At 52.9% G+C, this 115,343-nt stretch carries 102 protein-coding genes and 3 pseudogenes (2 of these 105 cut by a window edge); 49 read left to right on the forward strand and 56 right to left on the reverse strand.

Annotated features, from left to right (window positions below):
* Positions 1 to 1,297: the 5' portion of a DUF4153 domain-containing protein gene (locus OGY67_RS21940; protein ID WP_286574494.1), read on the reverse strand. Its footprint begins 422 nt before the window's first position; the window shows 1,297 of its 1,719 coding nt (coding positions 1–1,297); its start codon is at positions 1,295 to 1,297; the stop codon falls past the left edge of the window.
* A gap of 378 nt (positions 1,298 to 1,675) precedes the next feature.
* On the opposite strand from OGY67_RS21940, the gene pckA reads away from it, so the two are divergent.
* The 3 genes from pckA (at position 1,676) to nadS (ending at position 4,087) form a co-directional block, all read left to right on the forward strand.
* Positions 1,676 to 3,298 carry a phosphoenolpyruvate carboxykinase (ATP) gene (pckA, locus tag OGY67_RS21945; protein ID WP_003023529.1) on the forward strand — a complete coding sequence of 541 codons (1,623 nt, stop codon included), beginning with the start codon at positions 1,676 to 1,678 and terminating at the stop codon, positions 3,296 to 3,298.
* Positions 3,299 to 3,420: 122 nt separating this feature from the next.
* The gene (locus OGY67_RS21950) at positions 3,421 to 3,738 is read left to right on the forward strand and encodes a type II toxin-antitoxin system RelE/ParE family toxin (protein WP_047408175.1); all 318 of its coding nucleotides are present in this window, start codon (positions 3,421 to 3,423) and stop codon (positions 3,736 to 3,738) included.
* Positions 3,739 to 3,790: 52 nt separating this feature from the next.
* On the forward strand, positions 3,791 to 4,087 hold the full coding sequence (nadS, locus tag OGY67_RS21955; RefSeq protein ID WP_048236945.1) for a NadS family protein: 297 nt from the start codon (positions 3,791 to 3,793) through the stop codon (positions 4,085 to 4,087).
* A gap of 794 nt (positions 4,088 to 4,881) precedes the next feature.
* Here nadS and envZ read toward each other — a convergent pair.
* Complete coding sequence (envZ, locus tag OGY67_RS21960; RefSeq protein WP_003827658.1) at positions 4,882 to 6,234, reverse strand: two-component system sensor histidine kinase EnvZ; 1,353 nt, start codon at positions 6,232 to 6,234, stop codon at positions 4,882 to 4,884.
* Positions 6,231 to 6,950, reverse strand: a complete 720-nt coding sequence (gene ompR / locus OGY67_RS21965; protein WP_001157751.1) for an osmolarity response regulator transcription factor OmpR — start codon at positions 6,948 to 6,950, stop codon at positions 6,231 to 6,233. The genes envZ and ompR overlap by 4 nt, the downstream gene beginning before the upstream one ends.
* Positions 6,951 to 7,175: 225 nt before the next feature.
* On the opposite strand from ompR, the gene greB reads away from it, so the two are divergent.
* The 6 genes and pseudogenes from greB to OGY67_RS21995 form a co-directional block, all read left to right on the forward strand.
* Entirely contained in the window at positions 7,176 to 7,649 is a 474-nt protein-coding gene (gene greB, locus OGY67_RS21970) for a transcription elongation factor GreB (RefSeq protein ID WP_003023524.1), read from the forward strand.
* Positions 7,650 to 7,747: 98 nt separating this feature from the next.
* On the forward strand, positions 7,748 to 10,081 hold the full coding sequence (locus tag OGY67_RS21975; RefSeq protein ID WP_057067157.1) for a Tex family protein: 2,334 nt from the start codon (positions 7,748 to 7,750) through the stop codon (positions 10,079 to 10,081).
* Between the two features lie 432 nt (positions 10,082 to 10,513).
* Entirely contained in the window at positions 10,514 to 10,741 is a 228-nt protein-coding gene (gene feoA, locus OGY67_RS21980) for a ferrous iron transporter A (protein ID WP_003023519.1), read from the forward strand.
* Positions 10,742 to 10,759: 18 nt separating this feature from the next.
* Positions 10,760 to 13,065, forward strand: a pseudogene (gene feoB, locus OGY67_RS21985) (Fe(2+) transporter permease subunit FeoB).
* An 11-nt stretch (positions 13,066 to 13,076) separates the two neighbouring features.
* Positions 13,077 to 13,313 carry a [Fe-S]-dependent transcriptional repressor FeoC gene (gene feoC / locus OGY67_RS21990; protein WP_003023516.1) on the forward strand — a complete coding sequence of 79 codons (237 nt, stop codon included), beginning with the start codon at positions 13,077 to 13,079 and terminating at the stop codon, positions 13,311 to 13,313.
* A 233-nt stretch (positions 13,314 to 13,546) separates the two neighbouring features.
* Positions 13,547 to 14,074 (forward strand): annotated as a pseudogene (locus OGY67_RS21995) (Rpn family recombination-promoting nuclease/putative transposase); the annotation flags it as partial.
* 44 nt (positions 14,075 to 14,118) lie between these two features.
* Here the strand turns inward: OGY67_RS21995 and bioH are convergent.
* A complete protein-coding gene (bioH, locus tag OGY67_RS22000) occupies positions 14,119 to 14,889 on the reverse strand; it encodes a pimeloyl-ACP methyl ester esterase BioH (protein ID WP_286574499.1) in 771 nt (256 codons plus the stop codon).
* Between the two features lie 37 nt (positions 14,890 to 14,926).
* Here bioH and gntX point away from each other — a divergent pair, with 37 nt between their 5' ends.
* The 3 genes from gntX to gntT all read left to right on the forward strand — a co-directional run bounded on the left by gntX (position 14,927) and on the right by gntT (position 17,940).
* The gene (gene gntX / locus OGY67_RS22005; RefSeq protein WP_008786337.1) at positions 14,927 to 15,610 is read left to right on the forward strand and encodes a DNA utilization protein GntX; all 684 of its coding nucleotides are present in this window, start codon (positions 14,927 to 14,929) and stop codon (positions 15,608 to 15,610) included.
* A gap of 58 nt (positions 15,611 to 15,668) precedes the next feature.
* Positions 15,669 to 16,244 carry a Fe-S biogenesis protein NfuA gene (nfuA, locus tag OGY67_RS22010; RefSeq protein WP_003023509.1) on the forward strand — a complete coding sequence of 192 codons (576 nt, stop codon included), beginning with the start codon at positions 15,669 to 15,671 and terminating at the stop codon, positions 16,242 to 16,244.
* A gap of 379 nt (positions 16,245 to 16,623) precedes the next feature.
* Positions 16,624 to 17,940 (forward strand): gluconate transporter, encoded by a 1,317-nt coding sequence (gene gntT / locus OGY67_RS22015; protein WP_003023507.1) that lies wholly within the window; start codon positions 16,624 to 16,626, stop codon positions 17,938 to 17,940.
* An 87-nt stretch (positions 17,941 to 18,027) separates the two neighbouring features.
* On the opposite strand, the gene malQ is transcribed toward gntT, so the two are convergent.
* Both malQ and malP read right to left on the reverse strand, forming a co-directional pair.
* Positions 18,028 to 20,115 carry a 4-alpha-glucanotransferase gene (malQ, locus tag OGY67_RS22020; protein ID WP_286574500.1) on the reverse strand — a complete coding sequence of 696 codons (2,088 nt, stop codon included), beginning with the start codon at positions 20,113 to 20,115 and terminating at the stop codon, positions 18,028 to 18,030.
* Between the two features lie 9 nt (positions 20,116 to 20,124).
* Positions 20,125 to 22,518, reverse strand: a complete 2,394-nt coding sequence (gene malP / locus OGY67_RS22025) for a maltodextrin phosphorylase (RefSeq protein ID WP_286574502.1) — start codon at positions 22,516 to 22,518, stop codon at positions 20,125 to 20,127.
* Between the two features lie 393 nt (positions 22,519 to 22,911).
* Between malP and OGY67_RS22030 the strand changes: the two genes are divergently transcribed.
* The 4 genes from OGY67_RS22030 (at position 22,912) to malT (ending at position 27,829) form a co-directional block, all read left to right on the forward strand.
* Complete coding sequence (locus OGY67_RS22030) at positions 22,912 to 23,391, forward strand: Hcp family type VI secretion system effector (protein ID WP_103014726.1); 480 nt, start codon at positions 22,912 to 22,914, stop codon at positions 23,389 to 23,391.
* Between the two features lie 29 nt (positions 23,392 to 23,420).
* The gene (locus OGY67_RS22035) at positions 23,421 to 24,287 is read left to right on the forward strand and encodes a hypothetical protein (protein ID WP_032945232.1); all 867 of its coding nucleotides are present in this window, start codon (positions 23,421 to 23,423) and stop codon (positions 24,285 to 24,287) included.
* On the forward strand, positions 24,253 to 24,729 hold the full coding sequence (locus tag OGY67_RS22040) for a DUF1240 domain-containing protein (RefSeq protein WP_032945233.1): 477 nt from the start codon (positions 24,253 to 24,255) through the stop codon (positions 24,727 to 24,729). The genes OGY67_RS22035 and OGY67_RS22040 overlap by 35 nt, the downstream gene beginning before the upstream one ends.
* Before the next feature lie 394 nt (positions 24,730 to 25,123).
* A complete protein-coding gene (malT, locus tag OGY67_RS22045; RefSeq protein WP_286574503.1) occupies positions 25,124 to 27,829 on the forward strand; it encodes an HTH-type transcriptional regulator MalT in 2,706 nt (901 codons plus the stop codon).
* 41 nt (positions 27,830 to 27,870) lie between these two features.
* Here the strand turns inward: malT and OGY67_RS22050 are convergent, their stop codons facing one another.
* From OGY67_RS22050 to glpE, 3 genes are all read right to left on the reverse strand, one after another.
* A complete protein-coding gene (locus OGY67_RS22050) occupies positions 27,871 to 28,629 on the reverse strand; it encodes a DeoR/GlpR family transcriptional regulator (RefSeq protein WP_003023499.1) in 759 nt (252 codons plus the stop codon).
* Between the two features lie 45 nt (positions 28,630 to 28,674).
* Positions 28,675 to 29,508, reverse strand: coding sequence for a rhomboid family intramembrane serine protease GlpG (glpG, locus tag OGY67_RS22055; RefSeq protein WP_032945236.1), 834 nt, complete (start codon positions 29,506 to 29,508; stop codon positions 28,675 to 28,677).
* Positions 29,509 to 29,583: 75 nt separating this feature from the next.
* Positions 29,584 to 29,910 carry a thiosulfate sulfurtransferase GlpE gene (gene glpE / locus OGY67_RS22060; protein WP_003827629.1) on the reverse strand — a complete coding sequence of 109 codons (327 nt, stop codon included), beginning with the start codon at positions 29,908 to 29,910 and terminating at the stop codon, positions 29,584 to 29,586.
* Between the two features lie 198 nt (positions 29,911 to 30,108).
* Here glpE and glpD point away from each other — a divergent pair, with 198 nt between their 5' ends.
* Positions 30,109 to 31,617: a glycerol-3-phosphate dehydrogenase gene (gene glpD / locus OGY67_RS22065; RefSeq protein ID WP_008786343.1), complete on the forward strand. Its 1,509-nt coding sequence runs from the start codon at positions 30,109 to 30,111 to the stop codon at positions 31,615 to 31,617.
* Positions 31,618 to 31,707: 90 nt separating this feature from the next.
* Here glpD and glgP read toward each other — a convergent pair whose 3' ends face one another.
* The 6 genes from glgP to asd all read right to left on the reverse strand — a co-directional run bounded on the left by glgP (position 31,708) and on the right by asd (position 42,457).
* A complete protein-coding gene (gene glgP, locus OGY67_RS22070; protein WP_048215392.1) occupies positions 31,708 to 34,155 on the reverse strand; it encodes a glycogen phosphorylase in 2,448 nt (815 codons plus the stop codon).
* Positions 34,156 to 34,174: 19 nt separating this feature from the next.
* Positions 34,175 to 35,608: a glycogen synthase GlgA gene (gene glgA / locus OGY67_RS22075; RefSeq protein ID WP_286574504.1), complete on the reverse strand. Its 1,434-nt coding sequence runs from the start codon at positions 35,606 to 35,608 to the stop codon at positions 34,175 to 34,177.
* A complete protein-coding gene (gene glgC / locus OGY67_RS22080; protein WP_003827621.1) occupies positions 35,608 to 36,903 on the reverse strand; it encodes a glucose-1-phosphate adenylyltransferase in 1,296 nt (431 codons plus the stop codon). Before glgC ends, glgA begins: the two co-directional genes overlap by 1 nt.
* Positions 36,904 to 36,917: 14 nt before the next feature.
* Positions 36,918 to 38,894 carry a glycogen debranching protein GlgX gene (glgX, locus tag OGY67_RS22085; protein WP_168978682.1) on the reverse strand — a complete coding sequence of 659 codons (1,977 nt, stop codon included), beginning with the start codon at positions 38,892 to 38,894 and terminating at the stop codon, positions 36,918 to 36,920.
* Positions 38,894 to 41,077: a 1,4-alpha-glucan branching enzyme gene (glgB, locus tag OGY67_RS22090; RefSeq protein ID WP_286574506.1), complete on the reverse strand. Its 2,184-nt coding sequence runs from the start codon at positions 41,075 to 41,077 to the stop codon at positions 38,894 to 38,896. The genes glgX and glgB overlap by 1 nt, the downstream gene beginning before the upstream one ends.
* A gap of 273 nt (positions 41,078 to 41,350) precedes the next feature.
* Entirely contained in the window at positions 41,351 to 42,457 is a 1,107-nt protein-coding gene (gene asd, locus OGY67_RS22095) for an aspartate-semialdehyde dehydrogenase (RefSeq protein ID WP_003827614.1), read from the reverse strand.
* Positions 42,458 to 42,647: 190 nt separating this feature from the next.
* Between asd and yhgN the strand changes: the two genes are divergently transcribed.
* Both yhgN and OGY67_RS22105 read left to right on the forward strand, forming a co-directional pair.
* Positions 42,648 to 43,241: an NAAT family transporter YhgN gene (yhgN, locus tag OGY67_RS22100; protein ID WP_003023480.1), complete on the forward strand. Its 594-nt coding sequence runs from the start codon at positions 42,648 to 42,650 to the stop codon at positions 43,239 to 43,241.
* Between the two features lie 454 nt (positions 43,242 to 43,695).
* Complete coding sequence (locus OGY67_RS22105) at positions 43,696 to 44,142, forward strand: hypothetical protein (protein WP_286574507.1); 447 nt, start codon at positions 43,696 to 43,698, stop codon at positions 44,140 to 44,142.
* Between the two features lie 95 nt (positions 44,143 to 44,237).
* On the opposite strand, the gene gntU is transcribed toward OGY67_RS22105, so the two are convergent.
* From gntU to OGY67_RS22130, 5 genes are all read right to left on the reverse strand, one after another.
* Positions 44,238 to 45,578, reverse strand: a complete 1,341-nt coding sequence (gene gntU, locus OGY67_RS22110; RefSeq protein ID WP_003827609.1) for a gluconate transporter — start codon at positions 45,576 to 45,578, stop codon at positions 44,238 to 44,240.
* Complete coding sequence (gene gntK, locus OGY67_RS22115) at positions 45,578 to 46,108, reverse strand: gluconokinase (protein WP_003023475.1); 531 nt, start codon at positions 46,106 to 46,108, stop codon at positions 45,578 to 45,580. Before gntK ends, gntU begins: the two co-directional genes overlap by 1 nt.
* Before the next feature lie 141 nt (positions 46,109 to 46,249).
* Positions 46,250 to 47,245, reverse strand: coding sequence for a gluconate operon transcriptional repressor GntR (gntR, locus tag OGY67_RS22120; RefSeq protein ID WP_008786351.1), 996 nt, complete (start codon positions 47,243 to 47,245; stop codon positions 46,250 to 46,252).
* Positions 47,246 to 47,374: 129 nt separating this feature from the next.
* The gene (gene yhhW / locus OGY67_RS22125; protein ID WP_003023472.1) at positions 47,375 to 48,070 is read right to left on the reverse strand and encodes a quercetin 2,3-dioxygenase; all 696 of its coding nucleotides are present in this window, start codon (positions 48,068 to 48,070) and stop codon (positions 47,375 to 47,377) included.
* Positions 48,071 to 48,193: 123 nt separating this feature from the next.
* Positions 48,194 to 49,231: an oxidoreductase gene (locus OGY67_RS22130; RefSeq protein ID WP_286574508.1), complete on the reverse strand. Its 1,038-nt coding sequence runs from the start codon at positions 49,229 to 49,231 to the stop codon at positions 48,194 to 48,196.
* 471 nt (positions 49,232 to 49,702) lie between these two features.
* Here OGY67_RS22130 and yhhY point away from each other — a divergent pair, with 471 nt between their 5' ends.
* The 5 genes from yhhY (at position 49,703) to OGY67_RS22155 (ending at position 53,104) form a co-directional block, all read left to right on the forward strand.
* Positions 49,703 to 50,191, forward strand: coding sequence for an N-acetyltransferase (gene yhhY, locus OGY67_RS22135; protein ID WP_008786353.1), 489 nt, complete (start codon positions 49,703 to 49,705; stop codon positions 50,189 to 50,191).
* Between the two features lie 46 nt (positions 50,192 to 50,237).
* On the forward strand, positions 50,238 to 51,122 hold the full coding sequence (locus tag OGY67_RS22140; RefSeq protein ID WP_286574510.1) for a hypothetical protein: 885 nt from the start codon (positions 50,238 to 50,240) through the stop codon (positions 51,120 to 51,122).
* A gap of 269 nt (positions 51,123 to 51,391) precedes the next feature.
* On the forward strand, positions 51,392 to 52,552 hold the full coding sequence (gene tssD, locus OGY67_RS22145) for a type VI secretion system tube protein TssD (protein ID WP_234691893.1): 1,161 nt from the start codon (positions 51,392 to 51,394) through the stop codon (positions 52,550 to 52,552).
* Positions 52,552 to 52,830: a YrhB domain-containing protein gene (locus tag OGY67_RS22150; RefSeq protein ID WP_286574513.1), complete on the forward strand. Its 279-nt coding sequence runs from the start codon at positions 52,552 to 52,554 to the stop codon at positions 52,828 to 52,830. Before tssD ends, OGY67_RS22150 begins: the two co-directional genes overlap by 1 nt.
* A gap of 22 nt (positions 52,831 to 52,852) precedes the next feature.
* Positions 52,853 to 53,104 carry a MarR family transcriptional regulator gene (locus OGY67_RS22155; RefSeq protein ID WP_234691894.1) on the forward strand — a complete coding sequence of 84 codons (252 nt, stop codon included), beginning with the start codon at positions 52,853 to 52,855 and terminating at the stop codon, positions 53,102 to 53,104.
* A gap of 72 nt (positions 53,105 to 53,176) precedes the next feature.
* Here OGY67_RS22155 and ggt read toward each other — a convergent pair whose 3' ends face one another.
* Entirely contained in the window at positions 53,177 to 54,922 is a 1,746-nt protein-coding gene (ggt, locus tag OGY67_RS22160; RefSeq protein ID WP_286574514.1) for a gamma-glutamyltransferase, read from the reverse strand.
* Between the two features lie 118 nt (positions 54,923 to 55,040).
* Between ggt and OGY67_RS22165 the strand changes: the two genes are divergently transcribed.
* Positions 55,041 to 55,481 carry a DUF2756 family protein gene (locus OGY67_RS22165; protein ID WP_286574515.1) on the forward strand — a complete coding sequence of 147 codons (441 nt, stop codon included), beginning with the start codon at positions 55,041 to 55,043 and terminating at the stop codon, positions 55,479 to 55,481.
* Here OGY67_RS22165 and ugpQ read toward each other — a convergent pair.
* From ugpQ to livK, 11 genes are all read right to left on the reverse strand, one after another.
* Positions 55,478 to 56,221 (reverse strand): glycerophosphodiester phosphodiesterase, encoded by a 744-nt coding sequence (gene ugpQ / locus OGY67_RS22170; RefSeq protein ID WP_286574516.1) that lies wholly within the window; start codon positions 56,219 to 56,221, stop codon positions 55,478 to 55,480. The two genes, OGY67_RS22165 and ugpQ, sit on opposite strands and share 4 nt — an antisense overlap.
* On the reverse strand, positions 56,218 to 57,288 hold the full coding sequence (locus OGY67_RS22175) for a sn-glycerol-3-phosphate import ATP-binding protein UgpC (RefSeq protein ID WP_008786359.1): 1,071 nt from the start codon (positions 57,286 to 57,288) through the stop codon (positions 56,218 to 56,220). Before OGY67_RS22175 ends, ugpQ begins: the two co-directional genes overlap by 4 nt.
* Before the next feature lie 2 nt (positions 57,289 to 57,290).
* The gene (gene ugpE, locus OGY67_RS22180; protein WP_003023450.1) at positions 57,291 to 58,136 is read right to left on the reverse strand and encodes a sn-glycerol-3-phosphate ABC transporter permease UgpE; all 846 of its coding nucleotides are present in this window, start codon (positions 58,134 to 58,136) and stop codon (positions 57,291 to 57,293) included.
* Positions 58,133 to 59,020 (reverse strand): sn-glycerol-3-phosphate ABC transporter permease UgpA, encoded by an 888-nt coding sequence (gene ugpA, locus OGY67_RS22185; RefSeq protein ID WP_003837841.1) that lies wholly within the window; start codon positions 59,018 to 59,020, stop codon positions 58,133 to 58,135. The genes ugpE and ugpA overlap by 4 nt, the downstream gene beginning before the upstream one ends.
* A gap of 106 nt (positions 59,021 to 59,126) precedes the next feature.
* Positions 59,127 to 60,443, reverse strand: coding sequence for a sn-glycerol-3-phosphate ABC transporter substrate-binding protein UgpB (ugpB, locus tag OGY67_RS22190; protein WP_003827583.1), 1,317 nt, complete (start codon positions 60,441 to 60,443; stop codon positions 59,127 to 59,129).
* 247 nt (positions 60,444 to 60,690) lie between these two features.
* Positions 60,691 to 60,972 carry a hypothetical protein gene (locus OGY67_RS22195; protein ID WP_003827582.1) on the reverse strand — a complete coding sequence of 94 codons (282 nt, stop codon included), beginning with the start codon at positions 60,970 to 60,972 and terminating at the stop codon, positions 60,691 to 60,693.
* Between the two features lie 101 nt (positions 60,973 to 61,073).
* Positions 61,074 to 61,787, reverse strand: a complete 714-nt coding sequence (livF, locus tag OGY67_RS22200; protein WP_003827581.1) for a high-affinity branched-chain amino acid ABC transporter ATP-binding protein LivF — start codon at positions 61,785 to 61,787, stop codon at positions 61,074 to 61,076.
* 17 nt (positions 61,788 to 61,804) lie between these two features.
* The gene (gene livG / locus OGY67_RS22205; protein WP_003023438.1) at positions 61,805 to 62,572 is read right to left on the reverse strand and encodes a high-affinity branched-chain amino acid ABC transporter ATP-binding protein LivG; all 768 of its coding nucleotides are present in this window, start codon (positions 62,570 to 62,572) and stop codon (positions 61,805 to 61,807) included.
* A complete protein-coding gene (gene livM / locus OGY67_RS22210; protein WP_032945254.1) occupies positions 62,569 to 63,846 on the reverse strand; it encodes a branched chain amino acid ABC transporter permease LivM in 1,278 nt (425 codons plus the stop codon). Before livM ends, livG begins: the two co-directional genes overlap by 4 nt.
* The gene (gene livH / locus OGY67_RS22215) at positions 63,843 to 64,769 is read right to left on the reverse strand and encodes a high-affinity branched-chain amino acid ABC transporter permease LivH (protein ID WP_003827575.1); all 927 of its coding nucleotides are present in this window, start codon (positions 64,767 to 64,769) and stop codon (positions 63,843 to 63,845) included. Before livH ends, livM begins: the two co-directional genes overlap by 4 nt.
* A 61-nt stretch (positions 64,770 to 64,830) precedes the next feature.
* The gene (gene livK, locus OGY67_RS22220; protein ID WP_003023433.1) at positions 64,831 to 65,940 is read right to left on the reverse strand and encodes a high-affinity branched-chain amino acid ABC transporter substrate-binding protein LivK; all 1,110 of its coding nucleotides are present in this window, start codon (positions 65,938 to 65,940) and stop codon (positions 64,831 to 64,833) included.
* A 423-nt stretch (positions 65,941 to 66,363) separates the two neighbouring features.
* On the opposite strand from livK, the gene panM reads away from it, so the two are divergent.
* The gene (gene panM, locus OGY67_RS22225) at positions 66,364 to 66,747 is read left to right on the forward strand and encodes an aspartate 1-decarboxylase autocleavage activator PanM (protein ID WP_003827573.1); all 384 of its coding nucleotides are present in this window, start codon (positions 66,364 to 66,366) and stop codon (positions 66,745 to 66,747) included.
* Positions 66,732 to 66,859, forward strand: a pseudogene (locus OGY67_RS23815) (hypothetical protein). The gene panM and the pseudogene OGY67_RS23815 overlap by 16 nt, the downstream one beginning before the upstream one ends.
* Before the next feature lie 83 nt (positions 66,860 to 66,942).
* On the opposite strand, the gene livJ reads toward OGY67_RS23815, so the two are convergent.
* From livJ to ftsY, 5 genes are all read right to left on the reverse strand, one after another.
* Positions 66,943 to 68,046: a branched chain amino acid ABC transporter substrate-binding protein LivJ gene (gene livJ / locus OGY67_RS22230; protein ID WP_139153507.1), complete on the reverse strand. Its 1,104-nt coding sequence runs from the start codon at positions 68,044 to 68,046 to the stop codon at positions 66,943 to 66,945.
* Between the two features lie 270 nt (positions 68,047 to 68,316).
* Positions 68,317 to 69,171, reverse strand: coding sequence for an RNA polymerase sigma factor RpoH (gene rpoH / locus OGY67_RS22235; protein ID WP_003023425.1), 855 nt, complete (start codon positions 69,169 to 69,171; stop codon positions 68,317 to 68,319).
* 270 nt (positions 69,172 to 69,441) lie between these two features.
* Positions 69,442 to 70,500, reverse strand: a complete 1,059-nt coding sequence (ftsX, locus tag OGY67_RS22240; RefSeq protein WP_003837835.1) for a permease-like cell division protein FtsX — start codon at positions 70,498 to 70,500, stop codon at positions 69,442 to 69,444.
* Positions 70,493 to 71,161, reverse strand: coding sequence for a cell division ATP-binding protein FtsE (ftsE, locus tag OGY67_RS22245; protein WP_003023420.1), 669 nt, complete (start codon positions 71,159 to 71,161; stop codon positions 70,493 to 70,495). The genes ftsX and ftsE overlap by 8 nt, the downstream gene beginning before the upstream one ends.
* Positions 71,162 to 71,163: 2 nt before the next feature.
* Positions 71,164 to 72,690: a signal recognition particle-docking protein FtsY gene (gene ftsY / locus OGY67_RS22250; protein ID WP_234691895.1), complete on the reverse strand. Its 1,527-nt coding sequence runs from the start codon at positions 72,688 to 72,690 to the stop codon at positions 71,164 to 71,166.
* Between the two features lie 151 nt (positions 72,691 to 72,841).
* Between ftsY and rsmD the strand changes: the two genes are divergently transcribed.
* Both rsmD and OGY67_RS22260 read left to right on the forward strand, forming a co-directional pair.
* Positions 72,842 to 73,438 (forward strand): 16S rRNA (guanine(966)-N(2))-methyltransferase, encoded by a 597-nt coding sequence (gene rsmD / locus OGY67_RS22255; RefSeq protein WP_032945257.1) that lies wholly within the window; start codon positions 72,842 to 72,844, stop codon positions 73,436 to 73,438.
* Positions 73,428 to 73,703, forward strand: coding sequence for a DUF1145 family protein (locus tag OGY67_RS22260; RefSeq protein WP_003023415.1), 276 nt, complete (start codon positions 73,428 to 73,430; stop codon positions 73,701 to 73,703). The genes rsmD and OGY67_RS22260 overlap by 11 nt, the downstream gene beginning before the upstream one ends.
* 57 nt (positions 73,704 to 73,760) lie before the next feature.
* Here OGY67_RS22260 and OGY67_RS22265 read toward each other — a convergent pair whose 3' ends face one another.
* From OGY67_RS22265 to OGY67_RS22280, 4 genes are all read right to left on the reverse strand, one after another.
* A complete protein-coding gene (locus tag OGY67_RS22265) occupies positions 73,761 to 74,264 on the reverse strand; it encodes a DUF1240 domain-containing protein (RefSeq protein ID WP_286574517.1) in 504 nt (167 codons plus the stop codon).
* A 1-nt stretch (position 74,265) separates the two neighbouring features.
* Entirely contained in the window at positions 74,266 to 75,147 is an 882-nt protein-coding gene (locus OGY67_RS22270) for a hypothetical protein (protein WP_286574518.1), read from the reverse strand.
* Positions 75,148 to 75,153: 6 nt separating this feature from the next.
* Positions 75,154 to 75,633 carry an Hcp family type VI secretion system effector gene (locus OGY67_RS22275; RefSeq protein ID WP_234691899.1) on the reverse strand — a complete coding sequence of 160 codons (480 nt, stop codon included), beginning with the start codon at positions 75,631 to 75,633 and terminating at the stop codon, positions 75,154 to 75,156.
* 238 nt (positions 75,634 to 75,871) lie between these two features.
* Positions 75,872 to 76,231: a DUF2500 domain-containing protein gene (locus OGY67_RS22280; RefSeq protein WP_234691900.1), complete on the reverse strand. Its 360-nt coding sequence runs from the start codon at positions 76,229 to 76,231 to the stop codon at positions 75,872 to 75,874.
* A gap of 141 nt (positions 76,232 to 76,372) precedes the next feature.
* Here OGY67_RS22280 and OGY67_RS22285 point away from each other — a divergent pair, with 141 nt between their 5' ends.
* Positions 76,373 to 76,999 (forward strand): lysoplasmalogenase, encoded by a 627-nt coding sequence (locus OGY67_RS22285; RefSeq protein WP_003827558.1) that lies wholly within the window; start codon positions 76,373 to 76,375, stop codon positions 76,997 to 76,999.
* 74 nt (positions 77,000 to 77,073) lie between these two features.
* A complete protein-coding gene (zntA, locus tag OGY67_RS22290) occupies positions 77,074 to 79,272 on the forward strand; it encodes a Zn(II)/Cd(II)/Pb(II) translocating P-type ATPase ZntA (protein WP_286574519.1) in 2,199 nt (732 codons plus the stop codon).
* A gap of 98 nt (positions 79,273 to 79,370) precedes the next feature.
* Here the strand turns inward: zntA and tusA are convergent, their stop codons facing one another.
* A complete protein-coding gene (gene tusA, locus OGY67_RS22295; RefSeq protein WP_003827551.1) occupies positions 79,371 to 79,616 on the reverse strand; it encodes a sulfurtransferase TusA in 246 nt (81 codons plus the stop codon).
* Between the two features lie 168 nt (positions 79,617 to 79,784).
* Here tusA and OGY67_RS22300 point away from each other — a divergent pair, with 168 nt between their 5' ends.
* Positions 79,785 to 80,450: a 7-cyano-7-deazaguanine/7-aminomethyl-7-deazaguanine transporter gene (locus OGY67_RS22300; RefSeq protein WP_003827549.1), complete on the forward strand. Its 666-nt coding sequence runs from the start codon at positions 79,785 to 79,787 to the stop codon at positions 80,448 to 80,450.
* 72 nt (positions 80,451 to 80,522) lie between these two features.
* The gene (locus tag OGY67_RS22305; RefSeq protein WP_003827547.1) at positions 80,523 to 81,080 is read left to right on the forward strand and encodes a DcrB family lipoprotein; all 558 of its coding nucleotides are present in this window, start codon (positions 80,523 to 80,525) and stop codon (positions 81,078 to 81,080) included.
* Between the two features lie 3 nt (positions 81,081 to 81,083).
* Here OGY67_RS22305 and OGY67_RS22310 read toward each other — a convergent pair whose 3' ends face one another.
* The gene (locus tag OGY67_RS22310; RefSeq protein ID WP_003827545.1) at positions 81,084 to 82,301 is read right to left on the reverse strand and encodes an MFS transporter; all 1,218 of its coding nucleotides are present in this window, start codon (positions 82,299 to 82,301) and stop codon (positions 81,084 to 81,086) included.
* A gap of 133 nt (positions 82,302 to 82,434) precedes the next feature.
* On the opposite strand from OGY67_RS22310, the gene OGY67_RS22315 reads away from it, so the two are divergent.
* Both OGY67_RS22315 and acpT read left to right on the forward strand, forming a co-directional pair.
* Complete coding sequence (locus OGY67_RS22315; protein ID WP_079934309.1) at positions 82,435 to 83,484, forward strand: AI-2E family transporter; 1,050 nt, start codon at positions 82,435 to 82,437, stop codon at positions 83,482 to 83,484.
* Between the two features lie 62 nt (positions 83,485 to 83,546).
* Positions 83,547 to 84,137, forward strand: coding sequence for a 4'-phosphopantetheinyl transferase AcpT (acpT, locus tag OGY67_RS22320; RefSeq protein ID WP_137378278.1), 591 nt, complete (start codon positions 83,547 to 83,549; stop codon positions 84,135 to 84,137).
* Here acpT and OGY67_RS22325 read toward each other — a convergent pair.
* Entirely contained in the window at positions 84,129 to 84,635 is a 507-nt protein-coding gene (locus OGY67_RS22325) for a phenolic acid decarboxylase (protein WP_234691902.1), read from the reverse strand. The two genes, acpT and OGY67_RS22325, sit on opposite strands and share 9 nt — an antisense overlap.
* A gap of 99 nt (positions 84,636 to 84,734) precedes the next feature.
* Between OGY67_RS22325 and OGY67_RS22330 the strand changes: the two genes are divergently transcribed.
* Both OGY67_RS22330 and nikR read left to right on the forward strand, forming a co-directional pair.
* The gene (locus OGY67_RS22330) at positions 84,735 to 85,595 is read left to right on the forward strand and encodes a LysR family transcriptional regulator (RefSeq protein WP_234691903.1); all 861 of its coding nucleotides are present in this window, start codon (positions 84,735 to 84,737) and stop codon (positions 85,593 to 85,595) included.
* A gap of 91 nt (positions 85,596 to 85,686) precedes the next feature.
* Complete coding sequence (nikR, locus tag OGY67_RS22340) at positions 85,687 to 86,088, forward strand: nickel-responsive transcriptional regulator NikR (RefSeq protein ID WP_003827507.1); 402 nt, start codon at positions 85,687 to 85,689, stop codon at positions 86,086 to 86,088.
* 104 nt (positions 86,089 to 86,192) lie between these two features.
* Here the strand turns inward: nikR and OGY67_RS22345 are convergent, their stop codons facing one another.
* The 4 genes from OGY67_RS22345 to OGY67_RS22360 all read right to left on the reverse strand — a co-directional run bounded on the left by OGY67_RS22345 (position 86,193) and on the right by OGY67_RS22360 (position 92,725).
* Entirely contained in the window at positions 86,193 to 87,317 is a 1,125-nt protein-coding gene (locus OGY67_RS22345) for an ABC transporter permease (protein WP_020996068.1), read from the reverse strand.
* Positions 87,317 to 90,064: a ribosome-associated ATPase/putative transporter RbbA gene (gene rbbA, locus OGY67_RS22350; protein ID WP_286574523.1), complete on the reverse strand. Its 2,748-nt coding sequence runs from the start codon at positions 90,062 to 90,064 to the stop codon at positions 87,317 to 87,319. The genes OGY67_RS22345 and rbbA overlap by 1 nt, the downstream gene beginning before the upstream one ends.
* The gene (locus OGY67_RS22355) at positions 90,061 to 91,128 is read right to left on the reverse strand and encodes an HlyD family secretion protein (protein WP_003827499.1); all 1,068 of its coding nucleotides are present in this window, start codon (positions 91,126 to 91,128) and stop codon (positions 90,061 to 90,063) included. The genes rbbA and OGY67_RS22355 overlap by 4 nt, the downstream gene beginning before the upstream one ends.
* 403 nt (positions 91,129 to 91,531) lie before the next feature.
* A complete protein-coding gene (locus OGY67_RS22360; protein ID WP_286574524.1) occupies positions 91,532 to 92,725 on the reverse strand; it encodes a BaiN/RdsA family NAD(P)/FAD-dependent oxidoreductase in 1,194 nt (397 codons plus the stop codon).
* Positions 92,726 to 92,954: 229 nt separating this feature from the next.
* On the opposite strand from OGY67_RS22360, the gene pitA reads away from it, so the two are divergent.
* Positions 92,955 to 94,454 (forward strand): inorganic phosphate transporter PitA, encoded by a 1,500-nt coding sequence (gene pitA, locus OGY67_RS22365; RefSeq protein WP_003827471.1) that lies wholly within the window; start codon positions 92,955 to 92,957, stop codon positions 94,452 to 94,454.
* A gap of 64 nt (positions 94,455 to 94,518) precedes the next feature.
* Here the strand turns inward: pitA and uspB are convergent, their stop codons facing one another.
* A complete protein-coding gene (gene uspB, locus OGY67_RS22370; protein ID WP_003023371.1) occupies positions 94,519 to 94,854 on the reverse strand; it encodes a universal stress protein UspB in 336 nt (111 codons plus the stop codon).
* Positions 94,855 to 95,246: 392 nt separating this feature from the next.
* Here uspB and uspA point away from each other — a divergent pair, with 392 nt between their 5' ends.
* Entirely contained in the window at positions 95,247 to 95,684 is a 438-nt protein-coding gene (gene uspA, locus OGY67_RS22375) for a universal stress protein UspA (RefSeq protein WP_003023368.1), read from the forward strand.
* A gap of 281 nt (positions 95,685 to 95,965) precedes the next feature.
* Positions 95,966 to 97,438 (forward strand): dipeptide/tripeptide permease DtpB, encoded by a 1,473-nt coding sequence (dtpB, locus tag OGY67_RS22380; RefSeq protein ID WP_286574525.1) that lies wholly within the window; start codon positions 95,966 to 95,968, stop codon positions 97,436 to 97,438.
* An 87-nt stretch (positions 97,439 to 97,525) separates the two neighbouring features.
* On the opposite strand, the gene OGY67_RS22385 is transcribed toward dtpB, so the two are convergent.
* Positions 97,526 to 98,029, reverse strand: a complete 504-nt coding sequence (locus tag OGY67_RS22385) for an RrF2 family transcriptional regulator (protein ID WP_003023361.1) — start codon at positions 98,027 to 98,029, stop codon at positions 97,526 to 97,528.
* 232 nt (positions 98,030 to 98,261) lie between these two features.
* On the opposite strand from OGY67_RS22385, the gene OGY67_RS22390 reads away from it, so the two are divergent.
* Positions 98,262 to 99,461, forward strand: coding sequence for an NAD(P)/FAD-dependent oxidoreductase (locus OGY67_RS22390; protein ID WP_286574526.1), 1,200 nt, complete (start codon positions 98,262 to 98,264; stop codon positions 99,459 to 99,461).
* Between the two features lie 107 nt (positions 99,462 to 99,568).
* On the opposite strand, the gene rsmJ is transcribed toward OGY67_RS22390, so the two are convergent.
* Complete coding sequence (gene rsmJ, locus OGY67_RS22395) at positions 99,569 to 100,318, reverse strand: 16S rRNA (guanine(1516)-N(2))-methyltransferase RsmJ (RefSeq protein ID WP_003827462.1); 750 nt, start codon at positions 100,316 to 100,318, stop codon at positions 99,569 to 99,571.
* An 8-nt stretch (positions 100,319 to 100,326) separates the two neighbouring features.
* Complete coding sequence (prlC, locus tag OGY67_RS22400) at positions 100,327 to 102,369, reverse strand: oligopeptidase A (protein WP_048236970.1); 2,043 nt, start codon at positions 102,367 to 102,369, stop codon at positions 100,327 to 100,329.
* 208 nt (positions 102,370 to 102,577) lie between these two features.
* Between prlC and OGY67_RS22405 the strand changes: the two genes are divergently transcribed.
* Together OGY67_RS22405 and gorA are read left to right on the forward strand one after the other, a co-directional pair.
* Positions 102,578 to 103,420: a 23S rRNA (adenine(2030)-N(6))-methyltransferase RlmJ gene (locus OGY67_RS22405; protein ID WP_003827459.1), complete on the forward strand. Its 843-nt coding sequence runs from the start codon at positions 102,578 to 102,580 to the stop codon at positions 103,418 to 103,420.
* Positions 103,421 to 103,524: 104 nt separating this feature from the next.
* Entirely contained in the window at positions 103,525 to 104,877 is a 1,353-nt protein-coding gene (gorA, locus tag OGY67_RS22410; protein WP_286574527.1) for a glutathione-disulfide reductase, read from the forward strand.
* Between the two features lie 42 nt (positions 104,878 to 104,919).
* On the opposite strand, the gene OGY67_RS22415 is transcribed toward gorA, so the two are convergent.
* Complete coding sequence (locus OGY67_RS22415) at positions 104,920 to 106,314, reverse strand: cytochrome-c peroxidase (RefSeq protein ID WP_286574529.1); 1,395 nt, start codon at positions 106,312 to 106,314, stop codon at positions 104,920 to 104,922.
* Positions 106,315 to 106,741: 427 nt separating this feature from the next.
* Between OGY67_RS22415 and OGY67_RS22420 the strand changes: the two genes are divergently transcribed.
* Positions 106,742 to 108,391, forward strand: a complete 1,650-nt coding sequence (locus OGY67_RS22420) for an alpha,alpha-trehalase (RefSeq protein ID WP_286574539.1) — start codon at positions 106,742 to 106,744, stop codon at positions 108,389 to 108,391.
* A 27-nt stretch (positions 108,392 to 108,418) separates the two neighbouring features.
* Here OGY67_RS22420 and OGY67_RS22425 read toward each other — a convergent pair whose 3' ends face one another.
* Positions 108,419 to 110,008 (reverse strand): STY4199 family HEPN domain-containing protein, encoded by a 1,590-nt coding sequence (locus OGY67_RS22425; RefSeq protein WP_286574625.1) that lies wholly within the window; start codon positions 110,006 to 110,008, stop codon positions 108,419 to 108,421.
* 167 nt (positions 110,009 to 110,175) lie between these two features.
* Here OGY67_RS22425 and OGY67_RS22430 point away from each other — a divergent pair, with 167 nt between their 5' ends.
* Together OGY67_RS22430 and OGY67_RS22435 are read left to right on the forward strand one after the other, a co-directional pair.
* Positions 110,176 to 110,715, forward strand: coding sequence for a GNAT family N-acetyltransferase (locus tag OGY67_RS22430; protein WP_286574540.1), 540 nt, complete (start codon positions 110,176 to 110,178; stop codon positions 110,713 to 110,715).
* An 86-nt stretch (positions 110,716 to 110,801) separates the two neighbouring features.
* Positions 110,802 to 111,152 carry a glycoside hydrolase family protein gene (locus OGY67_RS22435; protein WP_286574627.1) on the forward strand — a complete coding sequence of 117 codons (351 nt, stop codon included), beginning with the start codon at positions 110,802 to 110,804 and terminating at the stop codon, positions 111,150 to 111,152.
* A gap of 15 nt (positions 111,153 to 111,167) precedes the next feature.
* On the opposite strand, the gene OGY67_RS22440 is transcribed toward OGY67_RS22435, so the two are convergent.
* Together OGY67_RS22440 and OGY67_RS22445 are read right to left on the reverse strand one after the other, a co-directional pair.
* The gene (locus OGY67_RS22440; RefSeq protein ID WP_003827446.1) at positions 111,168 to 111,773 is read right to left on the reverse strand and encodes a helix-turn-helix transcriptional regulator; all 606 of its coding nucleotides are present in this window, start codon (positions 111,771 to 111,773) and stop codon (positions 111,168 to 111,170) included.
* 371 nt (positions 111,774 to 112,144) lie between these two features.
* The gene (locus OGY67_RS22445; RefSeq protein ID WP_032945309.1) at positions 112,145 to 112,903 is read right to left on the reverse strand and encodes an SDR family NAD(P)-dependent oxidoreductase; all 759 of its coding nucleotides are present in this window, start codon (positions 112,901 to 112,903) and stop codon (positions 112,145 to 112,147) included.
* Positions 112,904 to 113,022: 119 nt separating this feature from the next.
* Between OGY67_RS22445 and OGY67_RS22450 the strand changes: the two genes are divergently transcribed.
* From OGY67_RS22450 to OGY67_RS22460, 3 genes are all read left to right on the forward strand, one after another.
* Complete coding sequence (locus OGY67_RS22450; protein ID WP_008786405.1) at positions 113,023 to 113,922, forward strand: LysR family transcriptional regulator; 900 nt, start codon at positions 113,023 to 113,025, stop codon at positions 113,920 to 113,922.
* A gap of 71 nt (positions 113,923 to 113,993) precedes the next feature.
* Positions 113,994 to 114,995, forward strand: a complete 1,002-nt coding sequence (gene yhjD, locus OGY67_RS22455) for an inner membrane protein YhjD (RefSeq protein WP_286574543.1) — start codon at positions 113,994 to 113,996, stop codon at positions 114,993 to 114,995.
* Between the two features lie 334 nt (positions 114,996 to 115,329).
* Positions 115,330 to 115,343, forward strand: partial view of an MFS transporter gene (locus OGY67_RS22460; protein WP_003023312.1) — the beginning only. 1,309 nt of this gene lie beyond the right edge of the window; 14 of the gene's 1,323 nt are visible here — the first part of the coding sequence; the start codon lies at positions 115,330 to 115,332; the stop codon falls past the right edge of the window.

Below are 115,343 nucleotides of genomic sequence, written 5' to 3' on the forward strand. Positions count from 1 at the left end.
AATTCAAGTCGCGTCTGCGTTTACTGTCTTGATTAAACGCCACATCTTTTTGTAATGCTTCCAACGCTGCGCGCCCCGGTTTTCCACTGTGATCCAACATATACAGGCTGACTTGATCCGGTTTAATTTTCCCGCTGTGATACAGCCCCATATGGCTGTTAACGCTGATGCGCCAGGCATCAATAACCGGCGATGACAGCAGAACCAACAGCCCCAACGCCAGCAACGAAACGCCAAGAATGACCGGCCCCTGAAGCTCAAGCGGATTGCGCCCGCGGCGCAAAATGCTGGCCAGATAGCCAAACGACCATACCAGCAGCACCACGACCACCAACACGCCATACAAACGCTCAGGCGTCCAACCGTACTGCTGTATTCGCACCCACAGTGACCAACCGGCAATCAGCATATAGATGGGCGCGACAATCAGAGAGCATTTGATCAGGTAGCGTAACGCGCCAGGATAGGGTAACGCCTCTTTTTGCGGTTCACGCACGATAGCCATCAACAGCAACAGGAGCAGCGTCAGCGTTGACATCAACCCGGCCGCAGACACGCGTTGCGAAATAGCCTCCAGCCCGGTGAAGGGTAAGGTCAGTATGAACATCAGCGCCAACAGCGCGACCAGAGGTAACAGACCGGTGGCGATAAACGTCAGTAATTTTTGTACCGCCGTGACCAGACGCGACTGTGTTCGGGCCAGTACCACTGCCAGTGCGGTAATCAGACCAAAGGCCACATAGCCAAACCAGTCGGTATCAAAGAAGAGCGTGCTGAAGAAGGGAATACCGACCAGCTTAAACATCTCGCTCCATAGCAGGAGCACCAGCCAGAACAAACCGTTGGCGACAAAGACAATCAGCAATGTCAACGCATTAAGCCACAATTGCCGATAAAAATGCGGGTAACGCGCCTGCTCACGAGAGACATGAAGCGAGTACTGAATCCAAGGCAAAGCAAGCATCGCCATCAGCAGTAAGCGCCAACCGTAGAACATAAAAACTTCATGTTGCCGCCACTTATCACTGTCCTCGACTTGCCACTTTAGCCAGACGCTCATCGCCAGCACGACAACAAAGATCAGCGCCATCCAGTACCACAGCGCGCGTTGTTTGAAAGAAACAACAGTAAGCAAAAGTGCCGAGGTGATCGCAATCGTCGCAGGCATGCCATAGAACAGCCAGCCGTCATTATGGGGCGCCAGATATGTCATCAGCAGATAGCATAATGTCCCCTGCAACAGGCCGATGAATATCATGCCCCAACGCGTCGTACGTGAAATTTCAGCACTATCCATGTCAGTATCCAGAATGAAGGGAAAAGCTAATTATCGCATCAACTTCACAATTTTGAGCATTGATAGAGCGATTTCAGACCACGACGACGGGAAGTGAATCGATATTGTTTATGTATAACCCACATTCATTTCTTACGTGAATGCGATTACACTCACAAGATTCCCGCCAAAAACACTCTCCATTAACGTTTTAAGAACATTTTCCACAACAAAAAAGGGTTTCCTGCCATAATATCTGCCTCTTTGTGACAGGAGTCGCAGCGCATTCGGTCGCCCGTGATTTTCCCGGATGCGTAAATCTATGAGCCTTGTCGCGGTTAACAATCCCTAAAAAACCTTACTATTCCAGGTAATACATATTGGCTAAGGAGCAGTGAAATGCGTGTGAACAACAGTTTAACCCCGCAAGATCTCAAGGCTTATGGTATCAATGACGTTCAGGATATCGTTTACAATCCAGACTACGACACGCTTTTCCAGGAAGAACTTGATCCAAACCTGGAAGGTTATGAACGTGGCGTGTTAACGAATCTGGGCGCCGTTGCCGTTGATACCGGTATCTTTACCGGACGTTCGCCAAAGGATAAGTACATTGTCCGTGACGACACCACGCGCGACACGCTGTGGTGGTCCGACAAAGGTAAAGGTAAGAACGACAACAAACCGCTCTCCCCGGAAACCTGGCAGCATCTGAAAGGATTAGTCACCCAGCAACTTTCCGGCAAGCGCCTGTTTATCATTGATGCTTTCTGCGGCGCTAACGCCGATACCCGTCTTTCCGTGCGCTTCATTACCGAAGTTGCCTGGCAGGCGCATTTTGTCAAAAACATGTTCATCCGCCCAAGCGACGAAGAGCTGGTTGATTTCAAACCTGATTTCATCGTGATGAACGGCGCTAAATGCACCAACCCGCAGTGGAAAGAGCAGGGTCTGAACTCAGAAAACTTCGTGGCTTTCAACCTGACTGAGCGTATCCAGTTGATTGGCGGTACCTGGTATGGCGGCGAAATGAAGAAAGGTATGTTCTCCGTAATGAACTACCTGCTGCCGCTGAAAGGCATTGCCTCCATGCACTGCTCGGCAAACGTTGGGGAAAAAGGCGATGTGGCAGTCTTCTTTGGCCTGTCCGGCACCGGTAAAACCACGCTGTCCACCGACCCGAAACGTCGCCTGATTGGCGATGACGAACACGGCTGGGATGACGACGGCGTGTTTAACTTCGAAGGCGGTTGCTACGCGAAGACCATCAAATTGTCTAAAGATGCCGAGCCGGAAATCTACAACGCGATCCGTCGTGACGCGCTGCTGGAAAACGTCACCGTGCGCGAAGATGGTTCCATCGATTTCGATGATGGTTCAAAAACTGAGAACACCCGCGTTTCCTACCCGATTTATCACATCGATAATATCGTTAAGCCGGTGTCAAAAGCGGGCCATGCTACCAAAGTAATCTTCCTGACCGCCGACGCATTTGGCGTGCTGCCGCCGGTTTCTCGCCTGACGGCAGACCAAACACAGTACCACTTCCTGTCTGGCTTCACCGCCAAACTGGCCGGTACCGAACGCGGCGTCACCGAACCGACCCCAACCTTCTCTGCCTGCTTCGGCGCAGCATTCCTGTCTCTGCACCCAACGCAGTACGCAGAAGTGCTGGTGAAACGTATGCAGGCGGCAGGTGCACAGGCGTATCTGGTTAACACAGGCTGGAACGGTACCGGCAAGCGTATCTCTATCAAAGATACCCGTGCGATTATCGACGCCATCCTGAACGGTTCGCTGGATGACGCGGAAACGTTCCGTCTGCCGATGTTTGACCTGGCTATCCCGACCGAGCTGCCGGGTGTGGACACTCGCATTCTCGATCCGCGTAATACCTACGCATCTCCGGAGCAGTGGCAGGAAAAAGCCAATGCACTGGCGAAACTGTTTATCGAGAACTTCGAGAAATATACCGATACCCCTGCAGGTGAAGCGCTGGTTAGCGCCGGACCGAAGCTGTAATTTTTGATTCGTTATATAGCCCCTTATCCGAGAGGATAAGGGGTTTTTTATTGTGTCTATCTTTTAAAATGTACTCCGTACACCTATAATCTGTACTATCAACCCCATGCGCAGGACGCGCTATGTTCACATTTATTGAGCTACAAGGATTTAGTAAACGCCGTCCGTTACTTTTGCCTGACGATGAGTTTCGCGCCTTTCAAGAGACGCTTATAGAGAACCCTGAGGCTGGAGATACTATCGCTGGTACAGGTGGATTCAGAAAAATTCGCTGGAGCCGCTCTGGTATGGGCAAACGCAGCGGTATTAGGGTTATTTATTACAACGTGACGCGCAAAGGTCGAATCTATCTCGCTTTGCTCTATCCTAAAAATGAACAGGATGATTTAACCGAAGAGCAAAAAAGAGTTTTAATGCACTTATCCAATATGCTGATTTAATCATGGGAATTTTAATCATCAGGACACCGCTATCCGGTGTGGTGAGGCCAAAATGAAAGACGAATTATTTGCCGATTTGCTGGCCAGTGCAGAAGAAATGGTGCGTATAGAGAAGGGTGAAGAAACACCTAAGCCTGAACATGTACATACCTTTAGCGAAATTGATGTTAAAGCCATCCGCGAAGCAACAGGGTTACGCCAACAGGATTTTGCCATCGCCGTTGGCGTGAGTTATGACCTGGTTAAAAGCTGGGAAACGAAACGACGCCAGCCCACAGGAGCACCCAGAAAACTGCTTTTATTAATTCAAAGAAATCCTTTTATAATTAATCAATTAAAAGCAATTTAAGTCCGTTATTTTACGGCCTATCCCGCAAACAAAAAGGGAGGCATTTCGCCTTAATGCCAGTCAGTTAGCGCCTCAGTTTCAGTAAACTGGCGGAGGTAAAGAACATGCTATCCCGGAGATAGAGTTCCGTTCACCTCATGCTCATTGTTTCTCTGAAACACGGATTCCCGTGAACGTGTCAAGGGCGTTTTCCGCCACGCCCTTTACAATCCCGGCTCCCGGCGGGAAAATTGTTGCTACGCAATACCCTCCGCTTATTCCTCCAGGCTTCCGGGCCGGGCGCGAGGAAGCGTCCCTGCAAAGCGCGCCCTGAGCCAGCATCCATGCTGGCTCTCCCGGCCTGACGGAAACACGTCGGCAATTTTCATTTTCAGCCGGACCAGCCCACACCTGACCACCTGAGCTTTTACTTGAATACCTGTGAACAGCAAAACGGATATAGCTGAAAGCCAGAGCGCTGAAGCGACACCCTGGTCCGGCTGAAAATCGATGAGGTGTTGACGGCTGACCGGGTCTGCCCGCAGGGATGCGGGCAGAGGGGACGGCCTGCATGGATGCAGGCTCGGCCCCGACCCGACAGGCAGACGGAATAAGACGAATAACTCGCGCAGCGACGATTTTCCCGCCGGGAGCCTGGGTTGCAAGGGAGGTGGCGGTGAGCCTTCCTTGCACGTTCACGGGCATCAGCGCTTCAGAGAAATGACATCGCTGAGGTGAACGGAACCCTGAGCAAGAATCACATGTTCACCATACATGCTTAACTGACGAGCATTAAGGCATTTCGCCTCTCTTTGTTATGCGTCTTTCGTGTTGCCCGGCGCGCGAGTGAAGGGAACCGGAAGCCATGCACGAATCGACAACCCACCGCGTTCACTGGTACCAATCTCCAGCATACCGTTATGGTTATCAATAATACGCTGCACAATCGCCAGACCCAGGCCCGTGCCGCTGGTACTGCGCGCGCTGTCGCCGCGGACAAACGGCTGGAACAGGTGCTTACGCTGCTCCGGCTTGATGCCCGGACCATCATCTTCCACCTGGAACCAGGCGCGATGTTGCTCCATTCCGCTACTGACCTTAATCCAGCCGTTGCCGTAGCGGGCGGCGTTAACCACCATATTGGCAACCGCACGCTTGATCGACAGCGGGTGCATCTTCACCTGAATGCTGCCCGGCAGCAGCGCAGTTTCGATTTCACGTTCGTAGCCGCTTTCTGCCGCCACCACTTCACCCAGCACCGAGTTCAGATCTGCCATCTCCATTGGCATCTCCTGACCGGTACGCAGGTAATCGATGAACTGCTCGATGATGGCGTTACACTCTTCGATGTCCTTATTGATGGACTCCGCAAGATAACCGTCCTCTTCGCCCATCATTTCCGTCGCCAGACGAATACGCGTCAGCGGGGTACGTAAATCGTGGCTCACGCCCGCCATTAACAGCGTACGGTCATCGGCCAGCTGCTTCACGCCCGCGGCCATATGGTTAAAGGCTCGGGTTACGGAGCGCACCTCTGAAGCGCCATACTCACGCAACGGCGGCGGAATGATACCTTTCCCCACCTGCAGCGCCGCATGTTCAAGATCCACCAATGGCCGGTTCTGGATACGGATAAACAGCCACGCCCCACCGATAGCCAGCAGCATAATCGCTAGCGTATAGCGGAACAGCGGCGAGAAGTCACCCTGATGAATTTCTGTAAGCGGCACGCGTACCCAGATATTGGGCGACAGCCAGGTTTTCAGCCACACGACCGGCGAGCTTTTGTTTACCTCAACGCGGACTTCCGTTGGGCCACCCAGCTGCTGCGCCATCTGATGGCTTAAGAATTCATAGTGTTGCGCCCAACGCAGTCCGGCCTCTTCAGCAGCCTCGTTGGAATAGAGAGAAATACCCAGCTCACGATAAATTTCCCGGCGGAATGCGGGCGGCACCACCAGTTGCGTACCGTCCTCCAGCTGCAGTTTATCGGTCATCAGCATACGAACTTCGTACGCCAGGACCTTATTAAACTGCTGGAGGCTCGGCAGAATCGCGAAGTTCAGCACTACCAGGTATGTCGTCACCAGGCTGGCAAACAGCAAGGTGACGATGAGCAATAACGTGCGGGCAAACGAACTTCGTGGTGAGAAGCGCATTCGCCTCATGCTTTAGAACCGTCCGGAACAAAGACATAGCCCAGACCCCATACGGTCTGAATGTAGCGTGGATGAGCCGGATCTTCTTCCACCATGCGGCGCAGACGGGAGATCTGGACGTCGATAGAACGTTCCATCGCAGAATATTCACGACCACGGGCGAGGTTCATCAGCTTGTCGCGGGACAGCGGCTCGCGCGGGTGGCTTACCAGCGCTTTCAGTACCGCAAACTCCCCGCTGGTGAGCGGCATCGGCTCATCTTCGCGGAACATTTCACGCGTACCGAGGTTCAGCTTGAACTTACCAAAAGCGATAACCGCTTCTTCCTGAGAAGGTGCGCCCGGCAGTTCATTCGCCTGACGACGCAGAACTGCGCGAATACGTGCCAGCAGCTCACGCGGGTTAAACGGTTTCGGGATGTAATCGTCGGCACCGATTTCCAGCCCTACGATACGGTCAACTTCTTCACCCTTCGCTGTGACCATAATGATCGGCATCGGGTTGCTCTGGCTGCGCAGGCGACGGCAAATAGACAGGCCATCTTCTCCCGGCAGCATTAAATCCAGCACCATCAGGTGAAAGGACTCACGGGTCAGCAGACGATCCATCTGCTCAGCGTTTGCGACGCTTCGAACCTGGAAGCCCTGCTCGGTCAGATAACGCTCCAGAAGCGCACGCAAGCGCATGTCGTCATCGACCACCAGAATCTTATAGTTCTCTTGCATTGTTATTACTCCCAAAGGTTCGCAACAATTAAGTGTATATTCTTAAGAAAGCTAACGTGAGTCACCAGCGAATTCTGGTATGAATTCCAGGCTAAATTGTTACAAAGCATATTAAACAGCAGCTTAAGTATACAATGTTTCTCGCAATACATTATTTATTCTGTTGATATGCTCACGTAATACTAATTGTGCGCATCATCACAGAGTCGAAGGTAAAACAATAAGATGAAAACGCCCCTGATAACCCGTGAAGGGTATGAAAAACTTAAACAAGAGCTGAATTATCTCTGGCGTGAAGAGCGCCCGGAAGTCACCAAAAAAGTTACCTGGGCCGCAAGTCTGGGTGACCGCAGCGAAAATGCCGACTACCAGTATAATAAAAAGCGCCTGCGTGAGATCGACCGCCGCGTCCGTTATTTGACCAAGTGCATGGAGAATCTAAAAATCGTCGATTACTCCCCACAGCAGGAAGGCAAAGTCTTCTTTGGCGCATGGGTTGAGATTGAAAATGACGATGGCGACATCCGCAAATTCCGTATTGTTGGCTACGATGAGATCTTCGGTCGTAAGGATTACATCTCAATCGACTCACCAATGGCGCGGGCGCTATTGAAAAAAGAGGTCGGCGATCTCGCAGTAGTAAACACCCCAGGTGGCGAAGCCAGCTGGTACGTGAATGAGATTGAATACGTGAAGTGAGACCGGAACAATCCGAAGCCCCGGCAGATGGCTGGCATTTTTGCCAGTCAATCCGTATAACTATCCCCTGATTTTTTATCCTATAGACGAAGCTATCCATGATGAATGATTCTTTCTGCCGCATTATCGCGGGTGAAATTCAGGCTCGTGCTGAACAGGTAGAAGCTGCCGTTCGCCTGCTTGACGAAGGGAACACCGTGCCGTTTATCGCACGATATCGTAAGGAAATCACCGGCGGTCTGGACGATACGCAACTGCGTAATCTGGAAACCCGTCTGGGATATCTGCGTGAACTGGAAGACCGCCGTCAGGCAATCCTGAAATCTATCGGCGAGCAAGGCAAACTGACCGACGATCTGGCGAAAGCGATCAACGGCACGTTAAGTAAGACCGAACTCGAAGACCTCTATCTGCCGTACAAACCTAAGCGCCGCACCCGTGGGCAGATCGCCATTGAGGCCGGACTGGAGCCGCTGGCAGACCTGTTGTGGAACGAACCGTCTCACGACCCGGAAACGGAAGCCGCAAAATATCTCAACGCCGAAAACGGCGTGGCGGATACCAAAGCCGCCCTCGACGGCGCGCGCTACATTCTAATGGAGCGCTTCGCTGAAGACGCTGCTCTGCTGGCGAAAGTACGTGATTATTTGTGGAAAAACGCCCACCTGGTCGCCACCGTGGTAAGCGGTAAAGAAGAGGAAGGCGCTAAGTTCCGCGACTACTTTGATCACCACGAACCGATTTCTACCGTGCCATCCCACCGTGCGCTGGCCATGTTCCGTGGCCGTAACGAAGGCGTGTTGCAACTTTCACTGAATGCCGATCCGCAATTCGATGAGCCACCAAAAGAGAGCCACGGCGAGCAGATTATCCGGGATCACCTGGGACTACGCCTGAACAACGCCCCAGCAGACAGCTGGCGTAAAGGCGTGGTTAGCTGGACGTGGCGCATCAAGGTGCTGATGCACCTCGAAACGGAGCTGATGGGTACCGTGCGCGAACGTGCGGAAGATGAAGCTATCAACGTCTTTGCCCGTAACCTGCATGACCTGCTGATGGCCGCTCCGGCCGGGCTGCGCGCCACCATGGGCCTCGATCCAGGTCTGCGTACCGGTGTAAAAGTGGCAGTGGTTGACGGTACCGGCAAGCTGGTCGCGACCGACACCATTTATCCGCATACCGGTCAGGCCGCCAAAGCCGCCGTTGCCGTTGCGGCGCTGTGTGAAAAACACAACGTTGAACTGGTGGCGATTGGTAACGGTACGGCGTCGCGCGAAACCGAGCGTTTCTTCCTCGACGTGCAAAAGCAGTTCCCGCAAGTGACCGCGCAGAAAGTGATCGTCAGTGAAGCCGGCGCGTCGGTTTACTCCGCATCCGAACTGGCGGCGCTGGAGTTCCCGGACCTCGACGTATCTCTGCGTGGCGCGGTGTCTATCGCCCGTCGTCTGCAGGATCCGCTGGCTGAGCTGGTGAAAATCGATCCGAAATCTATCGGCGTGGGCCAGTATCAGCACGACGTAAGCCAGACTCAGTTGGCGCGTAAGCTGGATGCGGTGGTGGAAGACTGCGTGAACGCCGTCGGCGTCGATCTGAATACCGCCTCCGTACCGCTGCTGACCCGTGTTGCTGGTCTGACGCGCATGATGGCGCAGAATATCGTTGCCTGGCGCGATGAGAACGGTCAATTCCAGAACCGTCAGCAACTGCTAAAAGTCAGCCGCCTGGGGCCTAAAGCCTTTGAACAGTGCGCGGGCTTCCTGCGTATCAACCACGGCGATAACCCGCTGGATGCCTCAACCGTTCACCCGGAAGCTTATCCGGTTGTGGAACGCATTCTGGCCGCCACCGAGCAATCGTTGCGTGACCTGATGGGTAACAGCAGCGAACTGCGTAATCTGAAAGCCGCTGATTTTACCGACGAACGCTTCGGGGTGCCGACCGTCACCGACATCATCAAAGAGCTGGAAAAACCGGGCCGCGATCCGCGTCCTGAATTTAAAACCGCGCAGTTTGCCGATGGTGTAGAAACCATGAACGATCTGCTGCCGGGAATGATTCTGGAAGGGGCAGTCACCAACGTCACCAACTTCGGCGCGTTTGTTGATATCGGCGTTCATCAGGATGGTCTGGTGCATATCTCTTCGCTGTCGAATAAGTTCGTCGAAGATCCGCACACCGTGGTGAAAGCAGGCGACATTGTGAAGGTGAAAGTGCTGGAAGTGGACCTGCAGCGTAAGCGTATCGCGCTGACCATGCGTCTGGACGAGCAGCCGGGTGAAACTAATGCGCGTCGCGGCGGCGGGAATAACGATCGCGCTCAGGGTAATCGCCCGACGCCAAAAGCCGCGAAACCGCGTGGCCGTGACGCACAGCCTGCGGGCAACAGCGCGATGATGGATGCGCTGGCTGCGGCAATGGGTAAAAAACGCTAAGTTTAAACCGTGTGCCGGATGGTGGTGTAAACGCCCTGTCCGGCCAGGTTATCACAATTAATTTGTAGGCCGGATAAGGCGCATGAGTGTCGCCATCCGGCATATTTAATCCATGCCCCGCGTTGCACCACAATATATTTATCACTTCATTAACAGATGAAACCTTAATTAAACATTAAGAATCTCAATAATTACTTCCGCGAATCACTCGTTTCCAACCAGAATAAATATTGAGGAATATCAAAATTGGCTCAAATTATTATCCAATTGTACATTCCGTCACATTTATTCTATTGATGATAGAAACCATTCTCATTATCATTGATTTGTTGATTATTTACTCTTTCCTTACGTTGGCTAATCATCTGGTCTCATGCCGCCCTGTCGCCCCATGAGGTTATCATCCAGTTAGCGAGATATAAGTAGGTCCCTATGCAATTCACTCCTGACAGTGCGTGGAAAATTACCGGTTTTGCCCGTGAAATCAGCCCGGCTTATCGTCAGAAACTGTTGTCACTTGGCATGCTACCCGGCTCATCCTTCAACGTGGTACGCGTCGCCCCGCTCGGCGATCCTATCCATATCGAAACGCGTCGCGTAAGTCTGGTATTGCGTAAGAAGGATCTGGCGTTATTAGAAGTGGAAGCGGTTTCCTGTTAATACAGTGAGTCTATAAAAATGAAAAAACTAACCATTGGTTTAATTGGTAATCCTAATTCCGGCAAGACAACTTTATTCAACCAGCTCACCGGCGCGCGCCAGCGTGTAGGCAACTGGGCTGGCGTTACCGTTGAGCGTAAAGAAGGCCATTTCGCCACGACGGACCACCAGGTCACGCTGGTCGATTTACCCGGCACCTATTCTCTGACGACAATCTCATCGCAAACCTCTCTCGATGAGCAGATTGCCTGTCACTATATTTTAAGCGGCGACGCGGATCTCTTGATCAACGTGGTCGATGCTTCAAACCTTGAACGCAACCTCTACCTGACGTTGCAACTGCTTGAGCTGGGTATTCACTGAACATGCTGGATATTGCTGAGAAACAGCAAATCCGTATCGATATCGACGCCCTCTCCGCTCGTCTTGGCTGTCCGGTGGTTCCACTGGTTTCCACCCGCGCCCGCGGCATTGAAGCACTGAAGCTGGCGATCGATCGCTACAAAGAAAACGACACCGTTGAGCTGGTCCATTATGCCCAGCCGCTGCTGCAAGAAGCTGACTCCCTCGCCGACGCAATGGCCAAAGATATGCCGCTTAAACAGCGCCGCTGGCTAGGCCTGCAGATGCTCGAAGGCGATATCTACAGCCGTGCTTACGCCGGTGATGCAGCACAAAACCTTGATGCCGCTGTTGCTCGCCTGAGCGAGACAATGGACGACCCGGCGCTACATATTGCCGATGCACGTTACCAGTGCATTGCTGCTATCTGCGATACCGTCAGTAATACCCTGACGGCAGAGCCGAGCCGTTTCACCACCGCGGTAGATAAAATTATCCTCAACCGCTTCCTCGGTCTGCCGATTTTCCTGTTCGTGATGTACCTGATGTTCCTGCTTGCCATCAACATTGGCGGCGCGCTGCAGCCGTTGTTTGATGTTGGCTCCGTGGCACTCTTTATCCATGGTATTCAGTGGATTGGCTATACGCTGCATTTCCCGGACTGGCTGACCATCTTCCTGGCCCAGGGCCTTGGCGGCGGGATTAACACCGTGCTGCCGCTGGTACCGCAAATCGGCATGATGTATCTGTTCCTCTCCTTCCTTGAAGACTCCGGATACATGGCGCGCGCTGCGTTTGTGATGGACCGTCTGATGCAGGCGCTGGGACTGCCGGGCAAATCGTTCGTCCCGCTGATCGTCGGCTTTGGCTGTAACGTACCGTCAGTGATGGGCGCACGTACGCTGGATGCCCCGCGTGAGCGTCTGATGACCATCATGATGGCGCCATTTATGTCCTGCGGCGCACGTCTGGCGATTTTCGCCGTCTTTGCCGCGGCTTTCTTTGGTCAGAACGGCGCGCTGGCGGTCTTCTCGCTGTACGTGCTGGGTATCGTCATGGCGGTGTTGACCGGCCTGATGCTCAAACACACCATCATGCGTGGCGAAGCAACGCCGTTTGTGATGGAACTGCCGGTATATCACGTACCGCACATTAAGAGTCTGATCATTCAAACCTGGCAACGTCTGAAAGGCTTCGTTCTGCGTGCAGGTAAAGTCATCATCATCGTCAGTATTTTCCTCAGCGCGTTTAACAGCTTCTCACTGAGCGGGAAAATCGTCGACAATATCAACGACTCTGCTCTGGCTTCCGTTAGCCGCGTCATTACCCCAGTCTTTAAACCGATTGGTGTTCACGAAGATAACTGGCAGGCAACCGTAGGTCTGTTCACCGGCGCGATGGCGAAAGAAGTGGTTGTCGGTACGCTGAACACGCTCTATACCGCAGAAAACATTCAGGAAGAAGAGTTCAACCCGGCAGATTTCCACCTCGGTGACGAGCTGCTCGGCGCGGTAGATGAAACCTGGCAAAGCCTGAAAGACACTTTCAGCCTGAGCGTGCTGGCTAACCCTATCGAAGCCAGCAAGGGCGACGGTGAAATGGCTACCGGCGCAATGGGCGTGATGGGCGAGAAATTTGGCAGCGCCGCCGCCGCGTACAGCTACCTGATCTTTGTTCTGCTGTATGTACCGTGCATTTCAGTGATGGGCGCTATCGCACGAGAATCCAGCCGTGGCTGGATGAGCTTCTCGATTCTGTGGGGCCTGAATATCGCCTACTCTCTGTCGACGCTGTTTTATCAGACGGTCAGCTACAAAGAGCACCCGACCTACAGCCTGGTGTGCATTTTAGCGGTCATCCTGTTTAACATCGTGTTGCTGGGTCTGCTGCGTCGAGCTCGCAGCCGCGTGGACCTCGCACTGCTGGCAACCAACAGAACGGCGAGTTCCTGCTGTTCCAGCACGACTGGCGATTGCCATTAAGGTTATCGACAATGGCATCGCTTATTCAGGTTCGTGATTTACTGGCTTTGCGGGGGCGCATGGAGGCGACACAAATTAGCCACACGCTGCATACCCCACAGCCCATGATTGACGCCATGCTGAATCAGTTAGAAAAAATGGGCAAAGCGGTGCGGATTCAGGAAGATGCCGACGGGTGTCTTTCCGGAAGCTGCAAAAGTTGCCCGGAAGGTAAAGCCTGCCTGCGCGAGTGGTGGGCTTTACGCTAATCAGATGCTCTTTGCCGGATGGCGCTACGCTTATCCGGCCTACAAATGATGCAAACGTCCAGGCCGGATAGCGCGTTTACGCTGATATCCGGCTTTTTTGCGTAATGGATTCCACACAGATTTCATTATTTCAGCAAAAAAGATCTATCTTCCAGCCGGCCACGCATCATTATTAATCCGTGGATGATTACTGGTAACCAGGGAAGTAGAGTCTCGTCATCTTTTTTCTCAGGTATAGCACCGCGTTTCCACTGATCGATATCACTGTTGTGCCCGATGACAAGATTATGCAGCATCGCCGGATGGCGCTGTTGGAGCTCATCCAAAAGCATATTCGTAAACGCGATTTGATGGGGCTGGAAGAAAAACTGGCCATCCTGCTTGTTAAAGGACACGCTAATGACAACCAGTTGACAGCCTTGTTTAATTATTTAATGCAGGCTGGTAACACCACACACTTTGGCGAGTTTCTTCATGAAGCCGCCGAACGTTTACCCCAACATAAGGACAAGTTGATGACTATCGCCGAAAGATTACGACAGGAAGGGCACCTTAATGGTCTTCAGGAAGGCCATAGGAAAGGGTTGCAAGAAGGGTTGCAAGAAGGGCTACAGGAGGGGTTACAAACGGGTCTGCAACAAGGCAAACGAGAGGAAGCATTACGTATTGCATCAACTATGCAGGCTGATGGTATAGACCCACTAACCATCTTCAGAATTACTGGCCTGACCGCTGAGGATCTGGCTACGCGCAGCCATTAATCTTAGGCCCGGCGAGCATGGCACCACCGGGCAACACATCAAATTTATAGTTTCTGTTTTAACGCCACAAGCGCTGCACAGAATTCGGCGGGATGCGAGATAAACGGCGCATGCGCCGCTTTGGCAAACACCAAAGACTCGCTCTGCGGCCACAGTGCATCCAGCATTGGGACGACTTTGCGCGGCACCAGCCCGTCAAGATGGCCGTACAACCGCAGGAAAGGCATTTCCACCGCGCACAGCGGTTCTCGCAGATCGACCGTTTTCAGGATCTCAAGTCCACCATTGAGCACCTCGACGTCCGGCATGGGTAAAGCCAGCACCGTTTTCTTCAGCGCTCGCGCATCCTGACGCGCAGTTTCTGTGCCCATCGTTTGCAATGCCAGAAAACGCTCCACCGTACGCTGGAAATCTTCGCTCAGCTGCTGCTGGAAGCCTGCCAGCACCTCTGGCTTGATTCCCGGCCACTCATCCCGCGCGCTAAAGCAAGGAGAAGACGCGACGGTCACCAGCGCCTGAACACGCTCAGGATGCGTTAACGCCACCTGACTCGCGACCAGCCCGCCCAGACTCCAGCCGAGCCAGATAGCTTTCTCCGGTGCCTGTTTCAATACCCGCTCAGCCATCTCTTCCAGTGACATTGCACCGAAACTCTGGCTACGACCAAATCCCGGTAAGTCGACAAGATGCAGCGTAAAATGCGAGCTCAGTTCCTCGCTTATGCAATGCCACACTTGCGCATTCAGTCCCCATCCGTGCAGCAGCACAAGATGGCAATTTCCCGAACCCTGGGTCTGCCACCAGATGTCATTCATCAGTTATTGTTCTCTTTTAGCCTGAAAGGATGCATCTATGCTAACAGTACCGGGATTGTGCTGGCTATGCCGAATGCCCCTGACGTTAGGGCATTGGGGGATCTGCTCAGTCTGTACGCGGGCAACGCGTCAACACGCCAGCCTGTGCCCTCAATGTGGACTCCCTGCCGCTCATACCGTCATTCCCTGTGGGCGCTGCCTGCAAAAACCGCCGCCGTGGCAGAGACTGGTTACCGTCAGCGACTATGTTCCGCCGTTGAGCGGGCTTATCCACCAGCTCAAGTTTTCACGACGCAGCGAAACAGCCTCAGCTCTTTCACGTTTGTTGTTGCTGGAGGTACTACAGGCCCGGCGCACCAGCGGCCTTCCTCTACCGGACAGGCTGGTCAGCGTCCCGCTCTGGCAACGTCGACACTGGCGCAGAGGGTTTAATCAGAGCGATTTACTGTGCCGTCCGCTGGCACGCTGGCTGGGTTGCGACTGGGACAGCCGGACCATCTCGCGGGTTCGGGCAACCGCCACACAGCACCATCTCAGCGCCCGATTACGTAAACGTAACCTGAAAAATGCCTTTCGCCTTGAATTGCCGGTGCAGGGACTCCATATGGTTATTGTGGATGATGTCGTCACTACCGGAAGTACCGTCGCGGAAATCGCGCAGCTGCTTTTACGCAACGGCGCGGCGACTGTCCAGGTATGGTGCCTGTGTCGAACCTTGTAGAGCCTCGATGATGGGCGTATTATAACCAAGTAAAATAGTCAACTATTAGGCCATTACTATGATCCATATTTCCGATGCTGCACAAGCGCACTTTGCCAAACTGCTGGCAAATCAGGAAGAAGGGACACAAATCCGCGTATTTGTGATTAATCCCGGCACGCCTAACGCTGAATGCGGCGTTTCTTATTGTCCGCCGGACGCCGTGGAAGCAACCGACACCGCCATTAAATTTGACCTGCTGACCGCATATGTTGATGAACTGAGCGCACCGTATCTGGAAGATGCAGAAATCGATTTCGTTACCGACCAGTTAGGCTCCCAGCTGACCCTGAAAGCACCAAACGCCAAAATGCGTAAAGTTGCCGATGATGCGCCGCTGATGGAACGCGTGGAGTACATGCTGCAATCGCAGATCAACCCACAGCTGGCTGGCCACGGTGGTCGTGTCTCTCTGATGGAAATCACCGATGAAGGCTACGCCATTCTGCAGTTTGGCGGCGGCTGTAACGGCTGTTCAATGGTAGATGTAACGCTGAAAGAAGGTATCGAGAAGCAGCTGCTGGCTGAATTCCCTGAACTGAAAGGCGTTCGCGATTTAACCGAACACCAGCGCGGCGAGCACTCTTACTACTAACGCCCGAACCTGTAGAGTATCCGTAGGCCCGATAAGACGCATCCGCGTCGCTATCGGGCATTAATGCCGGGTGGTAGCGTAATCGCGGTCTCCGGCTTACACCCCAACATTTCTTCGCATTTATCCTGCAACAATCCCCCGCATAATTTGACCAGCTTCTCATATTTTAAATTTTGCCTGTCCAGGTGATTTTCAAGCGCAGCATGTTACCCGTATCATTCGTGTCAGCACCTAACACACACATAATAGCCAGTTAAACTGATTAGTTTTGAAGGCAACCAGCATTGGTGCTGAGAATACTCTGTTCCCGGTCGGGACAATCGGAATTTGTCATCTAAACACTGACGTTACCCATAACAAAGTAAAGGCCAGGTAAATCATGCCATTAGTCATCGTTGCTATCGGTGTAATCTTGTTACTCCTCCTGATGATCCGTTTCAAAATGAACGGCTTCATCGCTCTCGTCCTGGTGGCGCTTGCTGTCGGATTGATGCAAGGGATGCCACTGGATAAAGTCATCGGTTCGATTAAAGCCGGCGTCGGCGGAACCCTTGGCAGCCTCGCCCTGATTATGGGTTTTGGCGCCATGCTGGGCAAAATGCTGGCGGACTGCGGCGGCGCACAGCGCATCGCAACCACGCTGATTGCTAAATTCGGCAAAAAACACATTCAGTGGGCGGTGGTATTAACCGGCTTCACCGTCGGTTTTGCCCTGTTCTACGAAGTCGGCTTCGTGCTGATGCTGCCGCTGGTATTCACCATTGCTGCCGCTGCTAACATCCCGCTGCTGTACGTTGGTGTGCCGATGGCGGCTGCGCTGTCCGTTACTCACGGCTTCCTGCCGCCGCACCCGGGTCCAACCGCTATTGCCACCATTTTCCACGCAGATATGGGTAAAACTCTGCTGTTTGGTACGATTCTGGCAATCCCGACCGTTATTCTCGCCGGTCCGGTATACGCGCGTTTCCTGAAAGGCATCGATAAGCCAATCCCGGAAGGTCTGTACAGCGCAAAAACCTTCACTGAAGAAGAGATGCCAGGCTTTGGCGTCAGCGTCTGGACCTCTCTGGTCCCGGTTATCCTGATGGCAATGCGCGCCGTGGCGGAGATGATTCTGCCGAAAGGCCATGCTTTCCTGACGGTTGCAGAATTCCTCGGTGACCCGGTCATGGCAACGCTGATTGCGGTGCTGATTGCGATGTTCACTTTTGGTCTGAACCGCGGACGTTCGATGGATCAGATTAACGACACGCTGGTGTCCTCAATCAAAATCATCGCGATGATGCTGTTGATCATCGGTGGTGGCGGTGCCTTCAAACAGGTTCTGGTTGATAGCGGCGTGGACAAATACATCGCTTCAATGATGCACGGCTCTAACGTTTCTCCGCTGCTGATGGCATGGTCTATCGCTGCAGTACTGCGTATCGCACTGGGTTCCGCAACCGTTGCAGCGATTACTGCAGGTGGGATTGTGGCACCGCTGATTGCAACGACCGGCGTAAGCCCTGAGCTGATGGTTATTGCGGTTGGTTCCGGTTCCGTCATCTTCTCCCACGTGAACGATCCTGGGTTCTGGCTGTTCAAGGAGTACTTCAACCTGACCATCGGTGAAACCATCAAGTCATGGTCAATGTTGGAAACCATTATCTCCGTCTGCGGTCTGGTAGGGTGTCTGCTGCTGGGTATGGTGGTCTGATAAAACTGAGCCTGATGGCGCTACGCTTATCAGGCCTACGAGCTACGAGCCATCACCATAAAAAAGCCGGGGAAATCCCCGGCTTTTTTACTTCTTCTTCGCGGCCGCTTTTCGCCGCTTATCCAAATCCTTAATCAGCTTATTCACGCCTTCATCGGCGAACATCTGTTCCAGCGTGGCGGTGAGCTTACGCCGCCAGTTTTTGTACTGGTCGCTGGTCCCCGGAATGTTGACCGGCTCAGCCATATCCAGCCAGTCTTCCGGTTGCAGGCCCAGTAGCGCACTGTTGCTGTCAGCGATGTAGCGTTGCATGCCGCGATTCAGAATCGGCGTCATCGACATCAGGGACGCCTTGTGACCGGCACGTTTTGGCAGGCAGCCGTATTTGTGCAGCGCGTCCAGCAGCCCCTGTTTCGCCAGTTCCCGGTCCTGATACAACCCGCGCAGCACGACTTCATCCGGATACAGGCCCAGTGCTTTACCCAGCGTCAGATCGCCGCTATCCCAATAACCTTTAAGCGTAGGAAGGTCATGCGTCGCCGCGACTGCCATTGATTGTTCCGGGTACGCTTTCGGCGCACGGAAGTTTTTCTCATGGTCATTCTCAAAATAAAGCACTTTGTAGGAGTAGACGCCACTGTCACGCAGCTTGCTGACGATCTCCACCGGCACGGTACCCAGATCTTCACCAATCACCATGCAGTGGTGACGTTTACTCTCCAGCGCCAGAATTGACAGCAGATCGTCGACCGGATAATGCACGTAGGCACCGTGATCGGCTGTTTCACCGTAAGGGATCCACCACAGACGCAGCATCGACATGACATGGTCGATACGCAACGCGCCGCAGTTCTGCATATTGGCGCGCAGCAGTTCGATAAACGGTTCGTAAGCACGTGCCGTGATGATGTGCGGATCCATCGGCGGCAGTCCCCAGTTTTGCCCAAGCGGACCGAGAATATCCGGCGGCGCGCCAACTGAAGCTTTCAGGCAATACAACTCGCGGTCGCACCAGGTTTCCGCCCCGCCTTCGGCCACGCCAACGGCCAGGTCGCGATACAGCCCTATTGGCATTGCAAAGCCCTGGCTGGTTTTCCAGCAGTCAGCAAACTGGGTATACGCCAGCCACTGTAACCACAGGTAGAAATCTACGTCATCACGATGTTCTTCGCAGAAGCGTTTTACCTCTGGCGAGTCCACTGACTGAAAAGCTTCTGGCCACACCGGCCAGCCCCAGCGCAATGCGTCCTCTTTCACCTGATGCGCATGCAGCGCATCAAAGGCCGCCTGCCAGTAGAGGCTACCCCCTTCCTGAGCCACAAACTGGCGAAATGCCGCCATCTGCTCATCATCACGCGCAGAGAAGCTTTTCCACGCCATACGTAGCGCCGTCATCTTCAGTGCGGTAACGGCAGAATAATCAACCCACTCGGCATCGCGCGCGCGTTGCTGAGCTTGCTGAGTCGCGGGTTTCTTCCACCACGCCTGCGCCTCTTTACTCAGACGGAAATCATCTACGGCGTTTACATCAATATAAATAACGTTCAACCAGCGACGCGACGACGGGCTGTACGGGCTGGCACTCTCCGGATTCGCCGGATACAGCGCGTGAATCGGATTAAGCCCGATAAACGCGCCGCCGCGTTGCGCCACATCCACCAGCATGGTCCGGAGATCGCCGAAGTCGCCAATCCCCCAGTTATTTTCCGATCGCAGGGTGTAGAGCTGAACGCATGCGCCCCACAGCTTCTGCCCGGCTAACAACGCCTGCGGTTCATAGCAGCGCTTTGGTGCCACGATGATACGACAATGGGAACGCAGCTCGCCCTGGGTCAGGGTCAACGTGTGATACCCCTCCGGCAGCTTCGCCGGAAGGTTAAAAGATTTACCGCCGACGGCATGCCCTTTGTGCTGCACGCCCTCTTCGGTGGTCAGCAGCCAGTTAAACTCTCCGCTTCCCTCAACCGCCAGCGGCATTTTCTTGCCAGCGGTATAGACCATGACATTCGGCACCGGGGTTACCGCCACCTGAGTGGCAGCGGTGGTGCGATGCATGGCGTCAAGCAAACGCCGTTTGGTTTCGGCGCCAATAGACTGCAGTTTACCGTGGGCATTAATGTAATTGGGGCTGATCCCCGCCGCCAGCGCGGCATTATCCAGACGTTTGCTTTCCATCGCGATTCCTTAACGTTTCGCCTGCCAGATACGAGCCTGATAATCGCGGATGGAGCGATCCGAGCTGAACATGCCGCAACGCGCGGTATTCAGAATCGCCGCCCGGGTCCAGGCGTCCTGGTCACGATACAACACGTCAACCTGCTTCTGAGCTTCAACGTAGGCCGCGAAGTCCACCATCACCAGATACGGGTCGCCGCCCTGCTTGCCGATACTGTGCAGCATCTGGTCAAAGGCATGCTTGTCGCCATCGCTGTATTTCCCGCTTTCCAGCTCTTTCAGGACAGCATCCAGCACTTTGTCTTTTTTACGCCATTTCACCGGGTCGTAGCCTTTGGCTTTGAGCGCCTTCACCTCTTCCACGGTATGACCAAAGATAAAGATATTCTCGTCACCCACCTTCTCGGCGATTTCGACGTTTGCGCCATCCAGCGTACCTACGGTTAACGCACCGTTCAGCGCCAGCTTCATGTTACCGGTGCCGGAAGCCTCTTTCCCTGCGGTTGAAATCTGCTCAGAGATATCCGCCGCCGGGATCAGCATTTCCGCCGCCGAGACACAATAATCCGGCAGGAAGACAACCTTCAGCTTGTCGCCGACTGTCGGGTCGTTATTGATGGTTTGTGCAACCTGGTTGATGGCGAAGATGATATTTTTCGCCAGGTAGTAACCCGGAGCAGCCTTTGCGCCAAACAAGAATACGCGCGGCACGCGATCTGCCTGCGGGTTCTCACGAATTTCTTTGTACAACGCCAGAATATGCAGCAGATTGAGGTGCTGGCGCTTGTACTCATGAAGACGTTTAATCTGAATATCAAAGATAGCGTTAGTCGTTATTTCAATACCGGTACGCGCTTTAATAAACTTCACCAGACGCTCTTTGTTTGCCAGCTTGATGTCACGATACTGCTGACGGAACTTCGCATCGTCCGCGTATTTTTCCAGGTTAATCAGCTGGTCAAGGTCGTTAGCCCACTCTTTTTTCAGCGATTTATCCAGCAGTGCGGCAAGCGCCGGGTTGCATTGCTTAATCCAGCGACGCGGAGTAATCCCGTTAGTGACGTTATGGAATTTGTTCGGCCAGAGCTGGTGATATTCCGGGAACAGATCTTTCACCACCAGATCGGAGTGCAGCGCCGCCACGCCGTTGACCGCAAAACCGCTGACCACGCACATGTTGGCCATACGCACCTGTTTATTGTGCACCACTGCCAGCTTCGCCCAGACTTCAGCATCACCCGGCCAGGTTTTATCAACCAACGTCTTAAAGCGGTCGTTAATTTCTTTGATGATTTGCATGTGGCGCGGCAGGAGTGCTTTCACCAGTTTCTCATCCCAGCACTCTAACGCTTCCGGCATCAGGGTGTGGTTGGTGTAAGCGAAGGTCTTGCTGGTAATCGCCCACGCATCGTCCCAGCTCATCTGGTGCTCATCAATCAGCACGCGCAGCAGTTCAGGGATCGCGATAGTCGGGTGAGTATCGTTAAGTTGAATGACTTCGTAATCAGCCAGTTCGTGCAGCTTACGCCCTGCCAGATGATGGCGGCGCAGAATGTCGGCTACGGAGCAGGCGCACTGGAAGTACTGCTGCATAAGGCGCAGCTTTTTACCCGCGGTGTGGTTATCGTTCGGGTACAGCACTTTCGTCAGTTTTTCAGCGTCGATGCCCTGCTGCTCTGCGCGCAGGAAATCGCCGTCATTAAATTTGGTCAGGTTAAACGGGTGCGCGTGGCTGGCCTGCCACAGACGAAGCGGTTGCGCTACACCGTTGCGGTAACCGAGAACCGGCAGATCCCATGCCTGGCCGGTGATGGTAAACGCAGGCTCCCAGTGCCCTTCTTTGGTGACTTTGCCGCCAATCCCAACCTGCACGTCCAGCGCCTCGTTGTGACGGAACCACGGGTAGCTGCCGCGATGCCAGTCATCCGGGGCTTCCATCTGTTGGCCATCGGCAAACGACTGACGGAACAGGCCGTACTGGTAGTTGAGGCCATAGCCCGTCGCCGACTGGCCGACTGTCGCCATCGAATCAAGGAAGCAGGCCGCCAGGCGTCCCAATCCACCGTTACCCAACGCCGGATCGATCTCTTCTTCCAGCAGATCAGTCAGGTTGACGTCATGCGCTTTCAGCTCATCGCTCACCACCTGATACCAGCCGAGGTTGAGTAAATTGTTGCCGGTCAGGCGACCAATCAAAAACTCCATCGAGATGTAGTTAACGTGACGCTGATTTTTTGCCGGTTTCGCCGCAGGCTGGGCGCTGAGTAACTCAGCCAACGCCCCACTCACTGCCTGCCACCACTGGCGCGACGTCATTTCTTGAGCCGACAGTAAACCGAAGCGCTGCCACTGACGCGTCAGGGCAGCCTGAAATTGATCTTTGTTGAAAGTAGGCTGTGACATAGGGGTTCCAGATCCTTAGGTAATAAAACAACGTTATCGCTAGTTTGCCTGGCTCGTTGTTGACATTCCTCATCCTGGCACGGATTAGGGAGGGAGGAGGAGCGGGGATGAGCATAAAAGTGTGATCGCCGCCACTTTATTATTACCAACTACGCCAATAAATCGACTGACTTCGCAGTGCACTGTACCTGAGACGCCTCGCCTGATTTGACAAGAATCAGCATAATACCTTGCAAGACGAGATGACAAATTAATAATTATAATTTTTACAACAATTACTACAGCCGCTATTTTTAAAATAACAAGACGGTTGAAATCAAAATAATTCAAGAGCACACTAAGATAAATCTTCGACATAAAAATAAATCAAACAAATACTATCCAAGGATATATATGGCAAACTTATCTTGGATTACTCTGAAAGGTGAATTACAGGGTAATATTTCCGAAAACTGCGGCTCCAGGTACTCTATAGGAAATAAATCTCAGACAAACCATCTCAACCAAATTATGATTTATGGACTTGAGCATGAAACAACGCGTCAGCAGAACGTTAATCACCACGAACTCCAGATTATCAAACCTGTTGATCGTTCGTCCCCTTTGCTGAACAAAGCGATCAACGATAACGAAACGCTGGAGTGCGAAATATTCCTCTATCGAACCACACCAACAGGAATGCAAGAAGTCTATTATAAAATTAAATTATTCAAAGCACATATATCAAACATTAAATTAATAGTCCCTCACAATATCATTGAAAACGGAAACGAAGCACAAGAACGCGTTTCCTTTATTTATGAATCGATTAGTTGGGAACACTGCATGGCAAGTACCAGCGCTTATAGTTTGTGGAGTGAACGAACTTTCTGACGCCAGACATCTCTTGATAAGGAAAAATCATGCGTAAACGTAACTCCATGTTAAATGGCAACTCACTCAGGTTTCGGGACGAACGACCGCAGGCAAGAGATTTTAATAGCTGGCATACCATGAACCCTGTGCAGCGCGATATGGCCTTTATGGATGGCTCATTTATCACGCAAAGTCATCACATCCTTCTGCTCACTCTCGAAGAAGCACAGCAGGTGACGGACGATTTAATCGGCGGAGTGGATAAATTTTTTTCCTACCGCGCAGCACCCGGCAACTTCAAAGATGGCCTGGATGGCTTCCGCAGTCTCTCTAAGCTTACTACCTATTACAATTCCGCACAGGAGTTGGTCTTTAATTTCAGTGCAATCCGCATTAAAGCTATTGAATACAAAATCGGCGGTAAAACCTATATCAAAATTACCGGGTATCCCGCCCTGCGCCGGATTCTTAACGGAACCCGCTACGGAGCAAGCCATCCACAGATGCTGGAAATGGCATTGGGTAAACGTGGGCTTTATAACAATATCCGAAATGGTGTCAAATACTGCATCTACTTCTCACTTGCCTGGCGGGCAATTGAACTGATTTTTAAGTCTGATTATGATCTGGTGGATTTTTTGGTAGATATCTCAATGGATGCTGCAAAGGCGGTGGTGTCGGGGGTAGTGATTGGGGTCATTGCTGGAGGGCTTGCTCTCGCCAGTTCACCCATCATTGTAACTACTTTTTTTATAATAGCCTTAGGGTTATACCTTAATAATAGGTTAAATCATATTGAGGATGATATTGGACTATCTGTAGAATTAAAAACAAGAATCCGTGAATATTTCCGTAAAATGGAAAGAAGAGGTTCTGATTATGGATTCAATTCTCAATATTTTTACTCGTTCTAGAAAAGATGACATGAAAAAAATACACTTACGAATCTGGGCTTTTTTTGTGATTATTTTTTTAACCGCTGTCATTTACAGTTTGTTATTTGGAAGGACGATGACTGAATTTTTATCATTAATAAAAATGGGCGATATTATCTCTTATGATAAGACATGCGCACTGATAGGTTCAGTACCACTAATAAGTTATACAATGATTGCTGTCGTCAGAATTTTACTGAGTAAAGATGCACAGTACCGTTCACTTCCCAATCCTTATGAAAGTTTGGTACTCACTGCCATCACTTTTTCCTTTATTATTGGCGTTATTGCTAACTGTTTCGTTCCTTTTTTATTGTTTGGATTATCATACACATCCTGCCCCCAGAAGAAGCTTCATGATTTCTACGTTACAGATATCGAACTGTGTAAAACTATCGTAGATAAACGTGGCTTGTGGTAACGGATTCATCATACTTTTATTCATTTAAGGAATTGAATCGTTATTTTCAAAGAAAATGAGTATAGAACTCTGCAAAATCTATAGTCACCAATGATTTACATTAAAAATTATCACCAACAGTAACAATTAAGATAATTCTATAACAGCAAATCATGCTTCGTCAGAAGGGGTTCAATCGCCGCCCTTGGTCAAACACTTCAACAGCCGCGCATCCTGACACCGGTTTCAGTAGGTGTCTATCATCTTAAGAATTTGTGACATAGCGCAAAATAAGACAGTCCAATCCCGGACATAACTTGCAATAAATCTTAATCTGGCCGACCTTATATCTATTAATTACGAAGCGCAAAAAAAATCATTCTTCCCTATTTTCACACAGTGAAGTGACTAACTTATGTTGATTCCGTCTAAATTAAGTCGTCCGGTTCGACTCGACCATACGGTGGTTCGTGAGCGCCTGTTGGCTAAACTTTCCGGCGCGAACAATTTCAGGCTTGCCCTGATAACAAGTCCTGCTGGTTATGGAAAAACGACGCTGGTTTCACAATGGGCGGCAGGGAAAAATGATTTAGGCTGGTATTCTCTGGATGAGGGCGATAATCAGCAAGAGCGCTTTGCCAGTTATCTGATCGCCGCTATCCAACAGGCAACAGGTGGACACTGCACCACCAGTGAAGCAATGGTGCAAAAACGTCAGTACGCCAGCCTGACGTCACTGTTTGCCCAGCTATTTATCGAACTGGCCGAGTGGCACCGCCCGCTCTACCTGGTAGTAGATGATTATCATCTGATCTCTAATCCGGCCATTCACGAAGCGATGCGTTTCTTCCTGCGTCATCAGCCTGAGAACCTCACGCTGGTCGTGCTGTCGCGCAACCTGCCGCAGTTGGGTATTGCCAACCTGCGGGTGCGCGATCAACTGCTGGAGATAGGCAGTCAACAGCTGGCCTTTAACCATCAGGAAGCCAAACAATTTTTCGACCGACGTTTGTCCTCCCCCATCGAAGCAGCTGAAAGCAGCCGGATGTGCGATGACGTTGCTGGCTGGGCCACGGCATTACAACTGATCGCCCTTTCCGCCCGCCAGAACAATAACTCCGCTCACCAGTCGGCACGTCGCCTCGCCGGGATCAACGCCAGCCATCTGTCCGATTATCTGGTTGATGAAGTGCTGGACAGCGTTGACCTCGGTACCCGTCACTTCCTGCTGAAAAGCGCCATTCTGCGTTCCATGAACGATGCGCTAATCGTCCGCGTTACCGGGGAAGAAAACGGCCAGATGCGGCTGGAAGAAATTGAGCGCCAGGGGTTATTCCTGCAACGGATGGATGACGTTGGCGAGTGGTTCAGTTATCACCCGCTGTTTGGTAGCTTTTTACGCCAGCGCTGCCAATGGGAACTGGCGAACGAACTGCCTGAAATACACCGCGCCGCAGCTGAAAGCTGGATGGCGCAAGGCTTCCCCAGCGAAGCTATCCACCACGCGCTGGCGGCCGGCGACGCCCATATGCTACGCGATATCCTGCTTAATCATGCGTGGGGACTGTTTAACCATAGCGAGCTGACGTTACTGGAAGAGTCGCTGAAAGCCCTGCCGTGGGAAAACCTGCTGGAAAATCCGCGTCTGGTTCTGTTGCAAGCCTGGCTGATGCAAAGCCAGCACCGCTACGGAGAGGTTAACACCTTGCTGGCGCGCGCAGAGCAGGAAATGAAAGGCGACATGGAGCCGACACTGCACGCCGAATTCAACGCTTTACGGGCGCAGGTAGCGATTAACGACGGCAACCCTGACGAAGCCGAACGCCTGGCGAAACTGGCGCTGGATGAGTTACCCATCGCCTGGTTCTATAGCCGGATCGTCGCCACCTCGGTGCACGGCGAAGTCCTGCACTGTAAGGGCGATCTCACACGCTCTCTGGCGTTGATGCAGCAAACCGAGCAAATGGCGCGCCATCATGACGTCTGGCATTACGCACTGTGGAGTCTTATCCAGCAAAGCGAAATTTTGTTTGCCCAGGGCTTTTTACAGGCCGCCTGGGAAACTCAGGAAAAAGCGTTCCAACTGATCAAAGAACAGCACCTGGAACAGCTGCCGATGCACGAATTCCTGGTACGTATTCGCGCACAACTACTGTGGGCATGGGCGCGTCTGGACGAATCAGAAGCCTCTGCCCGTAGCGGTATTGAACTGCTTTCCACTTTCCAGCCGCAGCAACAGCTACAGTGTCTGGCGTTGCTGGTTCAGTGTTCACTGGCGCGGGGCGATCTCGATAACGCTCGCAGCCTGCTCAACCGCCTGGAAAACCTGCTGGGTAACGGTCACTATCACAGCGACTGGATCTCCAACGCCGATAAGGTGCGGGTGATTTACTGGCAAATGGTGGGCGACAAAAACTCGGCCGCCAACTGGCTGCGCCACACGCCGAAACCAGAATTCGCCAATAACCACTTCCTGCAAAGCCAGTGGCGCAACATCGCTCGTGCACAAATCCTGCTCGGCGAGTTTGAACCGGCTGAGATTGTGCTGGAAGAGTTGAATGAAAATGCGCGCAACCTGCGCCTGATGAGCGATCTGAACCGCAACCTGTTGCTGCTTAATCAGCTCTACTGGCAGGCAGGGCGCAAAAATGACGCCCAGCGTGTGTTACTCGACGCCCTACAGCTGGCGAACCGCACCGGGTTTATCAGCCACTTTGTTATCGAAGGCGAGGCCATGGCGCAACAACTGCGTCAGCTGATTCAGCTCAATACCTTACCGGAACTCGATCAGCACCGCGCCCAGCGCATTTTGCGTGAGATTAACCAGCACCACCGCCATAAATTTGCCCACTTCGATGAAGGATTCGTTGAGCGTCTGCTTACTCACCCGGAAGTGCCGGAGCTTATCCGCACCAGCCCGCTGACCCAGCGCGAATGGCAGGTTCTGGGACTGATTTATTCGGGCTACAGCAACGAGCAGATCGCCGGAGAGCTGGCCGTCGCGGCAACGACCATCAAGACGCACATCCGCAATTTGTACCAAAAGCTCGGCGTCGCACATCGCCAGGATGCGGTACAACATGCGCAGAAGCTGCTGAAGATGATGGGGTACGGCGTTTAGTTAATGCCTGATACGCAACGCTTATCAGGCCTGGAATTACCTTAGCACAGCTCTAACTGGATATGATGGTCAGCAATCACCTGCATCACACCAGCAGGCGGCAGCGTGTCGGTATACACCGCATCCACCATGCTGATGCTGCCCATATTCACCATCGCGTTACGCCCAAACTTCGAGTGGTCCACCACCAGCATCACATGCCGTGAATTCTCAATGATCGCGCGCTTGGTACGAACTTCGTGATAATCAAACTCCAGCAGAGAACCGTCGCTGTCGATGCCGCTGATCCCTAAGATGCCGAAGTCCAGACGGAACTGAGAAATAAAGTCGAGGGTCGCTTCGCCCATAATACCGCCATCGCGGCTACGCAGTTCACCACCGGCGAGGATTATGCGGAAATCCTCTTTCGCCATCAGCGTGTTCGCCACATTGAGGTTGTTGGTCACAATGCGTAAATTGCTGTGATTAAGCAGCGCGTGAGCCACCGCTTCCGGCGTGGTTCCGATATCAATAAACAGCGTAGAGCCGTTCGGGATCTGCGTGGCAACTTTGCGGGCAATGCGCTCTTTTTCCGCCGTCTGCGTCGCTTTACGGTCATGCCACGGGGTGTTGACCGAGCTGGATGGCAGCGCCGCGCCGCCGTGATGGCGCAAAATCATGTTCTGATCGGCCAGATCGTTAAGATCGCGGCGAATCGTCTGCGGGCTGACGGAGAAATGCTCCACCAGCTCTTCAGTACTGACGTATCCCTGTTTTTTTACCAGCTCGATGATCGCGTCATGTCGTTGTGTTTGCTTCATTAGTGTTCCCTGAAATTTTGCCGGATGCGCTAACGCTTATCCGGCCTACAAAGTTCGTTTCCGCACATTCATCGTATCGGCAAACGCCATTGCCAGACCCACGGCCAACCCGGCGATATGAGCGCCATTCGCCATCGACATGCCGAATAGATCAAACCAGCCGGCAACAATCCAGATCAAAGCAAAGATAATCAAACCACGCTGCAGGAAAATACCGCTTTGCGGATCGCGCTCGCCGCGCAACCACACGTAGCCCATCAGCGCATATACCACGCCAGACAGTCCACCAAACCACGGGCCGCTAAATTTCTGCTGAACATAGCCGCTCAACAGGGCGCTGATCACGGTAATTACAATCAGTTTTCCACTGCCCAGACGCTTTTCAACCGCACCGCCGAGATACCACCACCACAACAGGTTGAACAGAATATGCATCAGCGAGAAGTGCATAAAAGCGTGGGTGAAATAACGCCAGAATTCAAATTTCAGCGAAGGGTCAAACGGCCATGCCAGCCATAGCATCACCGCCTGGTCGCCCAGCACGTTCATCGCGATAAACACCAGCACACACGCGGCCATTACCAACCAGGTTACCGGGCCTGCGCGTTCGCGCAATGTGGCCAGGAACGGATAACGCTGGTAGTGCAGACCGCTGTCGGTCTGACCCGACTGCCAGCTTGCCGCTAGGTAGCGCGGATCGCCCGGATTCTCCAGAAATCGCGCCAGTTCAGCATGCACGCGCTCGGCTTGGGACTCATCCGCCAGCCAGACATCCGTTTGCTGATGTTGTTGAATCGTCAGGATAACGCCCTGTGTCGCCATATAATCAACAAATGCCTGCGCCACGCGGGGGTTAGCAAAAGAGGTAATCATCAACATAGTTGCTGTCGCTTATTCCACACAAAAGAGGACAGTATATATATCCTGCCCGTTTCAGGCTGCATCTTTGTTAGCTTACGAACCGTATGCCACTTCTGCCGGAAAATGTCGATGCCAGGCGTCGAAGCCGCCGTCAACGCTGTAAACCGCGTCATAGCCCTGCTGAAGAAGATATTGCGCCGCGCCTTTACTGCTGTTGCCGTGATAACACATCACCAACACAGCGGTGTCGAAATCATGCTCGCGCATAAATGACCCCAGCGTGTCGTTCGTCAGATGAAACGCCTGCGGGGCATGACCCATGGCATAGCTTTGCGGATCACGGATATCCACTAACACCGCGCTCCCCTGATGCAGCTTCTGATGCGCTTCTTCGACATTAATACATTCAAACTGATCCATTGCTCTCTCTTCTTTATATGGCAGGTGATGCTTTTCGGACATGTTACTGCTTAGTGTACGTCCCGACGGCAGTTAAACGCCATAATGTTATATGTATCACTGTAAATTGTTTATCCGATGTTACCAATGGCGCGATTCTTTGCTATTATGCTCGATAACGAACATTAATGAGCTATAACGAAAGTGCGAGAGGCCAGCATGGAAACCAAAGATCTGATTGTGATAGGTGGAGGCATCAACGGTGCCGGTATCGCGGCAGATGCCGCTGGACGCGGTTTATCCGTGCTGATGCTGGAAGCGCAGGATTTAGCCTGCGCCACCTCTTCCGCTAGCTCCAAACTCATCCACGGTGGCCTGCGCTACCTGGAACACTACGAATTTCGTCTGGTAAGCGAAGCGCTGGCCGAACGTGAAGTGCTGTTGAAAATGGCACCGCATATCGCCTTCCCGATGCGTTTTCGTCTGCCCCACCGCCCGCATCTGCGTCCGGCGTGGATGATCCGCATTGGTTTGTTTATGTACGATCATCTGGGCAAACGCACCAGTTTGCCAAGTTCTACCGGTTTGCGTTTTGGCGCAGATTCCGTAATGAAACCTGAGATTGTGCGCGGTTTCGAATATTCTGACTGCTGGGTCGACGATGCGCGACTGGTTTTGGCAAACGCCCAAATGGTTGTACGTAAAGGCGGAGAAGTATTAACCCGCACTCGCGCCACTTCTGCTCGCCGTGAAAACGGTTTGTGGATTGTTGAAGCTGAAGATATCGATACCGGCAAAAAATACACCTGGCAGGCGCGTGGCCTGGTCAACGCCACCGGTCCGTGGGTGAAAGAGTTCTTCGACGACGGTATGCACCTGCCATCACCGTACGGCATTCGCCTGATTAAAGGCAGCCACATCGTAGTGCCGCGCGTACATACCCAGAAGCAAGCTTATATTCTGCAAAACGAAGATAAGCGTATTGTGTTTGTTATCCCATGGATGGACGAATTCTCGATCATCGGGACGACAGACGTTGAATACAAAGGCGATCCGAAAGCAGTGAAAATTGATGAAAGCGAAATCAATTACCTGCTGAAGGTCTACAACGCGCACTTTAAGAAGCAGCTGGGCCGTGATGATATCGTCTGGACTTACTCAGGCGTGCGTCCGCTGTGCGATGACGAGTCTGACTCACCGCAGGCGATCACCCGTGATTACACGCTGGATATCCACGACGAAAACGGCAAAGCGCCGTTGCTGTCGGTCTTTGGCGGTAAGCTGACCACCTATCGTAAGCTGGCTGAGCACGCGATGGAAAAACTGGCATCGTACTACCAAGGAATTGGTCCGGCATGGACGAAAGAGTGCATTCTGCCAGGCGGTGACATTGGCGGCGATCGCGAAGATTACGCGGCCAAACTGCGCCGTCGCTACCCGTTCCTGACCGAGTCGCTGGCACGCCATTATTCTCGCACCTACGGCAGCAACACCGAATGGGTTATCGGCGAAGCCACCTCGCTTGCCGAGTTAGGTGAAGACTTTGGCCATGAGTTTTATGAGGCCGAACTGAAATATCTGGTCGATCATGAATGGGTTCGTCGTGCGGAAGATGCGTTGTGGCGTCGCACGAAAGAAGGTATGTGGCTGAATGCTGAGCAGCAGTCGCGTATGACCCAGTGGCTGGCGGAGTACATTGAAAAACACCAGCTGTCGCTGGCGTCCTGATAAAAATGCCGGATGCGGCTAGCGCCTTATCCGGCCTACAAGAGTGCATAAACGTAGGCCGGGCAAGCGAAGCGCCCCCGGCATCGTGTGTTACAACCGCACCGAATCGATATGCCAGATGTTTTCGGCGTACTCTTTGATCGTCCTGTCCGACGAGAAGTACCCCATGTTGGCGATATTAATCATCGACTTGGTGGTCCACTCTTCCGGGTGACGATACAGTTCATCAACCTTATCCTGGCAATCAACGTAGCTGCGATAATCCGCCAGAACCTGATAGTGGTCGCCAAAGTTAATCAGCGAATCCACCAGGTCGCGATAGCGTCCCGGCTCCTCAGGGCTGAATACGCCGCTGCCGATCTGCGTCAGCACCTGGTGCAGCTCTTCGTCTTTCTCGTAATACTCACGCGGCTTGTAGCCCTGGCTGCGTAAAGCCTCGACCTCTTCCGCCGTATTACCAAAGATAAAGATATTTTCTGCGCCCACATGCTCCAGCATCTCAACGTTGGCACCGTCCAGCGTCCCGATGGTCAGCGCACCGTTAAGAGCAAATTTCATATTACTGGTACCGGAGGCTTCGGTCCCGGCCAGAGAAATCTGTTCAGAAAGGTCGGCGGCAGGAATAATCACCTGCGCCAGGCTGACGCTGTAGTTGGGGATAAACACCACTTTCAGCTTGTCGCCAATTTGCGGATCGTTGTTGATCACTTTGGCGACGTCGTTGATCAGGTGAATGATGTGTTTCGCCATGTAATAAGCCGAAGCCGCTTTACCGGCGAAGATATTCACACGCGGTACCCACTCAGCATCAGGATCGGCCTTAATGCGATTGTAGCGGGTGATCACATGCAGCACGTTCATCAACTGGCGTTTGTATTCGTGAATACGCTTGATCTGCACATCAAACAGCGATTTCGGGTTCACCACCACGTTCAGCTGCTGGGCAATGAGCGTGGCCAGACGCTTTTTATTCTCCAGCTTCGCGCGGCGCACCGCCTGATTTACCAGTGGGTAATCGCAGTGCTGCTCAAGCTCGCTGAGCTGGCTGAGATCGGTTCGCCAGGTGCGGCCAATGTTCTCATCCAGCACTTCAGAGAGCGACGGGTTGGCCAGCGCCAGCCAGCGACGCGGCGTCACGCCGTTGGTGACGTTGCAGAAGCGAGTCGGGAAAATCTTCGCAAAATCAGCAAACAGCGACTGCACCATCAGGTTGGAGTGCAGCTCGGAAACGCCGTTAACCTTGTGGCTCACCACCACCGCCAGCCATGCCATACGCACACGACGGCCGTTAGATTCATCGATAATCGACGTCCGCCCCAGCAGAGCTGTATCGTTCGGATACTGTTCCTGTAACGTCTTCAGGAAGTAGTCGTTGATTTCAAAGATGATTTGCAGATGGCGCGGCAAAATTTTGCCCAGCATATCGACGGGCCAGGTCTCCAGCGCTTCGCTCATCAAGGTGTGGTTGGTATACGAGAAGACCTGGCAGCAGACCTCAAACGCATCGTCCCAACTGAACTTATGCTCATCGATCAGTAAGCGCATCAGCTCAGGGATCGACAGCACCGGATGGGTATCGTTGAGGTGAATGGCGATTTTATCCGCCAGATTGTCGTAGGTTTTGTGCAGCTGATAATGACGGTTCAGGATGTCCTGCACCGTAGAGGAGACCAGGAAATACTCCTGGCGCAACCGCAGCTCGCGTCCTGAATAGGTGGAGTCGTCCGGGTACAGTACGCGGGAGACGTTCTCGGAGTGGTTTTTATCTTCCACAGCCGCAAAGTAGTCGCCCTGGTTAAATTTACCGAGATTAATCTCGCTACTGGCCTGGGCATTCCACAGACGCAGCGTGTTGGTGGCGTCGGTGTCGTAGCCGGGGATAATCTGGTCGTAGGCGACCGCGAGGATCTCTTCGGTTTCTATCCAGCGCGTTTTCTTACCTTCCTGCTGAATACGCCCGCCAAAACGCACTTTGTAGCGCGTGTTGTGGCGTTTGAATTCCCACGGGTTACCGTATTCCAGCCAGTAGTCCGGCGACTCTTTCTGGCGGCCATCAACAATGTTCTGCTTGAACATACCGTAGTCATAACGAATACCGTAACCGCGTCCCGGCAATCCCAGCGTTGCCAGAGAGTCCAGGAAGCAGGCCGCCAGGCGCCCGAGACCGCCATTGCCAAGACCTGGGTCGTTTTCTTCGTCGATCAGATCTTCAAGATCCAACCCCATACCTTCCAGCGCATTTTTGACATCGTCATAAATGCCCAGCGATAACAGTGCATTGGAAAGCGTGCGGCCAATCAGAAACTCCATAGACAGGTAATAGACCTGACGAGTTTCCTGAGATAATTGCGCACGGTTAGAACGCAGCCAGCGCTCCACGAGACGGTCGCGCACCGCGAACAACGTGGCGTTCAGCCACTCATGTTTATTGGCAATGACCGGGTCCTTACCAATCGTGAACATCAGCTTATAGGCAATAGAATGCTTAAGTGCCTCTACGCTGAGTGTGGGCGATGCATAAGTAAATGGAGCATTCATATAGGTGATTCCTGGATATCTATTTCAAGCGATAGTAAAGCTCACGGTATGACTTCGCCGCGACTTGCCAGCTAAAATCCATGGTCATGGCCTGACGTTGTACAAACCGCCAAAGCGAAGGCCGGGACCACAATACGAAAGCACGCCGGATCGCGCGTAACAGCGACCAGGCATTACTATCTTCAAATACAAACCCACTGGCGATACCGTCCGCCAGGTTTTCCAGCGAACTGTCAGAGACTGTATCAGCCAGCCCACCGGTGCGCCGCACCAGCGGCAGCGTGCCGTACTTCAGTCCATACAACTGCGTTAAGCCACATGGCTCAAAACGGCTGGGAACCAATATCACATCGGCCCCACCCATGATGCGGTGCGAGAAGGCTTCGTGATAGCCGATCTGCACACCCACCTGTCCTGGATGTTCCGCCGCTGCGGCGAGGAATCCTTCCTGTAATACCGGATCGCCCGCGCCTAGCAATGCCAGCTGTCCACCCTGCTCTAACAACCCCGGCAGCGCTTCCAGCACCAGATCCAGCCCTTTTTGACTGGTCAGACGGCTCACCACAGCAAACAGCGGTACTTTATCGTTGACCTTAAGTCCCATCGCTATCTGAAGCTGACGTTTGTTTTCTGCCTTCTCCTCCAGCGTGTCGCGCGTATATCGCGATGCCAGCAGGAGATCGGTTTCCGGGCTCCAGATTTTTTCATCAACGCCGTTCAGCACGCCGGAAAGACGGCCTTCACGATGACGCTGCTGCAACAGACCTTCCATCCCGTAGGCAAACTGCGGCTCGGTAATTTCCCGCGCGTAGGTCGGACTGACCGCCGTAATGTGGTCGGCGTAGTACAACCCTGCCTTCAAAAACGAAATCTGCCCGTTAAACTCCAGTCCGTGCACATTAAAGAACGACCATGGCAATTGGATGTCATCCATATGCTTTGCATAAAACATGCCTTGATACGCCAGGTTGTGGACGGTGAATACCGATTTCGCCGGATGGCCGCGCGCCGCCAGATACGCCGGAGCCAGACCCGCATGCCAGTCGTGCGCATGCACCACATCCGGGCGCCAGAATGGGTCAAGGCCACAGGCCATTTCACAGCCAACCCAGCCCAGCAATGCAAAACGCTGCACGTTATCGGTATACGCAAACAGGTTAGTGTCGTGATACGGGCTACCAGGGCGCTCATAGAGATGCGGCGCGTCAATCAGGTAAATACCCACGCCGTTGAAATGCCCGAACAGCAGCGTGATACGTCCGGCGAAGGTATCCCGACGCGTTACGACCTGCGCATCGGGAATGCCGCGACGGATATCAGGAAACGCCGGGAGCAGCACGCGGGCATCCACGCCGTCCGCTATTTGCGCTGCGGGTAACGCCCCAATAACATCCGCCAGTCCCCCGGTTTTTAACAGGGGGAACATCTCTGAACAAACGTGTAAAACCTGCATTATCGCTCCTGTTTGATCTGCAGTTTGCGTAGCATTTCACGCGTGACCAGCACAATACCTTCCTCTGAACGGTAGAAACGACGCGCATCTTCTTCCGCGTTTTCACCAATCACCATGCCTTCGGGAATAACGCAGGCGCGGTCGATAATGCAACGACGTAAGCGACATGAACGTCCCACCCATACTTCAGGTAACAACACTGCCGAATCAATGTTACAGAATGAATTCACCCGCACTCGCGGGAACAGAACGGACTGCACCACCACCGAACCTGAAATTATGCATCCGCCAGAAACCAGCGAGTTCAGCGTCATTCCGTGGCTGCCGGAACGGTCCTGAACAAATTTCGCCGGTGGCAGCGATTCCATGTGCGTACGGATTGGCCAGTCCTGGTCGTACATGTCCAGTTCAGGCGTCACCGAAGCCAGATCGAGGTTCGCCTTCCAGTAGGCTTCCAGCGTACCCACGTCACGCCAGTACGGCTCGGATTCCGGGTCAGACTGCACGCAGGACAACGGGAATGGATGTGCATACGCCATGCCAGCTTCGGTGATTTTCGGGATAATGTCTTTACCGAAATCGTGACTGGAGTTTTCATCGAGGTCATCTTCCGCCAGCAATTCATATAGATAATCGGCGTTGAAAACGTAGATCCCCATACTGGCAAGAGATTTGGTCGGGTCACCTGGCATGGCTGGCGGGTTGGCGGGTTTTTCAACGAACTCGATAATTTTATCGGTGTCGTCCACGTCCATTACGCCAAACGCGCTGGCCTCTTCAATAGGCACTGGCATACAGGCCACGGTGCAACGCGCGCCTTTCTCGACGTGGTCGATCAGCATGCGTGAGTAGTCCTGCTTGTAGATATGATCGCCCGCGAGGATCACCACATATTCCGCTTTATAGCGTCGAATGATGTCCAGGTTTTGGGTCACCGCATCCGCCGTACCGCGATACCAGTTTTCACCCTGCATTCTCTGCTGGGCAGGCAGCAGATCGACAAACTCGTTCATCTCTTCGCTAAAGAACGACCAGCCGCGCTGAATATGCTGCACCAGCGTGTGGGACTGGTACTGGGTGATCACGCCAATACGGCGGATCCCGGAGTTAATACAGTTGGATAAGGCAAAATCGATAATGCGGAACTTACCGCCAAAGTGCACAGCAGGTTTGGCACGTTTGTTGGTTAAATCTTTTAAGCGGGTACCGCGGCCACCGGCCAGGATCAGGGCAACAGATTTTAATGGCAGCTGGCGCGCCAACATTACACGATCGTTCTTCTCTAAACTCACCATGACTAACTCCTTTTTTATCTTCTCTGGAACACACACAGTCCGTGCGCAGGTCCCTGCCAGACAGCCGTAAGCACCGGATTATCCTCTCCGGCAAATGGGGGAACGGCGCACCATTCCCCTTCAGGTAAAACGATATCTGTCACCTCAAGCGTGGCATTTATTGCAATCAGAAAACGGTCTGAAAGCAGGATTTGCATCTGCCTCGGGCCGTTTTGCCACTCATCCGCACTTAAGGGTTGTGCGTACTTATTTAGCCAACGAACATTGCCATCGCCCTCTTCCCACCAGCGATCACCCGTCAGTGCAGGAATTTGCTGGCGAAGATGGATCAGGGCAGCGGTAAATGTGGTTAGTCCGCTGTTTGCCTGCTGCCAGTCCAGCCAGGTCAGGGCGTTATCCTGGCAGTAAGCGTTATTGTTGCCGTGCTGGCTATGACCATGCTCATCGCCCGCCAGCAACATCGGCGTCCCCTGGGAGAGCAACAGCGTGGATAACAGCGCATGAATGCTGTCGCGCCGCCGCTCAATCAGGTCCAGCGTGCCGCCTAATCCTTCTTTACCATGATTGTCGCTGTAGTTATTGCTAGTGCCGTCGCGATTTTCCTCACCATTCGCTTCATTGTGCTTATTTGTGAAGCACACACAGTCGCGTAGCGTAAAACCGTCGTGCGCAGTCACCAGATTGACCGTCGCGCTGGGTTTGCGACCATCGCGTTTAAACACGTCGCTGGATGCGGCAAAACGCCCGGCAAACTCACCCAACGAGAGATTACGCTGGAGCCAGAAGCGTCGGGTCGCATCGCGGAAATGGTCATTCCACTCGGCAAACGGCGGGGGGAAATTCCCCACCTGATACCCGCCTTCACCAATATCCCACGGTTCCGCAATCAGCTTAACGCGTGAGAGCAGCGGACAGTTTTGGATCGCGGTAAACAGTGGCGCATCCTGACGAAACGCAGGTGTACGCCCCATGACGGAAGCCAAATCAAAACGAAAACCATCCACATGGCAGGTTTCAACCCAGTAGCGCAGGCATTCACATGCGTATTCCACAACACCCGGATGGCTCAGATTGAGGGTGTTCCCACAACCGGTCCAGTTGTAGTAATCACCATCGTCCCTGATCCAATAATAGCTACGGTTATCAATTCCGCGCAGCGAGAAGACGGGGCCTTCGAGATCCAGCTCGGCGCTGTGGTTCAAAACGATATCGAGAATGACCTCAATCCCCGCTTTGTGCAGCGCTTTTACCGCGTCGCGAAACTCATCAAGCGCACTCTCCGGCGAACAGGCATAGGCCGGATGCAGTGCAAACATCGCTACCGGGTTGTAGCCCCAATAGTTCGACAGCCCCAGCCGCTGAAGCCGTGGTTCGCTGGCAAAATGCGCCACCGGCAGCAGCTCCAGCGCGGTAATGCCGAGGCGCTTGAAGTAATCGATCATCACCGGATGGCCCAGCGCTTTGTAGGTTCCGCGAATCTCTTCCGGCAGGTCTGGATGCAAATACGTCAACCCTTTGACATGCGCTTCGTAAATCACGGTATTGCCCCACGGCGTGCGCGGCGGGGTATCATCCTCCCAGTCATAATGATCGGACACCACCACGCCCTTCAGCGCGATGGTGGCATTATCATGATGATCCGGTTCATTTAGCCCACCGTGCAGCAGCGGGTTATCTTTTAACTCGCCATCCACCCGACGGGCGCAAGGGTCAAGCAGCAGCTTGGCCGGATTAAACCGGTGCCCCTGCTGCGGTTGCCATGGGCCATGAACACGATAGCCATAGCGCAGACCGGGCCGGGCGTTGGCCAGATAGCCGTGCCAGACATCACCGCTACGCCCCGGCAGGTCATAGCGAAGTTCGCACCCTTGCTCATCGAATACGCATAATTCAACGCGTTCAGCGTGGGCCGAGAAGAGTGTGAAATTGACACCATGGCCGTCATACGTTGCACCATGGGGGGTGGCGTTGCCGGTTGCCAGTTGCGTCATTACCCCTCCCTGACCAGCCAGATCGTTGCCAACGGCGGTAACGTGAGGCTCAGTGAGTGCTGACGACCATGGCTGGCGATTTCATCGCTGTGCACCGCACCGCCGTTGCCGGTATTGCTACCGTGGTAATGCATCGAGTCGGTATTGAGGATCTCACGCCATTTGCCTGGCTGATTGATACCGAAGCGATAGCCGTGGCGGGGCACAGGCGTAAAGTTGCTGACCACGATGATTTCATTGCCGACCTTGTCACGACGCACGAAAGCCAGCACCGAACGTTCGTTGTCATCCACCACCAGCCATTCAAAACCATAGGCGTCAAAGTCGAGCTCGTGCAGCGCTTTGTGATGACGGTAGGTGTGGTTCAGATCGCGCACCAGACGCTGTACGCCGTGGTGCCAGTTATCGCCACCTTCCAGCAGGTGCCAGTCGAGGCTGGCGTCATGGTTCCATTCACGTCCCTGCGCAAACTCGTTGCCCATAAACAGCAGTTTTTTGCCCGGGAAGGCCCACATCCAGCTGTAGTAGGCGCGCAGGTTGGCAAACTTCTGCCATGCGTCTCCCGGCATGCGATCGAGAATGGATTTTTTACCGTGTACCACTTCATCATGCGACAGCGGCAGGACAAAGTTTTCGGTGTAGTTGTACAGCATGCCGAAGGTCAGCTTGTCGTGATGGTACTGACGATGAATCGGATCCAGCTTCATGTAGTCCAGCGTGTCGTGCATCCAGCCGAGGTTCCACTTATACCAAAACCCTAAACCGCCCATATCCTGTGGTCTTGAAACGCCGGCAAAATCGGTGGACTCTTCCGCCATACTCACCGCACCAGGCACCTGCTCGCCAAGAATGCGGTTGGTATTGCGTAAAAACTCAATGGCTTCGAGGTTTTCACGACCACCAAATTCGTTTGGGATCCATTCCCCTTCTTTGCGGCTGTAGTCGCGATAAATCATCGACGCCACGGCATCCACGCGCAACGCGTCAATACCAAAGCGTTCAATCCAGTACAGGGCGTTGCCCACCAGGTAGTTGCTGACTTCACGGCGACCATAGTTGTAGATCAGCGTGTTCCAGTCCTGGTGATATCCTTCGCGCGGGTCGCTGTGCTCATACAGGTTGGTGCCATCAAACTCTGCCAAACCAAAGTCATCCGATGGGAAATGGCCCGGCACCCAGTCGAGAATAACGTTCAGCCCCGCCTGATGCGCGGCATTCACGAAATAGCGGAAATCATCGCGCGTCCCGAAGCGACGGGTCGGCGCATACATACCGGTAGGCTGGTAACCCCAGCTACCGTCGAACGGATGCTCGTTAATCGGCAACAGTTCGAGATGAGTAAAGCCCATCCACTTAGCGTAAGGCACCAGTTGATCCGCCAGCTCGCGGTAGCTCAGCCAGAAGTTGTTATCGGTATGACGACGCCATGACCCCAGGTGAACTTCATAGATAGAGATCGGTGCATCAAACTGGTTGGCTTTTTTGCGCGCCTCGCTTTGCACTACTTTTTCCGGCAGACCACAGATAAGCGACGCGGTTTCCGGGCGCATTTGCGCTTCGAAGGCGTAAGGGTCCGCTTTGATTCGCAGCTTACCGTTCGCATCGATCATCTCGTATTTATACAGCTGACCATGCTGCGCGCCGGGGATAAACAGCTCCCAGATACCGCTTTCTTTGCGCAGGCGCATTGGGTGGCGACGGCCATCCCAGTAGTTGAACTGCCCAACCACTGACACGCGTTGAGCGTTAGGCGCCCAGACTGAGAAGCGCGTACCGGTTACGCCATCCATGGTATCCGCATGCGCACCCAGCGTTTCGTAAGGTCGCAGGTGCGTACCTTCAGATAACAGCCAGGCATCCATATCCTGGATCAGCGGGCCAAAACGATAAGGGTCATCAATCAGATTCTGCTGTCCATGCCAGACAACGGCCAACTGGTAGCGAAAGAAATTTTTACGGCGGGGAAGTACAGCACAGAAAAAACCGCGAGAGTCGAGGCAATCCAGCTTGCCGACTTTGCGTCCGGTTTTGGGTTCGATCACCCACACTTCGGTGGCGTCAGGTAATAGGGCGCGGACTTCAAGTCCAGCATCAGTTTGGTGCATACCGAGTACGGAAAAAGGATCCGCAAAATGGCCTGCAATTAGCGCATTAATCACGTCTCTATCGATACGAACGGACATGGTTGTCATCCTGTTTTATGGCGTCACCCCTTCCAACTGATTTTCGACATCAGGTAGTGACACTTTTTTTGACCTGAACGGCGCAGCACAATTGTGCATCCTCTCTGCGTCGTCCCACCTTCAGGCAACAACTTAATACCTCCGGTACTAAGTCACCCTTAAAGAATAGCCAATGCTTTATCTTACTCCTGGTAAAAAATGAAACATCTGCGCTTACTCCTGTATTACGCAAAAAAAGGGGTGATTCCTCACCCCTTGATCGTTAACAAACTATTACGCCAATTGGCGCAGCATACGGCGCAATGGCTCCGCAGCACCCCACAGCAACTGGTCGCCCACGGTAAAGGCTGACAGGAACTCCGGTCCCATGTTCAGCTTACGCAGACGGCCTACTGGCGTGGTCAGCGTGCCGGTAACGGCCGCCGGGGTTAACTCACGCATGGTGATATCCCGATCGTTTGGTACAACTTTGGCCCACGGATTGTGCGCCGCCAGCAGTTCTTCCACGGTCGGAATAGACACATCTTTTTTCAGTTTAATGGTGAACGCCTGGCTGTGGCAGCGCAGCGCGCCGACGCGCACGCACAGACCATCAACCGGGATCACGGAAGACGTGTTGAGAATTTTGTTGGTTTCCGCCTGTCCCTTCCACTCTTCGCGGCTCTGACCGTTATCGAGCTGTTTGTCGATCCACGGAATCAGGCTACCGGCCAGCGGTACGCCAAAGTTATCAACCGGCAGTTCGCCGCTGCGGGACAGGGTCGTCACTTTACGTTCGATGTCGAGAATAGCAGAGGAAGGGGTCGCCAGTTCCTCGGCCACATGGCCATACAGATGACCCATCTGAGACAGCAGTTCACGCATATGGCGCGCGCCGCCGCCGGAAGCCGCCTGATAGGTCGCTACGGAAACCCAGTCAACCAAGTCATTGGCAAACAGGCCACCGAGGGACATCAGCATCAGGCTAACGGTACAGTTGCCGCCGACAAAGGTCTTAATGCCTTTGTTTAGGCCGTCGGTGATGACATCCTGGTTAACCGGATCGAGAATAATGATGGCATCGTCTTTCATACGCAGCGAAGAGGCTGCGTCAATCCAGTAACCCTGCCAACCGCTTTCACGAAGCTTTGGATAGATTTCGTTGGTATAATCGCCGCCCTGACAGGTCACGATGATATCGAGCGCCTTCAGCGCATCCAGATCAAAAGCGTCCTGAAGTGTGCCGGTCGCGGTGCCACCGAACGTCGGTGCCGCCTGCCCGAGCTGGGAAGTAGAAAAGAAAACAGGGCGAATGGCGTCGAAGTCACGCTCCTCAACCATGCGTTGCATGAGAACAGAGCCGACCATACCGCGCCAGCCGATAAAACCAACATTTTTCATAGCGTTTTTTCCTGCAGAGATGTGTGCTGTGTATGCTAACCAGTATCCTACTGGCCTATCCTTCACCATACAAAAAGCAGCCAAAGTCGCAAGTGAAATTAATCAATGATAGCGAAGCCATCAGTAATGCGACTTATCCCGCTGCGCAAGCAAGCAGAAAGTCCGCGGTAATTATCAGGGAATTTGAGTTATGAATGAAATCATTTCAGCGGCAGTTTTATTGATCCTGATTATGGATCCGCTCGGAAATCTGCCCATTTTCATGTCCGTATTGAAACATACCGAACCAAAACGTCGCCGCGCGATTATGATTCGCGAGCTGTTTATTGCTCTGTTGGTGATGCTGATATTCCTGTTTGCGGGCGAGAAAATTCTGGCATTTCTTAACCTGCGTGCAGAAACCGTATCGATCTCCGGGGGCATCATTTTGTTCCTGATCGCCATTAAGATGATTTTCCCCAGCGCCACCGGGAATAGCACCGGGCTTCCGGCTGGTGAAGAGCCGTTTATCGTACCGCTGGCGATTCCGCTGGTCGCCGGTCCGACAATCCTGGCCTCATTAATGCTGTTGTCGCATCAGTATCCAAACCAGATGGGGCATCTGGTGATTGCGCTGCTGATCGCCTGGGGCGGTACATTCGTGATTTTGCTGCAGTCTTCGCTGTTTTTACGTCTGCTGGGAGAGAAAGGGGTTAACGCGCTGGAGCGCCTGATGGGGCTGATTCTGGTGATGATGGCAACCCAGATGTTCCTCGATGGCGTGCGGATGTGGATGAAGGGGTAACGCACTCACTTTACGCCGGGTGGCGGCTTCGCCTTACCCGGCCTACGGTGTTGATATATGCTCGTGTGTAGGCCCGGTAAGCGCTAGCGCCACCGGGCAATCAGCGCCGTGAATGTGTTTGTGAGAAACACCTCAATCATTTAAGTCTCTGAAAAAGCGTATTTTCATTTCTGCGAAGCGCCTTCCGGAATACGCTCTTGTCAGCATCGCGGATTAGCATTATCTTCTCGCTGCACTTGCAAAATCAGGTGCCAGGATTGGTCCCCTGATTACCTCATTCGCGATAAAATTCACTTTTGTCGTGCGACCAGCTACACCTCAATGGTGGGCTGGACGGTGGCGTCACAAGACGCACCGGTATCCAATGAGGCCGGTAGGACCAACTCCGTTCAGCCCGCCACCAAAAGGTTGGTCCCTTCGGTGGTGGTAAATTTCACTCATTGGAGGCTGCCCTATGGCGACTATCCCTCTCTTTTCACACTCTTTATTTACCCTGCCCTTTAGCCATGCAACGGATTTCACCGAGCTGGCAGATAACTGTGAGCGTTTTGTCGAAGGGCTTGTTGAATGTCATGACCCTGTTGAAAAACTGGCGATTTGTGCGCGCCTGTCGGCCTGTCTGGCACTACTACAACCAACCTTAACGGAACCTGTACCGCAGCATCTACAGGCCAGCCTGACGGTAGAAACCTTACCGACCCGCTCTCCCCTCTTTGAACCCGAACCAGATCAGATGGGGCGTTACTGCCAGCTTTTGACGCATTTACTGATGAGCAAAACGCTGTCTGACGAGATGGAACGCGTGGCGGGCGATTTACTGCAGGATTTGGTAGGCTATTTCGCCGATACGTTAAAAGCGCCGCGTTGGTTGAAAACCGAGGATGGTGTGATGGTGCTGTAAAAAAGCCGGGTGGCGGCTTTGCCTTACCCGGCCTACGGTGTCGATATGTGCTCGTTTCCAGGCCCGGTAAGCGCAAGCGCCACCGGGCAATGCCATCAGCTCAACAGCTGGAAGGCAATCATACCGACAATCGCGCCGACCGTACCGAGGATGGTTTCCATCATCGTCCAGGTCTTCAGCGTTTGCGCTTCAGTCGCACCGGTAAATTTACCGAACAACCAGAAACCAGCGTCGTTAACGTGGCTGACCACGATAGAGCCGCCCGCGATACAGATAGACAGCGCCGCCATCTGGGCACCGGAGTAGTTCAGTTGCTCAATCACCGGCATCACCAGACCGACCGCCGTTAAGCAGGCCACTGTCGCGGACCCCTGAATGATACGCACCGCCGCCGCCAGCACGAAGCAGGTGATAGCGATCGGCAAGCCCATACCGGTTAACGCTTCGCCCAGTGCAGGACCAACGCCGGAATCTACCAGCACCTGTTTGAACACGCCGCCCGCACCAATCACCAGCAGAATAATCCCCGCTGGCTGCAGCGCATGGCCGCAGATTTCCATCACGCGGTCTTTTGGCATGCCCTGGCGCACCGCCAGACCGTAAATCGCCACCAGACAGGCAACCAGAATCGCGGTAAACGGATGACCGATAAACTCGAACCATTCGTAGGTTGAAGAACCGACCGGAACAAAGCGTGCGGCGATGGTTTTCAGACCAACCAGCACCAGCGGCAGCAGGATAAGCGATAAGCTGAAGCCAAAGGAGGGCATTTTGCCTTCGCCCAGATGCGGCTCGGTAATGTCTTCCGGTACGTGCAGCTCAACGTAACGGCTGATGAAGTTACCCCACAGCGGCCCGGCGATAATCATGCCCGGAATCGCGGCGCACAGGCCAATCAGGATCATCCAGCCAAAGTCGGCGTGCATCTGAGAGGCCAGCAGCATCGGCGCAGGCCCCGGCAGCAGGAACGCTGCGGCAGCCGCCACGCCCGCAAACAGCGGAATGACCAACTTAACCAGGTTAGTACCGGTATGGCGCGCCATTGAGAACGCTACGCTAATCAGCAGCACAATCGCCACCTCAAAGAACAGCGGCAGCGCGCAAATCAGACCGGCCAGGCCAATCGCGTAATGTGCGCGGCTATGACCGAAGGATTTCAGCATTTTGACGGCAATCTGATCGACCGCGCCGGTCTCATGCAAAATCTTGCCGAACATCGCCCCCAGCGCCACCACAATCGCCAGGAAACCGAGCGTGCCTCCCATCCCTTTTTCCATGGTCGCCGCGATTTTATCGAGCGGCATACCGGAAAAGAGACCTGCACCAATGGATACCACCATCAAAGCAACGAAGGCGTGCATACGCGCCTTCATCACTAAAAACAGCAGTAATAAAACGGACCCTACTGCTGTTAAAACAAGCGTTAATGTGCTCACTACTTACTGCCTTGGTTAATAACCTCAATGGTGCTGGCGACCACACCGTCCAGTGGTTGATCGATATCGACCACCAGTACATCGTTTTCATTCGCACCCGGTTCTTCCAGCGCTTCAAACTGGGTAACCAGCATCTGCGTTTTGAAGAAGTGGCCTTTACGCGCCTTCAGACGGCTTTCGATAACGTCAAAATCCCCTTTCAGATAAATGAAAGAGAGGTTCGGGTTACCGTCGCGCAACTGGTCGCGGTAGACTTTTTTCAAGGCAGAACAGACGATCAGCGAAACCTTGTTGGTACGCTGCATCGCAAAAGCGGCGTCATTCAGCGCCTGTAGCCACGGTTTACGGTCGTCATCGTTGAGTGGCTCACCGGAAGCCATTTTCATGATGTTGCTGCGCGGATGGAGAAAATCGCCATCAAGAAACGCGGCCTGCAGTTGATGCGCCACTTCGCTGGCGACAGCAGATTTACCGCTGCCCGATACGCCCATCAGAACGTAAACGTGGTGATCATGATTAGTCGTGCTCAAAGCGTTGCCCCCACTGGTACAAGAATCAGGAAATTGTTACGGGTAACTGTTATCGGTAACATTGTCCAGCCGGATAAATAGAGAAGCAATATCCATTCGTGCTCGAAGTGTATAAGTGTGAGCTACTTCAAACTTGTTGGCTTAAATAGATCCGCCCGGTGACAAGGTGAAACCTAAATCTAACATTTTAGGCGTGACTGCTTCACCACGAATGCGCGCCAGCAGGCGTTCTGCGCCAATGCTGCCCATCCGTTCACGTGGCGTGAGCACACTCGCCAGACGCGGCTCCATCACCTGCCCGATGTCGTGACCGTGGAATCCGGCAATCGCCATGTCATCCGGGATTTTCAGCCCTAAACGCTGGCATTCGAAAGCCGCCCCTACCGCCAGGTCATCGTTGGTACAGAAAACGCCGTCGAGCTGCGGGTATTCGCGCCGCGCCTGACGGATGAGTTCAATACCGGAGGAGTAGGAAGAAGACTGTTCCACCATCACGCTGTACGGCACCAGGTTGGCATCGCGCATTGCCTGCTCGTAGCCTCTCTGTTTGATGATAGTACGTTCATCAAGACGAGCGCCAAGATAGGCTACATGACGGTGCCCGCGGGCGATAATAGCGGCAGTCATCTGACGCGCGGCTTCGAAGTTGTCGAAACCGACGGCGATATCCAGACACGGAGACTGGCTGTCCATCAGCTCAACCACCGGGATACCGGCAACTTCAATCATTTTCAGCGTACGGGGCGTATGGCTACGTTCGGTGAGGATCAGGCCATCGATATTCCACGACAGCATCGATTCCAGGCGCTCTTGTTCCATCTCAGGCTTATAGCCGTAGTGCGCGAGCATCGTTTGATAACCATGGGCGTCGGTGACAGCCTCAATGCCGCGTAGCACTTCAGCAAAAACCTGGTTAGTGAGAGACGGTAACAGCACGCCGATAGCGCGGCTGGTGGCGTTAGAAAGGATATCAGGAGCGCGATTGGGAATATAACCCAGCTCATCAAGTGCAGCGGCAATTTTGCCCCGCAGCGCCACGGAGACCTGCTCCGGGTTACGCAAAAAGCGACTGACCGTCATTTTGGTCACGCCCACGCGGTCGGCTACATCCTGAAGTACGGGTCTTTTCTTTTTCATCGTCCTGAAGCGTTAAAAAGGGATAGATTCCCCCAGTTTACCACGGACGCATGGAATTAATGACAAACGATGAAAAGCCGGATGGCGACGCTTTCGCGTCTTATCCGGCCTACAATGGGTTACAGCACGTTAGACTGGCGGCAGGTCAAACAGTAACACTTCACTGTCGCTGTCGGCATGAATAGAAATTGCCTGTTCATCCCAGATTGCCAGACCGTCGCTGGTGGTCGCTTTGGTGCCGTTAATCGTCACGTTGCCTTTTACCACCTGGATCCAAACGCGGCGTTCCGCGGCAATCTGATGCACCGACTGCTCATCTTTGACCAGTGCCCAACGGTACAGCTCCATATCCTGGTACACTTTCAGTGAACCATCACGGGCATCCGGCGACAGCACCAGTTGTTTACCCTGAGCGGCATCGAAACGACGCTGTTCATAGCGCGGTGTAATACCGTTCTCCTGCGGCATGATCCAGATCTGATACAGATGCAGCTTCTCAGTATTGCTCGGGTTGTACTCCGAGTGACGGATCCCCGTCCCGGCGCTCATAATCTGAAACTCACCGGCCGGAACCTGCTCTTTATTGCCCATGCTGTCCTGATGCTCTACCGCGCCTTCCAGCACGTAAGTCAGGATTTCCATGTCTTTATGGGGGTGAGTACCAAATCCCTGACCTGCATCGATCACGTCATCGTTAATCACGCGCAGTGCCGAGAACCCCATAAAGTTCGGGTCATAGTAGTTGGCAAAAGAGAAGGTATGCCAGGAATCAAGCCAGCCATGATTAGCGTGGCCACGGTCGTTAGCTTTGCGTAAGTAGATCATTGTGTTCACCCCCAGATGTTTTCGATGGAGTAAGTGTGGACTCAATCTGCCTGGGATCATAGAGGGTGAAAATTGACTCCTCTGTTCAAAAAATATGAACAAGCCCAGAGGAGTCTGTGCAGGCTATTTGGCGAGGGTTATCGTGGCAGGCGTTGCCTGTTCAAAGGCGCGTTCGAGGATCTCCAGGTTGGTAAGAACTTCAGATTCCTTGACGTAATTAGGCGTACCGGTGGTCAGCGTCTGGTACAGCGCGTCATACACGCGACCGTAATCCCCCACTTCCGGCTTTACCTCTTCTTTTACCGTGATGCCGTCATCGTTGACGTACTCCAGCATCCCAATGGAATCATCAGCAGCGAAACCTGGCTCACCCGGCATGATATTAGCCTTCAGGCTGGTTTCCTGCTGGTCGATGCCGTACTTCACAAACGAGCCTTTGGTGCCATGGACGATAAACTTCGGATAGTCGATTTTCACCAGATGACTGGTTTTAACAATGGCTTTCAGGTCGCCGTAAAACAGCTGCGCTTCAAAGGTATCGTCCGGGTTCGCTTTGTTGCGCAGGCTGCGGATGTCATAGGCCACATAATCGGGACGTCCGAACAGCGAGATAATCTGATCCATGGTGTGTACGCCCAGACTATAAAACGCGCCGTCCTGCGGCAGTCCCGGCTTGGTTTCTGCTTCAGGACGGTAGTAATCGAAATGGCTTTCAACCTCAACAATCTTGCCGAGCTTGCCGCTCTCAATGGCTTTTTTCGCGGTGAGGAAGCAGGAGTCAAAACGGCGATTCTGATACGGCGTAACGGTCAGTCCTTTGCTACGCGCCAGTTCGAACAGCTCTTTTGCTTGCGCAAGCGTCGGCGTGAAGGGTTTCTCAACCAGCACATTTTTACCCGCTTCCAGCGCGCGTTTAGCATATTCAAAATGGCTGTCAGCATGGGTACAGACGATCACCAGTTTCACCTGCGGATCGTTTAAGATCTCGTCGAGGTCGCTGGTGAAGTGAATATGCGAATACTGCGGCGCCTGCTCTTCCGGCCTGGCGTTGCGGCGGAAAATGTGCGCGACGTGCCAGCTATTTTTGCGGTTGAGGACGTACGGCAAATGGTAGCGGGTGGTGCTTTTACCAAAACCAATAAATGCGCAGTGTAAGGTCATGAGACGATCCTTTTGAAGGTGATTGTCTACACCATAGCGCAAAGCGGCTGGAGACTGAATCCATCCTGTCATCGTGCCGGATGCGGCGTTGCCTTATCCGGCCTACCGCATTATACAGCCAAAAGATCGGGCGTAAGTGGCGTAGGCAGATTATTCACGGCCTGCGCGCAGCAACCGGAGCGTACACAGAGTACGTGAGGATTGCGAGCACAGCCCGGGATTAAGCTGGCAAGCAAACTAGCCCGAAACCCAGCCAAAAAAAAAAGCCAGCAAAAGCTGGCTAAAGTAATACTGGAAGCAATGTGAGCAATGTCGTGCTTTCAGGTTCTCCGTAGGGGTTCCCCTGAACGCAGAGCAATAATAATCATTCTCATTCGCACTTGTCTACTTCTTTTTGCAAAAAAATGCAGTTGACGGATTTTTCTTTCTCAGCGAGTGTAAATGCACAATTAACCCTGCAGGAGATAAGGAATGAGTGAGATAGTGATACGCCACGCTGAACCGAAAGATTACGACGCAATTCGTCAGATCCACGCCCAGCCGGAGGTGTACCACAACACGCTACAGGTTCCTCATCCTTCTCTCGAAATGTGGCAAGCGCGGCTAACCGAGCAAGCCGGTGTCAAACAGCTGGTTGCCTGCATTGATGATATCGTCGTGGGGCACCTCTGTATTGAGGTCGCGCAGCGCCCGCGCCGCAGCCACGTGGCCGATTTTGGTATCTGCGTGGATGGCAGGTGGCACAATCGTGGCGTTGCCAGCGCGCTGATTCGTACGATGATCGACATGTGCGACAACTGGCTGCGCGTCGAGCGCATTGAGCTGACGGTATTTGTTGATAATGAGCCTGCTGTAGCAGTCTATAAGAAGTACGGCTTTGAAATCGAAGGCACTGGTAAGAAATACGGCCTGCGCAACGGTGAGTACGTTGATGCCTACTTTATGGCGCGCGTGAAATAAATTTAAGGGCGAGCCTTATCGCCCTGCTTATTGAAAGGACGCAATAGTGAAAAAGTTTCTTCCCCTGGTTTTGCTGGCCTCGCTCTCCCCTGCTTTTGCCACTACCGTACAAAATCTCGATTCCGTAGCCAGTGCCATCCAACATCCTGAAGGTAAAAAGATTTTTGCTGAGCAAATGGCAGGAGCAACCCCTGCGAAAGGATTTGGTGAGCTTCCTCAGGGCTTATCTGAAAAGCAATGGATTGCATGGGTTGCACCGAATGAAGATCCTGACAACCTGATCCTGACCGGTGCTAAATCTTGGGGAAAAGACGGTAAATATATTGGCATTGCTTGTTTTGCCGATAATAGGGCTGACGCCGAGCAAGCAAAAAAATACGCGGATAACACCTGCCCGGAAAACTACAGCAACGGGCGCGCTAATAAATTATATCTCGGCGTTTTTTCCTGGCAGAATCCACAGCTAACGCCGATTGCACGCTCGGAAAAACCGTTAAACCAGCTCTCAGAGTGGAATAAAGCCGCTGAAAAAGAGAGCGATGATGAGTCCGTCAGACCGCTGGCTTATTATACAAAGCTGGATCTGGCACCGTACCGGATAGCACCCGATACCCTGGCATTCGGGGTGCGGGGTGGATACTCTGATGCGTATTCCGGCGGCGGCGCATTTTATGAAGTGCTGGAACTCTACACCATCAAAGACAGCAAGATAATCAACGTGTTTTCTGACCTTGTTTATTACTATTCGGACATTGCTGGAGACTGGAATAAAGACGGCACAAGGCAGCACGACATCAGCGAAAGTAAGTACATTCTCAAAATGCGCTCGGCAAAGACGCACGGATTTTATGACTTAGAGCGCGTTAGCCTACAGGATAAAAGCAGCCAAATATTCCGCTGGTCCGAATCACTGCAGCGATATGCACCATAACCTACCAGTCAGGCCTACATCGTTCAGAACGCTGTAGGCCATTGATACGGGTCAATTAACATCAGCAAACCCTCCATTAATAACTCCAAATTATTGAATGTATAAATTCTTATCTCATACATTATTTATATTCAGATTCCCCTCAATAAAATTCACTTAAAGTGAAACGTCTTATTTCTGCTATATACGAACGACATTAGAAAGCGTAATTAAAACAAAGAAAGAATTACCATTTTTACGACAACAAGTAATAAAAGGATAAGGATGTCATGAGTGATATCGTCTATCTGATGGTTTCTGGGCAACAGCAGGACGCTATTTCTGACGGATGTGGAACCGTTGCATCCGTGGGTAACCGCTGGCAAAAAGGGCACGAAGACGAAATCTTTGCCTTTTCGCTCTCTAATAGTATAACCAGTACTGGCAAAGGATCTCATTTGCACGGACTGCGATTTTGTAAACTTATCGATAAAAGTACACCGTTGTTTGTTAATGCGATTAATAACAACGAGCAGTTGTATATGGAGTTTTATTTCTACCGCATCAATAGGTTCGGTAGATGGGAGAAATATTATTATATTCAACTGCGGGGAGCATTTCTATCAGCCATTCAACACCAATTCAGCGACAATAATTTAGACACAGAAACAATAACCATCAACTATGAATATATCCTCTGCAAACATCTTATTGCCAACACTGAGTTCAGCTACCTGGCGTTGCCCGAGAACTACAACCGCCTGTTTATCCCCCGCCCAAAAACACCCGCAGACAACGGCCTCAAAACGTTAAACAGCAAAGGGGTTGGCAGACTGCTTGCCGCTGGAGGTATCTACAACGGGAATATCGACGGCTTCAGGGAAACGGCGGAAAAATTGGGGGGCGATGCTCCTGCAGGCTACGAGCAGGTACTTAACGAAAAAACAATTGGATTAGGTATTATTGCTGCATCCCTCCTTTTTTCAAGGAATGCTTCTAAGATTCAAAATTTTAATAGATTCAGGGGTGTAATAAGAAAATTTAACGATAAATCAGCTGGAGCCATCCGAAATGTTAATCCCGGATATCCCAAAACAGGGCATACCCATAATTGCGTTAACTGCGCGATCGCTACAGATGCTACCTTGGCAGGACATCCAGCATCAGCATTACCAGTCAACTCAACAAAAGGTGTCCCTCTCTCAGTCTTAGAAAAGTTTTATAGTGGAAAATTCAAACCAATGTCATCTGTTGATGAAATAATTCACATAATGAGTAATGCTAATTCGGGTGCAAGGGGAATTGTTTATGGTTCGTATGGACCGGGACAGCCAGGACATGTCTTTAATGTTGCAAATCAGAATAATACAATCAGATTTTTGGACGGACAAACGGGGAATGGCGCTGATCTTAATCAATTCAAATCATTTCAACTATTGAGGACAAACTAGTGATCACTTACGAAGAAGCTATAAACAAAGCCAATAAATATCTTTACGATGAGGATGCTCCTGTCGTTATCACACTCCATGGAAGGTTTGCAGAAGGTTGGTTTTTTTGCTTCGAGTCCAGGGAATACCTTGAAACCGGAGACAACGTTGCCCGTCTGGCAGGAAACGCTCCATTCATCATCGATAAAGATAGTGGTGAAATCTTTGATTTAGGCACTGCCTGGCCGCTGGAGAAACATTTAAAAGACTACGAAGAAAGCAAAAAAACACGAAGCTAAGCTTACTCGGATGCGATTAACTATGATAACTGAAACAGAGCTTAACGTACTGAAAGTTATGGCTGAAAAAGATATTGACTGGAACTGGATAGCTTTGGATCGTGCTCTTTATACGAGAGGCGTTTCTGGATTTGGTAATGTTGCGAATATCGTAACGAGCCTTGTCAATAGCGGATTGGTTGATGTCGTATATGGCGAAGATAAATCAAGACCACGCTACAAAGTAGCCCAAAATGGCTTTAACTTGATCAAAGAGCAACAGCATCTTTTTTAGTTTAAAATATTATGCTCGTTAAAAATTGAGCCTTCCAAGTAAGCCCTCTCCCATCGAAGAGGGCCGTCATCCTTAGTATCCCGCCGTTAAATCATCCACGGAACGCGGGTCAGAAGCACCATACAGTGCGCCATCCGGTCCAACCATAATGCTCTGCGTGCTGCCCATCGCCTCTTTCAGCGCTACTTTCTGTCCTTTTTGCTCCAGCAGCTTGATTGTATCCGGGCTGAAGCCCTTCTCGATACGCAGTTCATCCGGCAACCATTGATGATGGAAGCGCGGTGCGTTGGTCGCTTCGGCGACGTTCATCCCAAAATCAATGCTGTTGACCACCATTTGCAGTACGGTAGTGATGATTCGGCTTCCACCTGGGCTGCCGGTAACCAGCCAGGTTTTCCCGTCTTTTACCACGATAGTCGGCGACATCGACGACAGCGGACGCTTCTTCGGTCCAACCGCGTTGGCATCACCGCCCACCAGTCCATAAACGTTCGGCACGCCCGGCTTAGCGGAGAAGTCGTCCATTTCATTATTCAGCAGAATACCGGTGTTACCCGCCACGATGCCGGTCCCGAAGGTGGTATTCAGGGTATACGTTACCGCCACGGCATTGCCGTCTTTATCCACTACCGAGAAGTGCGTAGTCTGGTTGCTTTCATACGGGGCGAGCTTGCCCGGTTTGATCTGGCTGGAAGGCTTAGCCTTGTTGATATCAATCTGATCGGCAAGCGTTTTAGCATAGGCTTTGTTGGTCAGCGCTTGCCACGGCACTTTCACAAAATCCGGGTCGCCCAGATATTCTGAACGGTCGGCGTAAGCATATTTCTCCGCTTCAGCCATAACCTGCATAGCATCGGCGCTGCCAAATCCGTACTTCTTCATATCGAAGTTTTCGAGAATATTGAGGATCTGCACGATGTGAATACCGCCAGAGGACGGCGGCGGCATGGAGAAGACCTGATACCCGCGATAGTCACCGCTGATCGGCGTGCGCTCCGCGGCTTTATAGCTGGCTAAATCCTCTTTGGTCATCAGCCCGCCGTTCTTCTGCATTTCCCCGGCTATCTGATCGGCAATCGCCCCTTTATAAAACGCATCCGGACCATTCTCGGCAATCATTTCCAGGCTTTTCGCCAGATTCTTTTGCACCAGCTTATCACCCTTTTTCAGCGGCTCGCCGTCCTTCCAGAAAATGGCTTTGCTGTTCTCGTGATTAGGGAGCACCTCGCTGCCATAGGTTTTCAGATCGTCGGCCAGCGCGTCATTAACCACAAAGCCCTCTTCCGCCAGCTTCATCGCCGGGCGCACCACTTTGTTCAGCGGCATCGTGCCGTATTTCTCCAGCGCCAGCGAGAAACCCGCCACGGTACCCGGCGTACCGGATGCCAGATGCGACGTCAGCGACTTTTTCGCATCGGCGTTGCCCTGCTCATCGAGGAACATGTCACGGGTCGCGCCAGCAGGCGCCATTTCACGAAAATCGATCGCGGTGGTGTTACCGTCTTTGGTACGCAGTAGCATAAAACCACCGCCGCCCAGATTGCCCGCCTGGGGATGCGTCACCGCCAGCGCATAGCCAACGGCCACGGCGGCATCGACGGCATTCCCACCCTGTTTAAGAATGTCCACACCAACCTGGGTAGCTAAAGCATCCACAGAGGCCACCATCCCATGCTTAGCACGTACGGGATGGAACACATCTTCCTCGACTCCGTAAGATACCGGCGGTGGCGCAGCCGGCGCGGCAGCAACGCTAAAACAACTTCCTGAGAGCAGAGCAGCAATGGCTACCCGGCGTAAAAACGTCGGTTTTATCATCGTTATTCTCCAGATGTATGGGGGTCGGCCCCCACTAAGCCTGGTGCATAACTCTGAAATAATCATCGTAACGGCGAGAAAGGAGTAAACTTAAGAGATCCCCGAGAGGAGAAAAGCGATGAAACGACTCTTACTTTTAGCCATGCTGTTGCCGTTTGCAGGCTTTGCACAGCCCATCAACACCATGAATAACCCGAACCAACCCGGTTATCAGATCCCGAGTCAGCAGCGTATGCAAACCCAAATGCAAACGCAGCAAATTCAGCAGAAAGGGATGCTCAACCAACAGTTGCAAACGCAGACGCGTATGCAGCAACAGCATCTGGAAAACCAAATTAACACCAACTCCCAGCGAGTCCTTCAGTCTCAGCCAGGCGAGCTGAATTCCAGCCAGCAGCAAATGCTGCCCAACAGCAACGGTGGGATGTTGAGTGGAACCCGTAACCCGGACAGCTCTCTGAATAAGCAACATATGCTGTCAGAGAAAAAGAACGGCGACATGCTGAAGCCCTCCAGCACGCCGCAGCCTAACGTTCCGTTAAAAACGATTGGGCCTTAAAAAGGTTGGAAATCCGGACCAATCGTATCAATGGCATCGGTACAGATGCAGTCCACGCCCCAGCGCAGCAGTTCCGCCGCGCGCTGGGGTCGGTTGACGGTATATACCAGAATACGTAGCCCCGCATCGCGCAGCGCATCCACACGCGCTTCATCCAGCAGTTTGTGATTAAGATGAATAGAGACGCAGCCAAGCCGCGTGGTCAGCTCGCGCCAGTCCTCGCGCCATTCATCAAGCAGCAAGCCTCTCGGCAGTTCAGGTACCGCCAGCTGCGCCGCTTCAAGTGCATCAATTTCAAAGGATGACAATAGTGGCGGCGTCATTCCCGCCCACAGCTCCCGCGCGGCCAGCGCCACGACTTTGCCAGTTAACGTTCCGGTGCCGGTTGTGGGTTTAATTTCAATATTCGCCATCATACCGTGCTGACGGCAGCGCTCGGCCACTTGCGAGAGCAGCGGCAGCGGTTCACCTTTAAACTCACCGCTAAACCAGCCGCCGGCGTCCACGCGCAATAAATCCTGCCAGTTCAGCTCGCCTGCCACGCCCCAGCCGTTGCTGGTTCGCTCCAGGTTGTCATCATGCAGTAAGAAGATCTCACCGTCTTTCGACAATTTAGCGTCAAACTCGATCATGGTATGCCCGTATCGCGCCCCCACGTCGATCGCCGCCAGGGTGTTTTCCGGGGCCAGCTTACCGCCGCCACGATGGGCGATAATATGGGGGTAAGGCCAGTTACTCATACGCGTTGTCCTGTTTCGCCATCAAAAAGATGCAGATGATTTTCCGGCAGATGCAGCCACAGCGTGCTGCCTGCCGTTGGGCGATGCTGATGCGCCAGTCGCACCACCAGCTTTTGCTCGCCCCAGCGTCCGTGTGCCAGGTTATCTGCACCCAGCATTTCCAGTGTATCAACAACCAACGGCACGCCGCCTTCGGCCTGCGAGCTTAGCGCAATATGCTCTGGGCGGATACCCAACGTCATTTTACGCCCAATAGACTCTCTCGCGCTTCTGCCGATGGGTAGCGTCATGCCGCCCTCCAGTTCAAAATGGGTGCCCGAGGTACTGATGCACCCGTCCAGCAGGTTCATCGCCGGGCTGCCGATAAAACTCGCCACAAAGCGGCTGGCAGGCTTTTCATACACCTCAACCGGTGTACCTATCTGCTCGGCAATGCCTTTGTTCATCACCATCACCCGTTGGGCAAGGGTCATCGCTTCAACCTGGTCGTGCGTCACGTATAGCGAAGTGGTTTTCAGGCGGCGATGCAGATGTTGTAACTCCAGACGCATCTGCACGCGCAGCTTGGCATCGAGGTTAGAAAGCGGCTCATCGAACAGGAATACCGCTGGGTCACGCACAATCGCTCGCCCCATCGCTACGCGCTGGCGCTGACCGCCAGAAAGTTCGCGCGGACGACGTTTGAGCAGCTCACCCAGCTCGAGAATACGCGCCGCCTCATTTACCCGTTCAGCAATGTGCTCCTTGCCCATCCCGCGGATTTTCAGCCCCCAGGCCATGTTTTCTTCCACGCTCATATGCGGGTAGAGCGCGTAGTTTTGAAAGACCATCGCAATGCCGCGATCCTTCGGCTCCATCTCGGTGACGCGTTTATTATCAATCCAGATATCGCCACCGCTCACCCGCTCCAGCCCAGCCACCATCCGCAGCAGCGTAGACTTTCCGCAGCCGGATGGGCCAACCATCACGATAAATTCCCCGTCCGCAACGTCCAGCGTCAGCGGTTTAATCACCTGGGTTTTGCCGTCCCAGCTTTTGGTTACTGCCTGTAGTTTTAAACCAGCCATTTTTATTTCTCACTATCGACCAGACCGCGTACGAAGGCACGCTGCATGGCTAACACGATGATTACCGGAGGGATAAGCGTCAGCAGCATGGCAGCCATTACCTGGTTCCACTGCGTGGTGCCTTCACCGGTGGCGATCATGCCTTTGATACCCGCCACCGCAGTGCCCAAATTGACGTCGGTAATAATTAACAACGGCCACAAATACTGGTTCCAGCCGTAGATAAAGGTGATAACGAACAGCGCCGCCAGATTGGTTTTTGACAGTGGTAGTACGATATCGCGGAAAAAACGCATCGGTGACGCACCGTCAATTCGCGCGGCCTCAACCAGCTCATCCGGCAGGGTCATAAAGAACTGTCGGAACAGGAAGGTCGCAGTAGCCGATGCCATCAACGGCAGCGTCAGACCCGCATAGCTGTCGAGCATTTTCAGGTTGGCGATAACCTCCACGGTGGGGAAGATTCGCACCTCAACCGGCAGCATCAGGGTGATAAAAATCATCCAGAAGAACAGGTTGCGCAGCGGAAAACGGAACCAGACGATGGCGAATGCGGAGAGCATGGAGACGGTGATTTTCCCTACCGTAATACTGAACGCCATGATGAAGCTGTTAAGCATCATCAACCAGAACGGCGCGCTGTTGACGCCCACACCATTGACCCAGATGTATTTCATGTTCTCCAGCAACTGCGTGCCGGGAACCAGCGTCATCGGCGTTTCAAACACCGCTTTATTGTCCAGCGTCGCCGCGACAAACGCGACGTACAGCGGAAACAGGATCACCATGATCCCCATAATCAACATGGCATGGCTGAATATTGTCAGCCCACGACGGTTCTCAATCATTGGTAACGCACCTTGCTTTCCACATAGCGGAACTGCACCACCGTCAAAATAATGACCAGGAACATCAGCACCACCGATTGTGCGGCGGAAGAAGCCAGATCCAACCCGACAAACCCTTCACGGTAGATCTTATAAATCAGCGTGGTCGTCGCCTGCACCGGCCCACCCGCCGTGGCGGCATCAATAACCGGGAAGGTATCAAAGAAGGCATAAACCAGATTCACCACCAGCAGAAAGAAGCTGACCGGGGCTATCAACGGCAGCGCCAGCTTAAAGAAGCGGCGAACCGGCCCTGCGCCATCAATCGCAGCAGCTTCGATCAGCGATCGCGGGATAGACTGCAGTGCGGCAAAGAAGAACAGGAAGTTGTAACTAATCTGCTTCCAGACCGATGCAAACACCACCAGGAACATCGCCTGACCGCTGTTTTGCGCATGGTTCCAGTCATAGCCAAACTCACCGAGAAAATGGGTAATCAGCCCACGTCCTGGGTTAAACAGGAAGATCCACAATACGGCGGCGACGGCAGGCGCGACGGCGTATGGCAACAGCATCAGCGTCTGGTAAAAACGGCTGCCGCGCACCACGTAATTCACCAGCGCCGCAAAAAATAACGACACCAGCAGACCACTTACCGTGACTAACGTACTGAACTTAATGGTGGTCCAAAATGAGTCGAGGTAGTACGGGTCATGAAACAGCGCGACAAAGTTTTCCAGTCCGACAAACTGGCTGGAAAGACCAAACGGATCAACGGATTGTAGCGAGTACCACAACGCTTCACCGGCGGGCCAGATAAAGAAAATAACGGTGATAACCAGCTGCGGAGCCACCAATAAATAGGGAAGCCAACGCGAGCGGAATACCGGACGGGATGAAGACATGTAGGTTCTTTTCCTGGAAGGTGCCGGATGGCGGTGCAAGCTATCCGGCCTACAAACTACAAACTTGTAGGCCTGATAAGCACAGCGCCATCAGGCACTTATACACTTAAGACTTGGTCGATTGCTCAAAGCGGCGCAGTAACTGATTGCCACGCTCAACGGCGGCATCCAGTGCCTGCTGCGGGGTTTTCTTCCCGGTCCAGACGCTTTCCAGCTCTTCATCCACAATAGTGCGGATCTGCGGCATATTGCCCAAACGCAGCCCTTTGGTGAACGGCAACGGCGGCTTGTTCAGCATCTGGCGGGTGGCGATATCAGCCCCAGGGTTCTTCTCATAGAAGCCCTGCTCACGGGTCAGGTCGTAGGCAGCGGTGGTGATCGGCAGATAGCCGGTCTTCTGGTGCCATTCGGCAGCAATTTCAGGCTTCGCCAGGAAGTTGAGGAACTGCGCCACGCCTTCGTAGGTTGCTTTGTCTTTGCCCTGCATCACCCACAGGCTGGCCCCACCGATAATCGCATTCTGCGGCGCGCCCTTCACATCGGCATCGTACGGCATCATCCCGACGCCATAATTGAATTTAGCGTAGTGGCGGATGTCGGCCAGCGAACCGGAAGAGGCGGTGGTAATGGCACAATCCCCGTTGTAGAACTTCTCAGTGGATTCGTCCTTACGCCCGAAGTAGCTGAAATCCCCTTTTTTGTTCAACTCTTCCAGCAGAGCGATGTGTTTCACCTGTTCAGGTTTATTGAACTCCAGCACCGCGTCAGTACCGTCAAAACCGTTGTTTTTGGTTGCTACCGGCAGACCGTTCCAGGCGCTGAAGTTTTCAATCTGAATCCATCCCTGCCAGCCGCTGGCGTAACCGCACTTCATGCCTGCGGCTTTCAGCTTCGCGGTATATTCCGCCAGATCCTGCCAGGTTTTCGGCGGCTGCTCCGGGTCTAAACCGGCTTTTTTGAAGGCATCTTTGTTGTAGTACAGCACCGGAGTGGAGCTGTTAAACGGCTGGGAGAGCAAGTGTCCGCTTTTAGAGTCGGTGTAGTAACCGGAAACGGTCGGTACGAACTGAGACTCATCGAAGTTAATGCCAGCCTCTTTGAATACTTCATAGACCGGTTTAATGGCTTTTGAGGCCATCATGGTTGCCGTACCCACTTCATAAACCTGCAGCAGCGCAGGCGCGTTTCCGGTACGGAAAGCAGCAATTCCTGCACTCAGGCTCTGCTCGTAGTTGCCTTTGTACTGCGGAACAATTTTGTAGTCGGGATTGGCTGCATTAAAACGTTGCGCCAGTGAATCAACTTCTTTACCCAGTTCGCCTTCCATTGAGTGCCAGAACGGGATAGTGGTGACCGCCAGTGCCTGACCTGCAAATGCCAGGCTAAGTGCCAGTCCTAAAGCTGTATGTCGTAACGATATCATCGGTTATCTCTCTTGTTGTGCCGGATGCGCGATATCACGCGTTTTATGCTCGCGGGGGTAACATGACATGCTCGAATGACAGAAAAATAACTTTTTTATTACAAAAAAAAGATAGTAAGGCGACAAACAGATGGCAAGGCGGTGAAAGCGTAGTGACAGGAAAATGCGGGGTGGTGCACAACAAAGCCGGATATCGCTATACCTTCTCCGGCCTGGATGGCGTTATCTGCTGCTCCAGCAAGGAAGATTAATCCCGACGCCAGCGTCGCTCATATTCATTCTGTAAACGCTGCTGCTCTCGCCGCTCACGTTCACGTTGGATATCCGATTTATCATCATCCCAGCCTGGGCATACCGAGCTGGTAAACACTTCGCAGGGCGAGTCGGATTGCGCTAACGGGTTGTCCGGTTTCTCTTCCCAGATAGCGGGATCGCGCGGGTCAAACGCTGGCGGTGTTGAGGCCTGGGTGGTTAGTGAAAGCGTCAAAAACAAACTGCCAATCATCATGCAGGTACCTGAACGAATCATCCTTTCTCCATGTTCATTTTTATTATTGATAACTATTCTCAATAATAACATAGAGCAATAAAAAGGGGCCACAGCGGGCCCCTTGTCTATTCAGAGAATGATTAACCGCCCAGATACGCGCTACGCACCGCTTCGTTAGCCAGTAACGCATCACCGGTGTCTTCCAGCACCACATGACCGTTTTCCAGCACGTAGCCGCGATCGGCGAGCTTCAGCGCCTGGTTAGCGTTCTGTTCGACGAGGAAGATGGTCATCCCCTGCTCGCGCAGCTGTTCGATGGTGTTAAAAATCTGCTGGATGATAATCGGCGCCAGACCCAGCGACGGTTCATCAAGCAGCAGCAGCCTCGGCTGGCTCATCAGCGCACGGCCTATCGCCAGCATCTGCTGTTCACCGCCGGACATCGTTCCCGCACGCTGAATACGACGCTCATGCAGACGGGGAAACAGGTCATACACCCATTTGATGCGTTCCTGAAACTGGTCCTTTTCGGCAAAGAAGCCGCCCATCGCCAGGTTCTCTTCCACCGTCATGCGGGAAAACACGCGACGCCCTTCCGGCACAATCGCTACCGCTTCGCGCATGATTTTCGCCGTCTGCCAGTCGGTAATGTCTTTACCATCAAAGACGATTCGCCCGCTGGTCGCTCGCGGGTCGCCACACAATGTGCCGAGCAGCGTGGTTTTTCCCGCGCCGTTAGCACCAATCAGAGTAACGATTTCACCCTGGTTGATATACAAGCTGACGTCGTGCAGCGCCTGTATCTTGCCGTAGTGGGCGTTGACTTTGTCGAACGATAACATCGCCTTATCCATAGTAATACTCGCCCCCATTATGCTTCACCTAAATAGGCGCGGATAACATCCGGGTTATTACGAATCTGTTCCGGCGTCCCATTCGCCAGCGGCGTGCCCTGGTTCACCACGTAAATACGGTCAGAAATCCCCATCACCAGCTTCATGTCGTGCTCAATCAACAAAATGGTGGTGTTGTGATGGTTACGCAGTTCAGCAATCAGCTCGTCCAGCTCTTTGGTCTCTTTCGGGTTGAGTCCAGCAGCGGGTTCGTCGAGCATCAGGATTTCCGGCTGGGTCACCATGCAGCGCGCAATTTCCAGACGACGCTGGTCGCCATAGGCCAGGTTACTGGCCTGACGGTTGGCATGCTCCAGCAAGCCAATACGCTCCAGCCAGGTGGCGGCGCGATCCAACGCTTCACTCTGCGCGCGACGGAACGACGGGGTTTTCAACAGGCCGGAGAAGACGCCGGTTTTCAGTTGCTGATGTTGCGCCACCAGCAGGTTTTCAATCACCGTCATTTCGCGAAACAGACGCACGTGCTGGAAAGTACGTACCACGCCCATACGCGCGATTTGCTGACCCGGCAGCCCTTCCAGGTGCTGGTCGCGCAGCTTAATCGTCCCGCCGGTCGGCTTATAAAAACCGGTCAGACAGTTAAAGACCGTGGTTTTCCCCGCACCGTTCGGGCCGATTAACGAGACAATCTCCTGCGGTCGCAGTTCCAGTTCAACGTTGTTTACCGCCAGCAGACCGCCGAAGCGCATCATCAGGCCGTTAACGGATAATAATGGCTGACTCATGCCTGCTCTCCTTTTGCTTCCCCGTTTTTCAGCTTCAACTGTGGACGGGTCATCGGCAACAAGCCCTGCGGACGCCAGATCATCATCAGTACCATTAAACCACCCAGCATTAACATGCTGTATTCGTTGAAATCACGCATCAGCTCGCGTGACACCACCAGCAGGATAGCTGCGAGGATCACCGCAAACTGTGAGCCCATTCCGCCCAGTACCACAATCGCCAGCACAAAGGCCGACTCGGCAAAGGTGAAGGATTCCGGGCTGACGAAGCCCTGGCGCGCGGCAAACAGCGTACCGGCAAAACCGGCAAACGCGGCGCTGATGGTAAAGGCTGTCAGCTTGATGCGCGTAGGGTTTAAGCCCAGCGAGCGACAGGCAATTTCATCTTCACGCAGCGCTTCCCACGCACGACCCAGCGGCATACGCAGCAAACGGTTAATAACAAACAACGAGAAGACCACCAGCAGCAGCGCCACCAGATAGAGGAAAATGACGCGGTCAGACGGATCGTACTTGACGTTAAAGAAGTTGCTGAAGGTATCCCAGCCGCCTTCACGGGCGGTACGGCTGAACTCCAGACCGAAAAAGGTCGGTTTCGGGATCTGGCTAATACCGTTTGGACCGCCGGTTATTTCGGTGTTGTTGAGCAGCAGGATGCGGACGATTTCGCCGAAGCCTAAGGTCACAATCGCCAGATAATCACCGCGCAGGCGCAGTACCGGGAAGCCGAGCAGGAAGCCCGCAGCAGCGGAAACCAGTCCCGCCAGCGGCAGACAAGTCCAGAAGCCGAGTCCGTAATAGTGGTTCAGCAGCGCGAAGGTGTAAGCGCCGATGGCATAGAAGCCGCCGTAGCCCAGCACCAGCAGGCCCGAAAGCCCTACCACCACGTTTAAGCCGAGGCCGAGGATGATATAAATCATCGTCAGCGTGGCGATATCCACCGTACCGCGTGACACCATAAACGGCCACGCCACGGCAATCACCAGCAGCGCCACCAGGAACAGCTTCTGTTTAACGGTGGAGCCGTCAATCGCCGGCAGAATAAACTTTGGTCCGGAGACGCTCTTCAGGCCTTTCTGGAAGGCTGGACGCAGCAGTTGGAAGAGAAAGACCACGCCAGTGCCGATAAACACCCACTGCCAGCGGATATCCGCGGCGGTATCCACTACCAGCTTGGTACCGTCCAGCTCTAACTGAACGCCCATAAAGACGCCCGCCAGGACGAAGAACATAGCGGCAGAGAGCAGCGCCATTGCAAAATGCATCGGTTTCATACTTTCTCTACCTCCGGGCGACCCAGAATACCGGTCGGCATCACCAGTAGCACCAGAATCAGCAGCGCGAATGAAACAACGTCTTTGTATTCAGTACTCAGATAAGCAGAGGAGAGCGCTTCCGCAACGCCCAGAATCAGGCCACCGATCATCGCCCCTGGAATGCTGCCGATGCCGCCCAGTACCGCCGCGGTAAAGGCCTTCATCCCGGCCATAAAGCCGATGTATGGGTTAATTACGCCATAGAACTGACCGAGCAGCACGCCCGCAACCGCCGCCATTGCCGCACCAATCACAAAGGTCAGCGCAATCACGCGATCGGTATTGATGCCGAGCAGGCTGGCCATCTTCAGGTCTTCTGCACAGGCACGGCAGGCGCGGCCCATACGGGAGTAACGGATAAACAGCGTCAGCGCCAGCATTGCCAGGAAGGTTACGATCCAGATAACCAACTGCATGGTGGTGATGGAAGCAGAGAAGTTATCGCTACTGCCGACAGTCCACTGGCCATTAAACAGGCTGGGCAGCGCCACGTCGCGCGAACCTTCCGTCAGGCTGACGTAGTTTTGCAGGAAGATGGACATCCCGATAGCGGAAATCAGCGCGATCAGGCGCTTGGAGCTGCGCACGGGCCGATACGCCACGCGTTCAATGCTCCAGCCGTAGGCGCTGGCAATGACAATCGCGCCGACGAAGCCCGCCGCGACCAGTAGCCAGCTGGAATCGATGCCCATCATCATTAGCGCTGCGATGATCATAAAGGAGACATAGCTGCCGATCATATATACCTCGCCGTGGGCGAAGTTGATCATGCCGATAATGCCGTACACCATCGTGTAACCGATGGCGATCAGCGCGTAGGTGCTTCCCAGCGTGACGCCGTTAAACATCTGCTGCAAGAAATAGAGGAACTGCTCGGACATAAGGTAACCTTTTTAAACCCGCCCGTTTTGCACGGGCGGTGGGATAACTCGTCTTCAGGTATTACTTCGCGACGGTCGAAGAACCGTCTGCATGCCACTGGAAGACACCAAACTCAAATCCCTTCAAATCGCCTTTTTCATCCCATTTCAGCGGCCCAATCACGGTATCAGCCCCGTGTGCTTTCAGATCTTTCACCAGGTCCAGCGGCTCTTTGCTACCGCTGCGATCCATTGCTGTCGCCAATGACTGGACGGCTGCATAAGTGATCCACACGTATGGTCCGGTTGGATCTTTCTTGTCAGCTTTGAGCGCATCGACGATAGCCTTATTCGCCGGATCCTGGTCATAGCGTTTTGGCATGGTTACCAGCATGCCTTCAGCAGCATCACCGGCGATGTTAGACAGCGACGCATTACCGACGCCCTCAGGTCCCATAAACTGGGTTTTCAGCCCGACGGAACGCGCCTGACGCAACATTTGCCCCATTTCCGGGTAGTAGCCGCCGTAATAAACAAAGTCGATATTTTCTTTTTTCAGGCGGGCGATCAGCGCAGAAAAATCTTTTTCCCCGGCGGTGATACCGTCAAAGAAAACGATGTTGGCTTTGCCCGCTTTCAGGCTGTCCTGCACCGAACGCGCCAGGCCTTCACCGTATTGCTGTTTATCGTGAATGATGGCGATACGCTGTGGCTTCACCTTCTCCAGAATGTATTTCGCGGCGGTCGGCCCCTGAGAGGAGTCCAGGCCCGCTGTACGCATAATGTGAGCGTAACCGCGCTGGGTCAGTTCCGGGTTTGTGGCACCCGGAGAAATCATCAGAATGCCTTCATCTTCATAGATATCTGATGCGGGCTGCGTGGAAGATGAGCACAGATGTCCAATAACGTACTGAATGCCGTCATTGACGATTTTGTTCGCTACCGCAACGGCCTGTTTCGGATCGCAGGCATCGTCATATTCCACAGCAACCAGTTTGTCGCCTTTGACCCCGCCTTTGGCATTGATATCTTTAATGGCCTGACGTGCGCCATTAAATTCCATATCGCCCCACTGCGCGACCGGGCCTGACATCGCGCCGACAACAGCGACCTTGATATCTTCCGCCATGACCGCGTGTGACATTGCCAGTGCTATCACCCCTGCGATGATTGTTTTCGCATTCCGTTTCATTACCTGAATCCCCATTCGTGACGTAATTAATATTTTGTATTTATGTGGTTAAAAAGCAGTCTGTGCTTTTTTTGAACTGCACTATTTTTACCAGTCTCATTAATGGTTTAGCGCAGTTTTTTAAGCAAGATCAGGCTAAAATCTCTATTTTTCAGTCGATTAAGAAAAGATAATATTCTGCTTTTCACTATAGATAAACAAAAAAAAGCACGTTTGTCAGCATAAAATAACGGCACAAAGAGCCGAATAAAATGCTGCATTCCAGGGTATTATTCTGCCTGTTTTTCAATCTCTACGGTTTCAAACTGTCATTACCGTTGTTACAAAATTATTAATCTGGTTATTCACATAAAAAAGAGAAAGCATCCGGGCGAATTATTTCGGTACACTCATTCCATCTTTTGTGATTTGGACATGCTGTTAATGAAGCTGACCATCGTTCGTTTAGATAACTTTAGCGACCAGGACCAGATTGATCTGGGCAAAATCTGGCCGGAATATTCCGCCTCATCGTTAAGCGTAGATGAAACGCACCGGATCTACGCCGCACGCTTTAACGAGCGTCTGTTAGGCGCAGTTCGCGTAACCCTGAGCGGCACGCAAGGTGCATTAGATTCATTGCGCGTACGCGATATCACCCGCCGTCGCGGCGTCGGGCAGTATTTGATCGAAGAAGTCATCCGGGAAAACCCTGACGTGAGTTCATGGTGGATGGCCGACGTCGGCGTCGAAGACCGCAGCGTGATGGCCGCGTTTATGCAGGCGTTAGGGTTTACAGCCCAGGAGAATGGCTGGGAAAAAAGATAAAAAAGCCGGATGGCGCTGACGCTTATCCGGCCTACATGCTGGGAGCAAAAAATAAAAAACCATCTCGCAATTTTCCAAGAATTTCACGTTGCAGGAAGGCGGCAAGTTATGAAGTCCCCGGGAGCTTACATAAGTAAGTGACTGGGGTTGAATAACGTAGCCAACGCATCTGCAGCGCGAAAGGCGCCAGGAAAATTATTTGGCGTCGGTCGCCGTCCCGTTTGCATGCCAGTCAAACACGCCGAATTCGAAGCCTTTCAGATCGCCCTTCGCATCCCATGACAGCGGCCCCATTACGGTTTCCACTGAGTTTGCTTTCAGGTATTTGGCAATTTCAGCCGGGTCGTCAGACTGGTTCAGACCGGCCTGCAAGGATTGCAGCGCGGCGTAAGTGGTCCATACGAATGCACCGCTCGGATCCTGTTTCTTGGCTTTGATCGCGTCCACTATCGGTTTGTTCGCCGGAACCTGATCGTAGTTCTTCGGTTTCGTTACCAGTAAGCCTTCTGCAGACTCACCCGCGATGTTAGACAGCGACACGTTCGCTACCCCTTCTGGTCCCATAAACTGGGTTTTCAGACCCGCAGCGCGTGCCTGGCGCAGAATCTGCCCCATTTCCGGGTGGTAACCACCGTAGTAAACGAAATCGATATTCTCTTTCTTCAGGCGCGCTACCAGCGTCGAGAAGTCTTTTTCACCGGCGGTGATCCCGTCGAAGAACACCACGTCAGCGTTGGCTTTCTTGAGGTTGTCCTGCACGGAACGCGCCAGGCCTTCACCGTACTGTTGTTTGTCGTGAACGATCGCAATGCGCTTCGGCTTCACTTTTTCAACGATATATTTGGCAGCGGTTGGTCCCTGATCGGAATCCAGACCGGTGGTACGCATCACCAGGTTATAACCGCGCGCGGTCAGCTCCGGCGCCGTTGCCGCTGGGGTGATCATCAGAATGCCTTCGTCTTCATAGATATCTGACGCAGGCTGAGTGGAAGACGAGCACAGGTGGCCGATAACATATTTAATCCCGTCGTTGACCACTTTGTTAGCTACCGCTACCGCTTGTTTCGGGTCACAGGCATCGTCATATTTCACCATGACCAGTTTGTCGCCTTTCACGCCGCCTTTGGCGTTGATATCTGCAATCGCCTGCTCTGCGCCAGTAAATTCCTGATCGCCATACTGCGCTACCGGACCGGACATCGCGCCGACGACGGCAACTTTAATATCCTTAGCAAACGCCATATTGCTCAAAGACAGGGCGATACATCCTGCCAATAACGCTTTACCCTTCATATTCATCCTGACAATCCCCATTATTGTGGTTATTACGTGTGTTGTGATGTTGTTGTTCAGCACTTTATTTCGATTATTGGATAGCCACCCGTGCTTTAGCAGCATACTCTGCTAAAACATACCCGATTTTTATTATTTTGGAATAGCTAAATTTGACATGCAGATAACAACTTGATGACAAAAAGCTTAAACGTCAGGAGAGAGGGGAAGAGATAAAAACAAAAAACCCCGGATTTTCATCCAGGGTTTATCAGCATTTCCAGTTCGGCTGGAAGATTACGCTTCGATCGCCGCGCGCAGTTTTTTCATGGCGTTCTTTTCAAGCTGACGAACACGTTCAGCGGAAACGCCGTAGCGATCGGCCAGTTCCTGCAACGTCGACTTGTTGTCTTCGTCCAGCCAACGGGCACGAATGATGTCCTGGCTACGCTCGTCCAGACCTTCCATTGCGTGAGTCAGTTTGTTCGCGGCCTGATCTTCCCAGTTATCTTCTTCAATGCCGTCGGCAAAGTTAGAAGATTTATCCTGCAGATACAGCACCGGGGCCATCGGCTGGCTGTCAGACTCGTCGTCTGAAGACATGTCAAACGTCATGTCCTGCGCCGCCATACGGGATTCCATTTCGCGCACGTCTTTGCTGGAAACACCCAGCTCGCGAGCAACCATTTCAACTTCGTCCTGGTTAAACCAGCCCAAACGCTGCTTGGTTTTACGCAGGTTAAAGAACAGCTTACGCTGTGCTTTGGTGGTCGCAACTTTAACGATACGCCAGTTACGCAGAACGTATTCGTGGATCTCAGCTTTGATCCAATGCACGGCGAAGGAAACCAGGCGCACACCCACTTCCGGGTTGAAACGGCGCACGGCTTTCATCAGGCCGATATTACCTTCCTGAATCAGATCCGCCTGCGGCAGGCCATAACCCGCATAATTACGAGCAACATGAACAACAAAGCGCAGGTGAGACAGGATCAGCGTTTTAGCTGCTTCCAGATCGCCCTGGTAATGCAGCTTTTCAGCCAGTGCCCGCTCCTCGTCAGCCGACAACATCGGCCACGCGTTCGCAGCCCGGATGTAAGATTCCAGGTTACCAACAGGGGCTAAAGCTAAATTTTGCATTTCTTTGGTCATTCAAATCCTCTCAATCTTTTCATCTGGCGCATTGGCTAAAAACTAATTAACAAAAACCAGTAGCAACAACCATGCCAGAGCTTATGAGCAACGAGAATATCATTCAATCTTTTATCAGACAGTGATTTTATCCACAAGTTCCATGTCGTAATGTGTATAGATTACGCACAAAATGTGACATCACAATGAATACGCCGGGAAGAGATCACAGGGACTCTTTCCCTGCAGAGCGAACTACTCAGTGCAGGGAAAGATTATACCAGAGATTTTTTAATCGGGGGTAAAGTGGCGTAAATGTTGAACCGTGGCAAGCCAGGCTGCCACCCAGCCAATCATTGAGCACACCAGCAGCAATAACAGGCACTCATCGAATGATAATCCATTGATATCAAACTTGGTTCCAAATACCTGTGCCACCTCAGTCACCGCTGACGACAGACGCATCACCAAAATTTCTGACAAAATCAGTGAAAGAAATGCACCGGAAAAACCGAGCAGTGCACCGCCGTAGAGGAACGGACGCAGGATAAATCCATCCGTCGCGCCAATCAGTTTTTGCACGTTAATGGTATCGCGACGCGCAAAAATACTCAGCCGCACGCTGTTACCGATGACGAGGAAGACCGCCGCCACCATCAGCACGCCAATCATCGCGGAAACGCGCCCGACAAGGCCCGTCAGCGCCGCCAGGCGAGCGAACCAGCTGTCATCCATTCGCACTTCATCAATACCGTTGATTTGTGCGATGCGGTCACGCAGCGTGTTCAGCGACTCCGTACCCTGGAAGTCCAGTTTCGGGATAACAACCGCCACGGCCGGAAGCGGGTTCTCTTCCAGCATATCCAGCGCGCCGCCAAAGCCAGACCAGTTGCGGAATTCACCCAGCGCGTCGTCACGAGAAAGATAATTCACTTTCTCCACGCCCTGCTCGGCCTGCAACTGACCAACCACCCGCGCCGCCGCATCATCATCCAGCGTTTTTTGCAGGTAAACGGTGATCTGCGGAGACGGATAATACTGGCTTGCCGCATGGTTTACGTTCTTATAAACCATGTAACACACGCTTGGCAGCGTCAGGGAGATGGCAATGACCATCACCGTCAGAAACGTCGCCAACGGCTTGCTTTTCAGGTCCTGTAATGCGCCCTGAAACGCATAACGTACCTGCTCGTTAAAGACATTAGTTTTACGCGAGTTCGGCTTTGGCGCGGCTTTCGCACGCTTTGGCGCGTTGCGACCGCCGTCACCCGGCGCACCGCCCGATTTACGAAAGCGATCCAGTCGGCCACCGAACTGTTTGATTTGGTTAATAGCGTCACGTCTATTCATGCGCCAGGCCTCCATGCAGATGTCCATCGCTCAGAACCATTTGGCGATAGGAGCGACGGGAGATCAGGCCAATATCGTGCGTGGCCATTAATACCGTGACCCCGACGCGGTTAAACTCTTCGAACAGGCGAAGGATCCCTTCTGACAGCGCGTCATCCAGGTTCCCCGTTGGTTCATCCGCCAGCAGTACCGCAGGTTTGTTCACCACCGCGCGGGCGATGCCGACGCGTTGTTGTTCACCGCCGGAGAGCTGAATCGGGAAGTTTTTCGCTTTGTCCAACAGCCCGACCTTATCCAGCGCTGCAGACACGCGACGACGAATATCGTCCCCGCTGGCACCCGCGATGATCAGCGGGATTGCCACATTGTCAAACACGGTTCTGTCCATCAACAGGTGGTGATCCTGAAAAATCATGCCAATCTGGCGACGCAGAAACGGCACTTCACGGTTTTTCAAACGGCTGATGTCATGCCCGCTAAAGTAGATTTTCCCGGCGCTGGGCCGTTCAATTCCACAAATCAGCTTCAGCAGGGTACTTTTCCCCGCGCCGGAGTGGCCGGTCAGAAACGCCATCTCGCCAGGCTGCATATGGAAAGTCACTCCCTGCAGCGCTTGTCTCCCACCGAGATAGGCCTTGCTGACATGTTCAAAGCGAATCATTGTTAATCCTCTCGGGCAAAAAGTGCCTCTATAAAATCGTCCGCTTTAAACGGACGTAAATCCTCGATACGTTCGCCCACACCGATATAGCGGATAGGGATGCCAAATTGATCGGCAACCGAGAAGATAACCCCGCCCTTCGCCGTACCGTCCAGCTTGGTCAGGGTGATACCGGTTAAGCCCACCGCTTCATGGAACAGTTTGGCCTGGCTTATCGCATTCTGCCCGGTGCTGGCGTCGATAGTCAGCATAACTTCATGCGGCGCATCTTCGTCCAGCTTCTTCATGACGCGAACGATTTTTTTCAATTCTTCCATCAGGTGCGATTTATTCTGCAAACGCCCTGCGGTATCAGCGATCAGCACGTCTACGTTACGCGCCTTCGCCGCCTGGATGGCATCAAAGATAACGGACGCGGAATCCGCGCCAGTATGCTGAGCAATCACCGGGATGTTGTTACGCTGACCCCAAACCTGCAGCTGTTCTACCGCCGCCGCACGGAAAGTATCACCTGCCGCCAGCATTACCGATTTACCCTGCTGCTCAAACTGACGCGCCAGCTTACCAATAGTGGTGGTTTTGCCCACGCCGTTGACGCCAACCATTAAGATAACAAATGGTGTTTTGCCATCAACGTTCAGCGGTTCGTCAACCTTCGCCAGAATCTCGCCCATCTCTTCTTTCAACAGACCGTACAGCGCTTCCGCATCTTTAAGCTGCTTACGGCTGGCGCCTTCCGTCAGATTCGCAATGATCTTGCGGGTCGTTTCTACACCCACATCAGCGATCAGCAGCTGCTCTTCCAGCTCTTCAAACAGATCATCGTCGATTTTTTTACCACGGAACAGACTGATAAATCCGGAACCGAGGTTTTCTTTTGTTTTCAGCAGGCTGCGTTTCAGGCGCGCAAAGAAACCTTCTTTGGTTGGTTTTTCCTGCTCCTGGACCGCCTCTTCTTCTACCGGTTCTTCTACAGCAGGTTCTTCTACCGGCACCACCATAACCGCTTCTTCAGCAGCCTCAGCGGCCAGCGCCTGTGCTTCCAGCTCTTCGTCGGTCAGCTGCGGTTCGTTTTCAGCTTCTTCTTCAGCCGCCTCAACGATTTCCACGGTTTCCGCTTCGGCCTGCCACTCTTCGGCAGAAACTTCTTCAGTTTTCACCTCTTCCGGCAGCGGCAATTCTTCGCGTTCAATAACCACCGCTGCTGGCGTTTCCACTACAGTTTCAGCAACGGGTTCAGCAACCGGCTCAATCTCCGGCTGCGCTTGTTCGGCGACAGGTTCTTCTTCCGGCTGCAGTTTTTCGATTTCCGCAACCTGTTCAGTTACTTCAACGACTTCAGCTGCAAAGGCTTGCGTTTCAGCCTCGCTACGGGTTTCCTCAACGTGCGGTTGTTCGTCAACGACGGTAGTTTCTTCAGCAACCGGTTGTTGTTCTTCATTTTTTACTTCTGTCTCGTTTTCCGGTGCCTGCTCTTTTTGACCAAAGCCCAGCCAGGAAAAAAAGCCACGTTTTTTCTCTTTCGCCATTTGCGACTACACTCCCCCGCTGTTGCTTCATGGCACAGCGTCAACGCTATGTACATAGCAGCTAAAAAAATGATGAAATAGTCTATCACTTAACTTAACTCACATCACCGCCTGGAATGACATGCTATAGGCGGATTGAGCAATAATAGAAATGAAAAAACCGAATCACTCTGGTAGCGGCCAGATCCGCATTATTGGCGGGCAATGGCGTGGCCGTAAACTCCCGGTTCCGGACAGCCCCGGCTTACGTCCGACCACCGACCGTGTGCGCGAAACGTTGTTTAACTGGCTGGCCCCGGTAATGGTCGATGCTCATTGTCTGGACTGCTTCGCCGGCAGCGGCGCGCTGGGGCTGGAAGCCCTCTCTCGCTATGCGGCAAATGCGACGCTTCTGGAGATGGATCGCGCGGTATCTCAGCAGCTACAAAAGAATCTCGCCACGCTGAAAGCCTCCCATGCCCGCGTCGTCAATACCAATACGCTGACATTTTTGGCTCAGGCAGGTACGCCGCATAACGTGGTATTTGTTGACCCGCCGTTTCGCAAAGGATTACTGGAAGAAACATTAACTCTTCTGGAAACTCATGGCTGGCTGGCAAATGAAGCGTATATTTACGTTGAAAGCGAAGTAGAAAACGGCTTACCGCCGGTTCCGGTGAACTGGTCGCTATACCGTGAGAAAGTCGCCGGACAGGTCGCCTATCGCCTGTACCAACGTGAAGCACAAGGAGAGCACGATGCTGATTAACCTGGGACGCCTGTTGATGCTGTGCGTCTGGGCATTTTTACTACTGAATATTTTCCAACCCTTTCCACGCCCGCTTAACATCTTCGTTAACGTCGCACTGATATTTATGGTGCTGATGCATGGCATGCAGCTGGCGCTGCTAAAAAGCACCATGCCTAAAGATGGCCCGCAAATGACCAACGGAGAGAAAATCCGTATTTTTCTGTTCGGCGTCTTTGAACTACTGGTGTGGCAGAAGAAGATTAAAGATCAGTTGAAGAAGTAGCTGTGATCTTTTCGCCCGGCGGCACGTTGCGGGCCGGGCTGGGCCTGCAACTCACCATCACGGTGGTAATATACCGTCCAGTTGATCTTTCAGTTTTGGAATATCTTTACTGGCTCTTGTTTTCCGCAGGTGTTTCACCTGCTCGCAAATCTCTTCGGTCCGGGTGTAATAGGTGCCAGACGTCGGGCCTGGACGCTCACATAAAACATAGTTAGTACCAAGAGGATAAAAAATGACAATAAAAGATAAAATATTGCCAATAACAAATCCTACACCCGCAACGTGGATACCGATGGTAAATGCCCTGTCGAAGAATTTGGGCGGCTGCATGCTTTTCGTAAAGGTCACGTAGGCAATACATAAAACAAAGAAAAAACCCACCGGAAACATCAGCAGCAGAGAAAATGAGCCCCATAAAAAATAAACAATGCTTCTGGATTCAATAAGATCGGTAATGTCTGGCACACTGGCATAATAAAACCCCCAACTAATCCCTCCCACAAAAAGCATAAAAAGAAACAAACAACATCTTTTCTTAATGTTCTCCAGATTAATATTCATATCAATAAATTCCGCCGTAAAGGGAGTTTCTGTATCCCAGGCGTTGGGCGTTCCACTCTTCGATTCTTTGCCGTTCTTTAAGTCCCTCACGTATACACGCTATCAGTTTGTCTGATAGCTCATATTTTTTGTCCACTTCATTCAGAGACCAGGCAATAAATAGACCTAATGCAACAGCACCAACAATTCCCCCCCAAACTGGAACAGTCGCACTCGTTACAAAAAGAGAGACGCCCCAACGAATAACATTACCTGATAATCTTGAGACAAAAATACTCACAATCACCTTCGCCACATCCATCGTCACATTCCCCAGCAATGCGGCGACGTCATGTTCTGATTTAAAGGCCAGCTCAATCAACCGCCAGCATGCGGAAAACCAGATGCAGAATCTGGCCCCTGACATTATGCCATTTCGAAACCCGGCGCTGCCAATACCCACCTCAAGTACCTTAGGATGGTTAATCCGGTAACGGGTTCCGTTAAGAATGCGCCGCAGAGAAGGGTAGCCCGTAATCTTCACATACAGCTTTCCCTGATAAGCATATTGCGTTGCTTTAATCCCAAGGCCTTTTAAGGTGAAGACAATCTTTCCGGCCTGCTGATAAGAAAAAAGCTTTGACAGCTTTTTAGTCGCATCAGCCGCATCTTTGATATTACCTGCATAATTGGTCGAAAAACTGACGGATTTGCTGCCCAGCAAATCATCAATCACGCCCTGCGCCTCTTCAAGCGTTAGCAGCATAATGTGTTGTGTATTGCTATTCAGATTATTTTTCAGCGTTCTGATTTCGTTCTCAATACGCTGATTACGTTGCCGGTTATTTCCTCTAAGAATATCTTCACGGTGATTCCCTATCCAGTCATAATACCTTTCCATCATTACTCCTTAATAAATTCCCTCATCCCAAAGGCTGTATGCACTGGTTCCCGCCATAATGTGATCCCAGGTAATTGACTCATAGGAAAGCTCAATGACTTCTTCTGGCTGACCCGCACTGTCATCGATAGTATGAGGCACCTGTAAATGGATGCTGGATATTCTGGCATTGATAAGTTTTATCGCGTAATAACACTCATTTAAACCCGCAGGACTCGTGCGATAGAAGCTAAATTCACAGTTCAATGTTTCATTGTCAGTTATGGCTTTCCCTAATAACGGCGAGGATTTATCTACTGGCTTTATAAACGTCAAACATTGATGGTTCACATTCTGTACCCGACTCATGCCATGATTCACTGTCATGACCATTATCTGATCACGGTGGGCCGTTTGTGATTTATTTCCTATCGAATTTACCGATGCACAACCAGCAGAAATCAATCCCTGCGCCTGCCCATTCAAGGTCAACCACATTGTATTCGCCATTTCAATTCCTTAGCCATTTTAATTACATGTTTATATTCATGCGACAACGTTGGAATAATAGGATAGTGAAAGGCGGATAGCAGAATGGTGATACAATCGATATTTTAGTCACACAAAAAAATATAATACCAACGTTATTTTCACAGAAGAATAAATAATAACTATATTTGAATAGTGTTATATATTTCAGTTGAATTTATTATCGGCACTGGCAAGATAAATACAGTGCCGATCGGCTTTATTGCCCATGCGTAAAATCAACAAATCGCGAACCTTTGTAACTCAGCGTGCCTTTATCCCCGACCGTTAACGCGTGGTACTGCTGGGCATCCAGATGAAACGTCTGCTCCATCCCCCCGTTTTGTGGCTTAAAGCTGGCTTCATAGCGCATGCTGGTTCCTGCCGGGCTTACTTCCTGCTGGCGGGATCGTCGATCGTTTAGCGGTTTTTCCCGTTTGTTACTTACCACCACCTGCTTTTGCACCAGCGGCGCCGCATCATTATCGGCTTTTTCTCGCCGCTGCTGAACAAAGCGAAACGACGCAGCGACAACGATTAAGACAATGATAACAATGAAAAAAAGTGGTGGTTTGCTCATATTATTAGCCCATCAGAAAATGCGGAAATAAGCATACATCGCCTGTTATGGTGTTGTCATCTGGCTGTGTCGACCTCTACACTGGACAGTAGAGCCGTGAGCACCCCGCTTACGAAAAAATAACGAATTCAAGGAACTAAGATGCTTTGGTCGTTTATCGCTGTCTGTCTTTCCGCATGGTTGTTCGTGGATGCTTCCTATCGTGGACCTGCCTGGCAACGCTGGGTCTTTAAGCCCCTGACGTTACTCCTGCTGGCACTGCTGGCCTGGCAGGCGCCAATGTTTAACGCTATCAGCTATCTGGTGCTGGCTGGCCTGCTTGCCTCGCTGCTGGGCGATGCGCTGACGCTGTTACCGCGCCAACGCCTGCTGTACGCCGTGGGGGCATTCTTCCTGTCGCATCTGCTTTATACCATTTACTTCGCCAGCCAAATGACGCTGTCGTTCTTCTGGCCTTTGCCGTTGGTGCTGGTAGTGCTGGGGGCGTTGCTGATCGCCGTGATCTGGACGCGTCTGGAAGAGCTGCGTGTCGCTATCTGCACCTTTATCGGCATCACGCTGATGATGGTCTGGATGGCCGGTGAGCTGTGGTTCTTCCGCCCGACCGCCCCGGCGCTGTCGGCATTTATGGGCGCATCCCTCCTGTTCATCGGCAACATTGTCTGGCTGGGTAGCCATTACCGTCGCCGCTTCCGCGCCGATAACGCCATTGCCGCCGCCTGCTACTTCGCCGGACATTTCCTGATTGTTCGTTCGTTGTATCTTTAAAACGCTTGACTCTGGAGTCGACTCCAGAGTGTATCCTCCGGTTAATACGAAATGATTATCAACCGGAGGATGCCATGTCGACACCCGATACCCGTGGCAACAAAGTTCCACAATTCTCTTCTTTCAAGCCTGCGCCTGCACCACAAAAGGCGGATGACTGCTGCTGCGAAGGAAGCTGCTCCACTACACCAACCGTATCCGATACCGTAATAGGCACCCGCTATTCCTGGAAAGTGGCAGGCATGGACTGCGCAGCTTGCGCCCGCAAAGTAGAGAATGCGGTCCGCCAGGTCAGCGGTGTCAACCAGGTCCAGGTTCTGTTCGCCACTGAAAAACTGGTGGTCGATGCCGGTTCCGATATCCGCCAGCAAGTTGAAAACGCGGTGCAAAAAGCAGGCTATACCCTGCGCGATGAGCACGCGACGGACGCCGCCCCCGAGTCACGTTTTAAAGAAAACCTGCCGCTGATTTCGCTGATTATCATGATGGCGATTAGCTGGGGGCTGGAGCAGTTCAATCATCCCTTCGGTCAGATAGCGTTTATCGCCACCACGCTGGTCGGCCTGTATCCCATTGCCCGTCAGGCCCTGCGTCTGATGAAAACCGGCAGCTACTTTGCCATTGAAACGTTGATGAGCGTCGCCGCCATTGGCGCACTGTTTATCGGCGCGACGGCGGAAGCCGCCATGGTGCTGCTGCTGTTTTTAATTGGCGAGCGTCTGGAAGGTTGGGCCGCCAGCCGCGCCCGTAAAGGGGTCAGCGCACTGATGGCGCTCAAACCGGAAACCGCCACACGCCTGCGTAACGGCGAGCGCGAAGAGGTGGCTATCAATACCCTCCGACCTGGCGATGTTATTGAGGTTGCCGCGGGTGGGCGTTTACCTGCCGACGGCAAACTGGTCTCCGGCTTTGCCAGCTTTGATGAGAGCGCCCTGACCGGCGAATCGATCCCGGTTGAACGCGCCACCGGCGAGAAAGTCCCAGCGGGTGCCACCAGCGTGGATCGTCTGGTAACGCTGGAAGTGCTCTCAGAACCGGGTGCCAGCGCCATTGACCGTATTCTGAAACTGATTGAAGAAGCGGAAGAACGCCGCGCCCCCATTGAGCGCTTCATTGACCGTTTCAGCCGAATTTATACCCCAGCTATTATGGCGGTTGCGCTGCTGGTCACCCTCGTACCGCCACTGCTGTTTGCCGCATCCTGGCAGGAGTGGATTTATAAAGGGCTGACGCTGTTGCTGATTGGCTGTCCTTGCGCTCTGGTGATTTCAACGCCCGCAGCCATTACCTCTGGTCTGGCCGCTGCGGCGCGTCGTGGGGCATTAATCAAAGGCGGAGCCGCGCTGGAACAGTTGGGTAGAGTCACTCAGGTGGCGTTTGATAAAACCGGCACCCTGACCGTCGGTAAACCACGCGTCACGGCGATTCATCCGGCAAGCGGTATTGGTGAGGCTGAACTGCTGGCACTGGCGGCAGCGGTAGAGCAAGGCGCGACGCACCCGCTGGCACAAGCAATTGTTCGGGAAGCACAAACGCGCGAGCTGTCTATTCCTGTCGCAAAAGAGCAACGGGCGCTGGTTGGCTCTGGAATTGAAGCGCTGGTCAACGGCGAACGCGTACTGATTTGCGCCGCTGGTAAGCAGCCTGCCGACGCCTTTGCTGGGCAGATTAGCGAGCTGGAAAGCGCGGGCCAAACGGTGGTGTTGGTGCTGCGTAACGATACTGTACTCGGCGTACTGGCCCTACAGGACACGCTGCGCGATGACGCTCGCAGCGCCATCAGCGAGCTTAATCAGATTGGCGTGAAAGGCGTGATCCTGACCGGTGATAACCCGCGTGCGGCCGCCGCCATTGCCGGTGAACTGGGCCTCGAATTCAAAGCGGGACTCTTGCCGGAAGATAAGGTGCAGGCCGTTACCCATCTTAACCAACAGTCGCCGCTGGCGATGGTCGGCGACGGCATCAACGACGCCCCGGCAATGAAAGCGGCTACCATCGGCATTGCGATGGGAAGCGGGACCGACGTCGCGCTGGAGACCGCCGATGCCGCTCTGACCCACAACCGTCTGCGTGGTCTGGTGCAAATGATTCAGCTGGCGCGGGCCACCCACGCCAATATTCGCCAGAACATTGCGATTGCGCTGGGTCTGAAGGGGATTTTCCTCGTCACCACGCTGCTCGGGATAACCGGACTGTGGCTGGCGGTGCTGGCGGATACGGGGGCGACGGTGCTGGTGACCGCGAACGCGCTGCGGTTGTTGCGTAAAGGGTAGTGCCTGTTTCTCGCCTGATGGCGCTTCGCTTATCAGGCCTACAGATTACTCAGTCTTTATAGGCCGGAGAAGCGTTAGCGCCATCCGGCATAACAAGATTACTGGCCTTTGCGCACCAGATAGCGGTACGGCAGCGAGTCGGTCTCTTTGGCCACCAGCTCATGTTCCATAAAGGTACAGAAGCCAGGAATATCGCGGGTTGTTGCCGGATCGTCGGCGACAATCAGCAGCGTTTCACCGGCCTGCATGCCGCGTACGGTTTTACGTACCATCATTACCGGTTCCGGGCAGCGCAGCCCCTGGGCATCAAGAGTATGGTCGGGGGAAGTAAACAGGTCGCTCATCGTCGTCTCATTCATACAAAAACGGCGTTATTTTACGCTCTGTTGTGGCGTAAGCCAATCAGGTTAACGATTGCGTGAAAAACAACCATTGCAATGTGCTCTTAAAGCAGTATCATGCGACGGTTTTTTATTGGGTTCCCTCACCCCATCCAACAAAAAGGTCACAATATGACTCCGTTTACACAAACTCAGCGCGTAAAAGCGTTGTTCTGGCTATCGCTATTTCATCTGCTGGTGATCACCTCCAGCAACTATCTGGTGCAGCTTCCAATCTCCATTTTTGGTTTCCATACCACATGGGGCGCGTTTAGCTTTCCGTTTATTTTCCTCGCGACCGACCTGACCGTGCGTATTTTTGGCGCGCCGCTGGCTCGACGTATCATCTTTGCGGTTATGATCCCCGCACTGCTGATCTCCTATGTCGTTTCATCACTGTTCTATATGGGATCGTGGCAAGGATTCGGCGCACTGCTGCACTTTAACCTGTTTGTCGCCCGTATCGCCGCCGCCAGCTTTATGGCCTACGCGCTGGGACAAATTCTGGATGTGCATGTCTTTAACCGCCTGCGTCAAAACCGTCGCTGGTGGCTGGCACCGACGGCGTCCACGCTGTTTGGCAATATCAGCGATACGTTGGCCTTCTTCTTTATCGCTTTCTGGCGTAGCCCGGATGCCTTTATGGCCGAGCACTGGATGGAAATCGCACTGGTCGATTACTGCTTCAAAGTGCTGATCAGCATTATTTTCTTCCTGCCAATGTATGGCGTGTTGCTGAATATGTTACTGAAAAGGCTGGCAGATAAATCTGAAATCTCTGCATTGCAGACGAGTTAAAGGTTCATTTTCCGAGTTGTGATAAGATGGACGAATGAGCCGTTATGGCCGTTTATCGAAAGGAAGAAGTCAATGCGCAATCTGGTTAAATATGTCGGTATTGGCCTGCTGGTTATGGGGCTTGCGGCCTGTGATAATAGCGATACAAAAGCGCCAGCCGAGGGTGCTGCCGCAGAAAGTAACGCCACCGGACAACCGGTCAGCCTGCTGGACGGCAAACTCAGTTTTTCCCTGCCAGCGGATATGACCGATCAGAGCGGCAAGCTGGGCACCCAGGCGAACAATATGCACGTATATTCTGACGCAACCGGCCAGAAAGCGGTGATTGTGATTGTTGGCGACAACACCAACGAAGATCTGGCCGTGCTGGCAAAACGTCTGGAAGATCAGCAGCGTAGCCGTGATCCGCAGCTGCAGGTCGTCACCAATAAATCTATTGAGCTGAAAGGCCACACGCTGCAGCAGTTAGACAGCATCATCTCGGCCAAAGGCCAGACCGCATACTCTTCCGTGGTGTTGGGTAAAGTGGACAACCAACTGCTGACGCTGCAAATCACGCTGCCTGCTGACGATCAGCAAAAAGCGCAGACTACCGCAGAAAACATCATTAACACGCTGGTTATCCAGTAACGGTTAAGACGATGACGCGGCCTCCGGTGACACCACCTGAGGCCGTTTTTTTAACCGCCAGGTCAGCAATAACGCCACCGCTACCAGCCCTGCCGCTGCCAGATAGATAACCGGCACACCCGCCCACGTCATGACCAGCCCGGCCAGCGGCCCGGTAACCCCCAGCGATAAATCCATAAACACCGTGTAGGTCGCCAGCGCAGCACCCTGATTTTGCTGAGGAACGGCTTTTACCGCCACCACGCCCAGCGCCGGGAAAACCAGTGAGAACCCAGCCCCGGCCAGCAGAACGCCGATTTTCGCCATCCACGGCATCGAAGCCATCCCGACCAGTAACAGCCCGACAATCTCGACGCTAAAGCAGATCATCGCCACATTCAGCCCGCCTAAACGGTTGATGCCATTTGGGAACAACAAACGAGTACCGACAAACGTGCAGCTAAAAAGCGTCAGCGCGAATGCGGCGCCATCCCAGCCTTTGGCATCATAGAACAAGGTAATGAAGGTAGCGATTACCCCAAATCCGGCGGAGGCCAGGGCCAGCGCCATACCATACAACCAGACGCGCCCAAGCACCGCGCGAAATGGCAACGGTTTGCCTTTGCTGGCCTTTACCGCCGGACGAGGGAGCGCCAGCAGGATTGCCAACAGTGCCACGCCCATCACGGTCAGTGCCAGCCCCTGTAAGCCACCCCAGGCATAAAACAGAACACCCAGCGGCGCGCCTATCGCCATCGCGCCATAGGTCACGATACCATTCCAGGAAATCACCCGTCCGATGTGCATTGAGCCAACCACCCCCACGCCCCACAGCGTAGAGCCGGTCCCGGCAAAGCTTTGCCCGATCCCGAGAATCACGCGCCCCAGACATAGCAGCAGCAGACTGGCCAACGGCCAGCCGTTCGTTGATCCCGCCAGTAAATAGCCCAGGCCACTTAAAAAGCAGCCGCACAGCCCAAATACCACAATCTTCTTTGGCCCCAGCAGATCGGCATAGCGACCGGCATGCGGACGGCTCAGCAGCGTAGCGAAATATTGCAGGCTGATGACCAGCCCAGCCCAGAAAGCGCTAAATCCCATTACATCATGGACGTAGCCAGGCAACACCGCGAGCGGCAGGCCGATGGTCAGGTAGCTGGCGAAGTTAAACATCACCACAGAAACAATTCGCAGGTTCAGGCGTAAACCGCTAAGCGTCGGTTCAGCGACGGGTTCGGGCATGGAGGGTCACCACGTTTTCACAACAGTGTTTCATTTCTACCATGTTGCAGAGCAGAAATCAGTAGCCAGTTTAGGAATATCAGTCGCAAGCCAGCCGCTACACTTAATGCAAAAACGCAAACAGGAAGAAGACATGATAACCACCCAGCCCGATAAAACGGGTTTGCACATTTTGCTCAAACTGGCCGCTCTGGTGGTGATCCTCGCAGGTATCCATGCTGCGGCAGATATCATTGTGCAGCTGCTGCTGGCCCTCTTTTTTGCCATTGTATTGAATCCACTGGTCACCTGGTTTATCCGCCGGGGAGTCGGTCGCCCAATCGCTATTACCTTAGTCGTGGTTGTGATGCTGATCGTTCTTACGGCGTTGGTTGGCGTGCTGGCGTCGTCAATCACTGAATTCATGGACCTGCTGCCAAAATACAATAAGGAGCTAACGCGCAAGGTTCTGTATTTGCAAGAGATGGTGCCTTTTCTGAATCTGCATATGTCCCCGGAACGTATACTGCAACGCATGGACTCTGACAAGCTGATGACCTTCACAACCACGCTGATGACGAGTCTTTCTGGTGCCATGGCCAGCGTCTTTCTGCTGGTGATGACGGTAGTTTTTATGCTGTTTGAGGTGCGTCATGTCCCCTATAAGATGCGTTTTGCGTTGAATAATCCGCAAATCCACATTGCGGGGCTACATCGAGCGCTGAAGGGTGTGTCACACTATCTGGCGCTGAAAACGCTGCTCAGCTTATGGACCGGTGCCATAATCTGGCTGGGACTGGCACTGATGGGGATTCAGTTTGCTCTGATGTGGGGCGTACTGGCATTCCTGTTAAACTACGTGCCCAACATTGGCTCGGTCATTTCCGCCGTCCCGCCCATGATCCAGGCACTGCTTTTTAATGGCATTTACGAATGTCTGTTGGTTGGCGCACTGTTTCTGGTGGTGCATATGGTGATTGGCAATATTCTCGAACCCCGAATGATGGGGCATCGGCTGGGATTATCGACGCTAATCGTCTTCCTCTCTCTGTTGGTATGGGGATGGCTGCTCGGTCCGGTCGGCATGTTGCTCTCCGTGCCGTTAACCAGCGTGTGTAAAATCTGGATGGAAACCACCAAAGGCGGCAGCAAACTGGCAATTTTGCTGGGGCCCGGCAGGCCCAAAAGCCGATTACCGGGATAAACTTGCAAACAGCATGTGAAGAATGATACACAACCCCATTATTACTAAAGGTTAGCCCTAATATGTACCGGATCGTTCTTGGGAAAGTTTCTGTTTTAAGCGCTGGTGCACTGCCTGCCGCACTGAGTGAGCAAGCGCCGCAAGGTGCTCACCGTGCGCGCTGGCTGGCCGGTCGCGTGCTGCTTTCCCATGCCCTTTCGCCATTACCGGACATCATCTATGGCGAGCAAGGAAAACCGGCCTTTTCTGCTGACACGCCGCTGTGGTTCAATCTCAGCCACAGCGGTGATGATATCGCCCTGCTGCTCAGCGACGAAGGGGAAGTCGGCTGCGATATAGAAGTCGTTCGCCCGCGCGATAACTGGCAAACGCTGGCAAATACGGTATTCAGTCTTGGTGAACATGCCGAAGTCGAGGCCGAACGCCCGGAGCAACAGCTGGCGGCGTTCTGGCGCATCTGGACGCGTAAAGAAGCTATCGTGAAACAGCGCGGCGGTAGCGCCTGGCAAATCGTCAGCGTCGACAGTACCGCGTTAACTTCCTCACTCTCCGTCAGCCAGTGCCAGCTCGATACCCTGAGCCTGGCGGTGTGCACCCCCACGCCGTTTACCCTGACCGCAGACGCCGTGCAGCGATTAGAAGCCTTAGCGTAAATTTTCCGGGAAGTTTTTCGGCAGTTCGCTCGCCGCACAGGCAATAACGTCATCATTGTTCACGCCGCAGTCACGTACGAAAGTGATGGTCGCGAACTCATCAATCACCTCGGTGGGATACGCCGGGCCGGCATCGCGGTACGACATCATCAGCGGAATATGGTCATTCTGGAAGCAGACCGTTTTTTCCGGATTATTGATCACCCAGCGAGGGAAAAAGATGGTGCCGTGAAAGAGTTTGTCACCCAGGTTTACGATCAGACTGACGTCGGTCCCGGTCGGTTCGGTCCACGAAATTTTATAAACGCTCTCCCCCACCCGCACAATATAGGCCCGCTGATCTTTCACCCAACGATTCCCCACAATACCGCTGTGAATGCGGTAATCCAGCGTAGTGTCGTTTTTCACGTAGATCTCGTAATTCCAGCCATTATCGTAGGTATAGACCAGATGTTTGCCGACAAATCCGCTTAAATCATGTTTATCAAACGCGCTCATATTCGTTCTCCTCTTACTTGATGCGAGGATCTTAACGCTTCAAAAATTGGATGAATAACGCTATGTTTTCATCAAATTCATTCAATTATTAGATGAGTTATGCACAAAACAACCCTCGAGCAGTGGGCCCTATTGGAGAAAGTGGTGGAGCTGGGCAGCTTCGCTAAAGCGGCGGAAGAGACCAACCGTAGCCAGTCTTCGGTAAGCTATAATCTGGCACTGTTACAGGAGCGACTTGGCGTAACGCTGCTGACCCCGGAAGGCCGCAGGGCTGTCCTGACCCCGGCCGGAGAGCTATTGCTCAATCAGGTCAAACCGTTACTGAAGGCCTTTTTATGGGTGGAAACCCGGGCCGCAACGTTACAAAACGGTACGCGAACGCGTCTGGATTTGATGGTAGATAGTATCTTCCCACGCAAACGCCTGTTTGCCATTCTCAAACAGTTTCAGCAGGCCTGGCCGCAAACGCAGGTGCGTCTGACCGAAGTCCTGGAGAATGGTGATTCTCGACTGGCAGCACATGCCGATGCGGACGTAATGGTCCTGACCCGGCGTCAGGATGTCACCGGACGCGGCGAATGGCTGATGAATATTGACTTCGTGGCCGTGGCCCACCGCGATCACCCACTCTGCATGCTGGATGCGCCGCTGAATGAAGACGCATTACGCGCCTGGCCGCTGATTCGCATTGCCGATCGCGACAACCCACAACAACCGGTGCGCGATGCCTGGACCTTCTCGACCATTGATGCCGCGATTGATGCGGTGATGTATCAGGTCGGTTACGGCTGGCTGCCCGAGGAACGTATTCAGACGCAACTTGATCAGGGGCTTTTACGCCCACTGCCGTTAAGCCATGGTGCTCGCCGCGCCACGCCTTTGCATCTGATCGTTAAAGATACGCTTGCCCCGCTGGATGAACAGGTCAGTACTCTGCTGCGTTTATTGCGAGAGCATTAACCTTTTCCCCGGATGCCGGACGTGTGTTACAAAATACGCTATTCCCCTTACTCCCTGTGCGCCAACGCGCCACATGAAAGGTTAACTGCAGATGCAACGAGTCACCATTACCCTCGATGACGATTTACTGGAAACGCTCGACGGCCTGAGTCAGCGCCGTGGCTACAACAACCGTTCCGAAGCGATCCGCGATATTCTGCGTGGCGCACTGGCGCAGGAAACTACCCTTGAACACGGCACTCAGGGCTTCGCGGTGCTCTCGTATGTTTATGAGCATGAGAAGCGTGATCTGGCCAGCCGTATTGTTTCTACCCAACACCACCACCACGATTTATCGGTCGCCACGCTGCACGTGCACATCAACCATGACGACTGCCTGGAAATCGCCGTGCTAAAAGGCGACATGGGCGATGTACAGCATTTTGCCGATGACGTGATTTCCCAGCGCGGCGTGCGCCACGGCCATCTACAGTGCCTGCCGAAAGAAGAGTAATTGCCTGTTTCGTTGCGGGATGCCGGATGGCGGCTACGCCTTATCCGGCCTACGTCCGTTACCGTTTGTAGGCCAGGCAAGCGAAGCACCCCCGGCAATAATGATTACGCCATCGTACCAATCGTCTTTCTGAAACGCAGCAGTGCTATCAGGAAGAACGCGCTGCCAATCGCCAGCAGCGTCAGAAACTGCGGCCAGACAATGCTAAACCCGGCTCCGCGATAAAGTATCGCCTGCGCGAGACTGACGAAATGGGTAGTCGGCATGGTCAGCATAATGTCCTGCACCGCCTGCGGCATGCTTTCACGCGGTGTGGAGCCACCTGAAAGCATCTGTAACGGCAGCAGCACCAGAATCATCAGCAGCCCCAGCTGCGGCATGGAGCGCGCTAGCGTGCCCATAAAAATGCCGATCGAGGTGGTGGCGAACAGGCTCAGCGCCACGCCCAGCATAAACAACGGTATCGAACCTTCAATCGGCACCCCGAGCACGCCTTTTACCATCAGCATCAGCGACAGACCGGAAACCACCAGCACCACCAGCCCCATCGACCAGATTTTTGCCATCATGATCTCAAACGGCGTCACCGGCATCACCAGCAGATGTTCAATGGTCCCGTGCTCGCGTTCGCGGATCAACGCCGAACCGGTCAGCACAATCGCCAACATAGTGATGTTGTTGATAATCGCCATCACCGCGCCAAAGCGGGCGGGTTCCAGATTAGGGTTAAAGCGCATGCGCATTTCCAGTGCCACCGGCGGCTCATTGTTATCGCGGTAACGCGCCACAAAGCTGTTCACCTCGCCGCTGATGATATTCTGGATATAGCTGTTGCCGGTAAACGCCTGGCTCATGCGCGTGGCATCGACGTTAACCTGTATATCCGGTTGTCGTCCGGCCAGCACATCACGCTGAAAATCAGGCGGAATGTTTACGGCGAAGGTATAGCGCCCGGCGTCCAGCCCGGCATCCATTTCATCGGCAGTGATCATCTCCGGCGGTAAAAACCACGGGCGATAAAAGCTGTTCACAATCCGATTCGACAACTGCGACTGGTCCATATCGGCAATAGCAATCGGTGCCAGATGCAGCGAACCCGGCAGGACGGTCGCGGAAGAATAAACCGAAATCGTGAAGGCGAAGACGATCAGCGTCAGCATCGCTTTGTCACCCAGCAGGCTGCGCAACTCTTTGATGCCGAGGTTATAAATATTGCGTAATCGGCGCATCACCCCTCCTGTTTTTTCAGCAGTAATACGCTCAGACCAATCACCACCGGAATGGCTACCGCCAGCGGAATAAACAGCTGCCAGAGATCGGTCAGATCCAACGCTTTAGAGAACGTTCCACGCGCGATGGTCAGAAAATGGCTGGTCGGATAAATTTCACCAATCCACCGACCCGGCCCTTCCAGCGAGGCAACTGGATCGATCATTCCGGAAAACTGCGTCGCCGGGATCAGCGTAATAATCGCCGTACCAAAAATGGCCGCGATCTGGCTTTTCATAAACGTGGAGATTAACAGCCCCAGCCCGGTGGCAATGGTGACGTACAGCAGCGCAGCCAGCGTCAGGGTCACAAAGCTCCCCTTATGCGGAACGCCGAATACAAACACCGACAGCGCGCACAACAGCAGGAAATTCAGCATGCCCAGCACGATGTACGGCAACTGTTTGCCGAGTAAAAACTCGCTGCGGGTCGTGGGCGTAACGTACAGATTGATAATCGACCCCAGCTCTTTCTCACGCACCACGCTGAGGGCGCTGAGCATGGAAGGGATCATCATCAACAGCAGTGGGATCACTGCCGGAACAATCGCCGGTAGACTCTTCACATCCGGGTTGTAACGATAGCGAGTTTCAATGGTCATCAGCCCGTTTTGCCCGCTGGCATTTGGCTGGCGCGCCATCACATCCTGCAGCCAGGTCTGGTGCATCGCCTGCACGTAACCCCTGACCGTTTCAGCGCGGCTTGGCATTGCGCCATCGACCCAGACGCCAATCTTCACCGGCGTTCCACGCGCGATATCGCGGCCAAAATTTGGCGGAATTTCAATTGCTACCGCAACTTCACCTGAACGCATCCGTTTGTCCAGCTCGTCATAACTGGTGAGCGGCGGTTGTTCGATAAAATAGCGCGATCCCGCCAGATTCAGCGTCCACGCCTGGCTGCTGACGGTCTGGTCGCGGTCGAGCACCGAAAAACGCAGGTTTTCCACATCCATGCTGATGCCGTAGCCCATGATAAGCATCAGGATCACTGTGCCCATCAGCGCCAGCGTTGAACGTACCAGGTCACGCCGCAGCTCCAGCGCTTCACGACGGCTGTAGCTGAACAAGCGCCGCAGGCTAAAGCCTTGCCGCGGCGGCTTACTGTTTTCATGCACTGTCTGGACATTGGCTGGCGCTAACTGAGCTTCCGGCGCCGGGCCTGCCGCTTCCTGCAACCAGGAGATAAACGCCTCTTCCAGACTGGCAGCTCCACGCTGTTTCACCAGCTCCTGCGGCGTACCGCTGGCCAGTACTTTTCCGGCGTGCATCAGCGACATGCGGTCGCAGCGCTCCGCTTCGTTCATAAAGTGGGTGGAGATAAAAATGGTCACTTTGTCCTGGCGCGACAGATCAACCATCAGTTGCCAGAACATATCCCTCGCTACCGGATCGACCCCGGAGGTCGGTTCATCAAGGATGAGCATCTCCGGGCGATGGATCACCGCCACCGCCAGCGACAGGCGTTGACGGATCCCCAACGGCAGCGCACCGGGCAGCGCATCTTCGACATCGGTCAGCGAAAAGCGCTCACTCATCTCCTGCACCCGCCCAGGGATTTCTGCTTCGGGGATATGGAACAGCCGCGCATGTAGTTCGAGGTTTTGCCGGACGGTCAGCTCGCTGTAGAGCGAAAATGCCTGCGACATATAGCCTACCCGGCGGCGGGTATCGATATTCTTCGGATCAACCGCTTGTCCAAACAGCCACGCCTCGCCTTCGCTTGCGGGCAGCAGTCCGGTGAGCATTTTCATGGTGGTGGATTTACCGCAGCCGTTGGAGCCGAGAAAACCGAAGATTTCCCCGCGCGGAATGCGGAAGTTAACGTGGTCCACCGCCACAAATTTACCGAAGCGCATGGTCAGGTTTTTCGCCTCGATGGCAATCTCTTCCTGCTCAGCGTGATACGGCGGGATCACTACCGGTTTATGCGCCTGGCGCTGGGCTTCAGGTAACAGCGCGATAAACGCCTGCTCCAGCGTGTTGCTGTTGGTTTGCTCACGTAGCTGCTGCGCGCTCCCGGTAGCTAACACCTCCCCGGCGTTCATCGCCACCAGCCAGTCAAAGCGCTCGGCTTCTTCCATATAAGCGGTCGCAACCAGCACGCTCATGTTGGTCTGCCGCTGGCGAATGCTGTTAATCAGATCCCAGAACTGGGCGCGGGACAGCGGGTCGACCCCGGTGGTGGGTTCATCGAGAATTAACAGTTCCGGGTCGTGGATTAACGCGCAGCACAGCCCCAGCTTTTGCTTCATCCCGCCCGAGAGCTTCCCGGCAGGACGGTCGCGAAACGGTGCCAGTCCGGTGCTATTCAGCAGCTCGGTAATCCGCGCCTCACGCTCCGCTTTGTCATGCCCAAACAGGCGGGCAAAGAAATCGACGTTCTCATATACCGACAGCGTGTGATACAGGTTTTTCCCCAGCCCCTGCGGCATCCAGGCAATGCGCGGGCAGACATCCCGGCGATGTTTTGGGTCGCGCATATCGCCGCCCAGCACCATCACGTTGCCGTGTTCAATAACCCGTGCGCCGGAGATGAGCGATAGCAGGCTCGATTTTCCGACGCCGTCCGGGCCAATCAGCCCCACCATACAGCGGGCAGGGATATCCAGCGTGATATTGTTCAGCGCTACCGTTTTCCCGTAATGCTGACTCACGCCGTCAAGGTGCGCCACGGGAGGAACGGGAACCAGCGCCAGATGCGTCATTGCGGCAACCTCACCACCAGGTCGTCAGGCCAGGCGCGACTTTCATCAACACGCACCCACGCCATGCCCGGCAGACCGGTTTTCACGTACTCCAAATGCTGCTGTAACAGCTCTGGCGGGATACGCGCTTTGACGCGAAACATCAGTTTCAGCCGTTCATCGCTGGTTTCGACCGTTTTCGGCGTGAACTGCGCGACGCTAGCCACAAAGCTGATGGTCGCCGGAATACGCAGATCCGGCGCAGCATCCAGCACCAGCCGCGCTTCTCCGCCAATCTTCAGTAAACCAGCCTGTTCGGTTGGCAAGAAGAACGTCATGTAGACATCGCTGAGATCGACCATATTCAGCACGCGACCGCCTGCGGAAAGCACCTCGCCCGGTTCAGCTACGCGGTACTGTACGCGGCCATCGCGCGGGGCTTTCAACTCGCTGTCATCAATATCAGCCGCAATACGACGTTCGGTAGCCTGCGCGGCTTCTACGCGGGTTTGCGCCTGAATGATGCTGGTACGAGCGGCTTCAATTGCCGCTTTGGCCGCAGAGACCTGCGCCTTTGCCGACTCCAGCGCGGCACGTGCGCTTTCTGCCGCGGCCCGATCGTCATCCAGTTGTTGCTCGGACACCGCCCCTCGCTGGGAGAGCGAACGGGAACGCACGTGACGTTTAGAGACCGACTGCAGTTCCGCCTCACGCTGTTTTACCACCGACTGCGCGGCGCGCATTTCACTTTGCCGCTGCTCTAACAACGCCCGCGCTGCCGCCACCGCACTTTCGGCCTCTTTGATTTGGGCTACCGCTTCCAGCCGCTGCTCCTGCAGCACGCGGGTATCCATTTTCGCCAGCACTTCGCCCTGGCGAACGAACTGCCCTTCCGACACGAGGATCGTGTCAATTCGCCCGGCAATCTTGGTGGCAATATCCACTTCGGTAGCTTCAATTCTGCCATTGCTGGCTGCAAACCCCTCCGGTATTCCCGCAGGGCGCAGCATCCACCAGGCTATCGCGGCCACCACGACCAGAATGCCCGCCACCCACCACATCATATGACGTTTAAACTTATCCATATTCGACCCGCCGTAATCCCTGTTATCAAACGATGCGTGTCACAAAGCCCACTGAACAGCTATTCAGCGGGAGATTCCATCCGGGATAAGAAGGAATGAGAAACAATGGCCAGAGAGCAGACAGGCATGTAAGCAACCTGCGCCGCGAAGGAAGTGAATGATGAAAATGCTGTGATATCGGGTAGTAATGTTGTCATCATCAGCGTTCCTGGCCGGAAATGAAACACGCATACTCATTACTGCTGTCTATTGAATACTAACACCTGGATTCAATATGTCTATTCGGTTGTAGCAGGTATGTTGCAGGCAAAAAACCGTGCCCGGCAATCCATTTACCGGGCAAATTTCACAAGTGAGCTTTATGTAAAACGCAGCGGGTCCACGCTCAACGTATCGTCTTCGCTTATTCAGACACCAAATCCTGCGCGCATGCCCAGGCGCTCGACCATGCCCACTGGAAGTTATAGCCTCCCAACCAGCCGGTGACGTCCATCACTTCGCCGATAAAGTAGAGCCCTGGCACTTTGCGGGCTTCCATCGTGCGCGATGACAGCTCGTTGGTATCAACGCCGCCCAACGTGACTTCAGCGGTACGATACCCTTCCGTACCGTTCGGCTGCACCCGCCACTCGGTCAGCGTTTCAACCAGCGTCTGTTGATCGCGCACGTTAAGCTGCTTCAGAGACACGTCAGGAATTTGCCCTAACTGCTGCAGGCATTCCACCAGACGCTTTGGCAACTGCATTGCTAAGGTGTTCTTTAAGCTCTGGTTAAGGTGTGCGCTACGTTGTTCGTCGAGGAAGCTCGCAAGGTCAACATCCGGCAACAAATTAATGCTGACAAATTCGCCTGGCTGCCAAAAACTGGAAATCTGCAAAACAGCTGGGCCCGAAAGTCCTCGGTGTGTAAAGAGCAGATTTTCGCGAAATACGGTGCCATCCTCGGCAGTGATAACGGAGGAGACCGACACGCCAGAGAGCACCTGAAGCTGCTCCAGCAGTGGCTTATGCAATGTAAAGGGCACCAGTCCCGCGCGCGTTGGCAACACCTTCAGTCCGAACTGTTCGGCAATTTTATAACCAAAAGGCGTTGCCCCCAGACCCGGCATCGAAAGCCCACCGGAAGCGATAACCAGTTTTTTCGTGCCGACCGTCATGCCGTTCAGTTCGAGGGTGAAACCTTCATCATCCTGCACCACGCTCAGGACTTCGCTCCGTAACCGCATAGTTACGTTACCTTTTTCACACTCGTCTACCAGCATATCGACAATTTGCTGAGCGGAATCATCGCAGAACAGCTGACCCAGCGTTTTTTCGTGCCAGGCAATACCGTGTTTGCCCACCAGGTCGATAAAATCCCACTGCGTATAGCGTGCCAGTGCCGATTTGCAAAAATGGGGGTTTTGGCTCAAATAGGCGGCCGGTTCGACATAAAGATTGGTAAAGTTGCAGCGTCCCCCGCCAGACATGAGAATCTTGCGTCCTGGCTTTTTACCATTATCAATAAGCAGTACTCGACTACCTGCTTGTCCTGCCTGCGCGGCACAAAACATACCCGCTGCGCCAGCGCCTATAATAACGGTATCAAACCTTTCCACGTTGCGATCCTCTCTAAAAAGCGGGTGTGAATTGTAAAGATTCCTCAGTGGTCGCACCAGCACCAAACTACCGATAAAGGGTATTTAACTGAAATATATAGGATAATTCTTTAGTGGTGTAAAACAAAGCAGGAGACAAATCAAAAAAACTCTATATTTCACTTTGCCCGCGCCGCCAAAGTCACTGATAATGCGCCGCGTTCATGTCCTCAAAATGGCGTAACGTCCTATGCTACATTTGTTTGCTGGCCTGGATTTACATACCGGGCTTTTACTATTGCTTGCTCTGGCTTTTGTGCTGTTCTACGAAGCAATTAACGGCTTCCATGACACAGCCAATGCTGTCGCAACCGTGATCTATACCCGTGCAATGCGTTCGCAATTGGCGGTGGTCATGGCTGCGTTGTTCAACTTCTTTGGTGTTTTGCTGGGTGGTCTCAGCGTGGCGTATGCCATCGTGCATATGCTACCAACGGATCTGCTGCTTAATATGGGATCGTCACATGGCCTTGCCATGGTGTTCTCCATGCTGCTGGCGGCAATTATCTGGAACCTGGGTACCTGGTACTTTGGTTTACCTGCATCCAGCTCCCACACGCTGATTGGCGCCATTATCGGTATTGGTTTAACCAATGCACTGATGACCGGCACCTCGGTGGTGGACGCACTTAACATTCCGAAAGTTATCGGTATTTTTGCTTCGCTTATCATCTCGCCAATTGTTGGTCTGGTGGTTGCAGGCGGTCTTATTTTCATTCTGCGTCGTTACTGGAGCGGTACAAAAAAACGTGCCCGTATCCACCTGACGCCAGCAGAACGTGAAAAGAAAGATGGCAAGAAAAAGCCGCCGTTCTGGACCCGTATCGCACTGATCCTCTCCGCTATCGGCGTAGCGTTCTCTCATGGCGCTAACGACGGGCAGAAAGGCATTGGTCTGGTGATGCTGGTGCTGATTGGCGTAGCGCCTGCAGGCTTCGTGGTGAATATGAATGCTTCCGGTTACGAGATTACCCGTACCCGTGATGCAATCAATAACGTCGAAGTCTTCTTCCAGCAGCGCCCTGACCTGCTTAAACAGGCCACAGGCGTAGACCAGCTGATTCCGTCCCCGACGGACGCGGCACCCGCGACGACGACAGAGTTCCATTGCCACCCGGCGAATACCATCAACGCGCTGGAACGTGCGAAAGGTATGCTGGCGAACCTGGAAACCTACGACAAATTAAGCGTCGAACAGCGTGGTCAACTGCGCCGTATTATGCTGTGCATCTCTGATACCACCGATAAAGTGGTTAAGCTGCCTGGCGTAAGCGCTGACGATCAGCGTCTGCTGAAAAAACTGAAAGCTGACATGCTGAGCACCATTGAGTACGCGCCTATCTGGATCATTATGGCCGTCGCATTGGCGCTGGGTATTGGTACGATGATTGGCTGGCGTCGCGTTGCCACCACCATCGGCGAGAAAATCGGTAAGAAAGGCATGACTTATGCCCAGGGGATGTCGGCTCAGATGACCGCCGCAGTCTCTATCGGTCTCGCCAGCTACACCGGTATGCCCGTTTCCACCACCCACGTTCTCTCCTCTTCCGTTGCGGGGACGATGGTTGTTGATGGCGGCGGATTGCAGCGTAAAACGGTAACCAGCATTCTGATGGCCTGGGTCTTCACCCTGCCAGCTGCGATTATTCTTTCCGGGGTGCTGTACTGGCTCTCCCTGAAGCTTATCTAAGCGAATGCACGGTAAAAAAGCGGGTCAGGAAGCTGACCCGCTTTTTTTGTATCTGTTGTTGGCATCAGTGCCAGATAATCAGCGCAACCATGCTGATTAGCACCAGGCCGCATAGCGCGCTGGTGAGAATGAACTGACCGCGAACCCGCTCACAGCGGCGAATAAATTCATCATCATGATGATCGCGGTAACGCTGAGCGTAGATATACCACACCAGACGCATCTGCTTGTTCGGTTGCCCATGCGAGGTAAAAAAGCCCCCTCCATCTACATACTGGTAAAGTAATGGATCGCAACCACGAAGTACCACTAACAGTGCGCGTAGCGAAGAAAAATAGCGCGCCATATTAACAATGCAAACGACACATAAAGCCCAGAATAATGCAATGGTGCTTATCATACCTCCTCCCCGGCGACCCGCCCACGGAACTCCTTTCCGGGACTACCGCTCCCCGATACCCTGCCAAACCATTCAATGAAGAGTGCAGCCGAAACCGTTCGTGTTAGTATCACGCATCCGAACGCCTCTTTAGATAGTGTAGGAGATTAGTTAATTTTTTTGCCATAAGGTTAATCGCTATCAATGCAATTAACTAAAAAATTTGTTTAACTATTTGGCAAGCAAGGCGGATTGACGGATTATCCTGGTCGCTATAATGTAAGGATAGTCCTTATATGGTACGTTTTTACGACTGGGCTAGCCCCGCGCACAAGGTTCGCAGGACGCGGATGACGCGGCGGCATATAACGCCAGCAGGCTAGTCATCGACAACTTATGGAAGGAGTAACACTATGGCTTATAAACACATTCTTATCGCGGTTGATCTTTCTCCGGAAAGCAAAGTTCTGGTTGAAAAAGCGGTTTCTATGGCGCGACCTTACAATGCTAAAGTCTCCCTTATCCACGTTGACGTAAACTATTCCGACCTGTACACCGGGCTCATCGACGTGAATCTGGGCGACATGCAGAAACGCATTTCTGAAGAAACCCACCACGCGTTAACCGAGCTGTCCACCAATGCAGGCTACCCTATCACCGAAACCCTGAGCGGTAGCGGCGACCTGGGTCAGGTTCTGGTTGATGCCATCAAAAAATACGACATGGATCTGGTCGTCTGTGGTCACCACCAGGATTTCTGGAGCAAACTGATGTCCTCCGCGCGCCAACTGATCAACACCGTCCACGTCGACATGTTGATTGTTCCGCTGCGTGACGACGAAGAAGCATAAAATGCTTGCCGCCGGAAGTTAACCCGGCCCACTGCAAGTCGTTAAGCCTGTAAACGCCCGCCTTCGCGGGCGTTTTTGTTTTTATCATTCGGTCACAATTAGTACATCAATCCAACAAACAAATCATAATTAGTGTGATCAACTAATTGGATCGAAAACTATCTCTATAATACTCTACCCTTGCGGCCAATAACCGCAGTCTATAAAAAAATAAGACTTTTTCGGCGCGTTTAAGCATACGCGTTCATACTTTTCGGGATGGCTTTGAAAGGCGATGGAATATGAATAAAACTGCACCTACGGGCTTGCTGCAGCAACCTCGTCCGTTCTTCATGATCTTCTTTGTGGAATTATGGGAACGATTTGGCTATTACGGCGTACAGGGCATCCTGGCGGTATTTTTTGTTAAGCAGCTCGGATTTTCACAAGAACAGGCATTTGTCACCTTTGGTGCCTTTGCCGCACTGGTTTACGGTCTGATCTCGATCGGCGGCTACGTCGGCGACCATCTGTTAGGCACCAAGCGCACGCTGGTACTCGGTGCCATTGTGCTGGCAATCGGCTACTTCATGACCGGGATGTCGCTGCTTAAGCCGGATCTGATCTTTATTGCTTTGGGTACCATTGCCGTTGGTAACGGGCTATTTAAAGCCAACCCGGCAAGCCTGCTGTCAAAATGTTATCCCCCGAAAGACGCCCGTCTGGACGGTGCTTTCACCCTGTTTTATATGTCGATTAACATCGGTTCGCTACTGTCACTGTCGCTGGCGCCGGTGATTGCCGATAAGTTTGGCTACGCTGTGACTTACAACCTGTGCGGAGCCGGACTAATCGTCGCGCTGTTGGTCTACTTTTCCTGCCGCGGAATGGTGAAAAATATCGGCTCTGAGCCAGACCATAAGCCACTGAACTTCCGTAACCTGCTGTACGTGTTGGCCGGTACGGTAGTGATGGTATTTATCTGCGCTTGGCTGATGCACAACGTGCAGATTGCCAACCTGGTGCTGATCGTCCTGTCGATTGCCGTGACCATCATCTTCTTCCGTCAGGCATTCAAACTGGATAAAACCGGGCGCAACAAGATGTTCGTGGCCTTTATCCTGATGCTGGAAGCGGTGGTGTTCTACGTGCTGTACGCGCAGATGCCGACATCGCTAAACTTCTTTGCGATCAATAACGTACACCATGAAATTCTTGGTTTCGCCATCAACCCGGTGAGCTTCCAGGCGCTGAACCCGTTCTGGGTGGTACTGGCGAGTCCGGTACTGGCCGCAATCTATACCCGTCTGGGCAACAAAGGCAAAGATCTGACCATGCCGATGAAATTTACGCTCGGTATGTTCCTGTGCTCATTGGGCTTCCTGACGGCCGCCGCTGCCGGGATGTGGTTTGCCGATGCACAGGGGCTGACGTCGCCGTGGTTTATCGTGCTGGTGTATCTGTTCCAGAGCCTGGGTGAACTGCTGATTAGCGCCCTGGGACTGGCTATGGTCGCCGCTCTCGTGCCACAACACCTGATGGGCTTCATTCTTGGGATGTGGTTCCTGACGCAGGCCGCGGCCTTCCTGATGGGGGGTTATGTCGCCACGTTCACCGCCGTACCAGAGAACATCACCGACCCGCTGCAAACGCTGCCTATCTATACCAACGTCTTCAGTAAGATTGGCCTTGTCACCCTGGCCGTAACGGTTGTTATGGCGATTATGGTGCCATGGCTGAACCGCATGATTAATACGCCGAGCACCGAGCAATAACCTTCAGTGCCGGATGGCGGCTATTGCCCCTATCCGGTCTACATTCAACATGCCCGGTCGCCTTGCGCTATCGGGCATTTTCACTCACTACCCTTTACGCGCGTCTATCCACTCCTGCACTTCCACCACAAAAGTGTCCGGCGCTTTACGGTACATTTTGCGCGCCAAGTCCAGAATCGTATGCTGACCGAGCGCTTCTTCCATTCGCTGCTGGGCCATGTCCATTACCGAACGCACGCCACAAATGCCTTCACAGGCCCACTCCGGTGGATGTTCCTCAAATACCGCCAGCCGCTGGCGAATTTCACGACATTCAAAGATGCGCTTATCGCCATCAATAGCATTCACCACATCCAGCACCGTGATGTGTTCAGCGGGTTTAGCTAACTGGAAACCGCCACCTTTGCCTTCAATGCTGCGCACCAGACCCGCTTTGGACAGACGGGTGAAAATTTTTGCCAGATAGTCATACGGTACGCTTTGCAGTTCGGCTATTTCCCGCACGCTCATATCCCGCGCGTCGCCCTTACTGTCGACCATACACATCAGGCTATGAATGCCGTACTCAACTCCCGAACTGTAGAATGCCATTTTCTTATCTCAGCCAAAATGAATCTGAGTTTATTGTAGCTTTTTCATCTCATTCATTCCAGACAGCAAAGTGCCCCCTTTTCACAAAACAAATTTAAATACATATTTATCAAACAGATAATCAAGAGACACCACCCTTTAAGGCAAAAAGGAGCTCGATCGCATTGCAATTCACAACTACGACAAATAAAATCCGAGTAAACAATTCGTAGTCACCAGTGAGAAAACCCCAATGCGTAAACAAATTCTGATCGTGGGCGCCGGCTTTGCCGGTATGTGGGCAGCATTAAGCGCCGCACGACTGGCGGATAAACATCAGCAGGCCATTGATATTACAGTAATTGCGCCACAACCGGAGCTGCGTGTCCGCCCACGATTTTATGAAAGCGCCGTTCATACGCTGGTCGCACCACTGCAACCGCTATTTGACGTTACCGGCGTCAACTTCCTGCAAGGTCACGTCGAGCAAATCCTCCCGGACTCTAAAGAGGTGAGCTGGAAAGATGCCAACGGTGACACTCATCTGCATCGCTATGACCGCCTGGTGCTCGCCAGCGGAAGTCACGTAAACCGCGATACCGTCGCCGGTGCCGCCGAGCACGCGTTTGACCTCGACCAACTCGAGAGCGCCGCCGTACTGGAGCAGCACATTAACAATCTGGCATTACAACCGGAAAGTGAGGCTCGTAATACTGTGGTGGTCTGTGGTGGTGGTTTCACCGGGATAGAGATGGCGCTGGAATTACCGGGTCGTTTGCGCGAAATATTGGGCGCTGATGCTAAGACCAGAGTTGTCGTAGTTGAACGCGGTGCTCAGCCAGGCGGACGCTGGAGCCAGAAATTACGTGACGTGATTATCGAAGCCTCTGCTGAACTGGGCGTCGAGTGGCTGGTCAATGCGGAAGTAGAGTGCGTAGATGCCTCCGGCGTCACGCTGAAAGATGGGCAGGTGATTGCCTCTCAGACGGTTATCTGGACCGTCGGCGTACAGGCTAATAACCTGACAGCACAGATTAATGCCCCGCGCGATCGCCAGGGCCGTCTGCATGTGAATGCTAATCTGCAGGTTGTGGGTCACGATGATATCTACGCCACTGGCGATGTGGCCTATGCCGCCACCGACGACAAAGGCAACCATGCGTTAATGACCTGTCAGCACGCTATTTTGTTGGGTAAATTTGCCGGTAATAACGCTGCGGCAGATCTGTTGGACGTAGCGCCATTGCCATATCGTCAGGAAAACTACGTCACCTGCCTGGATCTTGGTGCCTGGGGTGCGGTGTATAGCGAAGGATGGGATCAACAGGTGAAACTGACGCGCGCAGAAGCGAAGAAGCTGAAGGTGTCGATTGTCAGCGAGCTGATTTACCCACCGAAAGCAGACCGAGCAGTAGCATTTGAGATTGCCGACCCGCTGGCACCGTTTGTTTAATAGGTTATGCCGGATGCGGCTAACGCCTTATCCGGCCTACAAACCACACGCTGCCGTAGGCCTGATAAGCGCAGCGCATCAGGCAGCACAGCGCACAGATCTACAAACTATGCTGTCCCAGCGTAGATATCAAACCGATGCCCTTTCGTCACAACCGCGTTCGGCGTGGCGACATCCGCCAGCGGCGGCGCGTAGTCTGGGCGCTTCACCACCACACGTTTGGTGGCCAACTGACGCGCAGGCTCCAGCAGCCCATCCGCATCTAAATCCGGCCCCACCAGCGACTGAAACACCCGCATCTCTTTTTTCACCAGCGCGCTTTTCTGCTTATGTGGAAACATCGGATCGAGGTACACCACCTGCGGGCGCGGCGTGATATCGGTTAACGCCGTCAGACTCGACGCATGGATCAGCTGTAAACGTTCCTGCAGCCACGGACCGATTTCCGGGTCGGCATAGCCGCGCGCCAGGCCATCATCGAGCAGTGCCGCAACCACCGGATTACGTTCCAGCATTCGTACGCGGCAGCCTACCGAGGCCAGTACAAACGCATCGCGCCCCAGCCCTGCGGTTGCATCGACCACATCCGGCAGGTAATCGCCTTTAATGCCAACCGCCTTCGCCACCGCTTCACCGCGTCCACCGCCAAATTTGCGCCGATGGGCCATCGCACCACCCACGAAATCCACGAAGATGCCGCCGAGTTTGGGTTCATCACGTTTGCGCAGTTCCAGATGTTCCGGCGTCATCACCAGCGCCATCAGGTTATCTTCATCGTGTTCCAGTCCCCAGCGGGCGGCAAGAACAGATAAGGCGCCGTCTCCGGCGCCTGTTTCATCTACTAAGCAGATTTTCACGTGAATAATCAGCCTTTGATCCCGTAATGCTCCAGCATTGCATCCAGCTGTGGCTCGCGGCCACGGAAGCGCTTGAACAGTTCCATCGGCTCTTCAGAACCGCCACGGGTGAGGATGTTATCGAGGAACGATTGTCCGGTTTGACGGTTGAAAATCCCTTCATCTTCGAAGCGAGAGAAGGCATCAGCCGCCAGTACGTCTGCCCACAGATAGCTGTAGTAACCCGCTGCGTAGCCACCAGCAAAAATGTGGCTGAAGGCATGCGGGAAGCGGCCCCACGTTGGGCCCGGCACCACGGCGACCTGTTTTTTAATTTCCGCCAGCGTCTCGAGGATTTTAGCCCCTTGCTGCGGGTTAAACTCCGCGTGCAGACGGAAATCAAACAGACCGAACTCCAGTTGACGCAGAATAAACAGCGCTGCCTGGTAGTTTTTCGCCGCCAGCATTTTATCCAGCAGTTCCTTCGGCAGCGGTTCACCGGTCTCAAAGTGACCAGAGATAAACGCCAACGCTTCCGGCTCCCAACACCAGTTCTCCATAAACTGGCTCGGCAGTTCGACCGCATCCCATGGCACACCGTTGATACCGGAAACGCCCGCAGTTTCGACACGGGTCAGCATGTGGTGCAGACCGTGGCCGAACTCGTGGAACAGGGTGATCACTTCATCGTGGGTAAACAGCGCAGGTTTACCGTTCACCGGACGGTTAAAGTTACAGGTCAGGTAAGCGACCGGCTTTTGCAATGTGCCGTCGGATTTACGCATCTGGCCGACACAGTCGTCCATCCACGCCCCGCCGCGTTTGTGTTCACGGGCATACAGATCAAGATAGAAGCTGCCGCGCAGCTCGTTGTTTTCGTCGTACAGCTCGAAGAAACGAACTTCCGGATGCCAGACGTCAACATCGGTGCGCTCTTTGGCGGTGATGCCATAAATACGTTTAACCACTTCAAACAGACCGTTAACGGCTTTGTTTTCCGGGAAGTAAGGACGCAGCTGCTCGTCGCTGATGCTGTAGAGGTGCTGTTTTTGTTTCTCGCTGTAGTAAGCGATATCCCACGGCTGCAGCTCATCAACACCAAATTCCGCTTTCGCGAAGGCGCGCAGCTGAGCCAGCTCTTTCTCACCCTGCGGACGGGCACGTTTCGCCAGGTCAGTCAGGAAGTCGAGTACCTGCTGCGGGTTCTCCGCCATTTTGGTAGCCAGAGATTTAAAGGCGTAGCTTTCAAAGCCCAGCAGTTGTGCCAGTTCGTGGCGCAGCGCGAGGATCTCTTCCATTATCGGGCTGTTGTCCCATTTGCCCGCGTTTGGCCCCTGGTCAGATGCGCGCGTGGAGTATGCACGATACATCTCTTCACGCAGCCCCTGGTTATCACAGTAGGTCATCACCGGCAGGTAGCTTGGGATATCCAGGGTTAACAGATAGCCTTCCTGCTCTTTGGCTTCAGCCTGCGCTTTTGCGGCGGCCAGCGCGCTTTCCGGCATCCCGGCAAGTTCCGCTTCGTCGGTCACCAGCTTGGTCCAGCCCATCGTAGCATCGAGGACGTTATTGCTGTACAGGTTGCCGAGCTCAGACAGGCGGGTGGCAATCTCACCATAGCGCTGCTGTTTTTCCTTCGGCAGACCAATACCAGAAAGCTCAAAATCGCGCAGCGCGTTATCAACCGCTTTTTTCTGTGCGGTGTTCAGGGTGGCGTAATGATCGCCATCACGCAGGTCGCGGTACGCTTTGTACAGGCCTTCATGTTGTCCAACCCAGGTACTGTATTCAGACAGCAGCGGCAGCGTTTGTTCGTAGGCTTCACGCAGTTCCGGGCTGTTTTTCACCGAATTCAGATGGCTAACAGGAGAGAAAATACGCCCCAGCACATCGTCGACTTCCGCCAACGGCTGGCAGAGATTTTCCCAGGTGTACGGCGCGCCCTGCGCAACCACTCGCTCAACGTTTTCACGGCAATCGTTCAGCGCCTTAGTGACGGCAGGCACAACGTGTTCTGGCTGAATTTTAGAAAACGGCGGCAGTTCGAAGGGAGTCAGCAATGGATTGGTCATTAGCGCGGTCCTGTTGAAAAGAGTGAATGAAGCGCGTATCCGGCGCTGTGCATATTAATTTGTACAATGGGGTTAAGTGTAGAGGATTTCAATGCTAACCGTGATGGAAAGACGCCCGGTGACGCTGCGCTTACCGGGCCTACGGGTAATCCGTGTCGATCTGCTGTAAACTGTGGCAAATCGTCATTTCAGCGGAATTTCATTACCCATGCTCAGTTATCGCCACAGTTATCACGCAGGCAACCACGCCGACGTCCTTAAACACACCGTTCAGAGCCTGATCATTGAATCGCTCAAAGAGAAAGAAAAACCGTTTCTTTATCTGGACACCCATGCTGGTGCTGGCCGTTATCAGCTGAGCAGTGAGCATGCCGAACGCACCGGTGAATACCTGGAAGGAATCGCCCGTATCTGGCAGCAGGACGATTTGCCTGCCGAACTGGAACCCTACATTGGCGTAGTGCAGCACTTCAACCGTAGCGGTCAGCTGCGCTACTACCCGGGCTCTCCGTTAATTGCTCGCCAGCTGCTGCGCGAACAGGACAGTCTGCAATTAACTGAACTGCACCCGAGCGACTTCCCTCTGCTGCGCGGCGAATTCCAGAAAGATGAGCGCGCTCGCGTGGCCAAAGCCGATGGTTATCAGCAGCTGAAAGCAAAATTACCGCCAGTTTCCCGTCGTGGGTTGATCCTTATCGATCCACCCTACGAAATCAAAAGCGACTACCAGGCAGTAGTGACCGGTATTAACGAAGGCTACAAACGTTTCGCGACCGGCACCTATGCGTTGTGGTATCCGGTGGTTCTGCGCCAACAAATCAAGCGCATGATCCACGACCTGGAAGACACCGGCATCCGCAAAATTCTGCAAATTGAGCTGGCAGTACGCCCGGACAGCGATCAGCGTGGCATGACGGCATCCGGCATGATTGTGATTAACCCGCCGTGGAAGCTGGAGCAGCAGATGAACAACGTCCTGCCGTGGCTACACAGCAAACTGGTCCCGACAGGAACCGGGCATACTTCCGTAAGCTGGATAGTGCCGGAGTAATCGCAGCCATCGGTGGAACCTTTTAATATCAGGTATACAATCGCGAATATTTTGGCGGATGGCGTAACGCTTCTCCGCCCTACAATGAACATAAAGGAGCGGTCATGACCAAGCACTATGATTACATCGCTATTGGCGGCGGCAGCGGCGGTATTGCCTCCATTAACCGTGCAGCAATGTACGGTCAAAAATGCGCACTGATTGAAGCCAAAGAGTTAGGCGGCACCTGCGTTAACGTTGGCTGCGTACCGAAGAAAGTGATGTGGCATGCCGCACAGGTCCGCGAAGCGATCCACATGTACGGTCCGGATTACGGTTTCGACACCACCATCAATAAGTTCGACTGGGATAAACTGATCGCCACGCGTACCGCTTATATCGATCGTATTCATACCTCGTACGACAACGTGCTGGGCAAAAATAATGTCGATGTGATTAAAGGTTTTGCGCGCTTCGTTGATGCAAAAACCGTTGAAGTGAATGGTGAAATCATCACTGCCGATCATATTTTGATTGCCACTGGTGGTCGCCCGAGTCGCCCGGCTGTCCCTGGCGCGGAATACGGTATTGATTCTAATGGTTTCTTTGAGCTGCCAGCGTTACCAGAACGCGTGGCTGTTGTTGGTGCAGGCTACATTGCCGTTGAGCTGGCTGGTGTGATTAACGGCCTGGGTGCCCAAACGCACCTGTTCGTACGCAAACACGCGCCGCTGCGTAGCTTTGATCCGATGATCGTCGACACGCTGGTTGAGGTGATGAACGCCGAAGGCCCGACTCTGCATACTCACGCGATTCCAAAATCGGTTGTTAAAAACGCTGACGGCAGCCTGACCCTGCAACTGGAAGATGGTCGTAGCGAAACGGTAGACTGCCTGATTTGGGCGATTGGTCGTGAGCCAGAAACGGACAACTTCAATCTGGCTGTTACCGGCGTGAAAACCAACGAAAAAGGCTACATCGTCGTTGATAAATTCCAGAACACCAGCGTGCCGGGTATTTATGCCGTCGGCGACAATACCGGTGCCGTTGAGCTGACGCCGGTTGCCGTTGCCGCGGGCCGTCGCCTTTCCGAGCGTCTGTTTAACAACAAGCCGGACGAGCATCTGGACTACAACAACATCCCGACCGTGGTCTTCAGCCACCCGCCAATTGGCACCGTGGGCCTGACCGAGCAGCAGGCTCGCGAACAGCACGGCGATGACCAGGTGAAAGTGTATAAATCATCATTTACCGCAATGTATACCGCTGTCACCACACACCGTCAGCCATGCCGCATGAAGCTGGTTTGCGTCGGTCCGGAAGAGAAAATTGTCGGTATTCACGGTATTGGTTTTGGAATGGATGAAATGCTGCAAGGCTTCGCGGTCGCGCTGAAAATGGGCGCAACCAAGAAAGACTTTGATAACACCGTTGCGATTCACCCAACGGCGGCAGAAGAATTCGTTACCATGCGTTAAGCAATAAATAAACCGGATGGTGCTTTGCCATCCGGTTTTCTCTTATTTACCCTGCATATATGGCGTATACACGCCGTTTAAGCTTTCGAGGAACGCCACGATATCGTCGATATCTTCCTGCGGCAGTTCTTTACCCACCTGATAACGCAGCATCAGTTTTACCGCACCATCGAGCGTAGGCACATCACCGCGATGGAAATAAGGCGCGGTCAGCGCAACGTTACGCAAGCCCGGGACTTTTTGACGCAGCTTGTCACGTAATTCATTAGTGACGTTCATGCGGCCAATATCTGCGGCAGTGACCTCACCGAAATTAAAGTCCTTTTTCAACCCCAATGGCTCAAATGAGCGCCCGCCTAAAATAATACCGCCATGACAGGTCGCACACTTATTATCTTTAAACAATTGATAGCCATGTTTCTGCTGAGCAGTTAACGCCGCTTCATCGCCGCGTAGCCATTTATCAAACGGCGAATTTGGCGTAATTAGCGTTTTCTCAAACTCAGCAATCGCATCGGTAATATTATCCCCGCTGAATCCCTGCGGATAAACCGCAATAAACTCCTGCTTCAATTGCGGATCTTTATCCAGTTTCTGGATAATTTCGTCCCAGGATTTAGATGCCATTTCGATAGGGTTCAACGGCGGGCCGCCTGCCTGCGCCTGCAATGTTGGCGCACGACCATCCCAGAATTGTTCAACGTTGAAGACCGAGTTAAACACCGTCGGCGCATTAATCGGGCCAACAGCGCCGCCTACGCCGATCGACGTTTTCCGGCCATCCACGCCGCCTGCATTCAGGGCGTGGCAATGCGCGCAAGAAATCGTGCTGTCGCCGGAAATACGCGGGTCGTGGTAAAGCGTAAAGCCAAGCACTACTTTGCGGGCATCGGTTGGGATGCTTTCTGGTATCGGCTGTACCGGTTCATTACGATGCTGCGCGGCGGTATCGTTACTGGCGTAATACTGCTCACGCTGTTTCGCAATCCAGCCCAGGATCTCGGCTCGCTCCGTATCGCTGACCTTCCCGGCCCAGTGCAGCGCGGTATATCGCGTTGGCGGCATGGTGTCGTACTGCATCACCCATTCAATTTTATTCAGGTCGCTTTGCGAAACGGGTTTATCTGCGACCAGCGCCGCACGAACGGCTTCAAGATTGAATGATTTGTATCCCAGTTGAATATCATAATTCATCAACTGCTTAGCGACAGGAAAAGAAGAATAGAAAGGTAATTCAGCTGAAGGCGTGTGACAATAATCGCATCCTTTTTCGCGTAAAAATCCTAATACCTTATTATTTTCTTCCAGCGTAGAGGCCTGAACATCAGCCTGTTTGCTACGTTGATTATCGTGATACCACACATAACCGGATAATCCAAAATAACAAATCACGATGCCAGCTATGGCAATCGCGGTAAGACGGGTAATGATTTTCATTATTTTACCCTCACCGTTGTGAGTTATTGTGACCCAGAAAAATTAGAATAATTAATGCACAGTCTTTGTCAGACCTGACCATCATAGGAAATAAGGGGATTACTATTTTGATAAGTATCAAGCAATTACATGGAGGAGAACTATCAATAGAATAGCCTGCGCCTATTATAGAGATAAGACGTTACCTTTCTCTGTTCACACCTCGTTGCAATCGAATGCTCTGAAAATGGAATATATTCAGATTATGCAGAACTTTGAATTATCCATTATTTTCATTGGGATAGTCTGATTCTTTAAATTTTGCTCAGCATTAAAACGTGATCAACCGCACGCTTTACTCACCCGACACCGAAGCGAATGTCTACGCTTAACTGACGACCGGGCAATAGCCTTCATCTTTCAACGTCCATCGGAGGTCTTTCTCATTATGCTCAACCAGAAACTACCCCACGCCCCTTCTGAAGAAATGACGATCGACATCGATCTGCTTTATGAAATGGATCCGTGCGAGTTAAAGCTGGATGAAATGATTGAGGCGGAGCCTGAGCCGGAGATGATTGAAGGGCTTCCCGCTTCAGATGCGTTAACTCCTGCCGATCGTTATCTCGAACTGTTCGAACACGTCCAGTCATCCAAACTGTTTGCGGATAGTAAAACCTTCCCAGATTGTGCGCCCAAAATGGACCCGCTCGATATTTTAATTCGCTATCGTAAGGTTAAACGCCATCGGGACTTCGATCTGCGACGCTTCATCGAGAACCATTTCTGGCTCCCGGAAACGCCCTCCAGCGAATACGTTTCTGACCCGGAAAGTTCGCTGAAAGAACATATCGATCAACTGTGGCCGGTGCTGACGCGCGAGCCGCAGGATCACATTCCCTGGTCCTCGCTGCTGGCGTTACCGCAGTCATACATTGTGCCAGGCGGGCGTTTTAGCGAAACATACTACTGGGATTCCTACTTTACCATGCTGGGTCTGGCAGAGAGCGGCCGCGAAGATCTGCTGAAATGTATGGCAGATAACTTTGCCTGGATGATTGAAAACTATGGTCACATCCCGAACGGCAACCGTACTTACTATCTGAGTCGCTCACAGCCGCCCGTTTTTGCCCTGATGGTGGAGCTGTTTGAAGAAGATGGTGTACGCGGCGCGCGTCGTTACCTTGATCATCTAAAAATGGAGTACGCGTTCTGGATGGATGGCGCCGATTCCCTGGTACTCAACCAGGCCTACCGCCACGTGATCAGAATGTCGGACGGCTCTCTACTTAACCGCTATTGGGACGATCGTGATACGCCACGCGATGAATCATGGCTTGAAGACGTCGAGACCGCCAAGCATTCGGGTCGCCCGCCCAATGAAGTGTATCGGGATTTACGCGCGGGCGCGGCTTCTGGCTGGGATTATTCATCGCGCTGGCTGCGCGACGCAGGCCGCCTTGCCAGCATACGCACCACGCAGTTCATCCCAATTGACCTGAACGCATTCCTCTACAAGCTGGAAAGCACTATCGCCAATATTTCCGCGCTAAAAGGTGACAAAGAAACGGAAGCACTGTTTCGCCAGAAAGCCAGCGATCGTCGTGATGCGGTAAACCGCTATCTCTGGGACGATGAAAACGGCTGCTATCGCGATTACGACTGGCGGCGCGAACAAATGGCCCTGTTCTCTGCCGCCAGTATTGTGCCGCTGTATGTCGGTATGGCAACGCATGAACAAGCCGATCGGCTTGCTAACGCAGTTCGCAGTCGCCTGCTCACGCCCGGTGGCATTTTAGCCACGGAGCATGAAACCGGTGAGCAATGGGATAAACCCAACGGCTGGGCGCCGCTGCAGTGGATGGCGATCCAGGGCTTCAAACTGTACGGTGACGACCATCTCGGGGATGAAATTGCCCGTAACTGGTTGAAAACGGTGAATCTCTTTTATCAGGAACACCACAAACTTATCGAAAAATACCACATAGCTGACGCCGCGCCGCGCGAAGGCGGCGGAGGGGAATATCCGTTGCAGGACGGCTTTGGCTGGACCAATGGCGTGGTACGCCGACTCATCGGTTTGTATGGCGAACCCTAGCAGCTGACGGTCTGAGTCATCAGGCTTTCAGTTAATCGCATCGTACAGCTCGGCGTGAATTTTCTGCCATTTCTTGTTCTCAGGGCTTGGCTGGGCGCGAACACGCAGCTCAGCCTGCTCAAGATCATATTGCTGACGCGCAACGACCGCAGGCACGGAACAAAAACTTTGCAGATAACTTTTATGCAGCGAAGTGAGCGATGCCCCATTCGACATCGCATGGCTGAGCGTAGTCATAAACTGTCGGCATGGTTTGCTTTCATCCATCTGCGAAGGGTAACGCAGCAGCAGTCTCAACACCTCAGTATTGCCCGCCGAAAACGCCTGCTCCGTCCACGCCAGCTTCCAGTCCATCCCGCCCTGCAGGAACAGTGACGTCACGCGGGTGTCATTGCGATCGATAGCCGCCCGCATGTTAAAGGCATCCCAGGTGATGCCCATTCTGGTCACCGCCTCCCGTGCGCTGGGGGCATCGCGTCGCGGTTCCTCCTGCACAATTTCAACGGATTGTCCGGAAGACGCCTGTGGCGCTGGCGAAGTGAATAACCAGAACGCACCCAGCGAAATCGCCAGCACCATCACGCCGACCGCTATCCACAACATGCCGGAAATCAGATGTTCACGTTCTTCCGCCGTGCGCTTGGCTCGCTTTTCCGGCGGATCAATACTGTCTGCGATTTCATGCTTATCGCCTCCCGCTTGCTCGTCTTTTTGCTTTGCTGTTTCCCAAAACTGGCGGACCATGGCCTCATCAGATTCCAGATACGACGCAGGATTAATGCGCGTACGCCGTTCTTCAAATGCCCGTTGCACAGGATGAGTTATCTGTCGGTACTGGTAGTCCAGCAACATCAGTTGTACTGACGTCAGCGGCTGCTGCGCGATAACGCAGTTACGAGCCAGGCGGCAATCATCCAAAAACATGCGTAGCGTGATGCGCGGCTCAACAAATGACATGAGCACTGAGGTATCGTTAAAAATCTGCGTAAAGTGGCGAACGAATAATTTCTTATCGACGACCATCAGCGCCAGCTCGCTAAACATCATACCGTCCAGCGCATCTCGTCCTTCGCCCAACTTTAGCCAGCGACGCAGACGTTCACCACCAAAGTGCTGTTTCAGAAAGCTGTTGAGAGGATGTTGATCCGGCCATACCCGTGCAATCAGAGATTTGAGGGTTAATTCTATTGCGCGAAGTTGACGCTGCGCCCGCATCTGAGCATCCGGCTCCACAGGTGCAATTTCGGTTTGATACTTCAGGATGGGCTGTTGCTGGCGTAATTGTTCCAGAGAAGCCACAAAGCGCAGCGCTGAAATCAGCTGGTTTTCACTGACGTCCTGGCCATTTTCATATTGGGGTACACTCTGTTGAAGATGACGTAGCCGCAGAGTGAACTGGCTCAATTGCGCATCATTCATCTGCAACCGTCTGGCGACAGCCCCCCAGCCGCCCAGATTCAGTCGTGCCTGATCCAGTTGCTCGAGAAACCACCGTGGGTCTTTGCCTTCTGCGGCATGTACGCCTAGCAGCAGTAATATTTCTACCGACGCCTGGCGGATAATCCCCAGACAATGTTCAAAGGGTGTACATGTCGCTTGTAACGCGCTATTGGTCATCATCTTCCCTAAAAGGACCCAAAACGTGCGGCCTCACCATGGTATGTAATTATCTTTTTTAAACGCAACGTTGTGCCGATGTAGACTAGAACACATTCATATAGCAAATAAATAAGTTTTACAGTGACTTCCGCACAATCATTGAAAATTATTCTGGAGATAAGCCTGTGCCTGTACTGCAAACATCACGTCTGCTCTGCCGCCCACTGACAGAAAATGACTGGACGTTCTTCTTAATGCTACAGCAGAACCCAGATGTGATGCGTTTTGTCGCTGACGCACGTACTGAAGAGGAAATACGGACAGCCTTCGACTCCCGCCTGCCTGAATGGTATCCCGGCAGCCCACACTGGCTATGTCTGCTCCTGTGCGATAAGACATCGGGAGCACCGCTTGGTGTGACCGGATATATTCAGAATAACAATGAATGTGCCGAGGTTGGCTTTCTGCTCGCCCCACAGGCACAGGGTAAAGGTTATGGCGCTGAATCTCTGCATGCCGTGTGTGAATACGCTTTTGCCAGCGGCGGTCTGCGGCGGCTAACCGCCTGTGTCACCGCAGGAAACGAAGCCTCACGGCGTCTGTTGGAAAAGGTCGGGTTCATTCATGAAGGCACGCTACGCGCAAGCTACTGGCTACATCAAACCTGGCACGATGACTGGATTTTTGGTCTGTTAAAACAGGAATATCAGCCGCCCACGGCATAGGTCGTTTTGCGGTAAATACTGGCTGTCAGGCAACTAGCGTAACGGCGTGTTTTTTTTAGAATAGGTCTCTTTGCACAGAGATGATTATGCCGCTGCGTTCGACGCATTTCACGCCCGCTTGTATTGCATTTATTAAGCAATGGCAGGGCCTGTCGCTGGAAAAGTATCAGGACAAAAAAGGCATCTGGGTCATTGGCTACGGGCACGAAATCTCCGCCAATGAATCCTTTGATACCCCAATTACGGTGATGCAGGCAGAAACATTACTGCTCGCAGATATGAGTATCTGCGAGGCATTCATCCATAAGGAAATGACGCAAATAAAAGACAGGTTTCAGCTGGAAGTATTAATTTCGTGGATATTCAGCGTGGGAATTACCCAATTTTGCGCTAAAAATATCTGGCTAGTGTCTATTTCACAGCCAGAAACATTCTGACTGTGAAATATGTTCCTAGTAAATGGTGTTGTTTAACATCATTGCCGCCTGCGTACGGTTTTTTACCTCCAGGCGCTGGTACAACGATTCAAGATGGGCTTTTACCGTTCCGGTACTGATATTTAACAGTCGACCAATTTGTTTATTAGATTCTCCGGCGGCCAGCATGGTCAAAATCTCCCGCTGACGTGCGCTGAGCAATCTGATATTTTGCCCACCGCTTTCGGTAGCGGTTATGCAGTCTCTGGGGATAAACATCATACCCATCGCGACGCTATTGAGGGCCAGCGTAAAGGTTTCCGCGTCAGAATCGCGCGGAACAATGGCCAGCACGTTCAGTTTAGTGACCTCTTGCAGCCATTTTTTACGGCAGTCCGTTGCGGTCACCAGCACCTTCACCATCGCAAAGCGCTCTGCTATCTGTTGCAGCAAGCTACAGCAGAACTCAGCATCAAGGTCGCCGTCCAATATAACTAATGCCTCGGGTTTATCTTCCAGCGTCAGCCAAAGTTCATCTGCCTGACTGACACCCTGAACATCCACTCCTGGAATACGTTGCTGCAAACTTACATTCATTCCATGAATAAATATTGACTGCCTGTCAAACATTACTACCTGCATTATTTATCTCCATCCGAATAGGATATTAGCCTTAACATGCGGAAGGGTATTACCCATAGGGTAAAATAAGAAGTCACCATTTGGCGGGGGGCCATTTTACCGATAGACGGAGAAGAAAGAAGCAGAAGTTATGAATAGTTACAGCTCAACCCGAAGGATCATACAAAGGAGCAAAAACAGGTTCGAAAATTAGGGAAAGTCTTAATATTCGACGCTCATGATAAGACAATGAATATTAATTAATATGATTTTATATTTTTAGCTAAAAATAAGATATCTACGACAATGGATAAATCTGTTACAAAATACAATCTAGCATTAAGTGCTTATTCAACGCATGCCGTGACCTGTTGAATAAGCACCTTATGGGTTTACAGGAACATTCCGCCGGATACCTCGATACGCTGTGCCGTCATCCAGGCCAGTTCATCGCTAAGCAGCGCAGCAATGGCATCGCCGATATCATCCGGCAAACCAACGCGTCCCAGCGCCGTTTGCGATGCAATGTACGCATTCAATTGCGCATTATCCCGCACATTTCCGCCGCTAAAATCCGTTTCTATTGCGCCTGGCGCAATAATATTCGCCGTTATGCCGCGCTCTCCCAGCTCTTTTGCCTGATAACGGGTTAACACTTCCATCGCACCTTTCATGGCTGCGTATGCGCTGTAACCCGGTAGCGCAAAGCGGGCAAGCCCGGTCGAGACATTGAGGATGCGACCACCTTTATTCATCAGCGGTAGCAGGCTCTGCGTCAGGAAAAAGGGGCCCTTAAAATGGATGTTCAAAAGTTGGTCAAATTGCGCTTCAGTAAATGCCGGATACGGTGCGTTAATGCCGATTCCGGCATTGTTCAATAAATAATCAAACACGTTACTTTGCCACTGCGTTTGTAACGTTCCCTGCACCTGTTGAACAAACTGAGGGAATGTAGAAATATCACCGACATTCAACGGTAATGCCGCCGCTTTACCGCCAGATTGGCGTATTTCATCCACAACCTGCTGCGCTTCTTTTTCATTGCTGTTCCACGTCAGGATAATACCGATTCCTTTACTCGCTAGCTTCAGCGCCGCGTTTTTACCGAGTCCACGGCCGCCGCCAGTCACCAATGCGATACGTTGCGTCATAAGAAACCTCATTTCAGGTGTTGTGAAGATTGAGACAAAGCTTATTAGGTGATAGAAGAACAATAAATACTGCTAACTGCGCATTACTGTTTCATTTAGAACAACAATAGGGCATGAGAATGGATAAAATTCACGCAATGCAGTTGTTCATCCGCGTCGCAGAACTGGAGAGCTTTTCGCGTGCCGCAGACACCCTCGGACTTCCTAAAGGTAGCGTATCGCGCCAGATCCAGGCTCTGGAAAATCATCTGGGCACGCAGTTGTTGCACCGCACAACACGCCGCGTTCAGCTCACGCAAGACGGCATGATCTATTACGAACGCGCGAAAGATCTGTTGAGTAATCTGGATGAGCTGGATGGGTTGTTCCATCACGATCCGTCCAGCATCAGCGGCAAGCTGCGCGTTGATATGCCGGTCGGTGTAGCAAGAAACCTGGTGATGCCCCGCTTACCGAGCTTTTTGCATCAGTATCCGGGCCTGGAACTCGAACTCAGCAGCAGCGACCGTCTGGTGGATTTGATCCGCGAAGGTTTCGACTGTGTGGTACGCGTGGGTACGCTGAAAGATTCAGGGCTGATTGCGCGCCCGCTGGGGAAACTCACGCAGATTAACTGCGCCAGCCCGCAATACCTCGCCCGCTTTGGTTATCCGGAAAATCTGGAGGATCTTGCCTCGCATGCAGTGGTGCATTACTCGGTCAATTTGGGAACGCGTGCGCAAGGTTTCGAAGTGGCGACAGAAAACGGCACGCAATGGGTTAAAACCGGCGGCATGCTAACGGTAAACAGTACCGAAACCTATCACGCGGCATGCCTTGCCGGTCTGGGCATTATTCAGGTGCCGCGCGTTGGCGTGCGTGATGCCCTGCGCGCCGGTACGCTGGTCGAAGTGTTGCCGCAATATCGCGCCGAGCCAATGCCAGTCTCTTTGCTTTATCCGCATCGGCGCAACCTCTCCCGCCGGGTACATCTGTTTATGGAATGGCTGACTGGCGTGATGAAAGACTATGTGGATTAGTCCATTTTTCAGGATGCGCCCCTGAGCAGGCTATAATGTCATGAGTGAACAAAATAAGGACAACCGATCGGATGACGCAGGAACAAGACGCAAAACACCCTACGCCAGAACATAAACCAGCCTCCGCCGCGCCGGAGAAAAACGCTAAAGCGAACCAGGCGCTGAAAACCGCGCTGACCTTCGCCGATAAAATTCAACGCCAGCCCATCATCGCCCATCTTATTCGTGCCGCAGAGCGGTTTAACGATCGTATGGGAAATCAGTTTGGTGCCGCCATTACCTACTTCTCGTTTCTGTCGATGATCCCAATCCTGATGGTGTCGTTTGCCGCCGCGGGTTTTATTCTCGCTTCGCACCCTACGCTGTTGCAGGATATCTTCAGCGAGATTCTGCTGAACGTCAGCGATCCGACGCTCGCCTCTACGCTGAAAAACACCATCAATACCGCCGTTCAGCAGCGTACGACCGTAGGTTTGGTTGGGCTGGGTATCGCGCTCTATTCCGGCATTAACTGGATGGGGAACCTGCGCGAAGCGATTCGTGCCCAGTCGCGGGATGTTTGGGAACGTACGCCGCAGGATCAGGAAAAAATTTGGGTCAAATATCTGCGTGATTTTGTTTCCTTGATTGGCTTACTGGTTGCACTGATTGTTACTCTGTCCATTACCTCTATCGCCGGTTCCGCCCAGCAGATGATTATCTCTGCGCTGTATCTCGACGGCATCGAATGGCTGAAGCCCGCCTGGCGGCTGATCGGCCTGACCATCTCTATTTTCGCCAACTACTTGCTGTTCTTCTGGATTTTCTGGCGGCTACCGCGTCACCGACCGCGTAAGAAAGCGCTCATTCGAGGTACCTTTATCGCGGCGCTGGGGTTTGAAGTCATCAAAATGATCATGACGTATACGCTGCCATCACTGGTACAGTCGCCGTCAGGCGCGGCATTTGGTTCCGTGCTTGGACTGATGGCGTTCTTCTACTTCTTCGCTCGTCTGACCCTGTTTTGCGCAGCCTGGATTGCCACGGCGGAATACAAAGACGACCCGCGTATGCCGGGGAAAACACACCGCTAATCTTTGTTAACTGGCCGGATGGCGCTGCGCTGATCTGGCCTACGGGAGAGTTTTGTAGGCCGGATAAGCGCAGCCCCATCCGGCAATTATAATGCCGCCTGTTCTCACTGATTTAGTGAATAAATCCAACCCGTAACTTTTATTTAACCAAAAACCAGTTTTATCATCCAAGTTTTAAATTGTGTGAAGCATTTCATGGAAGTGAAATCTCAAGCCTAAAAATTATCCCCTTTTTGCTCCATTTTTGACCGATCTCAAAGTTTGTTACAGATTGAAATGTCTCTTTTGCTGTGCGTAATATGACCTTTCGTTCGGCCAAAAATAAGAAAATATTATGCAAGCAACAGC

The sequence above is a fragment of the Citrobacter sp. Cpo015 genome (assembly GCF_030333035.1).
In the GTDB taxonomy this organism is placed as follows: Bacteria; Pseudomonadota; Gammaproteobacteria; order Enterobacterales; family Enterobacteriaceae; genus Citrobacter; species Citrobacter portucalensis.

Excerpts from the sequence above, each read along its gene's own strand:
- malT (WP_286574503.1), top strand. The coding sequence starts at position 25,124 with ATGTTGATTCCGTCTAAATTAAGTCGTCCGGTTCGACTCGACCATACG.
- OGY67_RS22325 (WP_234691902.1), bottom strand. The coding sequence starts at position 84,635 with ATGAGCGCGTTTGATAAACATGATTTAAGCGGATTTGTCGGCAAACAT.
- gntT (WP_003023507.1), top strand. The coding sequence starts at position 16,624 with ATGCCATTAGTCATCGTTGCTATCGGTGTAATCTTGTTACTCCTCCTG.
- OGY67_RS22450 (WP_008786405.1), top strand. The coding sequence starts at position 113,023 with ATGGATAAAATTCACGCAATGCAGTTGTTCATCCGCGTCGCAGAACTG.
- OGY67_RS22130 (WP_286574508.1), bottom strand. The coding sequence starts at position 49,231 with ATGACCTTACACTGCGCATTTATTGGTTTTGGTAAAAGCACCACCCGC.
- OGY67_RS22345 (WP_020996068.1), bottom strand. The coding sequence starts at position 87,317 with ATGCGCCGATTACGCAATATTTATAACCTCGGCATCAAAGAGTTGCGC.
- acpT (WP_137378278.1), top strand. The coding sequence starts at position 83,547 with ATGTACCGGATCGTTCTTGGGAAAGTTTCTGTTTTAAGCGCTGGTGCA.
- yhhY (WP_008786353.1), top strand. The coding sequence starts at position 49,703 with ATGAGTGAGATAGTGATACGCCACGCTGAACCGAAAGATTACGACGCA.
- OGY67_RS22315 (WP_079934309.1), top strand. The coding sequence starts at position 82,435 with ATGATAACCACCCAGCCCGATAAAACGGGTTTGCACATTTTGCTCAAA.
- yhgN (WP_003023480.1), top strand. The coding sequence starts at position 42,648 with ATGAATGAAATCATTTCAGCGGCAGTTTTATTGATCCTGATTATGGAT.
- ugpA (WP_003837841.1), bottom strand. The coding sequence starts at position 59,020 with ATGTCTTCATCCCGTCCGGTATTCCGCTCGCGTTGGCTTCCCTATTTA.
- ftsX (WP_003837835.1), bottom strand. The coding sequence starts at position 70,500 with ATGAATAGACGTGACGCTATTAACCAAATCAAACAGTTCGGTGGCCGA.
- glgA (WP_286574504.1), bottom strand. The coding sequence starts at position 35,608 with ATGCAGGTTTTACACGTTTGTTCAGAGATGTTCCCCCTGTTAAAAACC.
- rbbA (WP_286574523.1), bottom strand. The coding sequence starts at position 90,064 with ATGACGCATCTGGCGCTGGTTCCCGTTCCTCCCGTGGCGCACCTTGAC.
- ggt (WP_286574514.1), bottom strand. The coding sequence starts at position 54,922 with ATGATAAAACCGACGTTTTTACGCCGGGTAGCCATTGCTGCTCTGCTC.
- livF (WP_003827581.1), bottom strand. The coding sequence starts at position 61,787 with ATGGATAAGGCGATGTTATCGTTCGACAAAGTCAACGCCCACTACGGC.
- nikR (WP_003827507.1), top strand. The coding sequence starts at position 85,687 with ATGCAACGAGTCACCATTACCCTCGATGACGATTTACTGGAAACGCTC.
- feoA (WP_003023519.1), top strand. The coding sequence starts at position 10,514 with ATGCAATTCACTCCTGACAGTGCGTGGAAAATTACCGGTTTTGCCCGT.
- envZ (WP_003827658.1), bottom strand. The coding sequence starts at position 6,234 with ATGAGGCGAATGCGCTTCTCACCACGAAGTTCGTTTGCCCGCACGTTA.
- OGY67_RS22105 (WP_286574507.1), top strand. The coding sequence starts at position 43,696 with ATGGCGACTATCCCTCTCTTTTCACACTCTTTATTTACCCTGCCCTTT.
- uspB (WP_003023371.1), bottom strand. The coding sequence starts at position 94,854 with ATGATAAGCACCATTGCATTATTCTGGGCTTTATGTGTCGTTTGCATT.
- panM (WP_003827573.1), top strand. The coding sequence starts at position 66,364 with ATGAAGCTGACCATCGTTCGTTTAGATAACTTTAGCGACCAGGACCAG.
- rsmD (WP_032945257.1), top strand. The coding sequence starts at position 72,842 with ATGAAAAAACCGAATCACTCTGGTAGCGGCCAGATCCGCATTATTGGC.
- OGY67_RS21950 (WP_047408175.1), top strand. The coding sequence starts at position 3,421 with ATGTTCACATTTATTGAGCTACAAGGATTTAGTAAACGCCGTCCGTTA.
- greB (WP_003023524.1), top strand. The coding sequence starts at position 7,176 with ATGAAAACGCCCCTGATAACCCGTGAAGGGTATGAAAAACTTAAACAA.
- pckA (WP_003023529.1), top strand. The coding sequence starts at position 1,676 with ATGCGTGTGAACAACAGTTTAACCCCGCAAGATCTCAAGGCTTATGGT.
- OGY67_RS22440 (WP_003827446.1), bottom strand. The coding sequence starts at position 111,773 with ATGCAGGTAGTAATGTTTGACAGGCAGTCAATATTTATTCATGGAATG.
- glgP (WP_048215392.1), bottom strand. The coding sequence starts at position 34,155 with ATGAATGCTCCATTTACTTATGCATCGCCCACACTCAGCGTAGAGGCA.
- ftsY (WP_234691895.1), bottom strand. The coding sequence starts at position 72,690 with ATGGCGAAAGAGAAAAAACGTGGCTTTTTTTCCTGGCTGGGCTTTGGT.
- ompR (WP_001157751.1), bottom strand. The coding sequence starts at position 6,950 with ATGCAAGAGAACTATAAGATTCTGGTGGTCGATGACGACATGCGCTTG.
- ugpB (WP_003827583.1), bottom strand. The coding sequence starts at position 60,443 with ATGATATCGTTACGACATACAGCTTTAGGACTGGCACTTAGCCTGGCA.
- OGY67_RS22305 (WP_003827547.1), top strand. The coding sequence starts at position 80,523 with ATGCGCAATCTGGTTAAATATGTCGGTATTGGCCTGCTGGTTATGGGG.
- OGY67_RS22390 (WP_286574526.1), top strand. The coding sequence starts at position 98,262 with ATGCGTAAACAAATTCTGATCGTGGGCGCCGGCTTTGCCGGTATGTGG.
- glpG (WP_032945236.1), bottom strand. The coding sequence starts at position 29,508 with ATGTTGATGATTACCTCTTTTGCTAACCCCCGCGTGGCGCAGGCATTT.
- OGY67_RS22300 (WP_003827549.1), top strand. The coding sequence starts at position 79,785 with ATGACTCCGTTTACACAAACTCAGCGCGTAAAAGCGTTGTTCTGGCTA.
- tssD (WP_234691893.1), top strand. The coding sequence starts at position 51,392 with ATGAGTGATATCGTCTATCTGATGGTTTCTGGGCAACAGCAGGACGCT.
- malP (WP_286574502.1), bottom strand. The coding sequence starts at position 22,518 with ATGTCACAGCCTACTTTCAACAAAGATCAATTTCAGGCTGCCCTGACG.
- gorA (WP_286574527.1), top strand. The coding sequence starts at position 103,525 with ATGACCAAGCACTATGATTACATCGCTATTGGCGGCGGCAGCGGCGGT.
- gntX (WP_008786337.1), top strand. The coding sequence starts at position 14,927 with ATGCTAACAGTACCGGGATTGTGCTGGCTATGCCGAATGCCCCTGACG.
- OGY67_RS21975 (WP_057067157.1), top strand. The coding sequence starts at position 7,748 with ATGATGAATGATTCTTTCTGCCGCATTATCGCGGGTGAAATTCAGGCT.
- OGY67_RS22420 (WP_286574539.1), top strand. The coding sequence starts at position 106,742 with ATGCTCAACCAGAAACTACCCCACGCCCCTTCTGAAGAAATGACGATC.
- OGY67_RS22035 (WP_032945232.1), top strand. The coding sequence starts at position 23,421 with ATGCGTAAACGTAACTCCATGTTAAATGGCAACTCACTCAGGTTTCGG.
- OGY67_RS22405 (WP_003827459.1), top strand. The coding sequence starts at position 102,578 with ATGCTCAGTTATCGCCACAGTTATCACGCAGGCAACCACGCCGACGTC.
- OGY67_RS22050 (WP_003023499.1), bottom strand. The coding sequence starts at position 28,629 with ATGAAGCAAACACAACGACATGACGCGATCATCGAGCTGGTAAAAAAA.
- rpoH (WP_003023425.1), bottom strand. The coding sequence starts at position 69,171 with ATGACCAAAGAAATGCAAAATTTAGCTTTAGCCCCTGTTGGTAACCTG.
- OGY67_RS22265 (WP_286574517.1), bottom strand. The coding sequence starts at position 74,264 with ATGAATATTAATCTGGAGAACATTAAGAAAAGATGTTGTTTGTTTCTT.
- livG (WP_003023438.1), bottom strand. The coding sequence starts at position 62,572 with ATGAGTCAGCCATTATTATCCGTTAACGGCCTGATGATGCGCTTCGGC.
- yhjD (WP_286574543.1), top strand. The coding sequence starts at position 113,994 with ATGACGCAGGAACAAGACGCAAAACACCCTACGCCAGAACATAAACCA.
- glgB (WP_286574506.1), bottom strand. The coding sequence starts at position 41,077 with ATGTCCGTTCGTATCGATAGAGACGTGATTAATGCGCTAATTGCAGGC.
- dtpB (WP_286574525.1), top strand. The coding sequence starts at position 95,966 with ATGAATAAAACTGCACCTACGGGCTTGCTGCAGCAACCTCGTCCGTTC.
- OGY67_RS22260 (WP_003023415.1), top strand. The coding sequence starts at position 73,428 with ATGCTGATTAACCTGGGACGCCTGTTGATGCTGTGCGTCTGGGCATTT.
- OGY67_RS22280 (WP_234691900.1), bottom strand. The coding sequence starts at position 76,231 with ATGAGCAAACCACCACTTTTTTTCATTGTTATCATTGTCTTAATCGTT.
- OGY67_RS22310 (WP_003827545.1), bottom strand. The coding sequence starts at position 82,301 with ATGCCCGAACCCGTCGCTGAACCGACGCTTAGCGGTTTACGCCTGAAC.
- ftsE (WP_003023420.1), bottom strand. The coding sequence starts at position 71,161 with ATGATTCGCTTTGAACATGTCAGCAAGGCCTATCTCGGTGGGAGACAA.
- OGY67_RS22355 (WP_003827499.1), bottom strand. The coding sequence starts at position 91,128 with ATGGATAAGTTTAAACGTCATATGATGTGGTGGGTGGCGGGCATTCTG.
- OGY67_RS22330 (WP_234691903.1), top strand. The coding sequence starts at position 84,735 with ATGCACAAAACAACCCTCGAGCAGTGGGCCCTATTGGAGAAAGTGGTG.
- yhhW (WP_003023472.1), bottom strand. The coding sequence starts at position 48,070 with ATGATCTACTTACGCAAAGCTAACGACCGTGGCCACGCTAATCATGGC.
- OGY67_RS22155 (WP_234691894.1), top strand. The coding sequence starts at position 52,853 with ATGATAACTGAAACAGAGCTTAACGTACTGAAAGTTATGGCTGAAAAA.
- glpD (WP_008786343.1), top strand. The coding sequence starts at position 30,109 with ATGGAAACCAAAGATCTGATTGTGATAGGTGGAGGCATCAACGGTGCC.
- OGY67_RS22175 (WP_008786359.1), bottom strand. The coding sequence starts at position 57,288 with ATGGCTGGTTTAAAACTACAGGCAGTAACCAAAAGCTGGGACGGCAAA.
- glpE (WP_003827629.1), bottom strand. The coding sequence starts at position 29,910 with ATGGATCAGTTTGAATGTATTAATGTCGAAGAAGCGCATCAGAAGCTG.
- ugpE (WP_003023450.1), bottom strand. The coding sequence starts at position 58,136 with ATGATTGAGAACCGTCGTGGGCTGACAATATTCAGCCATGCCATGTTG.
- OGY67_RS22435 (WP_286574627.1), top strand. The coding sequence starts at position 110,802 with ATGCCGCTGCGTTCGACGCATTTCACGCCCGCTTGTATTGCATTTATT.
- zntA (WP_286574519.1), top strand. The coding sequence starts at position 77,074 with ATGTCGACACCCGATACCCGTGGCAACAAAGTTCCACAATTCTCTTCT.
- malQ (WP_286574500.1), bottom strand. The coding sequence starts at position 20,115 with ATGGAAAGCAAACGTCTGGATAATGCCGCGCTGGCGGCGGGGATCAGC.
- OGY67_RS22270 (WP_286574518.1), bottom strand. The coding sequence starts at position 75,147 with ATGATGGAAAGGTATTATGACTGGATAGGGAATCACCGTGAAGATATT.
- nadS (WP_048236945.1), top strand. The coding sequence starts at position 3,791 with ATGAAAGACGAATTATTTGCCGATTTGCTGGCCAGTGCAGAAGAAATG.
- livK (WP_003023433.1), bottom strand. The coding sequence starts at position 65,940 with ATGAAACGGAATGCGAAAACAATCATCGCAGGGGTGATAGCACTGGCA.
- glgC (WP_003827621.1), bottom strand. The coding sequence starts at position 36,903 with ATGGTGAGTTTAGAGAAGAACGATCGTGTAATGTTGGCGCGCCAGCTG.
- prlC (WP_048236970.1), bottom strand. The coding sequence starts at position 102,369 with ATGACCAATCCATTGCTGACTCCCTTCGAACTGCCGCCGTTTTCTAAA.
- uspA (WP_003023368.1), top strand. The coding sequence starts at position 95,247 with ATGGCTTATAAACACATTCTTATCGCGGTTGATCTTTCTCCGGAAAGC.
- OGY67_RS22195 (WP_003827582.1), bottom strand. The coding sequence starts at position 60,972 with ATGATTCGTTCAGGTACCTGCATGATGATTGGCAGTTTGTTTTTGACG.
- livJ (WP_139153507.1), bottom strand. The coding sequence starts at position 68,046 with ATGAATATGAAGGGTAAAGCGTTATTGGCAGGATGTATCGCCCTGTCT.
- OGY67_RS22030 (WP_103014726.1), top strand. The coding sequence starts at position 22,912 with ATGGCAAACTTATCTTGGATTACTCTGAAAGGTGAATTACAGGGTAAT.
- livM (WP_032945254.1), bottom strand. The coding sequence starts at position 63,846 with ATGAAACCGATGCATTTTGCAATGGCGCTGCTCTCTGCCGCTATGTTC.
- OGY67_RS22445 (WP_032945309.1), bottom strand. The coding sequence starts at position 112,903 with ATGACGCAACGTATCGCATTGGTGACTGGCGGCGGCCGTGGACTCGGT.
- livH (WP_003827575.1), bottom strand. The coding sequence starts at position 64,769 with ATGTCCGAGCAGTTCCTCTATTTCTTGCAGCAGATGTTTAACGGCGTC.
- bioH (WP_286574499.1), bottom strand. The coding sequence starts at position 14,889 with ATGAATGACATCTGGTGGCAGACCCAGGGTTCGGGAAATTGCCATCTT.
- OGY67_RS22425 (WP_286574625.1), bottom strand. The coding sequence starts at position 110,008 with ATGACCAATAGCGCGTTACAAGCGACATGTACACCCTTTGAACATTGT.
- OGY67_RS22415 (WP_286574529.1), bottom strand. The coding sequence starts at position 106,314 with ATGAAAATCATTACCCGTCTTACCGCGATTGCCATAGCTGGCATCGTG.
- pitA (WP_003827471.1), top strand. The coding sequence starts at position 92,955 with ATGCTACATTTGTTTGCTGGCCTGGATTTACATACCGGGCTTTTACTA.
- feoC (WP_003023516.1), top strand. The coding sequence starts at position 13,077 with ATGGCATCGCTTATTCAGGTTCGTGATTTACTGGCTTTGCGGGGGCGC.
- OGY67_RS22165 (WP_286574515.1), top strand. The coding sequence starts at position 55,041 with ATGAAACGACTCTTACTTTTAGCCATGCTGTTGCCGTTTGCAGGCTTT.
- OGY67_RS22285 (WP_003827558.1), top strand. The coding sequence starts at position 76,373 with ATGCTTTGGTCGTTTATCGCTGTCTGTCTTTCCGCATGGTTGTTCGTG.
- nfuA (WP_003023509.1), top strand. The coding sequence starts at position 15,669 with ATGATCCATATTTCCGATGCTGCACAAGCGCACTTTGCCAAACTGCTG.
- glgX (WP_168978682.1), bottom strand. The coding sequence starts at position 38,894 with ATGACGCAACTGGCAACCGGCAACGCCACCCCCCATGGTGCAACGTAT.
- ugpQ (WP_286574516.1), bottom strand. The coding sequence starts at position 56,221 with ATGAGTAACTGGCCTTACCCCCATATTATCGCCCATCGTGGCGGCGGT.
- asd (WP_003827614.1), bottom strand. The coding sequence starts at position 42,457 with ATGAAAAATGTTGGTTTTATCGGCTGGCGCGGTATGGTCGGCTCTGTT.
- OGY67_RS22040 (WP_032945233.1), top strand. The coding sequence starts at position 24,253 with ATGGATTCAATTCTCAATATTTTTACTCGTTCTAGAAAAGATGACATG.
- OGY67_RS22275 (WP_234691899.1), bottom strand. The coding sequence starts at position 75,633 with ATGGCGAATACAATGTGGTTGACCTTGAATGGGCAGGCGCAGGGATTG.
- gntR (WP_008786351.1), bottom strand. The coding sequence starts at position 47,245 with ATGAAAAAGAAAAGACCCGTACTTCAGGATGTAGCCGACCGCGTGGGC.
- tusA (WP_003827551.1), bottom strand. The coding sequence starts at position 79,616 with ATGAGCGACCTGTTTACTTCCCCCGACCATACTCTTGATGCCCAGGGG.
- OGY67_RS22385 (WP_003023361.1), bottom strand. The coding sequence starts at position 98,029 with ATGGCATTCTACAGTTCGGGAGTTGAGTACGGCATTCATAGCCTGATG.